The sequence below is a fragment of the Streptomyces sp. NPDC041968 genome (assembly GCF_055589025.1).
Genome location: NZ_JBVJCB010000008.1, coordinates 57761 through 168447 on the forward strand (window position 1 = coordinate 57761; position 110687 = coordinate 168447).

At 72.2% G+C, this 110687-nt stretch carries 106 protein-coding genes, 1 tRNA gene and 1 pseudogene (1 of these 108 cut by a window edge); 63 read left to right on the top strand and 45 right to left on the bottom strand.

Annotation, left to right across the window (positions count from 1 at the left end; genetic code table 11):
* Together ACZ6EG_RS20280 and ACZ6EG_RS20285 are read left to right on the top strand one after the other, a co-directional pair.
* Positions 1-241 carry the final stretch of a DNA polymerase III subunit alpha gene (locus ACZ6EG_RS20280; RefSeq protein WP_469606299.1) on the top strand. It extends 3302 nt beyond the left edge of the window, so the window shows 241 of its 3543 coding nt (coding positions 3303-3543); its start codon lies beyond the left edge, outside the window; it ends in the stop codon at positions 239-241.
* On the top strand, positions 238-1239 hold the full coding sequence (locus ACZ6EG_RS20285) for a DNA polymerase Y family protein (RefSeq protein WP_391970171.1): 1002 nt from the start codon (positions 238-240) through the stop codon (positions 1237-1239). Before ACZ6EG_RS20280 ends, ACZ6EG_RS20285 begins: the two co-directional genes overlap by 4 nt.
* Before the next feature lie 12 nt (positions 1240-1251).
* Here ACZ6EG_RS20285 and ACZ6EG_RS20290 read toward each other — a convergent pair whose 3' ends face one another.
* Positions 1252-1626 carry a cupin domain-containing protein gene (locus tag ACZ6EG_RS20290; RefSeq protein WP_391970172.1) on the bottom strand — a complete coding sequence of 125 codons (375 nt, stop codon included), beginning with the start codon at positions 1624-1626 and terminating at the stop codon, positions 1252-1254.
* A gap of 96 nt (positions 1627-1722) precedes the next feature.
* On the opposite strand from ACZ6EG_RS20290, the gene ACZ6EG_RS20295 reads away from it, so the two are divergent.
* Positions 1723-2169, top strand: a complete 447-nt coding sequence (locus tag ACZ6EG_RS20295; protein ID WP_469606304.1) for a MarR family winged helix-turn-helix transcriptional regulator — start codon at positions 1723-1725, stop codon at positions 2167-2169.
* 175 nt (positions 2170-2344) lie between these two features.
* A complete protein-coding gene (locus ACZ6EG_RS20300) occupies positions 2345-3208 on the top strand; it encodes an esterase/lipase family protein (protein WP_391970174.1) in 864 nt (287 codons plus the stop codon).
* A 78-nt stretch (positions 3209-3286) separates the two neighbouring features.
* On the opposite strand, the gene ACZ6EG_RS20305 is transcribed toward ACZ6EG_RS20300, so the two are convergent.
* Positions 3287-4351: a lytic polysaccharide monooxygenase auxiliary activity family 9 protein gene (locus ACZ6EG_RS20305; RefSeq protein WP_469606309.1), complete on the bottom strand. Its 1065-nt coding sequence runs from the start codon at positions 4349-4351 to the stop codon at positions 3287-3289.
* A gap of 177 nt (positions 4352-4528) precedes the next feature.
* Here ACZ6EG_RS20305 and ACZ6EG_RS20310 point away from each other — a divergent pair, with 177 nt between their 5' ends.
* On the top strand, positions 4529-5014 hold the full coding sequence (locus ACZ6EG_RS20310; RefSeq protein WP_391970176.1) for a GNAT family N-acetyltransferase: 486 nt from the start codon (positions 4529-4531) through the stop codon (positions 5012-5014).
* Between the two features lie 14 nt (positions 5015-5028).
* Here the strand turns inward: ACZ6EG_RS20310 and ACZ6EG_RS20315 are convergent, their stop codons facing one another.
* The 3 genes from ACZ6EG_RS20315 to ACZ6EG_RS20325 form a co-directional block, all read right to left on the bottom strand.
* Positions 5029-5163 (bottom strand): hypothetical protein, encoded by a 135-nt coding sequence (locus ACZ6EG_RS20315; protein ID WP_356606088.1) that lies wholly within the window; start codon positions 5161-5163, stop codon positions 5029-5031.
* A 138-nt stretch (positions 5164-5301) separates the two neighbouring features.
* Positions 5302-5820: a ribonuclease FAU-1 family protein gene (locus ACZ6EG_RS20320; RefSeq protein WP_391970177.1), complete on the bottom strand. Its 519-nt coding sequence runs from the start codon at positions 5818-5820 to the stop codon at positions 5302-5304.
* Positions 5801-6730: a GNAT family N-acetyltransferase gene (locus ACZ6EG_RS20325; protein WP_469606314.1), complete on the bottom strand. Its 930-nt coding sequence runs from the start codon at positions 6728-6730 to the stop codon at positions 5801-5803. The genes ACZ6EG_RS20320 and ACZ6EG_RS20325 overlap by 20 nt, the downstream gene beginning before the upstream one ends.
* Positions 6731-6801: 71 nt before the next feature.
* On the opposite strand from ACZ6EG_RS20325, the gene ACZ6EG_RS20330 reads away from it, so the two are divergent.
* Positions 6802-7170, top strand: a complete 369-nt coding sequence (locus tag ACZ6EG_RS20330) for a GntR family transcriptional regulator (protein ID WP_356606082.1) — start codon at positions 6802-6804, stop codon at positions 7168-7170.
* A 63-nt stretch (positions 7171-7233) separates the two neighbouring features.
* On the opposite strand, the gene ACZ6EG_RS20335 is transcribed toward ACZ6EG_RS20330, so the two are convergent.
* The 5 genes from ACZ6EG_RS20335 to ACZ6EG_RS20355 form a co-directional block, all read right to left on the bottom strand.
* Positions 7234-7983, bottom strand: coding sequence for a DUF72 domain-containing protein (locus ACZ6EG_RS20335; RefSeq protein WP_391970179.1), 750 nt, complete (start codon positions 7981-7983; stop codon positions 7234-7236).
* 15 nt (positions 7984-7998) lie between these two features.
* Positions 7999-9093: a DUF5925 domain-containing protein gene (locus ACZ6EG_RS20340; protein ID WP_391970180.1), complete on the bottom strand. Its 1095-nt coding sequence runs from the start codon at positions 9091-9093 to the stop codon at positions 7999-8001.
* 100 nt (positions 9094-9193) lie between these two features.
* The gene (locus ACZ6EG_RS20345; RefSeq protein WP_391970405.1) at positions 9194-9967 is read right to left on the bottom strand and encodes a polysaccharide deacetylase family protein; all 774 of its coding nucleotides are present in this window, start codon (positions 9965-9967) and stop codon (positions 9194-9196) included.
* Positions 9968-10001: 34 nt separating this feature from the next.
* Complete coding sequence (locus ACZ6EG_RS20350) at positions 10002-11003, bottom strand: glycosyltransferase family 2 protein (protein WP_391970181.1); 1002 nt, start codon at positions 11001-11003, stop codon at positions 10002-10004.
* Positions 11000-11875 carry a glycosyltransferase family 2 protein gene (locus ACZ6EG_RS20355; RefSeq protein ID WP_469606320.1) on the bottom strand — a complete coding sequence of 292 codons (876 nt, stop codon included), beginning with the start codon at positions 11873-11875 and terminating at the stop codon, positions 11000-11002. The genes ACZ6EG_RS20350 and ACZ6EG_RS20355 overlap by 4 nt, the downstream gene beginning before the upstream one ends.
* 619 nt (positions 11876-12494) lie before the next feature.
* Between ACZ6EG_RS20355 and ACZ6EG_RS20360 the strand changes: the two genes are divergently transcribed.
* The 4 genes from ACZ6EG_RS20360 (at position 12495) to ACZ6EG_RS20375 (ending at position 15228) form a co-directional block, all read left to right on the top strand.
* Positions 12495-13301 carry an SGNH/GDSL hydrolase family protein gene (locus ACZ6EG_RS20360; protein ID WP_391970183.1) on the top strand — a complete coding sequence of 269 codons (807 nt, stop codon included), beginning with the start codon at positions 12495-12497 and terminating at the stop codon, positions 13299-13301.
* 196 nt (positions 13302-13497) lie between these two features.
* On the top strand, positions 13498-14040 hold the full coding sequence (locus ACZ6EG_RS20365) for a sigma-70 family RNA polymerase sigma factor (RefSeq protein WP_391970184.1): 543 nt from the start codon (positions 13498-13500) through the stop codon (positions 14038-14040).
* A complete protein-coding gene (locus ACZ6EG_RS20370; RefSeq protein WP_469606325.1) occupies positions 14037-14843 on the top strand; it encodes an anti-sigma factor in 807 nt (268 codons plus the stop codon). The genes ACZ6EG_RS20365 and ACZ6EG_RS20370 overlap by 4 nt, the downstream gene beginning before the upstream one ends.
* Positions 14844-14958: 115 nt before the next feature.
* Positions 14959-15228 carry a hypothetical protein gene (locus ACZ6EG_RS20375; protein ID WP_053128431.1) on the top strand — a complete coding sequence of 90 codons (270 nt, stop codon included), beginning with the start codon at positions 14959-14961 and terminating at the stop codon, positions 15226-15228.
* Between the two features lie 306 nt (positions 15229-15534).
* Here ACZ6EG_RS20375 and ACZ6EG_RS20380 read toward each other — a convergent pair whose 3' ends face one another.
* Genes ACZ6EG_RS20380 through hmgA form a run of 3 tightly spaced genes read right to left on the bottom strand, consistent with a single transcriptional unit; the run spans position 15535 to position 18810 of the window.
* Positions 15535-16695 carry a type ISP restriction/modification enzyme gene (locus tag ACZ6EG_RS20380; RefSeq protein ID WP_391970186.1) on the bottom strand — a complete coding sequence of 387 codons (1161 nt, stop codon included), beginning with the start codon at positions 16693-16695 and terminating at the stop codon, positions 15535-15537.
* 22 nt (positions 16696-16717) lie between these two features.
* Positions 16718-17467, bottom strand: coding sequence for a GntR family transcriptional regulator (locus ACZ6EG_RS20385; protein WP_356606064.1), 750 nt, complete (start codon positions 17465-17467; stop codon positions 16718-16720).
* A 26-nt stretch (positions 17468-17493) separates the two neighbouring features.
* A complete protein-coding gene (gene hmgA, locus ACZ6EG_RS20390) occupies positions 17494-18810 on the bottom strand; it encodes a homogentisate 1,2-dioxygenase (protein WP_391970187.1) in 1317 nt (438 codons plus the stop codon).
* A 172-nt stretch (positions 18811-18982) separates the two neighbouring features.
* On the opposite strand from hmgA, the gene ACZ6EG_RS20395 reads away from it, so the two are divergent.
* From ACZ6EG_RS20395 to ACZ6EG_RS20430, 8 genes are all read left to right on the top strand, one after another.
* Entirely contained in the window at positions 18983-19552 is a 570-nt protein-coding gene (locus ACZ6EG_RS20395; RefSeq protein ID WP_469606331.1) for a hypothetical protein, read from the top strand.
* Between the two features lie 64 nt (positions 19553-19616).
* A complete protein-coding gene (locus ACZ6EG_RS20400; protein ID WP_469606335.1) occupies positions 19617-20234 on the top strand; it encodes a TetR/AcrR family transcriptional regulator in 618 nt (205 codons plus the stop codon).
* A gap of 100 nt (positions 20235-20334) precedes the next feature.
* On the top strand, positions 20335-22566 hold the full coding sequence (locus tag ACZ6EG_RS20405; protein ID WP_469606338.1) for a molybdopterin oxidoreductase family protein: 2232 nt from the start codon (positions 20335-20337) through the stop codon (positions 22564-22566).
* Between the two features lie 135 nt (positions 22567-22701).
* Positions 22702-24123: a CitMHS family transporter gene (locus ACZ6EG_RS20410; RefSeq protein WP_391970191.1), complete on the top strand. Its 1422-nt coding sequence runs from the start codon at positions 22702-22704 to the stop codon at positions 24121-24123.
* A 72-nt stretch (positions 24124-24195) separates the two neighbouring features.
* Positions 24196-25434: an MFS transporter gene (locus ACZ6EG_RS20415; RefSeq protein WP_391970192.1), complete on the top strand. Its 1239-nt coding sequence runs from the start codon at positions 24196-24198 to the stop codon at positions 25432-25434.
* 350 nt (positions 25435-25784) lie between these two features.
* Entirely contained in the window at positions 25785-27122 is a 1338-nt protein-coding gene (locus tag ACZ6EG_RS20420; RefSeq protein WP_391970193.1) for an ABC transporter ATP-binding protein, read from the top strand.
* A 122-nt stretch (positions 27123-27244) separates the two neighbouring features.
* Positions 27245-28633 (top strand): aldehyde dehydrogenase family protein, encoded by a 1389-nt coding sequence (locus ACZ6EG_RS20425; protein WP_469606343.1) that lies wholly within the window; start codon positions 27245-27247, stop codon positions 28631-28633.
* Between the two features lie 22 nt (positions 28634-28655).
* Positions 28656-29753: a zinc-binding dehydrogenase gene (locus ACZ6EG_RS20430; RefSeq protein WP_391970194.1), complete on the top strand. Its 1098-nt coding sequence runs from the start codon at positions 28656-28658 to the stop codon at positions 29751-29753.
* Here the strand turns inward: ACZ6EG_RS20430 and ACZ6EG_RS20435 are convergent.
* The 3 genes from ACZ6EG_RS20435 to ACZ6EG_RS20445 all read right to left on the bottom strand — a co-directional run bounded on the left by ACZ6EG_RS20435 (position 29750) and on the right by ACZ6EG_RS20445 (position 32214).
* Positions 29750-30724, bottom strand: coding sequence for a DMT family transporter (locus ACZ6EG_RS20435; protein WP_469606754.1), 975 nt, complete (start codon positions 30722-30724; stop codon positions 29750-29752). The two genes, ACZ6EG_RS20430 and ACZ6EG_RS20435, sit on opposite strands and share 4 nt — an antisense overlap.
* Before the next feature lie 87 nt (positions 30725-30811).
* The gene (locus ACZ6EG_RS20440; RefSeq protein ID WP_391970195.1) at positions 30812-31525 is read right to left on the bottom strand and encodes an ArsR/SmtB family transcription factor; all 714 of its coding nucleotides are present in this window, start codon (positions 31523-31525) and stop codon (positions 30812-30814) included.
* A gap of 47 nt (positions 31526-31572) precedes the next feature.
* The gene (locus ACZ6EG_RS20445) at positions 31573-32214 is read right to left on the bottom strand and encodes a TetR/AcrR family transcriptional regulator (RefSeq protein WP_356606042.1); all 642 of its coding nucleotides are present in this window, start codon (positions 32212-32214) and stop codon (positions 31573-31575) included.
* Positions 32215-32319: 105 nt separating this feature from the next.
* Between ACZ6EG_RS20445 and ACZ6EG_RS20450 the strand changes: the two genes are divergently transcribed.
* The 3 genes from ACZ6EG_RS20450 (at position 32320) to ACZ6EG_RS20460 (ending at position 34579) form a co-directional block, all read left to right on the top strand.
* On the top strand, positions 32320-33471 hold the full coding sequence (locus tag ACZ6EG_RS20450; protein WP_469606349.1) for an acyl-CoA dehydrogenase family protein: 1152 nt from the start codon (positions 32320-32322) through the stop codon (positions 33469-33471).
* A gap of 88 nt (positions 33472-33559) precedes the next feature.
* Positions 33560-33874, top strand: a complete 315-nt coding sequence (locus tag ACZ6EG_RS20455) for a YiaA/YiaB family inner membrane protein (RefSeq protein ID WP_053128400.1) — start codon at positions 33560-33562, stop codon at positions 33872-33874.
* A gap of 60 nt (positions 33875-33934) precedes the next feature.
* Positions 33935-34579, top strand: coding sequence for a TetR-type transcription factor C-terminal domain-containing protein (locus ACZ6EG_RS20460; protein WP_383648604.1), 645 nt, complete (start codon positions 33935-33937; stop codon positions 34577-34579).
* Here ACZ6EG_RS20460 and ACZ6EG_RS20465 read toward each other — a convergent pair.
* Entirely contained in the window at positions 34570-35031 is a 462-nt protein-coding gene (locus ACZ6EG_RS20465; RefSeq protein ID WP_383648606.1) for a MaoC family dehydratase, read from the bottom strand. The genes ACZ6EG_RS20460 and ACZ6EG_RS20465 overlap by 10 nt on opposite strands.
* 120 nt (positions 35032-35151) lie before the next feature.
* Here ACZ6EG_RS20465 and soxR point away from each other — a divergent pair, with 120 nt between their 5' ends.
* Complete coding sequence (soxR, locus tag ACZ6EG_RS20470; RefSeq protein WP_391970197.1) at positions 35152-35673, top strand: redox-sensitive transcriptional activator SoxR; 522 nt, start codon at positions 35152-35154, stop codon at positions 35671-35673.
* Positions 35674-35818: 145 nt separating this feature from the next.
* Here soxR and ACZ6EG_RS20475 read toward each other — a convergent pair whose 3' ends face one another.
* Positions 35819-36559 (bottom strand): 3-keto-5-aminohexanoate cleavage protein, encoded by a 741-nt coding sequence (locus ACZ6EG_RS20475; protein WP_469606355.1) that lies wholly within the window; start codon positions 36557-36559, stop codon positions 35819-35821.
* A 92-nt stretch (positions 36560-36651) separates the two neighbouring features.
* Positions 36652-37254 carry a hypothetical protein gene (locus ACZ6EG_RS20480; protein ID WP_391970199.1) on the bottom strand — a complete coding sequence of 201 codons (603 nt, stop codon included), beginning with the start codon at positions 37252-37254 and terminating at the stop codon, positions 36652-36654.
* A gap of 222 nt (positions 37255-37476) precedes the next feature.
* On the opposite strand from ACZ6EG_RS20480, the gene ACZ6EG_RS20485 reads away from it, so the two are divergent.
* On the top strand, positions 37477-40296 hold the full coding sequence (locus ACZ6EG_RS20485; RefSeq protein WP_469606358.1) for a penicillin acylase family protein: 2820 nt from the start codon (positions 37477-37479) through the stop codon (positions 40294-40296).
* A gap of 16 nt (positions 40297-40312) precedes the next feature.
* Here the strand turns inward: ACZ6EG_RS20485 and ACZ6EG_RS20490 are convergent, their stop codons facing one another.
* The gene (locus ACZ6EG_RS20490; protein ID WP_391970201.1) at positions 40313-41569 is read right to left on the bottom strand and encodes an exo-beta-N-acetylmuramidase NamZ family protein; all 1257 of its coding nucleotides are present in this window, start codon (positions 41567-41569) and stop codon (positions 40313-40315) included.
* Positions 41570-41741: 172 nt separating this feature from the next.
* Here ACZ6EG_RS20490 and ACZ6EG_RS20495 point away from each other — a divergent pair, with 172 nt between their 5' ends.
* The 3 genes from ACZ6EG_RS20495 to ACZ6EG_RS20505 are packed head-to-tail and all read left to right on the top strand — an operon-like array spanning position 41742 to position 44807.
* Positions 41742-42512 (top strand): SDR family oxidoreductase, encoded by a 771-nt coding sequence (locus tag ACZ6EG_RS20495; protein ID WP_391970202.1) that lies wholly within the window; start codon positions 41742-41744, stop codon positions 42510-42512.
* Positions 42509-44179, top strand: coding sequence for a class I adenylate-forming enzyme family protein (locus tag ACZ6EG_RS20500; protein WP_469606363.1), 1671 nt, complete (start codon positions 42509-42511; stop codon positions 44177-44179). Before ACZ6EG_RS20495 ends, ACZ6EG_RS20500 begins: the two co-directional genes overlap by 4 nt.
* Before the next feature lie 34 nt (positions 44180-44213).
* A complete protein-coding gene (locus ACZ6EG_RS20505; protein WP_356606020.1) occupies positions 44214-44807 on the top strand; it encodes a TetR/AcrR family transcriptional regulator in 594 nt (197 codons plus the stop codon).
* Between the two features lie 37 nt (positions 44808-44844).
* On the opposite strand, the gene ACZ6EG_RS20510 is transcribed toward ACZ6EG_RS20505, so the two are convergent.
* From ACZ6EG_RS20510 to ACZ6EG_RS20520, 3 genes are all read right to left on the bottom strand, one after another.
* Complete coding sequence (locus ACZ6EG_RS20510) at positions 44845-46059, bottom strand: acyl-CoA dehydrogenase family protein (protein WP_391970204.1); 1215 nt, start codon at positions 46057-46059, stop codon at positions 44845-44847.
* Between the two features lie 6 nt (positions 46060-46065).
* Positions 46066-47088: a phosphotransferase family protein gene (locus ACZ6EG_RS20515; protein ID WP_469606368.1), complete on the bottom strand. Its 1023-nt coding sequence runs from the start codon at positions 47086-47088 to the stop codon at positions 46066-46068.
* A gap of 175 nt (positions 47089-47263) precedes the next feature.
* The gene (locus ACZ6EG_RS20520) at positions 47264-47560 is read right to left on the bottom strand and encodes a hypothetical protein (RefSeq protein ID WP_391970206.1); all 297 of its coding nucleotides are present in this window, start codon (positions 47558-47560) and stop codon (positions 47264-47266) included.
* 73 nt (positions 47561-47633) lie between these two features.
* On the opposite strand from ACZ6EG_RS20520, the gene ACZ6EG_RS20525 reads away from it, so the two are divergent.
* The gene (locus tag ACZ6EG_RS20525) at positions 47634-48575 is read left to right on the top strand and encodes an NADP-dependent oxidoreductase (protein ID WP_391970207.1); all 942 of its coding nucleotides are present in this window, start codon (positions 47634-47636) and stop codon (positions 48573-48575) included.
* 59 nt (positions 48576-48634) lie between these two features.
* Here the strand turns inward: ACZ6EG_RS20525 and ACZ6EG_RS20530 are convergent, their stop codons facing one another.
* The 4 genes from ACZ6EG_RS20530 to ACZ6EG_RS20545 all read right to left on the bottom strand — a co-directional run bounded on the left by ACZ6EG_RS20530 (position 48635) and on the right by ACZ6EG_RS20545 (position 50921).
* Positions 48635-48955: a DUF202 domain-containing protein gene (locus tag ACZ6EG_RS20530; protein WP_391970407.1), complete on the bottom strand. Its 321-nt coding sequence runs from the start codon at positions 48953-48955 to the stop codon at positions 48635-48637.
* Positions 48952-49344, bottom strand: coding sequence for a YidH family protein (locus ACZ6EG_RS20535; protein ID WP_391970208.1), 393 nt, complete (start codon positions 49342-49344; stop codon positions 48952-48954). The genes ACZ6EG_RS20530 and ACZ6EG_RS20535 overlap by 4 nt, the downstream gene beginning before the upstream one ends.
* 147 nt (positions 49345-49491) lie before the next feature.
* Positions 49492-50001 carry an NUDIX hydrolase gene (locus ACZ6EG_RS20540; RefSeq protein WP_391970209.1) on the bottom strand — a complete coding sequence of 170 codons (510 nt, stop codon included), beginning with the start codon at positions 49999-50001 and terminating at the stop codon, positions 49492-49494.
* A 26-nt stretch (positions 50002-50027) separates the two neighbouring features.
* Positions 50028-50921 (bottom strand): DMT family transporter, encoded by an 894-nt coding sequence (locus tag ACZ6EG_RS20545; protein WP_469606374.1) that lies wholly within the window; start codon positions 50919-50921, stop codon positions 50028-50030.
* Positions 50922-51183: 262 nt separating this feature from the next.
* Here ACZ6EG_RS20545 and ACZ6EG_RS20550 point away from each other — a divergent pair, with 262 nt between their 5' ends.
* Both ACZ6EG_RS20550 and ACZ6EG_RS20555 read left to right on the top strand, forming a co-directional pair.
* Entirely contained in the window at positions 51184-52134 is a 951-nt protein-coding gene (locus ACZ6EG_RS20550; protein ID WP_391970211.1) for a hypothetical protein, read from the top strand.
* Between the two features lie 34 nt (positions 52135-52168).
* Positions 52169-53707 carry an APC family permease gene (locus tag ACZ6EG_RS20555; RefSeq protein ID WP_391970212.1) on the top strand — a complete coding sequence of 513 codons (1539 nt, stop codon included), beginning with the start codon at positions 52169-52171 and terminating at the stop codon, positions 53705-53707.
* A 100-nt stretch (positions 53708-53807) separates the two neighbouring features.
* On the opposite strand, the gene ACZ6EG_RS20560 is transcribed toward ACZ6EG_RS20555, so the two are convergent.
* Positions 53808-55205: a GntP family permease gene (locus tag ACZ6EG_RS20560; protein WP_356605998.1), complete on the bottom strand. Its 1398-nt coding sequence runs from the start codon at positions 55203-55205 to the stop codon at positions 53808-53810.
* Positions 55206-55292: 87 nt separating this feature from the next.
* Positions 55293-55820 carry a gluconokinase gene (locus ACZ6EG_RS20565; protein ID WP_391970214.1) on the bottom strand — a complete coding sequence of 176 codons (528 nt, stop codon included), beginning with the start codon at positions 55818-55820 and terminating at the stop codon, positions 55293-55295.
* Between the two features lie 137 nt (positions 55821-55957).
* On the opposite strand from ACZ6EG_RS20565, the gene ACZ6EG_RS20570 reads away from it, so the two are divergent.
* Entirely contained in the window at positions 55958-56659 is a 702-nt protein-coding gene (locus ACZ6EG_RS20570) for a FadR/GntR family transcriptional regulator (protein WP_383648634.1), read from the top strand.
* Positions 56660-56665: 6 nt separating this feature from the next.
* Here the strand turns inward: ACZ6EG_RS20570 and ACZ6EG_RS20575 are convergent, their stop codons facing one another.
* Positions 56666-57049, bottom strand: a complete 384-nt coding sequence (locus tag ACZ6EG_RS20575; RefSeq protein WP_391970215.1) for a YchJ family protein — start codon at positions 57047-57049, stop codon at positions 56666-56668.
* 61 nt (positions 57050-57110) lie between these two features.
* Positions 57111-57198: transfer RNA gene (locus tag ACZ6EG_RS20580), tRNA-Leu, on the bottom strand.
* A 173-nt stretch (positions 57199-57371) separates the two neighbouring features.
* On the opposite strand from ACZ6EG_RS20580, the gene ACZ6EG_RS20585 reads away from it, so the two are divergent.
* The 3 genes from ACZ6EG_RS20585 to ACZ6EG_RS20595 all read left to right on the top strand — a co-directional run bounded on the left by ACZ6EG_RS20585 (position 57372) and on the right by ACZ6EG_RS20595 (position 60020).
* Complete coding sequence (locus ACZ6EG_RS20585; protein ID WP_391970216.1) at positions 57372-58697, top strand: M20/M25/M40 family metallo-hydrolase; 1326 nt, start codon at positions 57372-57374, stop codon at positions 58695-58697.
* A 165-nt stretch (positions 58698-58862) separates the two neighbouring features.
* Positions 58863-59096 carry a chaplin ChpH gene (gene chpH, locus ACZ6EG_RS20590; protein ID WP_053128361.1) on the top strand — a complete coding sequence of 78 codons (234 nt, stop codon included), beginning with the start codon at positions 58863-58865 and terminating at the stop codon, positions 59094-59096.
* 168 nt (positions 59097-59264) lie between these two features.
* Positions 59265-60020: a chaplin gene (locus ACZ6EG_RS20595; RefSeq protein ID WP_469606383.1), complete on the top strand. Its 756-nt coding sequence runs from the start codon at positions 59265-59267 to the stop codon at positions 60018-60020.
* 123 nt (positions 60021-60143) lie between these two features.
* Here ACZ6EG_RS20595 and ACZ6EG_RS20600 read toward each other — a convergent pair whose 3' ends face one another.
* The gene (locus ACZ6EG_RS20600; protein ID WP_027758838.1) at positions 60144-60332 is read right to left on the bottom strand and encodes a DUF5703 family protein; all 189 of its coding nucleotides are present in this window, start codon (positions 60330-60332) and stop codon (positions 60144-60146) included.
* A 47-nt stretch (positions 60333-60379) separates the two neighbouring features.
* Between ACZ6EG_RS20600 and ACZ6EG_RS20605 the strand changes: the two genes are divergently transcribed.
* Complete coding sequence (locus ACZ6EG_RS20605; RefSeq protein ID WP_391970218.1) at positions 60380-61165, top strand: hypothetical protein; 786 nt, start codon at positions 60380-60382, stop codon at positions 61163-61165.
* A gap of 100 nt (positions 61166-61265) precedes the next feature.
* Here the strand turns inward: ACZ6EG_RS20605 and ACZ6EG_RS20610 are convergent, their stop codons facing one another.
* Positions 61266-63782, bottom strand: a complete 2517-nt coding sequence (locus ACZ6EG_RS20610) for a helix-hairpin-helix domain-containing protein (RefSeq protein ID WP_469606388.1) — start codon at positions 63780-63782, stop codon at positions 61266-61268.
* Positions 63779-64765: an aldo/keto reductase gene (locus tag ACZ6EG_RS20615; RefSeq protein ID WP_356605980.1), complete on the bottom strand. Its 987-nt coding sequence runs from the start codon at positions 64763-64765 to the stop codon at positions 63779-63781. The genes ACZ6EG_RS20610 and ACZ6EG_RS20615 overlap by 4 nt, the downstream gene beginning before the upstream one ends.
* Before the next feature lie 112 nt (positions 64766-64877).
* Here ACZ6EG_RS20615 and ACZ6EG_RS20620 point away from each other — a divergent pair, with 112 nt between their 5' ends.
* Positions 64878-65936, top strand: a complete 1059-nt coding sequence (locus tag ACZ6EG_RS20620; RefSeq protein WP_356605978.1) for an LLM class F420-dependent oxidoreductase — start codon at positions 64878-64880, stop codon at positions 65934-65936.
* A gap of 276 nt (positions 65937-66212) precedes the next feature.
* Positions 66213-67001: a ferritin-like domain-containing protein gene (locus ACZ6EG_RS20625; RefSeq protein WP_469606393.1), complete on the top strand. Its 789-nt coding sequence runs from the start codon at positions 66213-66215 to the stop codon at positions 66999-67001.
* A gap of 22 nt (positions 67002-67023) precedes the next feature.
* On the opposite strand, the gene corA is transcribed toward ACZ6EG_RS20625, so the two are convergent.
* Positions 67024-68019 carry a magnesium/cobalt transporter CorA gene (gene corA / locus ACZ6EG_RS20630; protein WP_391970221.1) on the bottom strand — a complete coding sequence of 332 codons (996 nt, stop codon included), beginning with the start codon at positions 68017-68019 and terminating at the stop codon, positions 67024-67026.
* A gap of 61 nt (positions 68020-68080) precedes the next feature.
* Between corA and ACZ6EG_RS20635 the strand changes: the two genes are divergently transcribed.
* The 4 genes from ACZ6EG_RS20635 (at position 68081) to mshC (ending at position 71572) form a co-directional block, all read left to right on the top strand.
* On the top strand, positions 68081-68767 hold the full coding sequence (locus tag ACZ6EG_RS20635; protein WP_391970222.1) for a histidine phosphatase family protein: 687 nt from the start codon (positions 68081-68083) through the stop codon (positions 68765-68767).
* 84 nt (positions 68768-68851) lie between these two features.
* Complete coding sequence (locus tag ACZ6EG_RS20640; RefSeq protein WP_053128347.1) at positions 68852-69442, top strand: DUF3090 domain-containing protein; 591 nt, start codon at positions 68852-68854, stop codon at positions 69440-69442.
* Positions 69406-70236, top strand: a complete 831-nt coding sequence (locus ACZ6EG_RS20645; protein WP_391970223.1) for an SCO1664 family protein — start codon at positions 69406-69408, stop codon at positions 70234-70236. The genes ACZ6EG_RS20640 and ACZ6EG_RS20645 overlap by 37 nt, the downstream gene beginning before the upstream one ends.
* Before the next feature lie 106 nt (positions 70237-70342).
* Positions 70343-71572: a cysteine--1-D-myo-inosityl 2-amino-2-deoxy-alpha-D-glucopyranoside ligase gene (mshC, locus tag ACZ6EG_RS20650; protein WP_391970224.1), complete on the top strand. Its 1230-nt coding sequence runs from the start codon at positions 70343-70345 to the stop codon at positions 71570-71572.
* 70 nt (positions 71573-71642) lie between these two features.
* On the opposite strand, the gene parJ is transcribed toward mshC, so the two are convergent.
* The 6 genes from parJ to ACZ6EG_RS20680 all read right to left on the bottom strand — a co-directional run bounded on the left by parJ (position 71643) and on the right by ACZ6EG_RS20680 (position 78740).
* Positions 71643-72626, bottom strand: a complete 984-nt coding sequence (gene parJ / locus ACZ6EG_RS20655; protein WP_356605965.1) for a filament polymerization regulator ParJ — start codon at positions 72624-72626, stop codon at positions 71643-71645.
* A gap of 164 nt (positions 72627-72790) precedes the next feature.
* A complete protein-coding gene (locus tag ACZ6EG_RS20660; RefSeq protein WP_469606400.1) occupies positions 72791-73462 on the bottom strand; it encodes a FadR/GntR family transcriptional regulator in 672 nt (223 codons plus the stop codon).
* Between the two features lie 123 nt (positions 73463-73585).
* Positions 73586-75202 (bottom strand): glycerol-3-phosphate dehydrogenase/oxidase, encoded by a 1617-nt coding sequence (locus ACZ6EG_RS20665; RefSeq protein WP_469606402.1) that lies wholly within the window; start codon positions 75200-75202, stop codon positions 73586-73588.
* A gap of 17 nt (positions 75203-75219) precedes the next feature.
* Positions 75220-76758, bottom strand: a complete 1539-nt coding sequence (gene glpK, locus ACZ6EG_RS20670) for a glycerol kinase GlpK (protein ID WP_391970227.1) — start codon at positions 76756-76758, stop codon at positions 75220-75222.
* Positions 76759-76842: 84 nt separating this feature from the next.
* Positions 76843-77637 (bottom strand): MIP/aquaporin family protein, encoded by a 795-nt coding sequence (locus ACZ6EG_RS20675; protein ID WP_356605957.1) that lies wholly within the window; start codon positions 77635-77637, stop codon positions 76843-76845.
* A 338-nt stretch (positions 77638-77975) separates the two neighbouring features.
* Entirely contained in the window at positions 77976-78740 is a 765-nt protein-coding gene (locus ACZ6EG_RS20680; RefSeq protein ID WP_356605955.1) for an IclR family transcriptional regulator, read from the bottom strand.
* A gap of 418 nt (positions 78741-79158) precedes the next feature.
* Here ACZ6EG_RS20680 and metH point away from each other — a divergent pair, with 418 nt between their 5' ends.
* From metH to ACZ6EG_RS20695, 3 genes are all read left to right on the top strand, one after another.
* Positions 79159-82671, top strand: coding sequence for a methionine synthase (gene metH / locus ACZ6EG_RS20685; RefSeq protein WP_391970228.1), 3513 nt, complete (start codon positions 79159-79161; stop codon positions 82669-82671).
* Positions 82672-82798: 127 nt separating this feature from the next.
* Positions 82799-83500, top strand: coding sequence for an HAD family hydrolase (locus ACZ6EG_RS20690; RefSeq protein ID WP_391970229.1), 702 nt, complete (start codon positions 82799-82801; stop codon positions 83498-83500).
* Between the two features lie 444 nt (positions 83501-83944).
* Positions 83945-85549, top strand: a complete 1605-nt coding sequence (locus tag ACZ6EG_RS20695) for an ABC transporter substrate-binding protein (RefSeq protein WP_391970230.1) — start codon at positions 83945-83947, stop codon at positions 85547-85549.
* 154 nt (positions 85550-85703) lie between these two features.
* Here the strand turns inward: ACZ6EG_RS20695 and ACZ6EG_RS20700 are convergent, their stop codons facing one another.
* Both ACZ6EG_RS20700 and ACZ6EG_RS20705 read right to left on the bottom strand, forming a co-directional pair.
* Positions 85704-86375, bottom strand: a complete 672-nt coding sequence (locus ACZ6EG_RS20700) for a response regulator (RefSeq protein WP_053128321.1) — start codon at positions 86373-86375, stop codon at positions 85704-85706.
* A 14-nt stretch (positions 86376-86389) separates the two neighbouring features.
* Entirely contained in the window at positions 86390-87373 is a 984-nt protein-coding gene (locus ACZ6EG_RS20705) for a RecB family exonuclease (RefSeq protein ID WP_391970231.1), read from the bottom strand.
* A 173-nt stretch (positions 87374-87546) separates the two neighbouring features.
* On the opposite strand from ACZ6EG_RS20705, the gene ACZ6EG_RS20710 reads away from it, so the two are divergent.
* The 3 genes from ACZ6EG_RS20710 (at position 87547) to ACZ6EG_RS20720 (ending at position 90899) form a co-directional block, all read left to right on the top strand.
* Complete coding sequence (locus ACZ6EG_RS20710) at positions 87547-89145, top strand: site-2 protease family protein (protein ID WP_469606413.1); 1599 nt, start codon at positions 87547-87549, stop codon at positions 89143-89145.
* A gap of 59 nt (positions 89146-89204) precedes the next feature.
* The gene (locus ACZ6EG_RS20715) at positions 89205-90107 is read left to right on the top strand and encodes a tRNA (adenine-N1)-methyltransferase (RefSeq protein ID WP_356605941.1); all 903 of its coding nucleotides are present in this window, start codon (positions 89205-89207) and stop codon (positions 90105-90107) included.
* 213 nt (positions 90108-90320) lie between these two features.
* The gene (locus ACZ6EG_RS20720) at positions 90321-90899 is read left to right on the top strand and encodes a hypothetical protein (protein ID WP_391970233.1); all 579 of its coding nucleotides are present in this window, start codon (positions 90321-90323) and stop codon (positions 90897-90899) included.
* Between the two features lie 74 nt (positions 90900-90973).
* Here the strand turns inward: ACZ6EG_RS20720 and ACZ6EG_RS20725 are convergent, their stop codons facing one another.
* Entirely contained in the window at positions 90974-91279 is a 306-nt protein-coding gene (locus ACZ6EG_RS20725; protein WP_356605937.1) for a ferredoxin, read from the bottom strand.
* 245 nt (positions 91280-91524) lie between these two features.
* Between ACZ6EG_RS20725 and arc the strand changes: the two genes are divergently transcribed.
* The 6 genes and pseudogenes from arc (at position 91525) to prcA (ending at position 97679) form a co-directional block, all read left to right on the top strand.
* The gene (gene arc, locus ACZ6EG_RS20730) at positions 91525-93291 is read left to right on the top strand and encodes a proteasome ATPase (protein ID WP_356605935.1); all 1767 of its coding nucleotides are present in this window, start codon (positions 91525-91527) and stop codon (positions 93289-93291) included.
* A 232-nt stretch (positions 93292-93523) separates the two neighbouring features.
* Positions 93524-95035, top strand: coding sequence for a depupylase/deamidase Dop (gene dop / locus ACZ6EG_RS20735; RefSeq protein WP_356605933.1), 1512 nt, complete (start codon positions 93524-93526; stop codon positions 95033-95035).
* 177 nt (positions 95036-95212) lie between these two features.
* On the top strand, positions 95213-95431 hold the full coding sequence (locus ACZ6EG_RS20740) for a ubiquitin-like protein Pup (protein ID WP_043374843.1): 219 nt from the start codon (positions 95213-95215) through the stop codon (positions 95429-95431).
* A gap of 39 nt (positions 95432-95470) precedes the next feature.
* Positions 95471-96057: pseudogene (locus ACZ6EG_RS20745) on the top strand (endonuclease VII domain-containing protein).
* Complete coding sequence (prcB, locus tag ACZ6EG_RS20750; protein ID WP_356605928.1) at positions 96009-96854, top strand: proteasome subunit beta; 846 nt, start codon at positions 96009-96011, stop codon at positions 96852-96854. The pseudogene ACZ6EG_RS20745 and the gene prcB overlap by 49 nt, the downstream one beginning before the upstream one ends.
* A gap of 63 nt (positions 96855-96917) precedes the next feature.
* Entirely contained in the window at positions 96918-97679 is a 762-nt protein-coding gene (gene prcA, locus ACZ6EG_RS20755; RefSeq protein ID WP_356605926.1) for a proteasome subunit alpha, read from the top strand.
* Between the two features lie 60 nt (positions 97680-97739).
* Here prcA and ACZ6EG_RS20760 read toward each other — a convergent pair whose 3' ends face one another.
* Positions 97740-98759 carry a LacI family DNA-binding transcriptional regulator gene (locus ACZ6EG_RS20760; RefSeq protein ID WP_391970234.1) on the bottom strand — a complete coding sequence of 340 codons (1020 nt, stop codon included), beginning with the start codon at positions 98757-98759 and terminating at the stop codon, positions 97740-97742.
* A 133-nt stretch (positions 98760-98892) separates the two neighbouring features.
* Between ACZ6EG_RS20760 and ACZ6EG_RS20765 the strand changes: the two genes are divergently transcribed.
* From ACZ6EG_RS20765 to ACZ6EG_RS20815, 11 genes are all read left to right on the top strand, one after another.
* Positions 98893-100152 carry an MFS transporter gene (locus ACZ6EG_RS20765; protein WP_391970235.1) on the top strand — a complete coding sequence of 420 codons (1260 nt, stop codon included), beginning with the start codon at positions 98893-98895 and terminating at the stop codon, positions 100150-100152.
* A 9-nt stretch (positions 100153-100161) separates the two neighbouring features.
* The gene (pafA, locus tag ACZ6EG_RS20770; protein ID WP_052837743.1) at positions 100162-101523 is read left to right on the top strand and encodes a Pup--protein ligase; all 1362 of its coding nucleotides are present in this window, start codon (positions 100162-100164) and stop codon (positions 101521-101523) included.
* Between the two features lie 151 nt (positions 101524-101674).
* On the top strand, positions 101675-102676 hold the full coding sequence (locus ACZ6EG_RS20775; RefSeq protein ID WP_391970236.1) for an FKBP-type peptidyl-prolyl cis-trans isomerase: 1002 nt from the start codon (positions 101675-101677) through the stop codon (positions 102674-102676).
* 60 nt (positions 102677-102736) lie between these two features.
* A complete protein-coding gene (locus tag ACZ6EG_RS20780) occupies positions 102737-103108 on the top strand; it encodes an FKBP-type peptidyl-prolyl cis-trans isomerase (protein ID WP_373906441.1) in 372 nt (123 codons plus the stop codon).
* A 137-nt stretch (positions 103109-103245) separates the two neighbouring features.
* A complete protein-coding gene (locus ACZ6EG_RS20785; RefSeq protein ID WP_356605916.1) occupies positions 103246-104223 on the top strand; it encodes a helix-turn-helix transcriptional regulator in 978 nt (325 codons plus the stop codon).
* Positions 104224-104241: 18 nt separating this feature from the next.
* Positions 104242-105288, top strand: coding sequence for a helix-turn-helix transcriptional regulator (locus tag ACZ6EG_RS20790; RefSeq protein WP_391970237.1), 1047 nt, complete (start codon positions 104242-104244; stop codon positions 105286-105288).
* Between the two features lie 56 nt (positions 105289-105344).
* Positions 105345-105578, top strand: a complete 234-nt coding sequence (locus ACZ6EG_RS20795) for a hypothetical protein (protein WP_366768256.1) — start codon at positions 105345-105347, stop codon at positions 105576-105578.
* A gap of 55 nt (positions 105579-105633) precedes the next feature.
* Positions 105634-105828 (top strand): hypothetical protein, encoded by a 195-nt coding sequence (locus ACZ6EG_RS20800; protein WP_356605911.1) that lies wholly within the window; start codon positions 105634-105636, stop codon positions 105826-105828.
* 278 nt (positions 105829-106106) lie between these two features.
* The gene (gene tatA, locus ACZ6EG_RS20805; protein WP_356605909.1) at positions 106107-106394 is read left to right on the top strand and encodes a Sec-independent protein translocase subunit TatA; all 288 of its coding nucleotides are present in this window, start codon (positions 106107-106109) and stop codon (positions 106392-106394) included.
* A gap of 47 nt (positions 106395-106441) precedes the next feature.
* Complete coding sequence (gene tatC, locus ACZ6EG_RS20810) at positions 106442-107395, top strand: twin-arginine translocase subunit TatC (protein ID WP_469606431.1); 954 nt, start codon at positions 106442-106444, stop codon at positions 107393-107395.
* Positions 107396-107486: 91 nt separating this feature from the next.
* Positions 107487-110339 carry a DEAD/DEAH box helicase gene (locus ACZ6EG_RS20815; RefSeq protein WP_079030073.1) on the top strand — a complete coding sequence of 951 codons (2853 nt, stop codon included), beginning with the start codon at positions 107487-107489 and terminating at the stop codon, positions 110337-110339.
* The last annotated feature ends 348 nt before the right edge of the window (positions 110340-110687 follow it).

Below are 110687 nucleotides of genomic sequence, written 5' to 3' on the forward strand. Positions count from 1 at the left end.
CGGAGCGGGCGGGCCCCCGGAGGGCGACCCCGGGGACGGCCCCGCGCGCCGCCGGCTCGCCGGGTCGGACGGGCTGCCCGCGCCGGCCGGGTCCGCGGCCCAGGACGCGATGGAACGGCAGCGGACCATCCGCATGCCCACGGGGTACGAGATGCACCCCTGGGCCGATCTGCGCCCCGCGGGCGAAGGGCCCGCGGTGGGAAGGAAGTTGTGGCACCAGAGTCCGGGGAGTGCGGGATGACCATTCTCTGCGTACGTTTCCAGCTGCCGCCGATGGACGAGGCGTCCCTGCCCCGCCTGCTGGGGCTGTTGGAGGAGTTCACACCGGTCGTCGAGGCGCTGCCGCCGGACGGGGCACTGGCCGATCTGCGGGGCGCCGAGCGGTACTTCGGGCGCGACGCCGTGGAACTGGCCTCGGTGATCCGCGTCCGCGCCCTCGCCCTGTACGGCGTCGACTGCGTGATCGGCGCCGGTCCGGGCCCGATGCTCGCCCGCGTGGCGCTGCGGGACGCCCGGCCGGGGCTGACCCGCGCGGTGCCCGAGGGGCGGGAGCGGGACTTCCTCGCCGGGAAGCCCGTCGCCGCGCTGCCCGGCGTCGGACCCGCGACCGCCCGCACCCTGTGCGAGTACGGCCTCGACACCCTCGGCCGGGTCGCCGCCGCGCCCCTGTCCACGCTCCAGCGGCTGGTCGGCGCGAAGACCGGCCGCGAACTGCACGAGAAGGCGAACGGCGTCGACCGCGGCCGGGTCGTCCCCAACGGGTTCTCCCTCCCCCACTCTCGGCTTCGCTCGAGCGGGGGGACCATCCTGGCCGCCGAACGCCCCTTCACCCGCGACGAACTCGACCCCGGCCGGCACCGCCGCGCCCTGCTCTCGGCCGCCGAGGAGCTGGGCTCCCGGCTGCGGGCGGTGGACAAGGTGTGCCGCACCCTCACCCTCACCGTGCGCTACGCCGACCGCTCCGCGACCGTCCGCAGCCGCACCCTGAAGGAACCGACCGCGCACTCGGCGGCCCTGACGCGGACCGCCTACGGCCTGTACGAGGCGCTCGGCCTCCAGCGCGCCCGGGTCCGCTCGGTCGCCCTGCGCGCCGAGGGCCTGGCCCCCGCTGAGCAAGCCTCCCACCAGCTCACCTTCGATCCCGTGGACGAGAAGGTCCGCCGGATCGAGGAGGTCGCGGACCGCGCGCGGGCGAAGTTCGGGCCGAGGGCGGTGATGCCGGGGTCGCTGGCGGCGTGAGGCCCCCGCGGGTCAGTTGGCCCACGGGGGAGTGAGCCGGGTGCCGTCGGCCAGCTCGGCCTCCAGGCCCACCGAGGTGGTGACCCAGGACGTCGCGGTCCGGTCGGTGGGGTTCTCGACGGCGAGGGTCGATCCCGAGTTGATGATCACCGTGTCGCCCGCGGTGACGCGCTCGGTGCGGCCGTCGAGGGTGATCAGCAGCTCGCCGGTGAGCAGGTGGAAGATCTCCTCCCGGGTGACGGTGTGCGCGGGCGCCCTCGTCCCGGCCGGGATCTCGCCCCGCCAGGCGCACAGCTCCCTGCTGCCGGAGCGAGGGGTGGCGTACGAGACGAAACGGACGCCGTGGATCTCGTGGATCACGGCCTCGGACGAGCGGACTACGGGCATGGTGGCGGACTCCTCGCACGGGATGGTCAAGCTGCTTGACTACCTCCCTATGGTCAAGCTGCTTGACCATGGCGTCAAGGGTGTTTCAATTCCCCCGTGCAGAACTCCGACGCCATGGCCCTGTCCGCCGCCCTGCTCGCCACCGCCGGCGGACTCACGCAGCGCATCCACGAGGGGGTCGTCGCCCGCGGCTTCGAGGGTCTGCGTCCCGCCCACGGCTTCGCGTTCGCCCGGCTCGCCCCGGACGGTGCCACGGTCACCGACCTCGCCGCACACCTCGGCATGACCAAGCAGGCCGCCAGTCAGCTCGTCGAGGAACTGGTCCGCAAGGGGTTCGCCGAACGCTGGCCGCACCCCGTGGACGCGCGGGCCCGGCTGATCGTGCTCACCGAGCGGGGGTGGGACTGCACGCGGGCCGCCGAGGAGGCGGCGGCCGAGGCGGTGCGCGCGTGGGCCGACGTCATCGGCGAGGGCGAGGTGCGCGCGCTGCACGGCCTGCTGGCGCGGGTCGCCCCCAACGGGCCCGTGCGGCCCGCCTGGTGACCCTATATCACCTGCGTCGCGACCGGCGCCGGTTGTCGCTGGAAGTTTTTACCGACGCGTAACTTCCCGCCCGCGCTACTCGTCCGTAACTTGATGAGTGAACCAGCATCCCGTGATCCGGATCACAGGGCGTCCTGCCGCCGCACGTCCCCTTGAGCCGCAAGGAGATCACCCGATGCTGCCCTTCAGGCGAGTGCTCAGACCCCTGGCCGCGCTGCTGCTGACCGCCGCGGCCGTCCTGGTCCCCGCCACCACCGCCCGCGCCGCCGACGCGCGGCCCGGCGCCGGCTGGAACGACTACTCCTGCCGGCCCTCCGCCGCCCACCCGCGCCCCGTCGTCCTGGTCCACGGCACCTTCGGGAACTCCGTCGACAACTGGCTGGGCCTCGCGCCCTACCTCGAGGACCGCGGCTACTGCGTCTTCTCCCTCGACTACGGCCAACTGCCCGGCGTCCCGTTCTTCCACGGCCTCGGGCCGGTCGAGAAGTCCGCGGAGCAGCTCGCCGCCTACGTCGACAAGGTGCTCGCCGCGACGGGCGCCGCCGAGACCGACATCGTCGGCCACTCCCAGGGCGGCATGATGCCCCGCTACTACCTGAAGTTCCTCGGCGGAGCCGACGAGGTGAACGCCCTGGTCGGCATCGCGCCCAGCAACCACGGCACCACCCTGTCCGGCCTCACCCGGCTGCTGCCGTACTTCCCCGGCGCCGCGGACCTGCTGAACGAGCACACGCCCGCCCTCGCCGACCAGGTCGTCGGCTCCGACGTCCTCACCAGGCTGAACGAGGGCGGCGACACCGTGCCCGGCGTCCGCTACACCGTCCTCGCCACCCGGTACGACCAGGTGGTCACCCCGTACCGCAGCCAGTTCCTGAGCGGCCCCGGGGTGCGCAACATCCTCTTGCAGGACCTGTGCCCCGTCGACCTGTCCGAGCACCTGGCGATCGGGCTCTTCGACCGCGTCGCCTTCCACGCGGTGGCGGGCGCCCTGGACCCGGCGCACGCCGAGCCCACCACCTGCGCCTCGGTCCTCGACTGACCCCGGCACCGGTACGCCGCGCGGGGCCTGTCCGGCCTGAGCCGCCCGACAGGCCCCGCGCCCCCCCCGTGTCCCGGGTCAGCGACCGTGCCGGCCGCCGGTCTGCGCGCGGCGGCGGACCGACGCGAACAGCGCCGCCGCGCCCACCGCGAGGGCGGCGGCGCCGCCGACGGCGATGTAGGGCGTGGTGCTGTCCCCGCCGGTCTCGGCGAGGTTCTCGGTGCCGGCCCCGGCGGCCTTGACCTCGTTGGGCTCACCCGCGGCCGCCTCGGGAGCCGCCTCCGGGTCGGCCGGATCGGCCGGGTCCTTCGGGTCCGTCGTCGTCTCGGCGTCCTGGTCGCCGTGGCCGTGGTGCTCGATCGTCGACTTGTCGGCCGCGGCCGCGATCTGCTCCTCGGACGGCGCGGAGGCCACGGGGGCCGGGGCGGCACCCTCCGCGGTCTCCCCGCCCGACGCCGTGTCGTCCGCCGCACCACCGCCCGCGGTGGCACCACCGTCACCGCCGAAGGAGACGTCGGAGCAGGAGTAGAACGCCTCCGGGCTGTCCGAGCGCTGCCACACCGCGTACAGCAGGTGCTTGCCGGAGCGCTCGGGAAGGGCGCCGGAGAAGGTGTAGAAACCGCCCGAGGCGACCGGGTCGGTGACCGTCGCCACCGGGGCGGACAGGTCCAGGTCACCCCAGCCCAGCGGCTGCGACGGGTCGTACCCGGGCTTGGTGATGTACACCTTGAAGGTCCCCTTGTGCGGAGCCGTCACACGGTACTTGAAGGTGTACGCACCGCTGCTCACGCCGGTGGCGGGCCAGTCGGCACGCGCCAGGTCCATGCCCTTGAAGGCCGGGTCGTTGGCGCTGCACAGCTTGCCGTCCGGAATCAGCTCCTGGTGCTTGCCGGCGGCGTTGCCGATGCGGATGCCGTTCCAGTCGTACAGCGCCTGCGTGCCGCCGGCCGCGACGGCCGCCTTGCACGCCGCGGACTGCGGGTTCTCGGGGCCCTCGGCGTGGCACTGCGAGACCCGGCTGACCGGGTCGCCCATCGAACCGTGCGCGGCCGCGGGGGCGGCGGCCAGCGTGGTCAGGGCCAGCGGGGCGACACCGGCGAGGGCGACGGCGGCGGCCCTGCGGGAGACGGACGATGCGGGCATGGGGAACTCCTCGAAACGGTCACAGGGGACGTGGACTCCGGGCCGGAACCCGTGGGGGTGATCAGCAAGCTAGCCCCGAGGAACCGCGAAATCGCCTCCTGGAGGCGGGGGACGGAGATCCTTATGGTCGCGTTAAGGGAGTGCTCAGGCTGGGCTCAGGTAGCTACCGTTCGCGGCATGACAGAAGAGCAGATCCGGCAGGCGGTCCCCGCCGACCTGCCGGCGGTGAAGGCCGTCACCGACGCCGCCTACCGCCCCTACATCGAGCGCATCGCCGTGGTCCCGCAGCCCATGGAGGCGGACCACGCGGCGGACGTGGCCGCGGGCAAGGTCTTCGTCGCGACAGCCCCGGACGAGCCTGGAGGGCGCGGGGAAGTGGTGGGCGTCGTGGTCCTGGAGGCGTGCACGGACCACCTCTTCCTCGACAGCGTCGCCGTCCACCCCGACGCACACGGCAGGGGCGTGGGACGGCGACTGCTGCGCTTCGTGGACGCACGCGCGCGAGCGCTGGGCCTGCCCGAGGTCAGGCTCTACACCAACGCCCTGATGTGGGAGAACCAGAAGATCTATCCGAAGTACGGCTACGAACTCGTGGAGCGCCGGACGGACGGGCCCTACGACCGTCTCCACTACCGCAAGCGGCTGCCCCGCCGCGTCTCATGACGTGACCGGCCCGGTCAGCTGTCCGGCCACCACGTGCGCGCGACGTCCTTGCGGACCTCCGGACGCCCCGAGGGACGCTCGTCGGCCTCCTCGCGGACACGGCGGGCATCGGACTTCTTCAGGGGCTTCTGCACGGTCAGACGGCGCATGGCTGCCTCCTTACGGATCCACCGGGTTCCGCGTTGTCACGGAGGTAGACCCTTTCCCCGAGACTTGCTCATCGATGCATTCCTGTCAGTGGCGGCTGTCACGTTCCCGTGCCACACCCGTGCCGTCGCCACCGGGAGTCACTGTGGGTGCCCGGGTGATGACACCAGGTCGGTGAACCCCTCCCCGCGGGCCAGCCGCTCCAGCTCGTCCAGGGCGGCCACGGCGGCGGCAGCGGCCTCGGGGTCCCGCTCCGCCAGACCGCTCCCGGCGAACTCGTCCTCGTCCAGCCGCCGTACGTCCCTGCCGTCCGCGGAGCGCCACAGGTCCAGGTCGAGGTCCTCCACGACCAGTTCCGCGCCGGTGAGCACGGCGGGGCGGGTGATGTCGCAGTACCAGCCCTTCAGCACGCCCGTACCGGTCCGGACCTCCTTCACGGAGTACCAGCGGTCACGCCAGTAGTACTCGGTGAAGACGTCGCCCGCCTCGAAGCGCACGAAGCCGAAGTCGCGGACGCCGGCACCGGCCCAGGGGGCGCGGACGGCGAGGCGGGTGCCGTCGTCGTGCAGCAGCCGGCTCGCGTAACGGATCTTCGTACGGCCCGCCTTGACCAGGACCACGTCCACACCGGTCGGTGCCTCAGCCGAGTTCGCGGACATAGCGCACCTCCGTTGCGCAGACCTCGTATCCGAGCCACTTGTTGATCGCCAGCATCGGGCCGTTGTCGGTGTCGTTGCCCGTGAACGCCTCCGTGTACCCGGCGGCCCGGGCCCGGCGCAGGGAGTCGGTCTTGGTGAGCTTGGCGAGGCCCCGGCCGCGGTGGGCGCGGGCCGTGCCGGTCATCGCGCTCGCGTAGCGGGTGCCGCCGTCGGTGTGGGCGACGCTGAAGGCGACGGGACGGCCGTCGGCCACCGCGACCGAGGTCAGTTCACGGTTCAGCAGCGGATGCCGCCAGGTCTCGGCGAGCCAGGCCTCGTAGTCGGTGAACTTCATGGAGACGTCGCTCGGTTCGTCCACCAGCGTCTGCGCGTCCAGCTCGAACATCGGGCGGGGGTCGTCGGCGAAGTCGGCGGCGGTGCGCAGTTCGACGCCCGCGGGCAGGGGCGGCGGGGACGGCAGGGTGCCGTCCGCCAGGCCGAGGCGGAGGAAGTGGGCGGACCGCCGCCGCTCGTAGCCGTGCCGCTGGGCGAAGACCAGGTTGGCGGGCTCGTCCAGCACCCAGGCGAACAGCTTCCGCGCGCCCTCGGCGGCGAGGTGCTCCTCGGCCGTGCGCACCAGCAGTCCGCCGGCGCCGCGCCGGACCCGGTCCGGGTGGACGTAGATGTTCAGGTACGCCTGCCCGGGCTCCGGGCTGTCGTGCACCAGCCCGATCTGGGCCGTGCCGATCACCTCCCCGTCCTCCTCCGCGACGAGGGAGCGGCTGCGGGCGTCCGGGTGGGTGTGGCGGAGGTGGTGGACGACGGCCTGTGGTGTCCACAGGAGGAAGGGCAGGGCGAGGTGGCGGACCCGGGCGAAGGCCGCGACATCGGCCGGATCGTCACCGCGCAGGTCGCGTACGAGAACGGTCATGTGAGCGCACGCTACGGCGGCCGGGTGTGCGGATGCCCCTCATTTTTCCCTGGGTGCGGGACAATCGCCGCGTGACCTTGAGGATCGACATCGACGACGGTGCCCCGCCCTACGAGCAGGTGCGCGCGCAGATCTCCGAACAGGCGCGGTCGGGGGTGCTGCCGGTCGGCTACCGGCTGCCGACCGTGCGCGGACTGGCCGAGTCCCTGGGCCTGGCGGCCAACACGGTCGCCAAGGCGTACCGGGCGCTGGAAGGGGACGGGGTGATCGAGACACGCGGGCGCAACGGCACGTTCGTCGCCGCCGCGGGCCCGGCGGCGGAACGGGAGGCGGCGTCCGCCGCGCAGGAGTACGCGTCGCGGGCGCGAAGGCTCGGGGTCACCAGGGAGGACGCCGAGGCCGCCGTGCGGGACGCGCTGCGGGCGGCCTACGGGGGCTGAGCACCGTCCGGCCAGGGCCGGCGGGGCCGCGCGCACCGGGGTGCGTCGCGCGGTTCCCCGTCCTCAGGGCGTGCGCGTGACCGTGAGTTCCGATGCCCGCGCCAGCCGGGCGAAGACCCGCGCGTCCCGCACGGCCGCCGCGTGAGGGTCGTTGTTGAAGTACGCGTACACGTCCTGGTGGGGCCAGGTGTCCTGGATGCGCCCGACCCAGGTCGCCAGGGACCGGCGACCGTAGCGCGGCCAGGCGGCGGCACGCCCCTGGTGGAAGCGGACGTAGCCCCAGTCGGTGGTGCGCCACAGCGGGGCCACCGGCCTGGCCCGGACGTCGGCCCAGCACAGCGCCGCGCCCCGCGACTCCAGGACGCCGCGCACCTCGGGCGTCCACCAGGACTCGTGCCGTGGTTCCACCGCGACCCGCGTGCCGGGCGGGAAGCACGCGAGGCAGGCGTCCAGCAGCCCCGCGTCGCCCCGCAGCGTCGGCGGCAGTTGCAGCAGGACGGGACCGAGGCGGTCACCCAGGCCGGCCGCGTGGGTCATCAGCCGGTCGACCGGTTCCGCCGGGTCCCGCAGGCGCTTGATGTGCGTGAGGTAGCGGCTCGCCTTGACCGCGACCACGAAGTCGGCCGGCACCCGCTCGCGCCACGCCTCGAACGTCTCCCGCGTCGGCAGCCGGTAGAACGCGTTGTTGATCTCGACCGTCGCGAAACCGGCCGCGTACCGCTCCAGCCACAGCCGCACGGGCAGTCCGGCCGGGTACAGGACGTCCCGCCAGTCCCGGTACTGCCAGCCCGATGTGCCGACGAACAGGGTCATACCCCCATCAAACAGCTAGAGGTAGAGTCCCGCGTCCGCACCGGTCCGCGGCTCCGGCAGCGCGGTCGGCGAGGTCCCCCGGCGCAGCGCGTACAGCTCCGCCAGTGTGGCGCCCTCGCGGCCCACGCCCTCCTCGCTGCCGAGCCAGCCCACCGCCTCCCGGCGGGTCAGCGGCCCGACCTCGATACGGGCCAGGCAGCGGCCGGGCCGGACCACGGCGGGGTGCAGACGCTCCAGGTCCTCGTTGGTCGTCACGCCGACCAGGACGTTGCGGCCCTGGCCGAGCAGCCCGTCCGTGAGGTTCAGCAGCCGGGAGAGGGCCTGGCCCGCGGTGTGCTTGGCCTCGCCGCGGATCAGCTCGTCGCAGTCCTCCAGCAGCAGCAGCCGCCAGCGCGCCTTGCCCGTCGCGTCCTCCTCGCCGATGGCGATGTCCATCAGGTAGCCGACGTCGGAGAAGAGCCGCTCCGGGTCGAGCACGCAGTCCACCTGGCACCAGTCCCGCCAGGACCGGGCCAGGGTGCGCAGCGCCGACGTCTTGCCGGTGCCCGGCGGCCCGTGCAGGAGCAGCAGCCGGCCCGCGATGTCCTCGGGGGTGGTCTTCATCAGGCCGTCCATCGCCTCCGCCACCGGGGCGGTGTAGTTGGCCCGGACCTCGTCCCAGGTGCCCGCGGAGATCTGCCGGGTGGTGCGGTGCGGGCCGCGGCGCGGGGAGACGTACCAGAAGCCCATCGTGACGTTCTCCGGCTGCGGCTCGGGTTCGTCCGCGGCGCCCTCCGTGGCATCGGCGAGCACCTTCTCGGCCAGCTCGGCGCTGGTCGCCGTCACCGTGACGTCGGCGCCCCGGCTCCAGCGCGAGATCAACAGCGTCCAGCCGTCGCCCTCGGCCAGGGTCGCGCTGCGGTCGTCGTCGCGGGCGAGCCGCAGGACGCGCGCGCCGGGCGGCAGCAGGGTCGCACCGGACCGCACCCGGTCGATGTTCGCCGCGTGGGCGAAGGGCTGCTCACCCGTGGCGAAACGGCCGAGGAACAGCGCGTCGACGACGTCGGAGGGCGAGTCGCTGTCGTCGACGTTGAGCCTGATCGGCAGGGCGTCGTGCGGGTTCACGGGCATGCCGCCATGATCCGGCACGCGGCCGCCGCGTGCACCCGCTTTCCCGGGGACACGCGGCACCCGCGGCGTGGCGCGGCGTGGCGGACCGACGGCCGGCGGTTCAGGCGCCGGCCCTCGACGACCACCCCCGCACCCGCCGTGCCCGGCGGAGCACGGCGTACCCCTTGGTGAGCGCCCGGTCCCGCGCGAAGGCGCGGGCGATCGCCCGGCCCTCGACCAGCCGGGCGAACTCGTCCGGCCCCGTGCCGCGCCGCACGGTGACCCGCCGCAGGGCGTACGGGCCCTGGGCACGGCGCGCCAGGCCGTTGCCGACGGCGAGCGCCTGCGTGTATCCCGTCTCGCGCACCGCCCGCCGCACCCGCCGGTCGGAGTACCCGTAGGGATAGGCGAAGGAGACGGGCGCAGCGCCCACCTGGTCGGCGACGATCTCCCTGCAGTGGATCAGCTCGAACCGCAGCCGCTCCTCGCCGAGTTGGTCGAGCTGCGGATGGGTGTGGCTGTGCCCGCCGATCTCCACGCCGGCGGCGGCCAGTTCCCGCACCTGGTCCCAGTCGAGCATGGTGTCCAGGGCCGCGCCGGTGTCGTACGGCCCCCGCAGCCAGCCCGTGGACACGAACAGGGTGGCCGGGAAGCCGTACTTGGCCAGGACGGGCAGGGCGTGCCGGTGGACGCCCTCGTAGCCGTCGTCGAAGGTGATGAGGACGGGCCGCCTCGGCAGCGGGCGTCCCGAGCGCCACGCGGCGGCCAGCTCCGCCGTGCCGAGGGGGGTGAGGCCCCGGTCGGCGATCGCCGCCATCTGCTCGGCGAACGCCCGCGGGGCCACCGACAGGGCGCGGGTGGCGTCGCGGGGATCGGTCGCGACCGCGTGGTACATGAGGACCGGCACGCGCGCGTCGTCCTCGTGGGCGTCAGCCACGCGCGCCCCCTTCCACCGGCGCCACGGAGAAGGCGGTCCCGCCCCGCCGCGCCCGTACCGTCCCCACCAGGTAGCCGCCCGCCGCCGTGATCACCCCGGCGACGATCGCGCCCGCCCGTCCCGCGCCGCCCGGCCGGGCCAGCACGGCGTCGCGCAGCCCGCGCGCCACCCCGGCCGGCAGCACCCGGGTGGCGTAGCGGCGTTCGGACTCCAGCCCCTTGTCCGCGCCGACGCTGCGCGCCACCAGTGCCTTGGACAGCCCCTCGGCCCAGGTGCGGGTGCGGAAGTAGCCGAAGTGCTCGCGCACCCCGGGCACCCGGTGGTGGATCACCGCGCGGTCGTCGATCAGCAGGACGGCGTCGGGACGGGCGCGGGTGAGCCGGATGCACAGCTCGGTCTCCTCGCAGCCCAGCGGCCGCTTGTCACCATCGCGCCCGATGCCGGTGGCGAAGCCGCCCGCCGCCTCGAACGCCTCGCGCCGGAAGGAGGCGTTGCCGCCCAGCACGTTGCGCACCCGGACCCGGCCGGGCGGCAGACCCCGGTACGTGCAGCCCACCACCCAGTCGAACTCCTCGGGGAACCAGACGGGCCGGCGCCCCGACGCCCAGACGGGCTCGGTGCGTCCGCCGACGGCCATCACGCGCGGGTCGGCGTACCCCTCGGTGAGGTGCCGCAGCCAGTCGCGCTCGGCCACGGCGTCGTCGTCGAGGAAGGCGATCACCTCTCCGCGGGAGGCGGCGATGCCGGTGTTGCGGCCGGCGGACAGACCGCGGGGGCCCGCGTTGGCGAGCACCCGCACCTCTCCACTCTCCTCGTACTCCCGCGACAGCCGGTCCCTCAGCGCCTCGTTGTGATCGACGACCAGCAGCGTCTCGCGGGCCGGGCGGGACTGCGCCCGCACCGAGGAGACCGCCGCGAGGATGTCCTCCCAGCGGTCCTCGGTGTAGACGCAGATCACGACGGAGATCGTGAGCGAGGCGTCGGGACCGCTCAAGACGCCTTCTTCCGGACCGCGCCGACCGGGCCGACCGCACCCACCGCACCCACCGCGCCGACCGGGCCGAGCGTCGGCGCGTGCGTACGGCTGCGCAGGGCACGCCGGTTGGAACGCTCGTCCAGGATGACTCTGAGGACGCGCAGGCCGTCCCGGACGGCGCGCAGGTTGCTGACGCCGTGGATGCGCAGGTACTCGTGGCTGGGGATCTCCTGGACCTTCAGGCCGGCCTTGACGACCCGGATGTTCATCAGGGTCTCCACCTCGAAGCCGGTGCAGTCGAGGTCGATCTTGTCCAGGCAGTGCCGCCAGAAGGCGTTGTAGCCGTAGCAGAGGTCGGTGTAGCGGGCGCCGAACTTCCGGTTGACCACCGCGCACAGGGCGCGGTTGCCGAGCTTGCGGACGAAGGTCATGTCGTCGGTGCCGCCGCCGTTGGCGAAGCGGGAGCCCTTGGCGAAGTCCGCGCCGGAGACGAGGGCGGAGACGTACGAGACGATCTCCTGGCCGTCGGCCGAGCCGTCGGCGTCGACCATCACGATGATGTCCCCGGTGCACGCCTCGAAGCCGGTGATCAGCGCGTCCCCCTTGCCCTTGCCGCGCTGCTCGACCACCTTGACGTCCGGCCACAGGTCCCGTGCGACCCGCACCGTGTCGTCGGTGGAGTTGCCGTCCACGAGGACGACCTCGTGGATCCAGTCGGGCAGTGTCTTGAAGACGTAGGGAAGGTTCTCCGCCTCGTTCATGGCGGGTATGACCACGCTCACCGGCGGTGCTATCGCCAGGTGCGAGGAGACGGGCCGGTACTTCTCGGCCGCTGACGGATCGGGTGACGGATCGTTGCCCGTCGACGCGGGCTGCAGAACTGAGCTCATGAGTCTGGTCCCTCTCGTCCGGCGGACCGCCCGCCCCAGGGGCGGTCCGGCTCTGTGTCCGGTTCGAAAGGGGGGTTCTCGCCCCACGGCACGGCGGAGTGGAACTCCGTACGTGTCGGACGAGCTGGCATGGCCTGCCGGCGCCGGAAAGAAACGGCAGCCGACCGCGCGGCACGGCCCGGTCGCCTGTGCGGCCACCGAGCACGGCACCCCCCTACCGCGCCTCCCGCCCGGTCCGCCGCGGCCTTGAGCCCTCCCCTGAGCCGCTTGCCGACGTTCCGATGCGAGAGATGTATGACGGTATTGACGATTGAAGCTGTATGGCAAGACCTGGAAGCAGGACTCACGTTTTTGTCGGTTTGCCGCCATCTGTTCTTCACAAGGGGCGATTTCGTGCGGAGTCGGTCCCCCGGACCGTTCCGCTTTGCCCCCCGAAGCCCAAGATGCCGGGCCTCAATGTGGCGCAGCTCTCAGGAGACCGTCAAGACGGCACAGGTGTTCCCGCCGGTTTTCGTCCGATTTTGAACGACCGTCAGCCATTTTTTGGCATGGACACTTCCTGTCAACACGCGTAGCTGCTACCACGGTTCATGGCAGAGACCCTGCTAAAGGAGGTTCCATGAGACGTTCCCGACTTGTCGGCTTCCTGACTTCCGTCCTCCTCGCCGCCGGCGCCGCCCTCACCGGGGCCGCGACCGCCCAGGCGGCCCAACCCGCAGTGTCCGGCGGCTATGTGGCGCTCGGCGACTCCTACTCCTCCGGCGTCGGAGCGGGCAGCTACATCGCCTCCAGCGGCGACTGCAAGCGCAGCACGAAGGCTCACCCCTACCTCTGGGCGGCCGCCAACTCACCCTCGACCTTCGACTTCACGGCCTGTTCCGGCGCCCGTACGGGTGATGTTCTCGCCGGACAACTCGGCCCGCTCAGCACCGCCACCGGCCTGGTCTCGATCAGCGTCGGCGGCAACGACGCGGGATTCGCCGACGTGATGATGACCTGCGTCCTCCAGTCCGACAGCTCCTGCCTGTCGCGGATCGCCACCGCGAAGGCGTACGTCGACTCGACGCTGCCCGGCAACCTCGACGGCGTCTACTCGGCGATCAGCGGCAGGGCCCCGAACGCCGAGGTCGTCGTCATCGGCTATCCGCGCTTCTACCAGCTCGGCGCCTCCTGCCTCGGCCTCTCCGAGACCAAGCGGAAGGCGATCAACGACGCCGCCGACCACCTCAACACCGCGATCGCCAAGCGCGCCGCCGACCACGGCTTCACCTTCGGCGACGTGCGTACGACGTTCACCGGGCACGAGATCTGCTCCGGCAGTTCCTGGCTGCACAGCGTGAACTGGCTGAACATCGGCGAGTCGTACCACCCGACCGCGGCCGGCCAGTCCGGTGGCTACCTGCCGGTCCTCAACAGCGCCGCCTGACCGGAAAAGCGGAAGCAGAAGGAGAAGAGGAGGGGAGGCCCCGCCGGTCGGGGTCTCCCCTCCTCCCGCTTCCAGGTCGAGGCCGCCGACCCGCGTTTTCCGCCCGCGCATCCGTACCTCCGCCCGAGGGCGCGCCGCCGCGCGCGCCCCGCGGTGATGTCGACGGGCCGGCGCGGCCCGCGGAGAGGGGGGACCCGTGGAGGCGGACGAGCTGCTGGTGCTCGTGGCGGACGGCGACCAGAAGGCCTTCGAGGACCTGTACGGACTGGTGTCCGGTCCGGTGTTCGGACTCGTACGGCGCGTGGTCCGCGACCCCGCCCAGTCCGAGGAGGTGGCGCAGGAGGTGCTGCTCGAACTGTGGCGGTCCGCCGCGCGGTTCGACCCGCGCCGGGGAAGTGCCCTGTCCTGGATCCTCACCGTCGCGCACCGCCGCGCCGTCGACCGGGTCCGCAGCGCCCGCGCGGCCGGCGAACGCGAACGACGCGAGGCCCGCCGCGCCCACCTTCCCGCCTTCGACCAGGTGTCCGAGGAGGTCGAGGCGGGTCTCGAACGCGAAGGGGTACGCCGCTGCCTGGACCGGCTGACCGCCCTGCAACGCCAGTCGGTCACCCTCGCCTACTACGACGGCTACACCTACCGGGAGGTGGCCGAACGCCTCTCCCTTCCCCTGGGCACCGTCAAGACACGGATGAGGGACGGCCTCACCCGCCTGCGCGACTGCCTGGGGGGCGCCGCATGAGCCCCCTCGGCCGGCTGTCGCGCCGCGGCGACCTCCACTCGTTCGCCGCCCCCTACGCCCTGGACGCCCTGGAGGGCGCCGAACGGGTCCGCTTCGAACGGCACCTGCGAGGGTGCGTCCGCTGCGCCGCCGAGGTACGGGCCCTGACCGAGGGCGCCGTCCGGCTGGCCCGGTCCACGGCCGCCCCGGCGCCGGCGGCACTGCGCGACCGCGTCCTGGCCGCCGTACGCACCACCCCGCAGGAGCCCGCGCCCGAGACCGTACCGAGAGTGCCGCCGCACGTGTGGGGCGTCCTGCCGCCGCCGGGGCGCTCCCGCGCCTCCCGGCCGCGCCACCTGCTCGTGCCGTTCGCCACGGCCACGGCGGCGGCGGCCCTCGTGGTGGCCTCGCTCTTCGCCGTACAGGCGGACCGGACACAGGGGGAGTTGGACGCCGCGGAGGACCGGGCACGTGAGATCGCCCACGTTCTCGCGGCTCCGGACGTCCGCGCGACGTCCGACACGGACGGCCGGGGCCGCACCCTCGCGGTGGTCGCCTCCGCGTCCGAGGGGCGCGCGGTCGTCACCCTGAGCGGATACGGCGAGCCGTCCGGCGACCGCGTGCACCAGCTGTGGCTCGTGCGCCCCGGCGCCGGGCCGCGCTCCCTGGGGCTCCTCGACGGCGACACGCCCCTGATCGCCTCCGGTCTGCGACCGTCCGTCACGTCACTGGCCGTGACCGTCGAACCCGGCGGCGGCTCCGACCGGCCGACGAGCAGGCCGGTTGTCCAACTCACCCTGGAATCTGTTGGATTCGGAGAGTAATCGTCAACCCCCTTACGGGGAAGGTGAATCCTGTGACCGCGATACACGCGTGCCGCACCGGGGCGATAGGGTTACCCTGCCCGGGCCGGGTGGACTCGTACGGGTGGGGAGTGACATGGAACAGATAACAGTGCGCAGCAGGGCCAGGGTCCCTGCGATCACCTGCGGGAGCAGCGCGACCAGCTCGCGTCTCGACCGCCATCTCGCGGTGCTGGGAGGGCCTGCCCTTCCGCAGCGGGAGACGGTGGAGGCGACGTCGCTGATGCGTGAGCTGACCGCGCGTGAGCCCGCGCACAAGCGCAGCAGCAGGGGCGCCAGGGTGCGCCGGGTCTCGCTGTTCGCGCCGCTGCGCCGACTGCGTCGTTCGCTGTTCGGCAGCAACTGAGGCCCGCGCTCCGGCGGCACACCGTCCCCGGCGCGGCGCCGCCGCACACGTCCGTCATCCCCACGGCACGCAGCGGCGCCCCGGTGTGTTCCCGGGCGCGGGCACGATCCCGTACGCCCCGCTCGTACGCCTGACTGACCCGTACGCCCGACTCGTACGTCCGACTCCGTCCGTCCGCCTCGCGCGCCCGATGTCGTAGGTCCGCCCGGCCCCGTGGGCCCGGCCGGTTCGTCCCGTGCCCGGGTTCGTCTCCTCGCGTCACCGTTTCCCCGCCCGGCGGTGACGCCCACCGGTCCTCCGGCCGGGCTACAGCAGTGCCAGCTGGCCCTCCGGGCCCTCTTCCCGGCCGTCCAGGACGGAAGCCGGCCGACGGGCCGCCGACGGCACCGGGAGAACGCCTGCCGCGCGCAGTTCGGCCGCCGTGATCTCCGCCGACACCGTGAGTTCCCGGCATCGCGGCCGGACCTCGGCGAGCAGCGCGAGAACCGTGATCAGCTCCAGCAGCTCGGACGTCCAGGTCTGCGGCCAGCCGGCCGGGCGGAGCGCCGCGAGCGTGCCCGGCTCGCCCTCGGCGGTGCGGGCCGCGAACCACTGCTCCAGCACCCGCACCCCGCCCGCCTCGAAGTCCCAGGCGCCGGGCGGCACGGGGGAGACCCGGCCCTCGTCCAGGTACAGGGCCTCCTCCTCCCGGTCGTAGCGCAGGGTCAGCGGGCGCGCGGGCAGCGGGGCACGGACGTACGGGCGGCGGCCGCCGGGCAGCTTGGGGCGCTCGCCGTCGCGGCGCATCAGCCACAGGACGCGCCGGCCCAGGCCGACGCCGTACTCCCACAGCGCCGGGTCCGCGGTGAGCGGGACCAGGGAGCCCTCCCGCACGGCCGCCACCGTCCAGGCCAGGACGTCCAGCGGCTCGGGGCGCCCGCCGAGCCGGGCGGCCAGGTGGTCCAGGAGGCCGGGGGCGAGGTTCGGCTCCGTGCCGCCGGGGCGGCGGAACAGCGGGCGGACCCGGGCGCCGCCGAGCAGGGGCAGCCGGGAGGTCGCCAGGAGCAGCGGAGGGCCCGTTGCCTCGGCGGTCTCCGCCACGAAGACCTGTTGCCCGTCCGCCACCCGCCACAGCTCGGGACGGGCCGCGTCGATCAGCCGGTGGTCGGGGATCAGCCACTGCTCGTCGAAGGGCGCGCGCAGCACGCGGACCGGTTCCGGGCACGGCCCGTGGGCGCGCAGCAGCTTCTCCGTGCCGCCGGACGCGCCCGGCAGCCGGCCGACCGCCGTGTGCAGCGTGCGGGACCGCGTCGGCTCCAGCAGGGCCTCGCGGTCGGGGCCCTCCGCCTTCACCAGGGCGTCCCAACGGGCCCTCAGGGATGCCGGGTCGGGAGCCGCCGGCCACCCCCGGCCGAGCCGCGGCGGTGCGACGGACCACGGCATGAGGTCCGCCAGCGGCGGAGCGTCGTCGTGCGTCACGCTGGGCATCGTACGACGGGGCCCCCGGGCCTCAGGTGGCGTCCAGGGTGACCGTGAAGGAGAAGCGGTCGCCCCGGTAGTGGATGACGGCCACGTCCAGCACCCGTCCCGCGCTGTCGTAGGTGATGCCGGTGTAGTGCAGGATCGGGCTGAGCAGCGGGACGTCGAGCAGCCGGGCGGTCTCCGGGTCCGCGAGCCGGGCCTCGACGGTGTCCGTGATCCGGCTGATGTCCACGCCCACCACGTCCCGCAGCACCTTGGTCATCGGCCAGCGGGCCAGATCGGCCGGGTCGACGCGGGCGGCGATCTCGGGGCGGACGTAGTTGCGGGCGTGGTTGGTGGGCTCGCCCGTCTTCTCCTCGCGGCGCAGCCGGTGGTACGTCGCCGTCTCGGCCAGATCCGGGAAGTGCTCGGCCAGTTCGGCCGGGACCGGGCCGGTGCCGTGGTCGAGCAGCTCGGTCCGCATGCCGGACTGCTGGGCCACGATCGCGTCCACCGAGCCCAGCAGCCGCACCGGGGCGCCCCGCCGGGCGTGCGGTTCGATGAACGTGCCGCGCCTGCGGTGCCGGGTGATCAGCCCTTCGTCCTCCAACTCCTTCAGTGCCTGCCGCATGGTCAGCACGCTCACCCCGTAGTGACCGGCCAGCTGCTCCTCGGTGGGCAGGCGCAGCGGGTCCCGCGGCGAGCGGCCGAGTATCGAGGCGCGCAGCGACTGCGACACCTGGTACCAGAGCGGCAGCTTGCGGTTCAGGACGATGGAGTCCGGGGCGAAGGAGGTCACGGGCCATCCGTACCGGTAGGCATTGCTCAGTGCAAGGGGCGGAAGTGACGCTCCATGCCCTGCCAGACGTCGTCGTAGCGCGGTTGCAGGTGCTCGGCGCGGGCCGCCTGGGGGGTGAGGGTCACCGGCCAGCGCGTCTCGAACATGAACGCCAGGCCGTCGTCGATCCGCTGCGGCTTCAGCTCGGCGGCGCTCGCCCGGTCGAAGGTCTCCCGGTCCGGCCCGTGCGCCGACATCATGTTGTGCAGCGAACCGCCGCCGGGGACGAAGCCCTCGGCCTTCGCGTCGTAGGCGCCCTCGATCAGGCCCATGTACTCGCTCATCACGTTCCGGTGGAAGTACGGCGGCCGGAAGGTGTCCTCGCCCACCAGCCAGCGCGGCGCGAAGACCACGAAGTCCACGCCGGCGAGGCCGGGGGTGTCCGACGGGGACGTGAGCACCGTGAAGATCGACGGGTCCGGGTGGTCGTACGAGATGGTGCCGATGACGTTGAAACGGCGCAGGTCGTAGACGTACGGCACATGGTTGCCGTGCCAGGCGACCACGTCGAGGGGGGAGTGGTCGTACACGGCGGTCCAGAGGTTGCCGCAGAACTTGTTGACCACCTCCGTGGGGCTCTCGTCGTCCTCGAAGGCCGCGACGGGTGCCTTGAAGTCCCGCGCGTTCGCCAGGCCGTTGGCGCCGATCGGGCCGAGGTCGGGGAGGCGGAAGGGGGCGCCGTAGTTCTCGCAGACGTACCCGCGCGCGTCCTCGTCGAGCAGCTCCACGCGAAAGCGCACCCCGCGCGGGATCAGCGCCACATGGCCGGGCTCGGCGTGCAGCAGCCCGAACTCGGTGCGCAGCAGCAGCCCGCCGCGCTCAGGGACGATCAGCAGCTCTCCGTCCGCGTCGCTAAACACGCGGTCCATGGAGGCCGTGGCGTGGTACAGGTGCACGGCCATGCCGGTGCGCTGGGTGACGTCGCCGTTGCCGCCGAGCGTCCACAGGCCCGCCAGGAAGTCCGTACCGGCCTCGGAGGCGGGGAGCGGACTCCAGCGCAGGCGGTTCGGGTCGGGCACGGCCTGGGTGAAGGGGGCCGTACGGATCGCGCCGTTGCCCGTGCGGGTGAACGCCGGGTGCGCGGCCGACGGGCGGATGCGGTACAGCCACGAACGCCGGTTGTCCGCCCTCGGTTCCGTGAACGCGGTGCCGCTCAACTGTTCCGCGTACAGCCCGAGAGGTGCTCGCTGGGGCGAGTTCCGGCCCTCGGGCAGCGCGCCCGGCACGGCCTGCGAGCTGTGCTCGTTGCCGAAGCCGGACAGGTACGCCAACCCCTCCGCGGTCTTCCGCGCGTCCCCGCTCATTGATCGCTCCCTCGCCACCCGATTCCTATGGGACACCGTAGGATTGCGGTTTCCCCCGCGCAAGAGGGCGCACGGGTTCTTCCGGACCGGTACGGGTCCCTCTTGAGGAGGATGACCGGAACCGGACCCCAGGGGGATCCGCCGGGTCGGACCCGTGTTCTAGTCTCCCGTCATGTCGTGGACGCGGGGAGTACGCACCGTGCTCGCGGTCTGTGTCCTGCTGCTGACCGGATCCGTGGGCTGCGGTTCCGGTGCCGAGGGCGAACCGGAGACCCGGGCCTCGGCCACCCCGGTGGGCAGACTGCTCGACACCACCGACGAGGAGGGCCGGCGCTACCGGGAGGTGGACGGCGCGCGGGCGCCCGAGGTCGGCATAGAGGTGCAGCCCGAGAGCGACGGCGGCTGGGACGTACGCCTGACCGTCCGCGACTTCAGGTTCTCGCCGCCCGGTACGGAGGCGAGGGCGGTGGCCGGCCGCGGTGTCGCCCACCTCTTCCTCGACGGCGACCTCGTCACCCGCCTGCGCGGCCCGGAGCACCACCTCGCCGCCCGCCTCGTCCCGCGCGGCACGCACCAGGTCACGGTCCGCCTGTACGCGGACGACGGCACCGTCTGGGCCGCCGACGGCGAGCCCGTCGAGAGCACGGCGGACATCACGGCGTCGGAGCTGGAGCCCACGGAGGCGACGGGGCCGGAGGGGATCGAGGAGCAGGGCCCGCCCGCCGGCACGATGGGCCGGTGAACGGGGGCGCCGGCCCGCACCGTACTGAAGGTCACAGTTCACCGGACCGCGGCGGAAGGGCATCATGAGACCCGTGTCCCACGCGACCTCGCTCCGCCGCGCCCCCGTCCAGCGGCGCAGCGCCGAACGGCTGACCCGGATCCTCGACGCCTGCGCCGACCTCCTCGACGAGGCCGGCTACGACGGCCTGAGCACCCGGGCCGTCGCGCTGCGCGCGGACGTCCCCATCGGCTCGGTGTACCGCTTCTTCGGCAACAAGCGGCAGATGGTCGACGCGCTCGCCCAGCGCAACCTGGAACGCTACGCGGACCGCGTCACCGAACGGCTCACCGGGACCGGCGACGGCGGCTGGCGCGGGGCACTGGACGCGGTGCTCGACGAGTACCTGGCGATGAAGCGCACCGCGCCCGGCTTCTCCCTGATCGACTTCGGCAACCAGATCCCGGTCGGCGGCCGCCACGCCGTCCCCAACCACCGGGTCGCCGACCGGCTCACCGAACTGCTCTCCGGCTACCTCGGCCGCAGCCCCGACGACGATCTGCGCCGCGTCTTCCTCGTCGCCGTGGAGACCGCCGACTCCCTGGTCCAGCTCGCCTTCCGGGTCGCGCCGGACGGGGACGAGAAGATCATCGAGGAGGCCCGGGAGCTGTTGCGGGCGTACCTGGGGCGCGTACTGGAGTGACGGCCGGTGCCGTACGGCCTCCCGCGCGGGTCTCCCCAACATGCCTACCGGTCGGTATGCTCGCCGCGAGGAAGCGCCGCTGCCGCCCCCGGGAGGACCCGTGCCCCGCACCGCCCTGCGTATCTGCCCCCTGTGCGAGGCCACCTGCGGCCTGGCCCTCACCATCGACGGCACCACGGTCACCGCCGCCCGCGGCGACCGCGACGACGTGTTCAGCCGTGGGTTCATCTGCCCCAAGGGCGCGTCCTTCGGTGCCGTCGACTCCGACCCCGACCGGCTGCGCACCCCCCTGGTGCGCAGGGGCGGCGCACTGCGCGAGGCCACCTGGGAGGAGGCGTTCGACGCGGTCGCCGCCGGGGTCCGGACCGTCGTCGAACGGCACGGTCCGCACGCCGTCGGCGTCGTCCTCGGCAACCCCAACGTGCACACCGTGGCCGGCGCCCTCTACCCGTCCGTTCTGCTCGCGGCCGTCGGCACGCGCAGCCTCTTCACCGCCTCCACGGTCGACCAGATGCCCAAGCACGTCTCCAGCGGGCTGCTCTTCGGCGACGCCAACGCCATCCCGGTGCCCGACCTGGACCGCACCGACCACCTGCTGCTGATCGGCGCCAACCCGCTGGAGTCCAACGGGAGTCTGTGCACCGCGCCCGACTTCCCCGGCCGCCTCAAGGCCCTCAGGGCCCGCGGCGGCACCCTCACCGTCATCGACCCGCGTCGCACCCGCACCGCGAAGCTCGCCGACCGGCACGTGGCGATCCGCCCCGGCACCGACGCCCTGCTGCTCGCCGCGATGGCCCACGTACTCTTCGAAGAGGACCTGGTGGAGCTGGGCGAGCAGGCCTCGCACGTCGAGGGCGTGGAGGAAGTGGCCGCGGCGGTCCGGGACTTCACGCCGGAGGCGGTCGCCGCGGCCTGTGACGTGGAGGCCGGCGTGACGCGCGCCCTCGCCCGTGAACTCGCCGCGGCCCCCACCGCCGCCGTCTACGGCCGCATCGGCAGCTGCACCGTCCCGCACGGCACCCTCGCCAGCTGGCTCGTGGACGTCCTCAACCTCCTCACCGGCAACCTCGACCGGCCCGGCGGCGCCCTCTTCCCGCAGGCGGCCACCGACCGGACGCCCCGCCCCGCCGGGCCCGGCCGGGGCTTCGCGCTCGGCCGCTGGCGCTCCCGGGTGGGCGGACACCCCGAGGCCAAGGGCGAGTTGCCGCTGTCCGTCCTCGCCGAGGAGATCGACACCGTCACCGACGAGGGCGAACCGGTCCGGGCGCTGATCACCGTCGCCGCCAACCCCGTCCTGTCGGCACCCGACGGGAACCGGCTCGACCGGGCCCTGGACTCGCTGGACTTCATGGTCAGCGTCGACCCCTACCTCAACGAGACCTCTCGCCACGCCCACGTCGTCCTGCCGCCGCCCCCGCCGGCCCAGAGCCCGCACCACGACTTCGCCCTCAACACCCTCGCCGTGCGCAACCAGGTCCGCTACACCCGCCCGGCCGTCCCGCTGGAGCCCGGCCGCATGGCCGAGACCGAGATCCTGGCCCGGCTGACCCTGGCCGCCTCCGGCCGGCACGGGACCGACCCGGCCGCCGTCGACGCCATGGTGATCGAGCAGACCCTCTCCAGGTCCGTCCGTGACCCGCACTCGCCCGTGCACGGCCGCGACCCCGTCGAACTGACCGCCCTGCTCACCGGGGAGAACGGTCCCGAACGACGGCTGGACATGATGCTGCGCCTGGGCCCCTACGGCGACGGCTTCGGCGTACGCCCGGACGGACTGTCGCTCCAGCGGCTCCTGGAGCACCCGCACGGCATCGACCTCGGACCGCTGCGCCCGCGGCTGCCGCAGCCGCTGAAGACCCGCAGCGGCAAGGTGGAGCTGCTGCCGGGGCCGATCGCCGACGACCTGCCGCGGCTGCGGCGGGCCCTGGCCGAGCGCCCCGACGGGCTCGTCCTCGTCGGCCGCCGCCACCTGCGGTCCAACAACAGCTGGATGCACAACGTCCCGGCCCTCACCGGCGGCTCCAACCGCTGCACACTGCACCTCCACCCCGACGACGCCGAACGGCTCGGCGTGCGCACCGGGGCGAGCGTGCGCGTGAAGGGCGCCGGCGGTGAGGTGACCGCTCCCGCCGAGGTCACCGACGCCGTCCGGCCGGGCGTGGTCAGCCTCCCGCACGGCTGGGGGCACGACCGGCCGGGCACCCGGCTGACCCACGCCGCCACCGACCCCGGCGTCAACGTCAACCAGCTCCTCGACGGCAGCGCGCTCGACCCGCTCTCGGGCAACGCGGTCCTCAACGGAGTGCCCGTGGAGGTCAGCCCGATCAGCTGAGCAAAGCTGTGACCTGGAGTTTTGCGCTTATTGCTCGCGTGTCAACATCTTGTTAACGCGCGTACACGGCACCTAACGTCGCTCGCACCGCCTGCCCCGGTGGGATGTTCAAGGGCGAACGTTAGGTACTCATTCATGCTGACCATCCTCGGCTTCGCCATGATCGCGACCTTCCTGGTCCTGATCATGATGAAGAAGATGTCGCCGATCGCGGCGCTCGTGCTGATCCCCGCGCTGTTCTGCGTGTTCGTCGGCAAGGGCGCCCACCTCGGGGACTACGTCATCGACGGCGTGTCCAGCCTCGCCCCCACCGCGGCGATGCTGATGTTCGCGATCGTCTACTTCGGGGTGATGATCGACGTCGGGCTCTTCGACCCGATCGTCCGGGCCATCCTGAAGTTCTGCAAGGCGGACCCGATGCGCATCGTGGTCGGCACGGCCCTGCTCGCCGCGATCGTCTCCCTGGACGGCGACGGCTCCACCACCTTCATGATCACGGTCTCGGCGATGTACCCGCTGTACAAGCGCCTGAAGATGAGCCTGGTCGTGATGACCGGTGTGGCGGCCATGGCCAACGGCGTGATGAACACGCTGCCGTGGGGCGGACCCACCGCCCGCGCCGCGACCGCGCTGAAGGTCGACGCCACCGACATCTTCGTCCCGATGATCCCGGCCCTGGCCGTCGGTCTGCTCGCCGTCGTCGTCCTCGCCTACGTGCTCGGGCTGCGCGAGCGCCGGCGGGTGGGCACGCTGACGCTGGACGAGGCGCTGGTGCGGGAGCCGGAGAGCGAGACGGTGCTGGTCGGCGCCGGGGCGGGGGCCCGTGCGGGCGCGGGTGCGGCTTCCGGTGCAGGTACGGGTGCCGGTGCGGGTGCGGAGAAGGTGTCCGCGGGGGACGGGGAGCCGGACGACGACTTCCAGGGCCTCGACCCGAACCGGGCCACCCTGCGTCCCAAGCTGTACTGGTTCAACGCGCTGCTCACGGTCGGCCTGCTCACCGCCATGATCATGGAGCTGCTGCCGATCCCGGTGCTCTTCCTGCTCGGCGCCGCGCTCGCGCTCACCGTCAACTTCCCCCACATCCCCGACCAGAAGGCCCGGATCGCGGCCCACGCCGACAACGTGCTCAACGTCTCCGGCATGGTCTTCGCCGCTGCCGTCTTCACCGGCGTCCTCACCGGCACCGGCATGGTCGACCACATGGCCAACTGGCTGGTGGACACCATCCCCGAAGGCATGGGCCCGCACATGGGCCTGGTCACCGGCCTGCTGAGCCTGCCGCTCACCTACTTCATGTCGAACGACGGCTTCTACTTCGGCGTGCTGCCGGTGCTCGCCGAGGCCGGTCAGGCGCACGGGGTGTCGACGCTGGAGATCGCCCGCGCCTCGATCGTCGGCCAGCCGCTGCACATGTCCAGCCCGCTCGTCCCGGCCGTCTACGTGCTGGTCGGCATGGCCAAGGTCGAGTTCGGCGACCACACGCGGTTCGTGGTCAAGTGGGCGGTCCTGACGAGCCTGGTCATCCTCGCGGCGGGCATTCTGTTCGGCATCATCTGATCATCGGACCGGCTTCCTCGGGCTCGACCGGGGACCGGCTCACGGACCCGGCAGTCCGGGAAGGACACGACCATGGCGCCCGGTGGGAACCGCGGCTGGCTGCTCCGCCTCGTCATCGCCTTCGGCTTCGCGCAGGGGGCGGTGTCGATGGCCCGGCCCGCCGTCTCCTACCGGGCCCTCGCGCTGGGCGCGGACGAGCGGGCGATCGGCGTCATCGCCGGTGTGTACGCGCTGTTGCCGCTGTTCGCCGCCGTCCCGCTCGGCCGCCGCACCGACCACGGCCGCTGCGCGCCGCTGCTGCCCGTCGGCGTGGTGCTCATCGCCGGCGGCTGCGCGCTGAGCGGCGTCGCGGGCTCGCTGTGGGCGATGGCCCTGTGGAGCGGCGTCATGGGCCTCGGCCACCTCTGCTTCGTCATCGGCGCCCAGTCGCTGGTCGCCCGCCAGTCCGCGCCGCACGAACAGGACCGCAACTTCGGCCACTTCACGATCGGCGCCTCGCTCGGCCAGCTGATCGGCCCGGTCGCGGCGGGCGCGCTGATCGGCGGCCACGACATGGCGGGCAGCAGCGCGCGGGCCCTGGTGGTGGCGGGCGCGGGCGCGGCGGTGGCGTTCACGTCGCTGTGGCGCATAGAGCACCCGACGGCCGCCGGCTCCCGCCCGGAGGCGGGCACGCGCGTCCCCGTGGGGAGCATCCTGCGCGCCCGGGGCGTGCCCGCGGGCATCCTGATCAGCCTGTCCGTGCTGTCCGCCACCGACATCCTGACCGCCTACCTGCCGGTGGTCGGCGAGCACCGGGGCATCTCCCCGGCCGTGATCGGCGTACTGCTCAGCCTGCGGGCGGCGGCCACGATCGCCTGCCGGCTGGTGCTGACGCCCCTGCTGCGGCTGCTCGGCCGCACCGTGCTGCTCACGGTCACCTGTCTGCTGGCCGCCCTGCTGTGCGCCGGTGTCGCGCTGCCGGTGCCGGTGTGGGGGCTCGCGCTGATGCTGGTCGCCCTGGGCTTCTGCCTCGGCGTCGGCCAGCCGCTGTCCATGACCACGGTCGTCCAGGCGGCCCCCGACGGAGCCCGCTCCACCGCCCTGGCCCTCCGGCTGACCGGCAACCGCCTCGGCCAGGTCGCCGCGCCCGCCGCGGCCGGAATGATCGCCGGTGTCGCGGGTGTGGCGGCGCCCTTCGTGATGCTCGGGGCGCTGCTGTTCCTGTCCTCGGGCATCGCCCTGCGCTCCTCCTCCGGCCCGCCCGGGAACGAGCCGCCCACCGGGGGAGCGGCGCCCCGCGACCGGCGGGCCCCGCGCCGCACGGCCCGCTGACGGCTCCGCTGCGCGTGTCCCGGGCCCCCGCTGCGGAACTGCGCCGCCGGGCCGGGGCCGGCGTTCCGGGTACGGTCCGGCGGCCGTGCCCGGGCGGTCCCGTGCGGCGCCTCCGGAGCCGCTCCACCGGCCGCCCCGGGGCCCGTATGCCCCTGTGTGAGCGGCCCGGCGGCTGAATTCGACCGTCCGCTTTCTCACCAGATGGACGCCGGCATCGAATTCGGGTCCGGTGTCTTCCCCCGCCCGCGCACATTCCGTTAACTTCCGTGACTCACACGCCCCGTACGACCCGCACGAGGGCGTCCGACCGCGGAGCACCAGCGCTCAGTGAGCCCCCGGGGGCACCTGCCATGACACGCGCCATCTCCCTGCACGACGTGAGCAAGACCTACGCGCGAGGCGTCCGCGTGGTGGACCGGCTGTCGCTGGACGTCGCGCCCGGCGAGTTCCTCGTCCTGCTCGGCCCCTCCGGCTGCGGCAAGTCCACCGTGCTGCGCATGATCGCCGGCCTGGAGGAGATCACCGACGGCGAACTGCTGCTGGACGGCGCGTACGCCAACGACCTGCTGCCGTCCGAGCGGAGCATGGCGATGGTCTTCCAGAACTTCGCCCTGTACCCCAACATGACGACCCGCGGGAACATCGGCTTCCCGCTGCGCGTCGAGGCCCCGCAGGCCGACCACGGCCCCCGCGTGGACGCCACCGCCCGCATGCTGGGCATCGAGGACCTCCTCGACCGCTTCCCCGCCCAGCTCTCCGGCGGCGAACGCCAGCGCGTCGCCATGGGCCGGGCCATCGCCCGCCACCCCACCGCCTTCCTCATGGACGAGCCGCTGTCCAACCTCGACGCCAAGCTCCGCAACCACCTGCGCGCCGAGATCACCAGGCTGACCCGAGAACTGGGCGTCACGACGATCTACGTCACCCACGACCAGTCCGAGGCCATGTCCCTCGGCGACCGCGTCGCCGTCCTGCGCGGAGGCGTCCTCCAGCAGGTGGACGCCCCGCGCGCGGTGTACGCGCTCCCGCGCAACGTCTTCGTCGCCGCCTTCATCGGCACCCCGCGCATCAATCTGCTGCGCGGCCTGGTGCGCGCCCCGCTGGACGGCGCGATGACCATCAGCCTGGGCAAGCAGTTCCTGCGCCTGCCGGAACCGCTCTCCCTGGACCACCAGCTGCTCCGTGTCCAGCAGGGCCGTGAGGTCATCGTCGGCCTGCGCTCGGAGGCGGTCCGGATCGCGCAGCCCTCCTCCGCCCGCCCCGGCGAGGTGCTGCTCACCGGCCTCGTGGAGCACGTCGAGTTCCAGGGCCACGAGGTCCTCGTGCACTTCGACACCGGCTCGCGGCCGGCCGTGGTGCCCGACCTGGAGGCGCCCCGCCCCCTCACCCGCCCGGCCCGGCGCCGTCGCCGCGACGGCACGGTCCTGCACCGGCTGAAGGAGCGGGCGGGCGCCCTGCGCGCCGGACCGGTGGTGGTCATGGACGAGCCGGAGGAGGCCGGCCCCGCGGTGGCCCCGCCCGAAGGCCGCCTGCCCGGCGACCTGATCGTCCGGACCACCCCCGACATCGACCTGCGCCACGGCATGCAGGTGCCGCTCCTCGTCGACCTGGCCCACCTGTTCGTCTTCGACCAGCACGGCGAACGGATCTGCCCCGCCCCCGCCCGGCTGCCGGACCTGGAGGAGTGAGCCCACCGGAAGCCGCCCCACCGGGAGGGTGACCCGCGCCACCATGGTGGCCGCCCCTGGTGCCGTAAAACTATCGGCGCTAGTTTGGGGCCGGACGACGAGGCCCGCCCGGAAGGAACGCGATGAAGGCACACGACGGCATGTACATCGACGGAGCCTGGCGGTCCGCCGACGGACGGGACACGATCGACGTCGTGAACCCGGCCGACGAGCAGGTGATCGGCCAGGTCCCGGCCGGCAACGCCCTGGACGTCGACACCGCCGTGCGGGCCGCCCGAGCCGCCCTGCCGGGCTGGGCCGCGACCCCGCCCGCCGAGCGGGCCGCCCGCCTGGCCGCCCTGCGGGACGTGCTGGTCGCCCGCAAGGACGAGATCGCGGAGACGGTCACCGCCGAGCTGGGCTCCCCGCTGAAGTTCTCGCAGACCGTGCACGCCGGCGCGCCGATCGCCGTCGCCGGCTCCTACGCCGAGCTGGCGGCCACGTACGCCTTCGAGGAGAAGGTCGGCAACTCCGTCGTCCACCACGAGCCGATCGGCGTGGTCGGCGCCATCACCCCCTGGAACTACCCCCTGCACCAGATCGTCGCCAAGGTCGCCCCGGCGCTCGCGGCCGGCTGCACGATCGTGCTGAAGCCCGCCGAGGACACCCCGCTCACCGCCCAGCTCTTCGCGGAGGCCGTGCACGAGGCCGGCGTGCCGGCGGGCGTCTTCAACCTGGTCACCGGCCTGGGTCCGGTCGCCGGGCAGGCCCTCGCCGAGCACCCCGGTGTCGACCTGGTCTCCTTCACCGGCTCCACGGCCGTGGGCCGGCGGATCGGCGCCCTCGCCGGCGCCGCCGTCAAGAAGGTCGCCCTCGAACTCGGCGGCAAGTCCGCCAACGTCATCCTGCCCAGCGCCGACCTCGCCAAGGCCGTGAACGTGGGCGTCGCCAACGTCATGTCCAACTCCGGCCAGACGTGCAGCGCCTGGACCCGCATGCTGGTCCACCGCGACCAGTACGACGAGGCCGTGGAGCTGGCCGCCGAGGCCGCCGCGAAGTACGGCGACCGGATCGGCCCGGTCGTCAACGCCAAGCAGCAGGAGCGGGTGCGCGGATACATCGAGAAGGGTGCCGCCGAGGGCGCCCGCGTCGTCGCGGGCGGCCCCGAAGCCCCGCGAGACAAGGGGTACTTCGTCAGCCCCACGGTCTTCGCCGACGTGACCGAGGAGATGACCGTCGCCCAGGAGGAGATCTTCGGCCCCGTCCTGACCATCCTCCGCTACGAGGACGAGGACGACGCCCTGCGGATCGCCAACGGCACGGTGTACGGCCTCGCCGGCGCCGTCTGGGCCGGGGACGAGGCCGAGGCGGTCGCCTTCGCCCGCCGCATGGACACCGGCCAGGTCGACATCAACGGCGGGCGGTTCAACCCGCTGGCCCCCTTCGGCGGCTACAAGCAGTCCGGCGTGGGCCGCGAGCTGGGCTCGCACGGCCTGGCCGAGTACCTCCAGACCAAGTCCCTCCAGTTCTAGCTCCAGGGGAGTCGTCCACGTCATGGCCGTCCGTACCGCTGTCCGTGCCGCCGTCGTACCCGCCGTAGGCTCCCCGCTGGAGGTCACCGGGATCGAGTTGCCCGCACCCGGCCCCGGCCAGGTCCACGTGCGGCTCGCCGCCGCCGGCGTCTGCCACTCCGACCTGTCCCTGTCCAACGGCACCATGCGCGTGCCGGTCCCCGCCGTCCTGGGCCACGAGGGCGCCGGCACGGTCCTCGCCGTCGGCGACGGCGTCACCCACGTCGCCCCCGGCGACGACGTCGTCCTCAACTGGGCCCCGTCCTGCGGCGCCTGCCACGCCTGCTCGCTCGGCGAGGTCTGGCTGTGCGCGAACGCCCTGGCCGGCGCGGCGAACGTGCACGCCCGCCGCGCCGACGACGGCACCGACCTCCACCCCGGGCTCAACGTCGCCGCCTTCGCCGAGGAGACGGTGGTCTCCGCGGCCTGCGTCCTGCCCGTCCCCGACGGCATCCCCCTCACCGACGCGGCCCTGCTCGGCTGCGCCGTGCTCACCGGGTACGGCGCCGTCCACCACTCGGCGAAGGTCCGGGAGGGCGAGACCGTCGCGGTGTTCGGCGTCGGGGGAGTGGGGCTCGCCGCGCTCCAGTCGGCCCGGATCGCGGGCGCCCCGAAGATCGTCGCCGTCGACGTGTCCCCGGAGAAGGAGGAGCTGGCCCGCGCCGCCGGCGCCACCGACTACCTCGTCGCCGGTGAGAACACCGCCCGCGAGATCCGTGCCCTCACCGGCAAACAGGGCGTGGACGTCGCCGTCGAGTGCGTGGGCCGGGCCGTCACCATCCGCACCGCCTGGGAATCCACCCGGCGCGGGGGCCGCACCACGGTCGTCGGCATCGGCGGCAAGGACCAGCAGGTCACCTTCAACGCCCTGGAGATCTTCCACTGGGGCCGCACCCTCACCGGCTGTGTCTACGGCAACGCCGACCCCGTCCGGGACCTCCCCGTCCTGGCCGAGCACGTCCGCGCGGGGCGGCTGGACCTCGGCGCGCTGGTGACGGAGCGGATCGCGCTGGACGGCATCCCGGCGGCCTTCGAGAACATGCTGGCGGGCAAGGGCGGACGGGCGCTGGTGGTGTTCTAGACCCGGCCCCCGTGTCCCGCGTGCGGCTCCGTGGCCCCCTCGGGCTCCGGAGCCGCCGTCCCCTTCCGGTTCCGCGACCGCGACACCGCCACGCCCGCCAGGCACAGCGCGCCACCCGCCAGGGTGAGCAGCCCCGGCACCTCGCCCAGCGCCAGCCACGACATCAGTACGACCAGGGCGGGCACGGCGTACGTGGTCGCGCCCATGCGGCCGGCCGTCGTACGGGCCAGGGCGTACGCCCACGTGGTGAACGCCAGAGCGGTCGGGAACACGCCCAGGTACACCATGTTGAGGGTCGCGGAGACGGGCGCGTCGGCCGCCTCCCGCACCAGCTGCCCCGCGAACGGCAGGCAGAGCACCGCGCCGACCAGGCAGCCGAAGGTCGTCACCTGGAGCGCGCTCGCGTGTCCCAGCGCGGGCTTCTGGGCGACGACCCCGCCCGCGTACGCCACGGCGGCCAGCAGGCACAGCACGACGCCGAACAGCGAGGAACCGCCCTCACCGGACATCGACAGGCCCACGGTCACCGCCCCGGCGAACGACACCGCCATCCCCGCGAGCAGCCGCGGCGGCAGTCCGTCCCCGAGGAACCGGGCGCCGAGCAGGGCGATGAGGATCGGCCCGACGTTCACCACCAGGGCGGCCGTACCGGCGTCCACCTGCTGCTCGCCCCAGTTCAGGACGACCATGTAGAAGCCGAACCACAGCACCCCCGATATCGCGATGCCCCGCCAGGCGGCCCGCGGCGGCAGCCCCTCCCGGCGCAGCAGGCAGATCGCGCCGAGTGCCAGGACGCCCGACAGCAGCCGGCCGAGCGCCAGCGCGCCCGGGGAGTAGACCTCACCCGCGCTGCGGATGGAGACGAAGGCGGAGGCCCACAGCACGACGGTGACGGTGGCGGCGCCGGCCGCGAGCGGCTGCGGGCGAGGGGCAGCGGCGCGCGGAGTGGTGGCGCGCGGGGTGGTGCTCATCATGCTCCCGAGGCTAGGAGGGACGGGGTTCGTCGACCGGCGGGTTCCGGACGGGGACGCGGCGGTTCGGGGACGGGGACGGTGCGCTCAGCGCAGTGCCACCGGGTCGATGCCCAGCAGCTCCGTCAGCGCCTGCTCGCCCGCCGCCGTCACCCGCACCGCGCGCTCGGAGCCGATGCGCACGCACCAGCCCGTCTCCAGGGCGTGCCGGCACAGGGCCGCGCCCGCGACGCCCGCGAGGTGGGGGCGGCGTTCGGTCCAGTCGAGGCAGCCGCGGGCCAGCGGCCTGCGCCCCGTGGGCCGCAGGGCGATCCCGGCGGTGCCGAACCAGCCCAGGCCCGCGTCCGTGAGGGCGAAGCCGGTGTCCTGGCGCAGCAGCCCGCGTCCGGTCAGCGCGTCGGTGACGGCGATCCCCAGCCGCCCGGCGAGATGGTCGTAGCAGGTGCGTCCCCGCGCCATCGCCGACCCGGCGCTCGAAGCCCGCAGGGTACGCGGTCGCCGGGCCGCGGCCTCGGGGGCGACCTGCGCGGCCAGGTCCTCCACGAGCTGGGCGGTCCGCTCGTCGGCCAGCCGCACGTACCGGTGCCGCCCCTGCCGCTCCTCGGCGAGCAGACCGCCCGCGACGAGCTTGCCCAGGTGCTCGCTGAGCGTCGACGCGGCGACGCCCGCGTGCCGGGCCAGCTCGCCGGCGGTCCACGCCCGGCCGTCGAGCAGCGCCAGCAGACAGGCGGCCCGGGTCTCGTCGGCGATCAGCCCGGCCAGCCGGGCGAGTCCGGGGGCCCCGGTTTCCCTGGTGGTCATGCGTCCCAGGATGCGTCACGCACCGTTCGGCCCCCGCCGAAGTGTGCTCACGCGTCCCCCGCGGCCTGCCGGTACTGCTGCGCCAGCCCGTCCAGCAGGGCCGCCAGCCCGGTCTCGAAGGCGCGCTCGTCGATCTTCTCCTGCTGCTCGGCCAGCAGGTGCGCCTTGCCGAGGTGCGGGTAGTCGGCGGGGTCGTACGCGCTCGCGTCGTCCGGGAAGCCCCGGGCGAAGGAGCCGAGCGCGGAACCCATGACGAAGTAGCGCATCAGCGCGCCGATGGACGTGGCCTGGGCCGGCGGCCAGCCCGCGTCGACCATCGCCCCGTAGACGGCGTCCGCGAGGCGCAGCGCGGCGGGGCGGCGGCCGGGGCCGTGGGCCAGGACCGGGACGATGTTGGGGTGGTCGCGCAGCGCCGCCCGGTAGGAGACGGCCCAGTCGTGCAGCGCGGTCCGCCACTCCCGGCCGTCCTCGAACATCGACAGGTCGACCTGCGCGCTCACCGAGTCGGCCACCGCCTCCAGGATCTCGTCCTTGGTGCGGAAGTGGTTGTAGAGCGAGGGCCCGCTGACCCCCAGCTCCGCCGCGAGCCGGCGGGTGGAGACGGCCGCGAGGCCCTCCGCGTCCACCAGCGCGCGGGCCGTCTCGACGATCCGGTCGGTGCTGAGCAGGGGCTTGCGCGGTCGGGCCATGGCGCACATAGTAGGGCTGCGGACAGAAACTAGCAGTGCTAATTTAAATGTACGGTTTTCAAGGTGTACGGCTTCCAAGACGTCTTTCCTGTGGGGTGACTCGGCATGAACCTGGAGCTCAGCGAGGAGCAGAGCGCCGTACGGCAGCTCGCGCGGGACTTCGTGGAGCGCGAGATCGCCCCGCACGTCGTCGCGTGGGACCGTGCCGAGGAGGTGGACCGGTCGATCGTGAAGAAGCTCGGCGAGGTCGGCTTCCTCGGGCTCACCGTCGACGAGGAGTACGGCGGCTCGGGCGGTGACCACCTCGCGTACTGCCTGGTCACCGAGGAGCTGGGGCGCGGTGACAGCTCGGTGCGCGGCATCGTCTCCGTCTCCCTCGGCCTGGTCGCCAAGACCGTCGCCGCGTGGGGCGACGAGGAGCAGAAGCGGCGCTGGCTGCCGGGGCTCACCTCCGGTGACTACGTCGGCTGCTTCGGGCTGACCGAGCCCGGCACGGGGTCGGACGCCGGGAACCTCTCCACCCGCGCGGTCCGCGACGGCGGCGACTACGTCATCAACGGCACCAAGATGTTCATCACCAACGGCACCTGGGCCGACGTCGTGCTGCTCTTCGCCCGCTCGACCGACGCCCCCGGCCACAAGGGCGTCTCCGCCTTCCTGGTGCCCACCGACACGCCCGGCCTCAGCCGCCGCACCGTCCACGGCAAGCTCGGGCTGCGCGGCCAGGCCACCGCCGAGCTGGTCCTGGAGGACGTGCGCGTCCCCGCCTCCGCGATGCTGGCCCCCGAGGGCAAGGGCTTCTCGGTCGCCATGTCGGCCCTCGCCAAGGGCCGGATGTCGGTGGCGGCCGGCTGTGTCGGCATCGCCCAGGCCGCGCTGGACGTCGCCGTGCGGTACGCGGGCGAGCGCGAGCAGTTCGGGAAGACCATCGCCCACCACCAGCTGGTGCAGGAGCTGATCAGCGACATCGCCCTCGACGTGGACGCGGCCCGGCTGCTGACCTGGCGGGTCGCCGACCTGATCGACCGCGGACAGCCCTTCACCGTCGAGTCCTCCAAGGCCAAGCTGTTCGCCTCGGAGGCCGCGGTCCGCGCCGCCAACAACGCCCTGCAGGTCTTCGGCGGCTACGGCTACATCGACGAGTACCCGGCCGGGAAGCTGCTGCGCGACGCCCGCGTGATGACCCTCTACGAGGGCACCAGCCAGATCCAGAAGCTGGTCATCGGACGGGCGCTGACGGGGGTGTCGGCCTTCTGAGCCCCGGGCTCCGGGCCTGCGGCCCTGAGTACCGGGACTGAGTACGCGGGCGGATGTGGCCGGGGCCGCGTCCGCCGATCCTGTTCCCATGAATGACACATCGGTCAAGCAGCAGAGCACGGCGGCCTTCTACGGTCAGGCCGTCGCGTCGTTCTCGGTCGCCATGGCCGCCACCGCCATCGGCATCTACCAGCTCGAGGCCGACCCCTGGGTGCGCGCCTTCCTCGCCATAGCCGTCCTGTACCTGGTCACCTCGGCCTTCACCCTGGCCAAGATCATCCGTGACCGCCAGGAGGTGGGGCAGATCGTGAGCCGGGTGGACCAGGCGCGGCTGGACAAGATCCTCGTCGAGCACGACCCCTTCCAGAAGCCGGGCGGCACCCCGGCACAGCAGCGCCCCTAAGCGACCGCTCAGCTTCGGCGGTATGGTGGTGCTCCTGTCACCGAGAGGGGCGAACAAGCGATGAGTACGGCGGCCGAGACGACGGGCGGCGAGACCGAGCCGTGGGAAGAGGTCACCCCGGACGCGGCCCGGCGGCTCCTGGTCGCCGCGGTGGAGGCTTTCGCGGAGCGCGGGTACCACGCGACCACGACCCGCGACATCGCCGGGCGGGCCGGCATGAGCCCGGCCGCGCTCTACATCCACTACAAGACCAAGGAGGAGCTCCTCCACCGCATCAGCCGGATCGGCCATGCCCGGGCGGTCGCCATCCTGCGCGCCGCGGCCCAGGGCGAGGGGAGCGCCGCCGAGCGGCTCGCCGACGCGGTGAGCTCCTTCGTGCGCTGGCACGCCGGACGGCGCACCACCGCGCGGGTCGTCCAGTACGAGCTGGACGCGCTCGGACCCGAGGCCCGCGACGAGATCCTCGCGCTGCGCCGGCAGTGCGACGCCGCCGTGCGCGGCATCATCGACGACGGTGTGGCGTCGGGCGAGTTCGACGTGCCGGACGTCAAGGGCACGACACTGGCCGTGCTGTCGCTCTGCATCGACGTGGCCCGCTGGTTCAACGTCAACGGGCCCCGGACGCCCGACGAGGTCGGCGCGCTCTACGCCGACCTCGTGCTGCGGATGGTGGGCGCCCGGGCGCCGGGCGCCGCTCAGACGTAGTAGCGCGAGACGGACTCGGCGACGCACACGGGCTTGTCGCCGCCCTCGCGTTCCACGGTGAAGGCGACGGTCACCTGGATCCCTCCCTTGACGTCCTCGACGCCGGTGATCGTCGCCGTGGCGCGCAGCCGCGAGCCGACCGGGACGGGGGAGGGGAAGCGCACCTTGTTCGTGCCGTAGTTGACGCCCATCGTCACGCCCTCGACCCGGATGAGCTGCGGTCCGAAGAGCGGCAGCAGCGACAGGGTGAGGTAGCCGTGCGCGATGGTGGTGCCGAACGGGCCCGCGGCGGCCTTCTCCGGGTCCACGTGGATCCACTGGTGGTCGCCGGTCGCCTCCGCGAAGAGGTCGATCCGCTTCTGGTCGACCTCCAGCCAGTCGGTGTACCCCAGTTGCTCGCCGACCGCCGCCTTCACCTCGTCGGTGGATGTGAAGATCCTGGGCTCTGCCATGTCCCGGCCTCTCTGCTCGCTCGACCTGTTCCCACGACTCTAAGCGACTGCTTAGCATGGTCGCCCGCGGAGCCCATGTCAACGGACCGGCCAGGTGGCGGGGTCGGTAGGGTTGGGGGAGTGCCCCAGATTCCCGAGAAGGTCCACGAACTCACGGTCGGCCAGCTCGCCGCGCGCAGCGGCGCCGCCGTCTCCGCCCTGCACTTCTACGAGTCCAAGGGCCTGATCAGCAGTCGCCGGACCTCGGGCAACCAGCGCCGCTTCAGCCGTGACACGTTGCGCCGGGTGGCCTTCGTGCGCGCGGCGCAGCGCGTGGGCATCCCGCTCGCCACGATCCGCGAGGCGCTCGCCGAGCTGCCCGAGGAGCGCACGCCCACCGAGGAGGACTGGGCGCGGCTCTCCGAGTCCTGGCGTTCCGAACTGGACGAGCGCATCAAGCAGCTGAACCGGCTCCGCGATCACCTCACCGACTGCATCGGCTGCGGCTGCCTGTCCCTGGAAACCTGCGTCCTGTCCAACCCCGACGACGCCTTCGGCGAACGCGGCACCGGCTCCCGCCTGTTGGTGGAGCGCCGGGACCCCGCCACCCGGGGCGGCGGTACGCGGCGCGGGGCCCGCGCGCAGGCGGAGTGCTGCGACTGAGGTGTCGGGCAGGGCCGCCGCCCGCGCCCGTACCTGACGGCGCGTCATGGGCTCGGGGAGGGGCACTCGCCCGCCTCCGGGTCCCCACGGCACGGTCGCGCGATGTGCGGTCCACCCCGGATCGCCCCCCTGCGGAGCCGGGACCTCAAGCCCGTCCGCTGCGCCGGGCCGACGCCCACTCGGCCAGCCCCGCGGTGACCAGCTCGGCGTTGGACGCGGCCCGCCGGCCGTCCGGGAGGCACAGGGTGTCCTCCAGACCGACGCGGGTCGCCAGACCGAGGCGGCCCGCCAGGCGCAGGACCGGCCAGGTGCCGGCCTCCTCGCCGTGGAGCAGGACGGGGCGTCCGCGGGCCGTGCCGAGGACGGACAGCAGCTCGCGCGCCGTCTCCCGGACGGTCGCCGGGTCGGTGTCCGTGACCTCGGCCAGTACACGCAGCACCCGCGGTGCGAGGGGCGAGCGCTGGAACAGGGCCGGACCGTCCGTGCCCGACCAGAGGCCGGCCTCCACGCCCACGCCGCGCTCGATCAGCGCCGCGGCGACCCGCTCGGCGCCGGGCTCGTGCCAGTTGACGGAGGCGTGGTCGGGCAGGACCGTCCAGCTGCGCACCCGGGCCGCGCGGACGGCCGGATCGGGTTCGGCCCAGGCGCCCGTGGTGACGCCGACCGGGACCGGTACGGGCACCCGTGCCCGTACCGCGACCAGGGTGGCCGCGAGCACCCGGGGCGACAACGAGTCCCGCCCGCACGGCGTCTTGGGGTGGACGTGGACGTCCGTGGCCCCTGCGGCGACCGCCGCGGCCACGGACTCGGCGATCGCCTCCGGGGACAGCGGCACCACCGCCCCGTCGACGCCCGTCCGGCTGCCGTTCGCGCACACCTGCACCATCTCCCCATGGTGCCCGGCGCCGCTGACGACACGCGTCGCCCGCGATCCCGTAGGGCCGTGGGGTGCGGCATCCCCTGCGCACCCCCGGTCGGCTAGGCCGACATCAGCAGCCGCCCCCGGCGTGCGTCCGCCAGCGCGTCGGAGGTGAGGACGGGCCGCGGGACGAGTATTCCGCAGTCCGTGCAGACGGGCCCGGTCGAGGGCTCGTGATCCAGGTCGTACTTCCAGACGAGGCGATCCCCGTCGCACACCGGGCACACGGACCCGGGTGCGCGCTCCAGCGCGGAGATGAGGTTCCGCAGCACCTCGGCCAGCGGTCCGTCGGGATGGACGCGGGGGTCGTCGCACCAGGCGACCCCGAATCCGCCCCAGGTCAGCCGGTGCCAGTCGTCCACGCTGCCCGGCCTGCGCAGCCCGTCGTGCTTCTCCTTCCTGCGTCGCTCGGCGAACTCGCCCTCGTAGGCCAGCCACACCGAGCGCGCCGCCTCCAGCTCCTCCAGTGCGGCCACGAGCCGCGCCGGTTCGGGAGAGCGGTCCTCGGGGCCGAACCCGGCCCGGGAGCACAGATGGTCCCAGGTCGCCCTGTGCCCGTAGGGGGCGAACCGCTCAAGACACTTGCGCAGTGAATAGCGCCGCAGCGCCAGGTCGCACCGTGGATCGCGAACCTGTCTCGCCAGACTTCGGAAACCGGCCATCGCCCTGCACCTCCGTCACACCTGCACCTGCACTTCGGTCACTTCGGCGTCGTCGTACGGACGTCGCCGAATAGACGTATCGACACGCGAATCGGCTCCATCCGATTTCCGATGCCCCTCATCAGCCGATCCACCCACTCCAAAAAGTGACGCATGTTCATCTTCCAAGTCGGCGATACCGGCGGTAACGTCCCGCCACCACCCCCGTCGGGAGGAGCTGCCATGCCACGGCGCACCCCACGCAACGCCCTCGACAGACTGAGAACTCCCCGCGGCCTCCACGGGTTCCTGAAGGGCGCCTCCGTATGCGCCCTCATCGCCGGTCTTCTGTCACCGCTTTCCCCCGCGATGGCCGCCGGAACGGACCCCGCCCCGGAAAGGACCCCGGAACCGGCGACCGCGGCAGCGGCGAACGACCACTGCGGCGGCCAGTGTTCCGACATCCTGCCGCCCGGTCAGAACGGCAACGCCACCCTCGCCCAGATCCTCCTCAACCAGGCCTTCGGCACCCAGCCGGCCCACGCCGAGGACCAGCTCGGGCCCTACGCGAACCTCGCCACCGGCTACTCCGGCCTCACCAACGACAAGATCAACACGTTCTTCAACGACGCCTCGTTCGGCGTCCCGGCCGGCCAGGTCGCCTCCACCGTCCGCCCCGCCGGACGCGGTGACGTGACCATCGTCCGCGACAAGAGGACCGGGGTGCCGCACATCACCGGCACCACCCGCTACGGCACCGAGTTCGGGGCCGGGTACGCGGCCGCGCAGGACCGGCTGTGGCTGATGGACCTCTTCCGGCACGTGGGACGCGGCCAGTTGACCCCCTTCGCCGGTGGCGCCCCCGCCAACCAGGGCCTGGAGCAGCAGTTCTGGCGCAGCGCCCCGTACACCGAGGCCGACCTCGAGGCGCAGATCCTCAGCGCCGCCGCCAAGGCCGGCGACCGCGGCGAGCTGGCCCTGGCCGACGTGGACGCCTACGTCGCCGGCATCAACGCCTACATCGACGCCTCCGACAAGGGCCGTTACTTCCCCGGCGAGTACGTCCTGACCGGCCACAAGAACGCCATCACCAACGCGGGCACCATCGAGCGCTTCAAGCGCACCGACCTGATCGCCCTGGCCTCCGTGATCGGCTCCCTCTTCGGCTCGGGCGGCGGCGGCGAGGTCAACAACGCCCTCTCCCTGCTCGCCGCCCAGGAGAAGCACGGCGTCGCCGAGGGGACGAAGGTCTGGGAGTCCTTCCGCCAGCGCAACGACCCCGAGGCGCTCCTCACCCAGCAGGACGGCAGCTTCCCGTACCTGCCCAGGCCGGACGCCCCTCAGGGCCGGGCCCTGCCCGACGCCGGCTCGGTGACCCCCGAGCCGCTCGTGCACGACCGCACGGGCAGCGCGGCCGGCCCGGACGCGGCCGGCGCCTCGGCGACGGCGGCGGACACGGCCGTCACCTCGGCCCGGCGCGGCATGTCCAACGCCCTCGTCGTCAGCGGCGAGCACACCGCTAGCGGTCACCCGGTCGCCGTCTTCGGCCCCCAGACCGGCTACTTCGCCCCCCAGCTCCTGATGCTCCAGGAGATCCAGGGCCCCGGCATCAGCGCCCGCGGCGCCTCCTTCGCCGGCCTGAGCATGTACGTGGAACTGGGGCGCGGCCAGGACTACGCGTGGAGCGCGACCACCTCCGGCCAGGACATCATCGACACCTACGCCGTCGAGCTGTGCCAGGACGACTACCACTACCTGTACCGCGGCACCTGCACGCCGATGGAGAAGATCGAGCGCAAGAACGCCTGGAAACCGACCGTCGCCGACTCCACCGCGGCCGGCTCCTACACGATGCGGGTCTGGCGCACGAAGTACGGCCCGGTCGAGTACCGCGCCACCGTCGGCGGCAAGAGGGTCGCCTACACCTCGCTGCGCTCCTCGTTCCTGCACGAGGCCGACTCGATCATCGGCTTCCAGATGCTGAACGACCCGGACTACCTGACCGGCCCCGAGCGCTTCCAGAGCGCCGTCCAGAACATCAACTACACCTTCAACTGGTTCTACGCCGACTCCGAGCGCACCGCGTACTACAACAGCGGCGACAACCCGGTCCGGGCGGACGGCGTCGACGCCGACTTCCCGGTGTGGGCGCGCCCGTCCCACGAGTGGGCGGACTGGGACCCGGCCGCCAACACCGCCCGCTACACGCCCCCGTCCGCCCACCCCCGGTCGGTCGACCAGGACTACTACGTCTCCTGGAACAACAAGCTGGCGAAGGACTACACCACCGCCCCCTGGGGCAACGGCTCCGTCCACCGCGGCGACCTCCTCGACGAGCGGGTGCGGAAGCTGGTCGCCGAGGGCGGTGTCACCCGGGCCGCGCTGGTGCGGGCGATGGCCGAGGCGGGCCTCGCCGACCTGCGGGCCGAGGCCGTCCTGCCCGACCTGCTCAAGGTGATCGACTCCGCGCCGGTGACCGACCCCGCGGCCAAGGCGGCCGTGGACGGCCTGCGGGCGTGGACCGGGGCGGGCGCCCTGCGCACGGAGACGTCGGCCGGTTCCCGAAAGTACGCCCACGCCGACGCCGTCCGCACGCTGGACGCCTGGTGGCCGCTGCTGGTGAAGGCCGCGTTCGAACCCGGCCTCGGCAGCGAGCTGTACACCGCCATCACCCGGAGCATCCCCGTGGACGAGTCCCCGTCCGCCGCCCACGGCCCGACCGGCGCGCACGCCGGCAGCGCCTTCCAGTACGGCTGGTGGAGCTATGTCGACAAGGATGTCCGGGCCGTGCTCGGCGAGCCCGTGCAGGGGCCCCTCGCGCGCGCGTACTGCGGGGGCGGCGAACTCGCCGCCTGCCGGGACACCCTGGTCGCCACGCTGAAGGAGGCGGCGGCCCGCACCGCCGCCCAGGTCTACCCCGGCGACGAGCACTGCCCGGCGGGCGACCAGTGGTGCGCCGACTCCGTGATCCACCGCACCCTGGGAGGCATCAAGCACGGCGGGATCGGCTGGCAGAACCGGCCGACCTACCAGCAGGTCGTGGAGTTCACGTCCCACCGGTGACCGGCCGGTCCCGCGGTCACCGGTAGAGGAGGTACTGGCGGCGCGTCCTTCGGAACGCCGCCAGTTCCCCCTCCCAGCCGCCCACCACCTCGTCGGTGTCCGCACCGGCGTCGATCATGGTCCGGACCTGGGTGGAGCCGGTGAGCTTGTCGATCCAGTTGTCCGGCCGCCAGGCGAAGCCGTCCCAGGTCCGCTTGGCGGTCACCAGCAGGGCGATCCCCGTGCGCACCGGGTCCAGGGCGGCCCGGTCGTGCACGTGGAGCTGCACGCCCCCGACGGTCTTCCCCTGGAACTTGGAGAAGGTGGGCGCGAAGTACGCCTCGCGGAACCGCACCCCGGGCAGCCCCACTTCGTTCGCGGCGGCGGCCCAGCTCCCGTCGATCCCCTCGGCCCCGAGCAGTTCGAAGGGGCGGGTGGTGCCGCGCCCCTCGGACAGGTTCGTGCCCTCGAACAGGCACGTCCCCGAGTACACCAGCGCGCACTCGGGCGTCGGCATGTTCGGGCTCGGCGGCACCCAGGGCAGACCGGAGGCGTCGTAGAACTCCGAGCGCCGCCAGCCCGACATGGCCACGGTCTCCAGCGGCACCGGCGAGGCGAGGAACTCGCCGTTGAACAGCCGCGCCAGTTCGGCCACCGTCATGCCGTGCGCCTGGGCGATGGGCTTGCGGCCGACGAAGGTCGCGAACTCCTCGTGCAGGACCGGCCCGAGGGCCGCCCGCCCGGTCACCGGGTTGGGCCGGTCCAGGACCACGAACCGCTTCCCCGCGAGCCGGGCCGCCTCCATGCAGTCGTAGAGCGTCCAGATGTACGTGTAGAAGCGCGCACCCGCGTCCTGGATGTCGAAGACGACGGTGTCCACGCCGGACGCGGTGAAGATGTCCGCCAGTGGCTGCCCGCTCTTCAGGTACGTGTCGTAGACCGGCAGTCCGGTCACGGGGTCGTCGTACCGGCCCTCGGAGCCGCCGGCCTGCGCGGTGCCCCGGAAACCGTGCTCGGGGCCGAAGACGGCGGTCAGGTCCACGCGGTCGTCGGCGTGCATGACGTCGACGATGTGGCGTACGTCCCGGGTGATGCCGGTCGGGTTGGTGACGACGCCGACCCGCTCCCCGTCGAGCAGGGCGTAGCCGTCGTCGGCGAGGCGCTCGAAGCCGGTACGGAGCCGGCGGCCGCCGTGCCCCCCGGGCGCCGCCTGTGCCGTGCCGGTCGCGGCGGCTCCGGTGGTGGCCGCCACCGCGGCCGTGGTGGCGAGCAGGGACCGTCTGGACAGCGTCATGCGGTGACCTCCGTGATCGCGGCGGGTGTCATGCGCACGCACGCTAACCCGCGCCGCGTGCCGTGCGGAATGGAGTAGACCGCGGTTCGCCCCTTCCGCCGCACATACCGACTGGTTAGTCTGGCGCTGCAACGGGGAGCCAGCAGTGCCCGAGCCGTGTCGAAGGAGACCGATGGTGGAAGCCGTGCAGGATGCCGGAGTCGTGGTCACCGGGGCGGGAGGCGGCATCGGTGCCGCGCTGGCCCGCCGCTTCGCGGCCGAGGGGGCCAGGGTCGTCGTCAACGACCTGGACGCCGGCCGGGCGAAGGCCGTGGCCGACGAGATCGGCGCCGTCGCCGTCCCGGGCGACGCCTCGTCGATCGTCACCGAGGCGCGCGAGGCGCTGGACGGCAGGGTCGACGTGTACTGCGCCAACGCGGGCGTCGGCTCCGGGGGCACCGAGGCGGCCGACGAGGCCGTCTGGGCGCTCGCCTGGGACGTCAACGTCATGGCGCACGTGCGGGCGGCGCACGAACTGATCCCGGACTGGCTGGAGCGCGGCAGCGGCCGTTTCGTCTCCACCGTCTCCGCCGCCGGACTGCTCACCATGATCGGTGCCGCCCCCTACAGCGTCACCAAGCACGGCGCCTACGCCTTCGCCGAGTGGCTGTCCCTGACGTACCGCCACCGCGGCGTCAAGGTCCACGCCATCTGCCCGCAGGGCGTGCGCACCGACATGCTCACCGCGAGCGGCAGCGCCGGCGACCTGGTGCTCGCCCCGACCGCCATCGAGCCCGAGGCCGTGGCGGACGCCCTCTTCCGGGGCATCGAGGAGGACCGCTTCCTGATCCTGCCGCACCCCGAGGTCGCCGAGTACTACCGGGCCCGCGCCGTCGAGCCGGACCGCTGGCTGCACGGAATGAACCGGCTCCAGCGGCAGTGGGAGGAGGCGACGGCCCGATGACCGGCTCCCGGTACGCGGCCAGGCCCTGGCTGGACCTGCTGACCGATGCCCAGAAGGCGCCGCTGAGCCCGGAGCCCTCCCTGGTGCACGCCCTGCGCCGGGCCGCGGCCGCCGCCCCCGACCGGGCCTTCCTCGCCTACTTCGACGGCCGCCTCACCTACCGCGAGGTGGACGAGCTGAGCGACTCCGTCGCCGGGCACCTCGCCGCACGCGGCCTGGAGCGCGGCGACCGGGTCGCGGTCCTGCTGCAGAACTCGCCGCACTTCGTGCTCGCGGTGCTGGGCGCCTGGAAAGCCGGCGCGGTGGTCGTGCCCGTCAACCCCATGTACAAGGCGGGGGAGGTCGGGCACGTCCTGCGGGACGGCGAGGTGGCCGCCCTGATCTGCTCCGACCGGGCCTGGGAGTCGTACCTGCGCGAGACGGCCGCCGACTCGCCGGTGCGGATCGTGCTCACCGGCTGCGAGCTGGACTTCCAGAGCCGCCGGGACGAGCGCGTCCTGACCTTCGAGCGGCTGCCGCGGGCCGCCGACGCCGACGACCTCGCGGAGGTGGCCCGCGGCGGCCACCAGGCCCCCGAGGGGCGCGACCCGCGCCCGGCCGACACCGCGCTCATCAGCTACACCTCGGGCACCAGCGGCACGCCCAAGGGCGCCACCAACACGCACCGCAACATCATGTACAACGCCGAGCGCCAGCGCACCGGGCTCGGCCTGCCCGAGGCGCCGGTCTACTTCGCGCTGGCGCCGCTGTTCCACATCACCGGCATGGTCTGCGAGTTCGGCGCCTGCCTGAACAGCGCGGGCACGCTCGTGCTGGCCTACCGGTTCGAGGCGGGCGTCGTGCTGGACGCCCTCGCGGAGCACCGGCCGCACTACACGGTCGGCCCGTCCACCGCGTTCATGGCGCTGGCCGCCCACCCGTCGGTGACCCGCGAGCACTTCGCGTCCTTCGCGAACATCTCCTCCGGCGGCGCCCCGCTGCCGCCCGCCCTGGTCGAGAAGTTCCGGGCCGGCTTCGGACCGTACATCCGCAACGGTTACGGGCTGACCGAGTGCACGGCCCCCTGCGCCTCCGTACCGCCCCACCTGGAGGCGCCCGTCGACCCGGTCTCCGGGACCCTCGCCGTCGGCGTGCCCGGCCCCGAGACCGTGGTCCGGATCGTCGACGAGGAGGGCGCCGAGGTGCCCTTCGGCGAACAGGGCGAGATCGTCGTGAGCGGCCCCCAGGTCGTCCCCGGCTACTGGCGCCGCCCCGACGCCACCGCCGAGACCTTCCCCGGCGGCGAGCTGCGCACCGGCGACATCGGCTTCATGGACGCCCAGGGGTGGCTCTACGTCGTCGACCGCAAGAAGGACATGATCAACGCCTCCGGCTTCAAGGTCTGGCCGCGCGAGGTCGAGGACGTGCTCTACACCCACCCGGCGGTACGCGAGGCCGCCGTCGTCGGCGTGCCCGACGGGTACCGCGGCGAGACCGTCAAGGCGTACATCAGCCTCCGTCCGGGTGCCGAGGCGGACCCGGAGACACTCGCCGCGTACTGCGAGGAGAAACTGGCCGCGTACAAGTACCCGCGCCAGGTGGAGATCCTGCCCGAGCTGCCGAAGACGGCGAGTGGGAAGATCCTCCGTCGGGAACTGCGTTCCCGAACGCACCAGGACGGACAGTGAACGGACACTGAAAACGGAAAGGCAGGTGACGGCAGTGCCCAGGACCACGGACGGGGACGGCACTCCGGTGCCGCAGCGGCTCCTGGCCGCCGCCACCCGGCTCTTCGCCGAGCAGGGCTACGACCGCACCTCGGTACAGGAGATCGTGGAGGCGGCCGGCGTCACCAAGGGCGCCCTGTACCACTACTTCGGCTCCAAGGACGACCTGCTGCACGAGGTCTACGCGCGCGTGCTGCGCCTCCAGCAGGAACGCCTGGACGCCTTCGCGGCCTCCGACGAGCCCGTCGAGAAGCGGGTGCGGGACGCGGCGGCCGACGTCGTCGTCACCACCATCGACAACCTCGACGACGCGTCGATCTTCTTCCGCTCCATGCACCAGCTGAGCCCGGAGAAGAACAAGCAGGTACGCGCGGAGCGCCGGCGCTACCACGAACGTTTCCGCGCGCTCATCGAGGAGGGCCAGCAGACCGGCGTCTTCACCAAGGAGGCACCGGCCTCGCTGGTGGTGGACTACCACTTCGGCTCGGTCCACCACCTGTCCACCTGGTACCGCCCCGACGGACCGCTGACCCCGCAGGAAGTGGCCGACCACCTGGCCGACCTGCTGCTGCGCGCGCTGCGCCCGTGAGGTGACGCCCCCCGGGTCCCGGGGGGCGCCGTCCCGTTCAGAGGTACTTCTTGATCTCCCGGCGGGCCAGCGAGCGCTGGTGCACCTCGTCCGGGCCGTCGGCGATCATCAGCGTCCGGGCACCGGCGTAGAGCTCGGCCAGCGGGAAGTCCTGGCTCACGCCGCCCGCGCCGTGCAGCTGGATGGCCCGGTCGATGATGTCGACCACCGCGCGCGGCGTGGCGATCTTGATGGCCTGGATCTCGGTGTGCGCGCCCCGGTTGCCGACGGTGTCCATCAACCACGCCGTCTTCAGCACGAGGAGCCGCAGCTGCTCCACGGTGACCCGCGCGTCCGCGATCCAGTTGTGCACCACGCCCTGCTGGGCCAGCGCCTTGCCGAAGGCGGTACGGTCCACCGCGCGGCGGCACATCAGCTCGATCGCGCGCTCCGCCATGCCGATCAGCCGCATGCAGTGGTGGATGCGGCCCGGGCCGAGGCGTGCCTGGGCGATGGCGAAGCCGCCGCCCTCCTCGCCGATCAGGTTCGCCACCGGCACGCGCGCGTGGTCGAAGGTCACCTCGGCGTGGCCGCCGTGGTAGTGGTCCTCGTAGCCGAAGACCTGCATGGCCCGGTCGACGGTGACGCCGGGCGTGTCGCGGGGGACCAGCACCATCGACTGCTGACGGCGGATGTCCTCGCCGCCCGGGTCGGTCTTGCCCATCACGATGAAGATCCGGCAGTCCGGGTTCATCGCCCCGGAGATGTACCACTTCTTGCCCGTGACGACGTACTCGTCGCCGTCCCGCTCGATGTGCGTGGTGATGTTCGTGGCGTCCGAGGAGGCCACGTCCGGCTCGGTCATCGCGAAGGCCGAGCGGATCTCGCCGGCGAGCAGCGGCTGGAGCCACTGCTTCTGCTGCGTCTCGTCGGCGAACTGGGCGAGCACCTCCATGTTGCCGGTGTCCGGCGCCGCGCAGTTCACCGCCGTCGGAGCCAGCTGCGGGCTGCGGCCGGTGATCTCGGCGAGCGGGGCGTACTGGAGGTTGGTGAGGCCCGCGCCGTGCTCGGCGTCGGGCAGGAAGAGGTTCCACAGGCCCTGGCGGCGGGCCTCGGCCTTGAGGTCCTCGACGACCTGTGGGGTGTCCCACGGGGAGGCGAGGCGGGCGCGCTGCTCGTGGGCGACCCGCTCGGCCGGATAGACGTACTCGTCCATGAAGGCGAGCAGCCGGGCGCGGAGTTCCTCGGTGCGTGCGTCGTACGCGAAGTCCATGACGGGTCAGCCCTTCTGAAGGGTGGTCAGGCCGTGTTCGATGAAGACGGGGACGAGGTCGCCGATGCGGTCGAAGCCGCGGCCGACCGTCTGGCCCAGCGTGTAGCGGTAGTGGATGCCCTCCAGGATCACGGCGAGCTTGAACCAGGCGAACGCCGTGTACCAGGCCACGGCGGACACGTCGCGCCCCGAGCGCGCGGCGTACCGCTCGATCAGCTCGGACGGGGCGGGGTGGCCGGGGGCCTGGGCGGTGGTGGAGACGGGGGAGTCGGGCATCCCGAGCGGCATGCTGTACATCACCAGCAGGCCGAGGTCGGTGAGCGGGTCGCCGAGGGTGGACATCTCCCAGTCGAGGACCGCCTTGATCTCGTCGTCGCCGCCGATCAGCACGTTGTCGAGGCGGTAGTCGCCGTGCACGACCGCCGGGGCCGGGGAGTCGGGCAGCTCCCGGCCGAGCGTGGCGTGCAGTTCGTCGATGCCGGCCAGGTCGCGGTTGCGGGAGGCGTCCAGCTGCTTGGACCAGCGGCGCAGCTGGCGGTCGAGGAAACCCTCGGGGCGGCCGAAGTCCGCGAGGCCCACCTCGGCGGGGTCCACCGCGTGCAGTTCGACGAGCGTGTCGACCAGGTTCAGCACGGCGGAGCGGGTGCGCTCGGGACCGAGCGGGGCGAGCTGGTCCGCGGTGCGGTACGGGGTGCCCTCGACGAACTCCATGACGTAGAAGGGAGCCCCGAGGACCTCCTCGTCCTCGCAGAGGAGGACGGTCCGCGGCACCGGCACGTCCGTCGGGTGCAGCGCGCTGATCACGCGGTGCTCGCGCTTCATGTCGTGCGCGGTGGCCAGGACGTGGCCGAGCGGGGGGCGCCGTACGACCCAGCGCGCGGTACCGTCCGAGACCGCGTAGGTGAGGTTCGACCGTCCGCCCTCGATCAGCCGGCCGGACAGCGGGCCGGTCACCAGACCGGGCCGCTCGCGGTCGAGCAGGCCGCGCAGCCGGTCGAGATCGAGTCCGGGCGGGTGGTCGGGGCTCATCATCGCTCCTACGGGCAGGCGAACAGTACCCGAGTCATGATGCCGACCAGTCGGTATGCCGTCCAGTGGGAGGACGGAACGTGATCGGTGCCACGACGGACCGGCGGCCCCCCGCGCCCTGCTCGCGGGGGACCGCCGGCCCGTGGGTGTCCGGGGGCGGCGTGGTGCCCGTCGGTCAGTGGTCGTCCCAGTGGCCCTCGTGCGCGGCGTGCCGGTGGCCGTCGTGGAGGTAGTCGACGTGGTCGCCGTGGCGCACGCGCGCGTGCCCGCAGTTCTCGTCGTGGCGGTGCTCGTGACTCCCGTGCGCGGTGTGCCCGGCGGGCTCGCACTCGTCCCAGTGGCCGCTGTGGGCGCGGTGCAGGTGCCCGTCGTGCGCGTAGTCGACGTGGTCGCCGTGCGGCACCTCGTCGTGCCCGCAGGCCGGGCCGTGGTCGTGCTCGTGGGCCGTGTGTTCCTGGTGGAGTGTGGTCATGGCGCTCACCTTAATGGTGCATATGCGGACATGTGGGTTGCGTGGTGTCCGGGTACCCCGGAGGGTCGGAGCCATGAAGGCGATCAGTTACGCACAGTACGGCGGTCCCGAGGTGCTGGAGTACGGGGAGGTCCGCGATCCGCGGGTGGGGCCCGACTCGGTGCTTGTGAAGGTGCGGGCCGCCGCCGTCAACCCCGTCGACTGGAAGTGCCGGGACGGACACCTCGACGCGGTCCTCCAGCCCGTCTTCCCGGTGGTGCCCGGGTGGGACGTCTCGGGGGTCGTGGTGCGGCCCGGGGCGGCCGTCGCGGAGTTCGCGGTCGGGGACGAGGTCATCGGCTACGTCCGCGAGGACTTCCTCTCCCGGGGGACCTTCGCCGAGTACGTCGCGGCGCCCGTACGCACCCTCGCGCGCAAGCCGCGCAACCTCACCTGGGAGGAGGCGGCGGGGCTGCCGCTGACCGGGCTGACCGCGTACCAGGTGATGAACGGGGCGCTGGGGGTCGGCCGGGGCGACACCGTACTCGTGCACGCCGCGGCGGGCGGGGTGGGCTCGATCGCCGTCCAGCTGGGACGGCATGCCGGGGCGCGGGTCATCGGTACGGCGAGCGAACGCAACCACGACTTCGTGCGGGGGCTGGGCGGGGAACCGGTCGCGTACGGGGAGGGGCTGGCGGAGCGGGTGCGGGGGCTGGCGCCCGAGGGCGTGGACGCGGTGTTCGACACGGTCGGTGGCGAGACGCTGAGGACCTCGGCCGAGCTGCTGGCGGCCGGGGGCCGCCTGGCGTCGATCGCCGACGCGGACGTCGTCGACCACGGCGGGCGGTACTGCTTCGTGCGGCCCGACGCGGAGGATCTGCTGCGGCTGACCGAGCTGGCGGAGCAGGGGGTGGTGAGCGTGCACGTGTCGGAGACCTTCCCGCTGGAGCGGGCGGCGGACGCCCACCGGCGGAACCAGGAGGGCCGGACGCGGGGGAAGATCGTGGTCACGGTGGACTGGGAGGAGCCGCGGTGACGCGGGGGTCCGGGCCGGGAGCCGAGGGACCTGAGAGCTGAGGGACCCGGGAGCCGGAGTTAGAGCTGGAGGACGAGGAAGGCGCCGCACGCCGCGAGCGCGACCGTGCACAGGGCCGCCGCCGCGGCGGACGGCGGGGTCAGCGCGCCGGGGCGGCTGGTCGCGGCGAGGGTGCGGATGCGGACGTGGGCGAGGCGCAGGAAGGCCGTCCACAGGGCGCAGCACAGGGCGGCGGCGACCACCGAGGCCGGGGTCGTGCCCCCGTGCAGGGCGGCCTTCGCGGCGAGTACGGCGACGACGGTGCCCGACAGGGTCGTGCGGCGCCAGGCGAGCCGGGTGCGTTCGGGCTGGAGGCCGGGGTCGCGGGTGCTCACGCTCAGCCTTCCCAGCCGACGAGGACCACGACGACCATGACCAGGGCGACCACGGCGACGACCAGGCTGAGCAGGGCCGGGAAGCGGGAGACCGGAAGGTCCTCGCCGCGGCGCATGGCCCGCTCGCAGCGCACCCAGTGGTTCACGGCGCGCAGCGAGCAGAGCACGCCGGCGACGAGCAGGGCGAGGGCGAGCCCCACCCGCCAGCCCCAGCGCAGGTCGGGCAGGAACTGGTCCACGGCGAAACCGCCGCCGATCAGGGCGAGGGCCGTGCGCAGCCAGGCCAGGAAGGTGCGCTCGTTGGCCAGCGAGAAGCGGTAGTCGGGGGTGCCGCCCTCCTGCCGGGCCTCCTCGGGGGCGAACCAGAGCCGGACGTTCCGCACGAATTCGATCACTTGGGGAGCCTATCCGGCGGGTGCGGGTGCGGGTGCGGGTGCGGGTGCGGGGCGGGCGTCGCCGCAGGCACCCCGCTCCACCGCCGGAGGCACCCGCACCCACGACTGGAAGGCGGGAGCCGGGGAGCGCCTGGGGAGGGCGGGGTGTCACGCCCGCCAGGCGCGCAGCCGCTCGTACGCCGCCAGACCGTCCGGCACCCACTCCCACTCCCGGAGCCGGTGCTCCACCTCCGCCTCCGTCAGGAAGTCGTGCCAGGCGACCTCCTCCGCCTGCGGGGCGACCGGCCCCTCGCAGCGCACCTCGTACACCGCCGACCACCAGCTCCGGCCGGCGCCGTCGTCGTAGAGGAACGTGAAGAGGTGCTCCGGGCGGGGCAGCGCGGTCACCCCCAGTTCCTCCTGGGCCTCCCGCAGTGCCGCCTCGTCGTAGGACTCGCCCGCGCCCACCACACCGCCCACGAACATGTCGTACAGGGACGGGAACACCAGCTTCGTCGGTGTGCGGCGGTGGACGAAGACGCGGCCCCCGGGGTCCCGGGCGTACACGAACACGCAGCGGTGGCGCAGTCCCCGCGCGTACACGTCGCCCCGCCGGGCCTGCCCGACGACCTGGTCGTTCTCGTCGACGATGTCGAGGATCTCGTCAGCAGCGCTCATGCCCTCATCCAAGCAGCGCCGCGTGGTCAGCGCCGTTGCAGGTCCCGTGCGCTCCGGCCCTCGCCCGTGCCCTGCGGCATCGCGGGGTGCAGGCCCAGCAGGACGATGCCGGTCACGGCCGCCGCGAGGCCGCCCGCCTCCCAGGCGAGGGCCCCGGTGCCGGTCCGCAGCCGGTCGCCGAGGAACCCGACCCCGCAGGCGATGCCCGCGAGCGGCTGCGCGGCCGTCAGCGCGGGCAGCGACCTGCGCAGGGGGGCGGTCTCGAAGGCGCTCTGCACCAGGACCAGACCGGTGATGCCGAGCACCACCACCGCGTACGGCTGCCAGCCGGTCAGCGTCTGGGCGAGGCCGCCCTCGGTGAAGCGCCGGCCGCTGACCCGGGTCAGCGCGTCCTGCACGCCGTAGACGAGGCCCGCCGCCAGTGCCAGCAGGGTCGGTCCCCAGCTCAGCCGGGAACGGCCGGCGCACACCGTGAGCAGCAGGGCCGCACCCAGCATCACGCCGATGAGCAGCCAGTGCCGCACCGGGTCGGTCACCGCGCCGCCGCCGCGCGGTTCGCCCGCCACGATGAACGCGGTGACCCCGCCGGCGAGCAGCGCGAGGCCGGCCCAGCCCTGGCGGCCCAGCGGCTGCCGGGTCTGGGCGCGGGAAAGGGCCAGGGCGAAGAGCAGGTTCGTCGCCAGGAGGGGCTCGACCAGGGTCAGCTCACCGCCGCCCACCGCGAGGGCTCCCAGCACCATGCCGGCCACCATCAGCCCCATGCCGGCCAGCCACCGCGGCACCCGTACGAGGTCGAGCAGGAGACGGGGCGAGAGGAAGTCGCCCAGCGGGGCGCGCTCGGCGGCGTTCTGCTGGAGGACGAAACCGAAGCCGAGGCAGCACGCGGCGCTCACGGCGAGGACCACAACCAGAACCGACACGCTGCGTACCTCGATCGTCAGTCGGGCCACCGGTGCGTAGGCCGACTCTAGTGCGGGCGCACACGGGGTGCCGGGTGGGCGCCGCATCCGAGTGGCAGGGCGGGGCGCCGGTCGACAAGTCCCGTTTTCAATAAGCGAGTTGACGCGTGTAACGGCATGTTTCCCCTTGACGTCAAGCCTTGGCTGCCGGTTTGCTGTGCGTGATCAGTTCATGGCAGACCGGCTACGACGACCTACCGCGTCGCGTGAGGAAGTTCCTGCGGTGTCCCCACCTCCGCCTCCCCTCGGCCGCGGCCGAGGGCGCGCCGCCCAGGCCTTCGACGAGGCCCTCGACGACGCCGAACTCGTCGCCGTCCGGGCCGCGCTGGCCCAGGGGCGCTGGCAGTCCGCGCGTTCCCTGCTCGTCCACACGGGCGACGACTGGGACCGCCGGGGGCACCGGGTGTCCGTCCTCGCCAAGGAGCCCTACTGCGCCGCCTGGGTCCGCGAGTGGCTGCTCGCCGAACCCGACTCGGCCGACGCCTCGGTCCTGCTCGCCTTCTCGCTGGTTTACCGCGCCCTGCGCGGCAAGGAGAAGGCGGACCGGGCACGGGAGGCGTGCCGGGAGGCGGCCGCGCTCGTCCCCGGCGACCCCACCCCGTGGCTGGGACTGCTCGTGCTGGAGCGCTCGCTGGGCGTGGACGACGATGTCGTACGCGTCTTCGAGGCGGTGCGCGGACGGTACGCCGATCACCACCACGCCCACCACCTGATGGTGGCCCGGCTCGCCGAACGCGTCGGCGAGGGTGAGGCGGACCCGCTGCACGAGGTGTACGACTTCGCGAACTGGGCCGCCGAGCAGGCCCCCGCGGACTCCCCGCTGGCCGTCCTCCCGGTCGTCGCGCACGCCGAGCGCTACCGCGTGCTGGCCGCCGCCGGCCACGGGTCCGCCCACCCGAGCGCCTCCGGCCACTGGGTCGGCCGGCGCGCCCGGCTCGTGATGAAGGCCGCCTTCGACTGGTGGCTGGAGTGGGAGCAGGACGGCCATCCCCGCCGCCTGATCGACCTCAACTTCCTCGCGCACGCCAAGTGCTGCGAGGGCCGGGGCGCCGAGGCCGCCGCCCTCTTCCACCGCATCGGCGAGCACGTCACGCCCGCCCCGTGGTCGTATCCGGACCGCGACCCCTACCCGGCCTTCCGTGCCGCCCGCGCGAGGGCACTGGGCACGGCCTGACCCCCCGACGCACACGAAAGAAGGACGTCCTGCGATGACCAGGGGCAGTTCGAGCACGAGCCGACCCGCGAGCGGTGCCGCCATCAGCACCTTCAAGGGGCAGGAGCGGGCACTGCGCGCCGACCGGCTGGGCACGGGGGGCCTGCTGCTCTCCGTCCTCGCCGCCACCGCCCCGCTGATGGTGGTCGCGGGCGTCATGCCCACCACCTTCGCGGTGATGGGCATCGTGGGGCAGCCGCTGCTCTTCGTGCTCCTGGGCGTGGTGCTGATCCTCTTCAGCGTCGGGTACGCCGAGATGAGCCGGCACGTCCACAACGCCGGGGCCTTCTACGCGTACATCTCCCGCGGACTCGGCGGCACCGCCGGGGCCGCCGCCGCGCTCGTGGCGCTGGTCGCCTACAACGCGCTCCAGGTCGGCATCTACGGCATCCTCGGCTTCGAGGTCTCCGGGCTCCTGGCCACCTACGCCGACCTGGAGGTCGCCTGGTGGGTACCGGCGCTGCTGGCCGTGCTCGCGGTCGGCGCCCTGGGCTGGCTGAAGATCGACGTCAACGCCCGGGTGCTGGGCGTGCTGCTGCTGATCGAGGTCGCGCTCGTGGTCGTGTTCGACATCGCCGCCGTCGCCGATCCGGGCGCCGAGGGGCTGTCGCTGCACGCGTTCAACCCGGACACCCTGACCGGGGCGGGTGTGGGAACCGCGCTGTGCTTCTGCATCGCCGCCTTCCTCGGCTTCGAACAGGCGCCCGTGTACGCCGAGGAGACGAGCCGGCCGCATGTGCTGGTGCCGCGTGTCATGTTCCTGGCAGTCGGTGGGGTCGCGGTGTTCTTCGCGCTCAGCAGCTGGGCCCTGACCGTCGCCACCGGTCCCGACAGGATCGTCGGAACGGCTCAGGAACAGAGCGCCGGGCTGCTCTTCTTCCTCACCGAGTCCCGGCTGGGCGGCACCTTCACGGACGTCCTGCACATCCTGTTCGTGACCGGCATGTTCGCCGCCCTGCTCAGCTTCCACAACGTCGTCGCCCGGTACGCCTTCGCCATGGGCCGGGAGGGGCTGCTGCCCGCCGCCTTCGGGCGGACCAGCGGCTCCAGCGGCGCGCCCGGCACCGGGTCGCTGCTCCAGACCGCCGTGTCCGCGGTCGTGGTCGTCGGCTTCGCCGTCGCCGACGACAAGCCGCACGGCGACCCGACCCAGCCCGTCCTGCGCCTGTTCACCTGGGGCGGCAACATCGGCGCCCTCGGCGTCATCGTGCTGATGGCCGCCGCCTCCTTCTCCGTGGTGGCCTTCTTCGTCCGCCGCGGCGCCGCCGGTGCCCAGAGGGTGCGGCTCGCCACCTCCACCGTCGCGGGCCTCGCCCTGCTGGTCATCGCCGGTTACACGGTCAGGGACTTCGACGTCCTCGTCGGCGCGGGCCCCGGTTCCGCCCTGAGCTGGATGCTGCCCGGCGTCATCGGCCTCGCGGCGCTCGCCGGCCTGGCGCAGGGCCTGGTCCTGCGGGCCCGGGTGCCCGAACGGCACGCGCGGATCGGCCAGGGCAACGAGGCGTTCCAGCTGGACAAGGCCGCCTCCTCCTGAGCCGCACCGGAGGCTCCCCGGCCTCCCGCGCACAGCGGAGCGGCCGCTCCCCGGGGATCGGGGAACGGCCGCTCTCTCCGCCGGCTTCGGGCCGGCGGCGCTAGATGATCAGGGACAACAGCAGGACCAGGGCACCGGCGACCACCGAGATGATCGTCTCCATGACGGACCAGGTCTTGATGGTCTGGCCGACGTTCAGGCCGAAGTACTCCTTCACCAGCCAGAAGCCGGCGTCGTTGACATGGCTGAAGAAGAGCGAGCCGGCGCCGATGGCCAGAACCAGCAGGGCCGCGTGCGTGGTCGACATGTCGGCCGCCAGCGGTGCGACCAGACCGGCCGCCGAGACGGTCGCCACGGTCGCCGAACCGGTCGCCAGCCGGATCGCCACCGCGATCAGCCAGGCCAGCAGCAGCGCCGGGATGGACCAGTCCTCGGAGATCTCCAGGATCATCTGGCCGACGCCGGAGTCGATCAGCGTCTGCTTGAAGCCGCCGCCCGCGCCGACGATCAGCAGGATGCCCGCGATGGGCGCGAGGCCCTTCTCGACCAGCCCCGAGAGGCGGTCCTTGCCGAACCCGGCCGGGCGCAGCAGCGTGAAGATGCCGACGATCACGGACGCGAGCAGGGCGATCAGCGGGTTGCCGATCACGTCGAAGGTGCGCTGCACCAGGTTCTCCGGGTCGTCGACGATGATGTCGACGAGCGCCTTGGCCAGCATCAGCACGACCGGCAGCAGGATGGTGGCCAGCGTGGCGCCGAAACCGGGGCGCTTCTCCAGCTCCTCCGAGGCGCGCTGCGGGATCATGCGGTCGGGAGCGGGGACGTCCACCCAGCGGGCCGCGTACTTGGAGAAGACCGGCCCGGCGATGATCACCGTCGGGATGGCGACCAGGACGCCCAGCGCGAGGGTCACGCCGAGGTTGGCGCCCAGCGCGTCGATCGCGACCAGCGGACCGGGGTGCGGCGGCACCAGACCGTGCATGACGGACAGTCCGGCCAGGGCCGGGATGCCGATGCGCATCAGCGAGTAGTTGCCGCGCTTGGCGACCATCAGCACGACCGGGATCAGCAGGACTATGCCGACCTCGAAGAAGAGCGGCAGTCCGATGACGGAGGCGATGAGGACCATCGTCCACGGCATCGAACGCGGGCTCGCCTTGGCGAGGATGGTGTCGACGATCTGGTCGGCGCCGCCCGAGTCGGCGAGCATCTTGCCGAGGATCGCGCCGAGCGCGATCAGTACGCCGACGCCCGCGACGGTGGAGCCGAGCCCGGCGGTGAAGCTGGTGATGACCTTGTCCAGCGGGGCCCCGGCGAACGCGCCGAGGGCCAGCGACCCGATGGTCAGCGACAGGAAGGCATGCAGCTTGAACTTGGTGATGAGCAGGACGATGACGGCGATGCCCAGGAGCACGGCGATGCCCAGCTGGGCGTGGCCGGCCGAGGTGATGGGCTCGACGGTGTCCGCTGCCAGCATCTCGACGCTGAGTCTGGTCACGGTGGTTTCCTTGCGGTGATGGGGGTTCGGGGGCTCCGGGGCCGGGCCCGCGGGTGGCGGCACGACCCCGCGAAGGGGGGTGGGGGGTTACTGGACCGGCTCGGGAAGGTCCGTCAGGGCGGTCGCCGCCCGTTCGGTGATCTCCTCGGGGGAGCCGGCGACGTCCACCGCGACCCCCGCCTCGTCCGGCTCCAGCGGCTGGAGCGTGGCGAACTGGGAGTCGAGCAGGGCCGTCGGCATGAAGTGCCCCTGGCGGTGCGACATCCGGTCCTCGATCAGCTCGCGGCTGCCCGTGAGGTGCACGAAGACGACCCCGGGAGCGGCGGCCCGCAGCCGGTCGCGGTACGACCGCTTCAGCGCCGAGCTGCTCACCACGCCGCCGAGTCCCGCCCGCCCGTGCGCCCAGCCGCCGATGGCGTCCAGCCAGGGCCACCGGTCCTCGTCGGTGAGCGGGGTGCCGGCCGTCATCTTGGCGATGTTGGCCGGCGGATGGAAGTCGTCGCCCTCGGCGTAGGGAACGCCGAGCCGGGCCGCGAGCAGGGGACCGATCGTGGTCTTCCCGGTGCCCGCTACGCCCATGACCACGACGACATGGGGGGTGTGCAGTGGCTGCATCGCACTCTCGCTGTCTGCTGTCTTCGTCGACACGTGATGTCGACGCAACTGAAACCCATTAGGTACGACAAATTCAAGAGCCTGTGACATATAAGTCTGACTTTTTGTTCCCGTGATCTGCCCCGTACGCTGAGTGCATGAGCACACCGGGCCGGGGGCTGCACGGCCGCGTACTGGACACCCTCGGCCCCGCGATCACAGCGGGCGAATACCCTGCGGGCAGCGTTTTGCGCACGGACGAGCTGGCCCAGCGTTTCGAGGTGTCGCGCTCGGTGATGCGCGAGGCGGTCCGCGTACTGGAGTCCATGCACCTCGTGGAGTCGCGCCGCCGCGTGGGCGTGACCGTCCTGCCCGAGTGCGAGTGGAACGTCTACGACCCGCAGGTCATCCGCTGGCGCCTGGCCGGCTCCGAGCGCCCGCGGCAGCTGCGCTCCCTCACCGTGCTGCGCTCGGCGGTCGAGCCGGTGGCGGCGGGGCTGACGGCACGCCTCGCCACGCCCGAGCAGTGCGCCGAGCTGACCGAGTGCGCGCTCGGCATGGTCGCGAACTCGAGCGGTCACCGGCTGGAGCAGTACCTCTTCCACGACGTGGCCTTCCACCGCGTCATCCTGACCGCCTCCGGCAACGAGATGTTCGCGCGTCTCGGCGGTGTCGTCGCCGAGGTCCTGGCGGGCCGCACCCACCACGACGTGATGTTCGAGGACCCCGACCCGGCCGCCGTCACCCTGCACGTCCAGGTCGCCGAGGCGGTGCGCGCCCGGGACGCGGAGCGCGCGGAGCGGCTGACCCGGGAGATCACGGTGGGGGCGCTTCAGGAGCTGGACATCCTGGCGCCCTGACGCGGACTACTCCGAAAACTCCCCGTCCACGTACACCCACGCCCCGTCGACCCGCTCGAACCGGCTGCGCTCGTGCAGCGACCCACCGCGGTAGGACGCCCGGAAGGTCACGGTCCCGGCGGAGTGGAAGGCGGACCCGTCGGTGGTGGCGAGGATCTCCAGTCCGGCCCACCGTGTACCCGGGTCGAGATCGAGCCGCTCGGGTCGCGTCCGGGGATGCCAGGTCCGCAGCAGGTAACCCGCGTCCAGCCGGACGAAGGCGCTGTAGCGCGAGCGCATCAGGGCCTCGGCGGTCGGCGCGGAGGCGGCACCCGAGTGGAAGCGGCCGCAGCACTTCTCGTACGGACCGGGCAGCCCGCACGGGCAGGAGGGGGTGGTCATGGCGGCCATTGTGCCTGGTCGGAGCGGGCTCCGGAAAAGCAGAAGACCCCTGACGAGCAGGGGTCTTCACTGGTGTCCGAGGGGGGACTTGAACCCCCACGCCCGATAAAGGGCACTAGCACCTCAAGCTAGCGCGTCTGCCATTCCGCCACCCGGACAAGGTGTCTGTCGTGCGGGGTGTTGCCCGCGGCGACGACGTAAACATTACCAGGCTTTCCGGGGTGGCCGATCACCCCCTCCTTGGGCCCGGACGGTCCGGGGAGGAGGATGAGAGGGACCCACCGGCAGGGAAACCAGCAGGGACACCAGCAGTGACAGCGGGAGGAACCACGTGAGCGACTCGGGCACGGCCAGCAGCGTCACCGGCGAGGACGAGGTCGTCGACCTCTGCCGCGAGCTGATCCGGATCGACACCAGCAACTACGGGGACCACTCGGGCCCGGGCGAGCGCAAGGCGGCCGAGTGGGTCGCCGAGAAGCTCGCCGAGGTCGGACTCGAACCGCAGATCTTCGAGTCCCACCCCGGACGCGCGTCCACGGTGGCCCGGATCGAGGGCGAGGACCCGTCCAGGCCCGCGCTGCTCATCCACGGCCACACCGACGTCGTCCCGGCCAACGCGGACGACTGGACCCACCACCCCTTCTCCGGCGAGATCGCGGACGGGTGCGTGTGGGGGCGCGGCGCGGTCGACATGAAGGACATGGACGCGATGACCCTGGCGGTCGTCCGCGACCGGCTGCGCAGCGGGCGCAGGCCGCCGCGCGACATCGTGCTGGCGTTCCTCGCGGACGAGGAGGCCGGCGGAACGTACGGCGCCCGATACCTCGTCGACCGGCACCCCGGCCTCTTCGAGGGCGTCACCGAGGCGATCAGCGAGGTGGGCGGCTTCTCCTTCACCGTGAGCGAGCAGCGCCGCCTCTACCTGATCCAGACGGCCGAGAAGGGCATGCACTGGATGAAGCTGACCGTGGCCGGCACCGCCGGGCACGGCTCGATGATCCACCGCGACAACGCCATCACCGAGCTGTCGGAGGCCGTCGCACGCCTCGGCCGCCACCAGTTCCCCGTCCGCGTCACCAAGACCACCCGGGCCTTCCTCGACGAACTGGGCGACGCGCTCGGCACCGAGCTGGACCCGGAGAACATGGAGGGAACCCTCGCCAAGCTCGGCGGTATCGCCAAGCTCATCGGCGCGACCCTGAGCAACACCGCCAACCCGACGCAGTTGGGCGCGGGTTACAAGGTCAACGTCATCCCCGGTGAGGCCACCGCGCACGTCGACGGCCGGTTCCTGCCCGGCCACGAGGAGGAGTTCCTCGCCGACCTCGACCGGATCCTCGGCCCGAAGGTGCGGCGCGAGGACGTGCACGCCGACAAGGCCGTCGAGACCACCTTCGACGGCGCGCTCGTCGACGCCATGCAGTCCGCGCTGCTCGCCGAGGACCCGGCCGCCAAGGCGATCCCGTACATGCTCTCCGGCGGCACGGACGCGAAGTCCTTCGACGACCTCGGCATCCGGGGCTTCGGCTTCGCGCCGCTGAAGCTGCCGCCGGAGCTGGACTTCGCGGGCATGTTCCACGGGGTGGACGAGCGGGTGCCGGTGGAGGGACTGCAGTTCGGGGTGCGGGTGCTCGACCGTTTCATCGACGCGTCCTGAATCGCCCGGAGAAACGCGTCTTCCGCACACGGCGCTATTCGGCCGCGCGTGCGGGAGGCGCCCGGGACGGGTGAATGCGCTCATAAGCTCGTAGCCTCATTACTCCCTCCTCGTTACAGGTGATGCGATCAGCAACCTGGATCGCTTTGCCAACTAGGAGGAACAATGTTCAAGAAGGTCGTCGCCGCCGCGGCTGCCACCGGTGGTCTGGTTCTCGCGGGCGCCGGCATGGCCGTCGCCGACTCCGGTGCCCAGGGTGCCGCTGTGCACTCGCCCGGCGTCCTCTCCGGCAACGTCGTTCAGGTGCCCGTCCACGTGCCGGTGAACGTCTGCGGCAACACGATCTCCGTGATCGGTCTGCTGAACCCCGCCTTCGGCAACGTCTGCATCAACAAGTGACGTTGTGCCTCGCCCCCTGAGGGTCTGAGTCCGTCGGCCCCGGAGCGCGCGCCACGCGCTCCGGGGCCGACGGACTGTGCGGCCTTCGAGGGCGTGGGAACGACGGCAACGTGGGAATTCTCGGCATTCCCGTATCCACGGGACCAGGGCAAGGCAGGGATTCAGGAAATGCGACAGGTCACCCGCAAGGGCCTGATGACGATGGCGGCGGCCACCGGCGTGATCGCCGCCGCGGGCGGCACCGCCCACGCGGACTCGGGCGCGCACGGAGCGAGTTCGGGGTCGCCCGGCGTACTGTCCGGCAACACGGTGCAGGCACCGGTGCACGTGCCGGTGAACGTCTGCGGCAACACGGTCGACGTCGTGGGCGTCCTCAACCCGGCGATGGGCAACTCGTGCGCCAACCAGGGCGGCGGTGCGTCCGGCGGGTACGGGGACCACGGCGGCTACGGGGACCAGGGCGGCTCGCACGGCGGCTCGCACGCGGGCGGGCACGCCACCGATTCGCCCGGCGTCGGCTCCGGGAACCACATCCAGGCGCCGGTCCACGTGCCGGTGAACGTCTGCGGCAACAGCCTCTCCGTCATCGGTGTCCTCAATCCGACCACCGGCAACGACTGCGGCAACGGGGGCTCGGGTGACCCGGGCGACCCTGGTGAGCCGGGTAACCCTGGCGATCCCGGTGACCCTGGTGATCCGGGTAACCCTGGTGACCCCGGAAACCCGGGCACCCCCGGAAACCCTGGTGACCCAGGCACCCCCGGAAACCCCGGAAACCCCGGCACTCCGCCCGGCCCGGGCCACGAGACGCCGGGTGGTTCCCCCGGCGGCAACCAGCCGGGTGCCCAGGCCGTCGCGCAGCCCCGGGGCGACGCGCGGCTCGCCGGCACGGTGCTCTACCGCAAGGCGCGCGCCTCGGCGTGACGCGGGCCGCAGGAGCGGCACGCCGAGCGGGCCCCGCACCAGCGGGGCCCGCTCCGTTTCCGTCACCGCGGAGTCCGCCACCGCGGTCCGCGCCACTCCGTCCGGTCGAGCCGGTCACCCGGCTCACCAGGTGGCGCGCACCTGGCGGATGATCCGCCGCCGCAACCGCACCCTGCGGCTGCCGTCGCGCAGCAGGCTCAGGCGGTAGAGCTCCCAGTGTCCGTACTCGGCGTGGTCCGTCAGCAGACGCGTCGTCTCCTTGCGGGAGACCCCGCGTGGCACGTACACGTCGACAAATTCGTATTCCGGCATCGCATCTATTGTGCGGGCTGGGGTCCGGTACGGATAGCGTCTGCACTATGTCTGATGCTGCGCAGCCCACCGCTGCCGAGGTACGCGCCGCCGCCGAGGCGGTCAAGACCGCGCTCGACCGCCACCTGGCCGCGGTCGAACGCCGGTCGGGGGAGGACGACCCGGCCGTCTACGACGCGTTCAACCAGCTGGCCGCGGCCGCGGAGGCGTACGACGAACTGCTCTACGACCGTTACGACGAGGTCACCCCCTTCGAGATCCCCGACGCGGAGGACTCGCTGCCCCCGTACACGGGGCCCGAGGAGCCGAACGCGGTGAGCGTCCTGATCCGCCGTGACTACGCCGTGGCCGAGCCGCAGCGGCTGATGGCCCAGGCCCGTCGGATCGAGGCGGCGGACGACGAGGGCGCGGGGGTGGCGGCCTCGGGCACGGTGCACGGGGCGCTCGGTCTGCTGTTCGGCGAGTTCGAGCCGGACGAGATCGCCTCCCGGCACAAGGAGTTCGGCCTGGAGGAGGGCGACTCCACGCTCTGGGTGACGGCCGCGGAGGAGACCCCCGACCCCGGCGAGTGGCTGGAGGCCCCGTTCGAGCAGGTCGACGCTCAGCACGTGGTCTGCCGCTTCGACGTCAGCGCGGTGTTCGACGAGGAGTTCGACGACGGCATGGACGACGGCGTCGACGAGGACGCGGACGAGGACGGCGCCGACCTGGAGGGCCTGGAGGAGGACCTCGACCTGGACGAGGACCTGGACCCCGACCTGGACGCGGACGAGGACCTGGAGCCCCTCCGGGGCCGGGACGGCGAACCCGCGCGGCTGGATTCGGACCGCTGAACGGCGCGAGCCGCGGGACGGCATGACGGCGGCGGCCGCGGGGACATCCCCGTGGCCGCCGTCGCCCACGTCAGAGCCGGCCGGGTGCCCGGCCGGACGCTCAGTCGGCCACCGGGACCTGCGGCGCGAGCAGCACCGGCAGCCGGGTCGTGCGCGGCTTCGCGGGAACCTCGGCGACGGCCCGCGGCAGCGCCTGCTCCACGCCGTGCACCACGGACAGATGACGCGCGGCCCGGCCGAACGCCGTGTACACCCAGGGACGGCTGAGAGCCTGCGCGGCGTCCCCGGGCAGTACCACGACCACCGCCGGCCACCGGCCGCCCACCGCCTGGTGAGCGGTCAGCGCCCAGCCATGGCGTACGGACTGCTCCACCCGCTCCCTCGGTACGACGACGGCCTCGTCGGCGCAGGTCAGGTGCAGTCCGTCGGCGTCCGCCCGCACCACCCGGCCCGGCAGCACACGGCCGGGCGCGGGGGAGTAGGCGACGCGGTCGCCGGAGTCGAAGCCGCCGAAGCGCCCGGGCCCCGGGTTCAGCCGCTGCTTCAGTGCCGCGTTGAGCGCCCGTGTGCCCGCCGCGCCGCCGTGGCCCGGCGTGATCACCTGGGTCTCCTCGGCGGGAACGCCGAGCGCGCGCGGCACCGAGTCGGCCACGAGCTGGACGGTGCGGTGGACGGCCTCGCCGGCGTCGCGCACCGGCACGATCACGACCTCCTTCCCGGGCGACTCCACCTGGCCCAGCTCGCCGATCCCGATGCCGGAGACCAGCTCGCCGAGCGGGCCGGGGTCCGGGCGCCGCGAGGCGACCCGGGGGCAGATCCGCGCCGCCAGCAGGTCCGCGAAGACCCGCCCGGGCCCCGCTGACCACAGCACCCCCGGGTCACCTGACAGCACCAGCCGGGCACCGTCCGGCAGCGACTCCGCCAGCAGGGCGCCCGCCTCGACGTCGAGCTGCGGCGCGTCGAGCACGACGAGCAGATCGAGGTCCAGCGCGCCGTCCGCGTCGCGTCCCGGCCCCTCCGCCCCGGTGAGCAGCCCGCTCACGGTGACGACGGCCCGCTCGGCCGCACCGGGACCGGCCGGGACGGAGCCGTCGGAGGCGGCGGGATCCGGTGCGGTGGAGGCCGGTGCGGTGGGGTCCTGGGAGGGCGGCCCGCCTGCCCGGTGGGCCGCCAGGGCGGCGAAGCGGTCTCGGCCCAGCGGCCCGTGCGCGGCGGCCCAGGCACGCAGGCCCAGGGCGTGCGCCGCGTGCAGCAGGGCGGCCGGTTCGGTCAGGGACGCCTCCCCGCCGGTGTGCAGGACCAGCCCGTGGTCCGCGACGGCTCGGATCAGCTCGGCCGCGGAACCCGGCGCGCCGGCGGCGGCCCGCTCCCAGTCGGCCGCCGAACCGTCCTGCTTCGGGGGCGAGTTGACCAGCCGGGCCAGACCGTCGGCCAGACTCTCCTCGGCGAGGGCGTAGCGCTCCAGACCGATCAGGACCCGGACCGGGTGGCCCTCACCCTCATCGGCCCCGTCCGTCCCGTCCGCCTCGTCCGTCCCCTCCGTCCCGCCCGGTGCGGGCTGGGGGTGGGTGCCGGTCTGCTCCAGGGCGTCCTGGAAGGCGAGCGCCTCACCCTCGGCCAGCGTGCTCTGCACGGCGGCGTCGGGGTCCGGCACGCCCCGCTGGGCCAGGGTCGCGGTGAGCCGCGGCAGCTCCAGGGCCGTGTGCCCGGCCAGCGCCGCCTGCTCCAGCAGCCACACGGTGACCGCACGGCCGCGCCGCTCGTCGTCCGGGCGGCACTCCGCGCCGAGCAGCGCCCGGGCGAACCCGTCGGCCTGCTCGGGCCGGACCCCGCCGACCCTCAGCAACTGCCACGGGTCCGCGCGCAGCGCCTCCTCCGCCGCCTCGCCGAGGAGCGCGGCGGTCTGCGGCGCGAGCGCCTCGGGGGCGCCGCCCTCGGTCAGGACGCGCCGGACGGCCTCGACGGCTTCCGGCGCGGGCCCCGCCGGGCCGGCGGGCTCGGCCGGCGCCGGACGCGGTCGCCGCACCGGCTCCTGGGCGGTCCGGCGCGGGGCGGGGGCGGGATCTTCGAAGACCGTGGCCGTCGGCTTCTCGCCGCTCTCCACGGCGCGCACGGCGGCCAGCAGGTCGGCCGCCGTGCCGCTGAGCTTGCCCCCGGCGGCGATCGTCCCCTGCCGTTCGGCCTTGCGCCGCTCGATCCGCTCCCGCTCCAGGCGCTGCGCGGCCAGCTCGGCCTCGGCCTCGGAGAGCCGATCCGCTACACCGGCACCGCCGGCGTCCGCCCCGTCCGGCTCCCCGGTTCCCTCGCCGCCGGGACCGTCGGCTGCCGAGGCGGTCGTCCCGGCCTCCGCCGCGCGGGCCGGATCTCCCGAGCCCTCGTCACTCGCGTCCGTCCCGGTGGCCGGGGCGGACGAACCGCCGTCACCCGCGGCCGCCGGCCCGGCGTCGTCCGCGCCCTCGCCTTCCGGCGGTCCGGCGGCCGCCTCGGCCCGGCCGTCGGCCGCCGCTGCGCCCTCGGCGGCGTCCGGCTCCGCCCCGGGCGTGGTGCCCTGGGCCCCCGGCCCGGCGTCCACGGCTTCCGCGGTGTCCTCAGAGGCGGACTCGGGCTCCGTGCTCACAGCGTGCTCCAGTCGTGATCGGGATAGCGGTGCACCGGCGCCGACACGTCGTCCAGCGCCCGGCAGATCTCGTCAGGAAGACTAAGGGTCTCCACTGACAGCGCCGCCGTGAGCTGCCGCGCGTTGCGCGCGCCGACGATCGGGGCGACCACGCCGGGCCGGTCCCGGACCCAGGCCAGTGCCACCTGGAGCGGCGTCACCGCGAGCCCGTCCGCCGCCGTCGCCACCGCGTCCACGATGTGACCGGCCGCCTCGTCGAGGTACGGCGCGACGAACGGGGCCAGGTGGTCCGAGGCGCCCCGCGAGTCCGGCGGCGTGGCGTCCTTGCGGTACTTGCCGGTGAGGACCCCGCGTCCCAGCGGAGAGGAGGGCAGCAGACCAATGCCCAGGTCCAGGGCGGCCGGCAGCACCTCGCGCTCGATGCCCCGCTGGAGCAGCGAGTACTCCATCTGCGTGCTCGCCAGCCGGTTGCGCACGCCCGGCGCCGCCAGCTGCCAGGTCGCCGCCTTGGCCAGCTGCCAGCCGCAGAAGTTCGAGACGCCCGCGTACCGGGCCCTGCCGCTGCTCACCGCCACGTCGAGGGCGTGCAGCGTCTCCTCCAGCGGGGTGTGCGGATCGAAGGCGTGCAGATGCCACACGTCGACGTGGTCCGTGCCGAGACGGGCCAGCGAGGCGTCCAGCGCCGAGAGCAGATGGGCACGCGAACCGTCGAAACGGCGGTCGGGGTCCGGCACGCTGCCCGCCTTGGTGGAGATCACCAGGTCCCGGCGCGGCACGAGGCCCTCCATCAACCGGCCGAGCAGGTACTCCGCCTCCCCGTCGCCGTACACGTCCGCCGTGTCGACGAGGGTCCCGCCCGCCTCCCAGAAGGTCTTCAAGAGGTCGGCCGCGTCATGCTCGTCGGTGTCCCGGCCCCAGGTCAGGGTGCCGAGACCGATACGGGACACGCGCAGGCCCGTGCGGCCGAGATGCCTCTGCTCCATGGACGGCGACATTACTGGCCACGGCTTGCGCTGTGGGGGCCTGTGGACAACCGAATTCCCGCGCTATGGTCGGGGCGCACACAACGTTACTGATCGGTAAGGGGAATCGGCCATGCAGCTCGGGATCAACCTCGGCTACTGGGGTGCCGGAATGGACGCGGACAACCTGGCCGTCGCCCAGGAGGCCGACCGGCTCGGCTACGCCGTCTGCTGGGCCGCCGAGGCCTACGGCTCCGACGCGGCCACCGTGCTCACCTGGGTCGCCGCCCAGACCGAGCGCATCGACGTCGGCTCGGCCATCTTCCAGATCCCGGCCCGCCAGCCCGCGATGACCGCGATGACGGCCGCCACCCTGGACTCCCTCTCCCAGGGGCGCTTCCGCCTCGGCCTCGGCGTCTCCGGCCCCCAGGTCTCCGAGGGCTGGTACGGCGTCAAGTTCGACAAGCCGCTCGCCCGCACCCGCGAGTACGTGGAGATCGTGCGCAAGGCGATGACCCGCGAGCGCCTGTCGTACGAGGGGCAGCACTGGACGCTGCCGCTGCCGGGCGGCCCCGGCAAGCCGATCAAGCTGACCGTGCACCCGCAGCGCGAGCACATCCCGCTGTACATCGCCGCCATCGGCCCGAAGAACCTGGAACAGACCGGCGAGATCGCCGACGGCGCCCTGTTGATCTTCCCGTCCGCCGATCACCTGGAGGACACCGCGATCCGGCACCTGCGCGCCGGCCGTGAGAAGGCGGGGAAGACCCTCGACGGCTTCGACGTCTGCCCGACCGTGCCGCTCGCCCTCGGCGAGGACAAGGACGTCGCCGCACTCGCCGACACCTTCCGCCCCTACACCGCGCTCTACGTCGGCGGCATGGGCAGCCGCAAGCAGAACTTCTACAACCAGCTCGCCCAGCGCATGGGCTACGAGCGGGAGGCCGCCGAGATCCAGGACAAGTACCTGGCCGGCGACAAGCAGGGAGCCGCCGCGGCCGTACCGCACGACCTGATCGACCAGACGACCCTGCTCGGCTCCGTCGACCGCATCGCGGACCGGATGAAGGCCTACGCCGCCGCCGGCGTCACCACGCTGACCCTCGCGCCCGCGGGCTTCACCCTGGACGAGCGGATCGCCTCGCTCCGCGCCGGTACGGAGGCCCTGGACCGCGCCGGGCTGGCTCAGTAGCCGTACCGCCCAGCCCCGCGATCCGGTCCACCGGAGAGGGGTCTGGGGCTTGCTGTGGAATCTGCGGCCGTGGTGGGGGCTCGGGGGTCTTCCCCGCCACGGCCGTCACGGGGATCAACGCGCCCGCGCCCGTGTGGTTACGCCTTCTCCCGTCCCCGGCCCTCCCTCGTTCGGCGCAGTTGTCCGCCGCACCTGTTGCCGCGCCCCGCCACCCGCACTTGACTCGTGCCCTGCGGAGTCCGCGGAACCGCGGCAGAGGCAGGAGAGGGGCCAACGATGCTTTCGGCCAGGAGTCTGTTCCAGGAGATCCTCGACAACGACGAGTCGTTCCGTCTCTTCTGCTCGATCGCGGCCAGCGGTGAGTCGCAGGGCGGCTGGGAGAACGCGCGCATCGCCGCGCTGGTGCCGGAGAGCGAGCGCGCCCTCGCCCCCAAGATCACCCGGCACGGCGCCGACGAGGACAAACACGGCCGGATCTTCGGCGCCCTGCTGAAGAAGCGCGGGCTGGATCCCGTCGAAGTGCCTCCCGAGACCGACTACACCATGCTCCTGGAGCGGCACGGCATCGGCCTCGCCCACGAGAAGCTCAAGGCCGACCAGCCGCTCACGGTGCGGGACATCATCACCTACCTCGCGCACAGCAGGGTCACCGAGCAGCGCGCGGCCGAGCAGATGGCGATGCTCCTCAAGTACTTCGGGGACCACCCGGAGCTGGGCCGCGCCGTCCGGATGATCTCGGCCGACGAGGACAACCACCTCGCCTACTCCCACGAGGAACTGCTGCGCTACGCGGCCGCCGGACACGGCCGGTACATCCAGCGGACGCTCCGCGAGTGCGCCCTCGCGGAGATCCGGGTCCACCGGGACGTCAGCCTCGCCGTGATGGCCCGCATGGGGCGCCTCCTCGGGTGGTCGCGCCCCCGGTCCGCGATGCTCGCGGCGGGCATCCACGCCGCGTACGCCTACGAGCGGCTGGCCGGCTGGCGCCGCATGGTGACGCTGCGCACCCCCGCTCGCCGCGACGCGCTCGGCGGGCCGGGGGCCGTGGCCCCGGAGGTGGCCTGACGGGCCGGACCCGCCCTCCGCGCTACAGCCAGCCCCGGCTCTTGAACGTCCGGTAGAGCAGCACCTCCAGGACGGCCATCACCACGATCACCGCCGGATAGCCCCACTCCCAGCGCAGCTCCGGCATGTGCTCGAAGTTCATGCCGTACACCCCCGCGACCATCGTCGGGACCGCCGCCATGGCCGCCCACGCGGAGATCTTCCGCATGTCGTCGTTCTGCCGGACGCTCGTCTGCGCCAGGTGCGCCGACAGGATGTCCGAGACCAGCCGGTCCAGACCCTCCACCGACTCGTTCACCCGCGTGAGGTGGTCGCTCACGTCCCGGAAGAACGGCCGTGCCTTCTCGTTGACGAACGGCACCCCGGCGCCGGCCGCCCCCGTCCCGGACAGCCGGGCCAGGGGCGGTGCCAGCGGACCGGTCGCCCGCCGGAACTCCAGGATCTGCCGCTTGAAGTTGTAGATCCGGGACGCGGTGTGGCGCGAGCCGCCGCCGTCCGGCGAGAAGACCTCCGCCTCCAGCTCCTCCAGGTCGTTCTGCAGCTCGACGGCCACGTCCAGGTAGTGGTCGACGGCGGCGTCCGCCACCGCGTACAGGACCGCGGTGGGGCCCTTGCCGAGCAGCTCCGGCTCCTGCTCCAGGCGCCGGCGCACGGCCTTCAGCGGGGCGCCCTCGCCGTGCCGGACGACGACCACGAAGGCGTCGCCCATGAAGAGCATGAGTTCACCGGCGGACACGGCGTCGCTCGCCGCGTCGTAGACCACCGGCTTCAGGACGGCGAAGAGCGAGTCCTCGTACACCTCCAGCTTGGGCCGCTGATGCGCCTTCAGGGCGTCCTCCACCGCCAGCGGATGCAGTCCGAACTCCTGGGTGACCAGGTCGAACTCCTCCTCCGTCGGTTCGTGCAGCCCGATCCAGACGAAGCCGCCCGCGGCGCGCGCCTCGCCGACCGCGTCGGAGAAGTCCTCGGGCCCGTCCGCGCGGTGCCCGTCCCGGTAGATGGCACAGTCGACGATCACCGAACGCATTCTCCCTTCGCCCCGGCGCCCTCGTGCCGCGCCGTACGCCTACCCTGGCCGCATGCCCACGCTGATCCTGGTTAGGCACGGACGTTCCACCGCCAACACCGAGGGGCTCCTCGCCGGCTGGACGCCCGGCGTCGCCCTCGACGAACGCGGCGCCGCACAGGCCGCCGCCCTGCCCGAGCGGCTCGCAGCCCTGCCGCTCTCCGAGATCGTCGCCAGCCCGCTCCAGCGCTGCCAGGAGACGGTCCGGCCCCTGCTCGACGCCCGGCCCGGACTGCGGGCGCACACCGACGAGCGGATCGGGGAGTGCCACTACGGCGACTGGTCCGGCCGCAAACTGGCCGAGCTGAAGGACGAGCCCCTGATGGAGGTGGTGCAGGCGCACCCGTCCGCCGCCGCGTTCCCCGGCGGCGAGTCGATGCGCGCGATGCAGACCCGCGCCGCCGAGGCGGTGCGCGAGTGGAACGCGCGCGTGGAGCGCGACCACGGTCCCGACGCCGTCTACCTCATGTGCTCCCACGGCGACATCATCAAGTCCCTCGTCGCGGAGGCACTCGGCCTGCATCTCGACCTCTTCCAGCGGATCTCCGTCGAGCCCTGCTCCGTCACCGCGATCCGCTACACCCGGCTGCGCCCGTTCCTGGTGCGCCTCGGCGACACCGGTGACCTCGCCTCCCTGGCCCCGCGGCAGGAGCCGCCGGGCGACGAGGCCACGGTCGGTGGTGGTGCGGGCGCACCGTGATCGTCGGCCGCAGTAGGGTGAGGCGATCGCAGCAGTGACCGACTCGGTCATTCCGCTTCTTACGACTTCTCATGGAGACAGGACGTGTCCCGTCAGGTGTTCCTCTACGACCAACCGGAACGTTTCGTGGCCGGCACGGTCGGGCTGCCCGGGCGCCGTACGTTCTTCCTCCAGGCCACCGCGGGCTCCCGGGTGACCAGCGTGGCCCTGGAGAAGACCCAGGTCGCCGCTCTCGCCGAGCGCATGGACGAACTCCTCGACGAGGTCGTGCGGCGCAGCGGCGGCAGCACCGCCGTCCCCGCCGTGGCGCCCACGGAACCCGCCGACACCGCCCCGCTGGACACTCCGGTGGAGGAGGAGTTCCGGGTCGGCACCATGGCGCTCGCCTGGGACGGCGAGGACCAGCGCATGATCGTCGAGGCCCAGGCCCTCGTCGAGCTGGACGCCGAGTCCGAGGAGGACCTGGCGGAGGCCGAGGAACGGCTCCTCCAGGACGAGGAGAACGGCCCGCCGATGCTCCGGGTCCGCCTCACCGGCGCGCAGGCCAGGGCCTTCGCCAAGCGCGCCCTCGACGTCGTCAACGCCGGGCGGCCGCCGTGCCCGCTGTGCAGCCTCCCGCTCGACCCGGAAGGACACGTATGTCCGCGCCAGAACGGATACCGCCGCGGAGCGTGACCACCGACGCCGCGGCCGCCGAGCTGCTCGCCCGGGGCGAGCTGACCGTGCGCGGACGCATCCGTGACGCCTCCAACGCGGCCCTGTACTGCACGGTGACGCACGAGGGGCGCGAGGCGGCCTGCATCTACAAGCCGGTGGCCGGCGAGCGGCCCCTGTGGGACTTCCCCGACGGCACCCTCGCCCAGCGCGAGGTCGCCGCCTACGAGGTCGCCGAGGCGACCGGCTGGGGCCTCGTACCGCCCACCGTGCTGCGCGAGGGGCCGTACGGTGAGGGCATGGTCCAGCTGTGGATCGAGGCCGTGCCGGAGACGGAGCTGCTCGCCCTGGTGGACGCCGAGGAGCCCGGCCCCGGCTGGAAGGCCGTCGGCCTCGCCCAGGTCGACGAGGGCCGCACCGCGCTGCTGGTGCACGCCGACGACGAACGCCTGCGCCGGCTCGCCGTCCTGGACGCCGTACTCAACAACGCCGACCGCAAGGGCGGCCACCTGCTGCCCGCGGCCGGCGAGCGGCTGTACGGCATCGACCACGGGGTCACCTTCCACGCCGAGAACAAGCTGCGCACCCTCCTGTGGGGCTGGGCGGGCGACCCGCTCACCGGGGAGGCCCTGACGGTCCTGGACGCCCTTCGCGAGGCGCTGAAGGACGGCGGCACCCTGGCCGGCCGGCTCGCCGCGCTGATCACCCCCGCCGAGCTCGACGCCACGCGCGCGCGGGTCGACGCCCTGCTGGCCTCCGGGCGGCACCCCGAGCCCAGCGGGGAGTGGCCGGCCATCCCCTGGCCGCCGGTCTAGTGCTCCCGGGGGCTGCACACCGGCGCGCGTCGCGCAAGAGCGCCTTACCGGCCGTCCGGCCCGGTCCGGTTCGTGCACGCAACATCAGTCCGGTTACGCTCATGACATGCATGCCTGGCCCGCTTCCGAGGTCCCCGCCCTGCCTGGTCAGGGCCGCGACCTGAGGATCCACGACACCGCGACCGGAGGCCTGGTCACCCTCGACCCCGGTCCCGTCGCCCGCCTCTACGTCTGCGGCATCACGCCGTACGACGCCACCCACATGGGACACGCGGCGACCTACAACGCGTTCGACCTCGTGCAGCGCGTGTGGCTCGACAACAAGCGGCAGGTTCACTACGTCCAGAACGTCACCGACGTCGACGACCCGCTCCTGGAGCGTGCCGTGCGGGACGGTGTCGACTGGACCGCCCTCGCCGAGCAGGAGACCGCCCTCTTCCGCGAGGACATGACGGCGCTGCGGATGCTGCCGCCGCGGCACTACATAGGTGCCGTCGAGGCCATACCCGGCATCGTCCCGCTCGTCGAGCGGCTGCGGGATCTCGGCGCCGCCTACGAACTCGAGGGCGACACCTACTTCTCCGTCGAGGCGGACCCGCACTTCGGCGGGGTCTCCCACCTGGACGCGGCCGCCATGCGGCTGCTCTCCGCCGAGCGGGGCGGCGACCCGGACCGGCCGGGCAAGAAGAACCCCCTCGACCCCATGCTGTGGATGGCCGCCCGCGAGGGCGAGCCCAGCTGGGACGGCGCCTCGCTCGGCCGCGGACGGCCCGGCTGGCACATCGAGTGCGTGGCCATCGCCCTCGACCACCTCGGCATGGGCTTCGACGTCCAGGGCGGCGGCTCCGACCTCGCCTTCCCGCACCACGAGATGGGCGCCTCGCACGCGCAGGCGCTCACCGGCGAGTTCCCGATGGCCAAGGCGTACGTCCACGCCGGCATGGTCGCTCTCGACGGCGAGAAGATGTCGAAGTCCAAGGGCAACCTGGTCTTCGTGTCGAAGCTGCGGCACGAGGGCGTCGACCCGGCCGCGATCCGGCTGACGCTGCTCGCCCACCACTACCGGTCGGACTGGGAGTGGACCGACCAGGTGCTGCCGGACGCCGTGGACCGCCTGGAGCGCTGGCGCGCCGCCGTCTCCCGGCCCGACGGCCCGCCCGCCGACGCCCTCGTCGAGGAGATCCGCGCGGCTCTCGCCGACGACCTGGACTCCCCGGCCGCACTGGAGGCCGTCGACCGCTGGGCCGCGCTCCAGCGGGAGAGCGGCGGCACGGACATCGGGGCACCCGGTGTCGTCTCCCGGGCCGTCGACGCGCTGCTCGGCGTCGCCCTGTAGGGCCCGCCCCGCGTGCGGCAGGGGGCGCTTCCCGCGGGAAGCGCCCCCTGCCGCACGTCTGCGCGTCGACTCAGTCCTCCGAGGACTCCTCGTCGTCGCCGCTCGTCTTCGGCGGTCTCGGCGGACGGGCCCGCCCGCTCGGGTTGTCCCGGAGGAACGGTGTCTGGGGCGTGCCGTCGCCGCCGTCCGCCGTGGCGTGGCCGCCCGGTCCGGAGCCGTCCCGGCGGCGCAGGTACCGCTCGAACTCGCGGGCGATCGCCTCACCCGACGCCTCCGGCAGCTCCGCGGTGTCCCGGGCCTCCTCCAGCGACTGGACGTACTCGGCGACCTCGCTGTCCTCGGCGGCGAGCTGGTCCACGCCCGTCTGCCAGGCACGCGCGTCCTCGGGCAGCTCGCCCAGCGGCACACGCACGCCGATCAGGTCCTCCAGCCGGTTCAGCAGGGCCAGCGTGGCCTTCGGGTTGGGCGGCTGCGACACGTAGTGCGGCACCGCCGCCCACAGGGACACGGCCGGTACGCCCGCGTGGGTGCAGGCCTCCTGGAGGATGCCGACGATGCCCGTGGGCCCTTCGTACTTGGTCTCCTCCAGGTCCATGCGCCGGGCCAGGTCGGCGTCCGACGTGGTCCCGCTGATCGGGACCGGACGCGTGTGCGGGGTGTCGCCCAGCAGGGCGCCCAGGACGACCACCAGCTCGACGCCCAGCTCATGGGCGAAGCCGAGCAGTTCGTTGCAGAACGAGCGCCAGCGCATGGACGGTTCGATCCCGCGGACCAGGACGAGGTCGCGCGGTGTGTCGCCGCCGACGCGGACCACCGAGAGCCGGGTCGTCGGCCAGGTGATCTTGCGGACGCCGTCCTCCATGAACACCGTGGGCCGGTTGACCTGGAAGTCGTAGTAGTCCTCGGCGTCCAGCGCCGCGAACACCTCGCCCTTCCACTCCCGGTCGAGATGCGCGACCGCGGTGGAGGCGGCGTCACCTGCGTCGTTCCAGCCCTCGAACGCGGCCACCATGACCGGGTCGACCAGCTCGGGAACCCCCTCGAGCTCGATCACCCAGCGCCTCCTTCCGACGTGCCCTCGCGTACCCCACAACCTTACGGCGTGCCGAGGGGCCCTCCGCAGCCCCCTTGCGCGGGGCGGTGAACGGATCACTGCCCCGTTCCCGGCGCCCGGACACCCGCCGCGCCGCCGCGCCGCCGCACCACCGGCCAGGACGGTCAGAGACTGGCGCGCAGCCACTGCTCCACGGACGCGATGTGCACCGTCGCCCACGAACGCGCCGCCTCCGCGTCCCGGTCGCGCAGCGCGGCGAGGATCGCGCGGTGCTCGTGCAGGGTGCGTCCGACCGCGTCCTCCTGGGTGAGCCCGCGCCAGACCCGCGCCCGCGTGGTGGGACCGGACAGGCCGTCGAGGAGGGAGCACAGGACCGAGTTGCCCGACGCTCCGACGATGCTCCGGTGGAACTCGAGGTCGCAGGCGACCAGTTCCTCCACCGAGGGTTCGGTGCCCAGGGCGTCCAGCCGGGCGCTGAGGGCGTCCAGTTCCCGCTCACTGATCCGGGAGGCAGCCAGCGCGGTCGCGGCCGGCTCCAGCATGCGGCGCACGGCGAGGAACTCCAGCACCGTGTCGTCGCGGTGGAAGTCGACGACGAAGCTGAGGGCCTCCAGCAGGAGTTGCGGATCCAGACTGGTGACGTAGGTGCCGTCGCCCTGGCGCACGTCCAGGATCCGGATCAGGGAGAGCGCGCGCACGGCCTCGCGCAGGGAGTTGCGGGACAGGCCGAGGTCGGCGGCGAGCTCGCTCTCCCTGGGCAGCCGGTCGCCCGGTCGCAGCGCGCCGGAGACGATCATGTCCTTGATCTTCTCGATCGCCTCGTCGGTGACCGCCACGGCCGACCTCCCTGGGTCCGGGATGCCGCTCAGACATCCGATGTCTCAGGACATTATGGCGGTCCCGGGGCCCGCCGTCCGCCGCCCACCGGCCGGGGTGGCGGTGGGCGGCGGACGCGGGTCTCACTTCCCGTCGAGCAGGTCCTGGACCTTCGCGCGGACCTCGTCCGTGGCCAGGCCGCGGATCGTCAGCGTCGTCCGGCGGCGCAGCACGTCCTCCGGGGTCTGGGCCCACTCGTTGTCGCGCGCCCAGACGACCTGTGCCCAGATCTCCGGGGCGTCCGGGTGGACGCGGGCGGCCAGCTCCGGGTTCTCGTTGGCGAGCCGGGCGATGTCGAAGGCCAGCGAGCCGTAGTGCGTGGCCAGGTGCCTGGCGGTGTCCGCCGCCATCCGCGGACCGGGCGCCGGGTTGTCCACCAGCAGCCGGTGCGCGACGGCGCGCGGGTTGGCGACGCCGGGCAGCGGCAGCTTCTTCGGCAGCGAGGAGATCGGCTCGAAGTCGTCGCCGAGGGGGTGGCCCGGCAGCGCCTCCAGCTTCTTCATGACCGTACGGCCGATGTGGCGGAAGGTGGTCCACTTGCCGCCGGCGACGGACAGCATGCCGCCGCGGCCCTCGGTGACGACCGTCTCGCGCTTCGCCTTCGCGGTGTCACCGGGACCGCCCGGCAGCACCCGCAGACCCGCGAAGGAGTACGTGATCAGGTCCCGGTCGAGCTGCTGGTCGCGGATGGAGAACGCGGCCTCGTCGAGGATCTGGGCTATGTCCTTGTCGTTGACCGAGACGTCCCCCGGGTCGCCCTCGAACTCCTCGTCGGTCGTGCCGAGCAGCAGCATGTCCTCCCAGGGGAGGGCGAAGGTGATCCGGTACTTGTCGATCGGGGTCGCCAGCGCGGCCTTCCAGGGCGCGGTGCGCTTGAGGACCAGGTGCGCGCCCTTGGACAGGCGGATGGACGGGGCCGCGTCCGGGTCCTCCATCCGGCGCAGGTGGTCGACCCAGGGGCCGGTGGCGTTGAGCACGAGGCGGGCGTTCACCCCGAACTCGTCCCCGGTCATCCGGTCCTTCAGCTCGGCACCGGTCACCCGGCCCCGGGTGAACCGCAGGCCGGTCACCTCGGCGTGGTTGAGCACCACCGCGCCGGAGTCGACCGCCGCGCGGACGGTCATCAGGGCCATGCGGGCGTCGTTCATCTGGTCGTCGCCGTACACGGCCACGGCCTTGAGGTTGTCGGTGCGCAGCTCCGGCACGTCCTGCGCGGCCTTCGCCGGGGAGAGCAGGTGGCCGACGCCGTCTCCGAAGGCGGACAGCGCCGAGTACGCGAAGACGCCGGCCCCGAGCTTCGCCGCGCCGTGCGGCCCGCCCTTGTACACGGGGAGGTAGAAGGTGAGCGGGTTCGCCAGGTGGGGGGCGACCTGGCGGGAGACCGCACGGCGCTCGAAGTGGTTCTCCGCCACCAGCTTCACCGCGCCGGTCTGCAGGTAGCGCAGTCCGCCGTGGAGCAGCTTGGAGGAGGCTGAGGAGGTGGCGCCGGCGAAGTCGCCGGCGTCGACCACGGCCACCCTGAGGCCGGACTGCGCGGCGTGCCAGGCGGTGGAGATGCCGAGGATGCCGCCGCCGATCACGAGAAGGTCGTACGACGCCTTGGAGAGCTGCTCCCGGGTCTCGGCCCGGCTCGGATTGGAGCCGGAGGCCGAGTGCGTCCCCAGGGCAGGCACGGACTGCAGGGCGGGCTGAGTGGTCATTGCGGTCTTGCTCCTAGTCAGTCTTCGTCGGCGATCCAGCCCATGGTCCGCTCGACGGCCTTGAGCCAGCTCTTGTACTCACGGTCGCGGGTCTCCGCGTCCATGCGGGGGGTCCACTCGGCGGCCCGCCGCCAGTTGGCGCGCAGGTCGTCGGTGCTGTTCCAGAAGCCGACGGCCAGGCCGGCGGCGTAGGCGGCGCCGAGGCAGGTGGTCTCGGCGACCATCGGGCGCACCACGGGGGCGTCCACGAAGTCGGCGAGGGTCTGCATCAGCAGGTTGTTGGAGGTCATGCCGCCGTCGACCTTGAGGGCGGTCAGCTCCACCCCGGAGTCCTTCGTCATGGCGTCCGCGATCTCGCGCGTCTGCCAGGCGGTGGCCTCCAGGACGGCGCGCGCGAGGTGCGCCTTCGTGACGTACCGGGTGAGGCCGGCGATCACACCGCGGGCGTCGGAGCGCCAGTACGGGGCGAACAGGCCGGAGAAGGCCGGCACGAAGTAGGCGCCGCCGTTGTCCTCGACCGTGAGGGCGAGGGTCTCGATCTCGGCGGCGGTGGAGATCAGGCCCATCTGGTCGCGCATCCACTGCACCAGCGAACCGGTGACGGCGATCGAGCCCTCCAGGGCGTAGACCGTGTCCTGGTCGCCGATCTTGTAGCCGACGGTGGTGAGCAGGCCCGAGTAGGAGTTGATGAGCTTGTCACCGGTGTTCATCACCATGAAGGTGCCGGTGCCGTACGTCGACTTGGTCTCGCCCTCGGAGAAGCAGGTCTGGCCGAACAGGGCCGCCTGCTGGTCGCCGAGCGCGGAGGCGACCGGGATGCCGCCGAGCAGCTCGCCGAGCCGGCCGCCCGTGATCTCGCCGTACACCTCGGCGGAGGAGCGGATCTCGGGGAGCATCTGCGTCGGCACGCCGATCGACTCGGCGATCTTCTCGTCCCACTGCATGGTGTGCAGGTTCATCAGCATGGTGCGCGAGGCGTTGGTGACGTCGGTGACGTGCTTGCCGCCGTTCACCCCGCCGGTCAGGTTCCAGATGACCCAGGTGTCCATGGTGCCGAAGAGCAGGTCGCCGGCGTCGGCGCGCTCGCGCAGGCCGTCCACGTTGTCGAGCAGCCAGCGGGCCTTGGGGCCGGCGAAGTAGGAGGCGAGGGGCAGGCCGGTCTCGCGGCGGAAGCGGTCCTGGCCGACATTGCGCCCGAGCTCCCGGCAGAGGGCGTCGGTGCGCGTGTCCTGCCAGACGATGGCGTTGTGGACGGGCTCGCCGGTGTTCTTGTCCCAGACCAGCGTGGTCTCGCGCTGGTTGGTGATGCCGATGGCCTTGATGTCGTCACGGGTGATGCCGGCCTTCTCGACCGCCCCGGCGACGACCTCCTGGACGTTGGTCCAGATCTCGGTGGCGTCGTGCTCGACCCAGCCGGGCTTGGGGAAGATCTGCTCGTGCTCCTTCTGGTCGACGGAGACGATGCGTCCGTCGCGGTCGAAGACGATGCAGCGCGAGGAGGTGGTGCCCTGGTCGATCGCGGCGATGAAGGGGCCTGCGGTGTGAGCGTCGGTCACTGTGTGCTCCTGGGTTCCGTGGTGTGGCGGCCGGTGCGTACGGCGCGTGTTCTGCGGCTCGATGATGGCCGAGCGGAGGTCCGCTCAGGCGAACGCGACGTTGTAGACACCTCCGGCGATCGCACCGCCGATCAGCGGGCCGACGACCGGTATCCAGGCGTAGGACCAGTCGGAGCCGCCCTTGTTCGGCAGGGGCAGCAGGGCGTGCACGATGCGCGGGCCGAGGTCGCGGACCGGGTTGATCGCGTAGCCCGTCGGGCCGCCGAGGGAGAGGCCGATCGAGACCACCACGAACGCGGTGGCCAGGGCGCCCAGGACACCGAGGCCGTTGCCCTCGTCGTTGAGGCCCTGGGTGAGGATGGCGAGCAGCAGGACGAAGGTGCCGATGATCTCGGTGGCGAGGTTCTGGACCGTGTGCCGGATCTCCGGGCCGGTGGAGAAGACGCCGAGGACGGGGCCGGCGCCCTTCTCCTGGGCCTCGACGGCCTTGGCCGTGGTGTCCTGCGCGCCCGGACCGCCGACGATCTCCCGGTCGGTGAGGTGCGCCTGGAACTGGCCGTAGTAGGCGAGCCAGACCAGGACCGCGCCGATCATGGCGCCGAGGAGCTGGCCGGCGAAGTAGGTCGGGGTGTTGCTCCAGTCACCGTCCTTGATCGCGATGCCGACGGTGACGGCCGGGTTGAGATGGGCACCGGAGAGCGGACCCGAGATGTACGCCGCCGTCATGACGGCGAAGCCCCACCCGAAGGTGATGGCGAGCCAGCCGGCGTTGCGGGCCTTGGAGGCCTTGAGCGTCACGGCGGCGCAGACACCGCCGCCGAGCAGGATGAGTATGGCGGTACCGATGGTCTCGCCGATGAAGATGTCGGAGCTGGACACCCGCGACTCCTTTGTCCTTCGTCCAGGGGAAGCCGAACCCCGGGTCCCTCCGGGTGTTCCGGCGCCCTCGGTGTGAGAGCGATGGCGGCCCTTGGCGTTGTCACACTCTAACGCGTATTGCCGGTAGGTGTTCGACAATGCCGACCGATGGACGCGAGTCTCGCTTCGCCCTCACACATGCGTCAAGAGCTCTGTAATCGAAAGCACGATCGTTATTGATCGTCGCGGGTTATCGGTCCCGGGAGCCGGGCGGACGGGGGCTGCCCCAGGGCGCGCGAAAGGACCGGGACGCCGTCCGGCGTCCCGGTCCCGATGCTCGTGTCCGCGGCCGAAAGGTCCTAGAAGCGCCCGGCGCCCAGGTCCCGCGACACCGCGCGGGCGCAGTCGCGCACCGCCGCGACCAGCTCGGGCCGCAGCTCGCCGTCCCGGCACAGCCGCTCCACGGCCCCGGTGATGCCGACCGCGCCGACCGGCATGCGCCTGCGGTCGTGGATGGGCGCGGCGATGGAGGCCACGCCCTCCCAGGTCTCCTCGACGTCGGCCGCGTAGCCGCGCGCGCGGGTGATGTCCAGGATGCTCTCGAAGGCGTCCGGTTCGCAGACGGTCCGGTCCGTGAACGCCTTGCGGTCCGCCTCCAGCGCCTCGCTGTGCGCGACCGGGTCGTACGCCGACAGCACCTTGCCCAGCGCCGTGCAGTGCAGCGGCTGCATGGCCCCGATCTCCAGGACCTGCCGGCTGTCGTCCGGCCGGAAGACGTGGTGCACGATCAGGACGCCCTGCTGGTGCAGGACGCCCAGATGGACGCTCTCGCCGCTGGAGCGCGCCAGGTCGTCCGTCCACACCAGGGCGCGCGCCCGCAGCTCGTGCACGTCGAGGTAGGTCGTGCCCAGGCGCAGCAGCTCGGCGCCGAGCTGGTAGCGCCCGGACGCGTCGTCCTGCTCCACGAAGCCCTCCTGCTGGAGGGTGCGCAGGATGCCGTGGGCGGTGCCTTTGGCCAGTCCCAGCGACGAGGCGATGTCCGACAGGCCGAGCCGCCGCTCGCCGCCCGCGAGCAGGCGCAGCATCGCGGCCGCCCGTTCGAGCGACTGGATGTTCCGTGCCATCGACGTACTGCCTCCGTCCCCTTCGACTGCCGACCTCGGCGACGCTGACGTCGTTCGGCAATGCCGAACACTACCGGTCGTTGCCGACCTCCCGCTAATGGTCGGTGGGCAACTGTTGCACTTCCGCCACGCCGCGGTGGCTCGCACCTCGCCCCGCACACCACCATCACGGCCGTCGCGGAGCCCTCGCGGAGCCGTCGCCGGGCGTGGCGGTCGGCACGGCGGGCCCGTCCCGGTGCCGGAAGCTCACTCCTTCGGCGGCGCTCCGCCCCGCCATCCGCGTCCGTGTCGTGGACGCCCTGACCGTCCGCCCCCGGTCCCGGCTACGCTGGCGGCGTGCGTTCTCCCCGGGACGTCCCCTGCGGACGGCCCCGGGCAGCGCAAAGCCGACAGCCGTCGCATCCTAGGGAGCCCCTTCATGGCCTCGTCGCCGTCCACCCCTTCCGCCGACACCCGGACCCGTGTGTCCGCCCTGCGCGAGGCGCTCGCCACCCGCGTGGTGGTCGCCGACGGCGCGATGGGCACCATGCTCCAGGCGCAGAACCCCTCGCTGGACGACTTCCAGCAGCTGGAGGGCTGCAACGAGGTCCTGAACCTGACCCGGCCCGACATCGTGCGCTCGGTGCACGAGGAGTACTTCGCGGCCGGCGTGGACTGCGTGGAGACCAACACCTTCGGCGCCAACCACTCCGCGCTCGGCGAGTACGACATCCCCGAGCGCGTCCACGAGCTGTCGGAGGCCGGCGCGCGGGTCGCCCGCGAGGTCGCCGACGAGTTCGCCGCCCGGGACGGCCGGCAGCGCTGGGTGCTCGGCTCCATGGGCCCCGGCACCAAGCTCCCCACCCTCGGCCACGCCCCGTACCGGATCCTGCGCGACGCCTACCAGCGCAACGCCGAGGGACTGGTGGCCGGCGGAGCCGACGCGCTGCTGGTGGAGACGACGCAGGACCTGCTCCAGACCAAGGCCTCCGTGCTCGGCGCCCGGCGCGCCCTGGACGCCCTCGGCCTCGACGTGCCGGTGATCGTGTCCGTGACCGTCGAGACGACCGGGACGATGCTCCTCGGCTCCGAGATCGGCGCCGCCCTGACCGCGCTGGAGCCGCTCGGCATCGACATGATCGGCCTGAACTGCGCCACCGGCCCGGCCGAGATGAGCGAGCACCTGCGCTACCTGGCCCGGCACTCCCGCATCCCGCTCTCCTGCATGCCCAACGCCGGTCTGCCCGTCCTCGGCAAGGACGGCGCCCACTACCCGCTGACCGCGCCGGAGCTGGCGGACGCCCAGGAGACCTTCGTCCGCGAGTACGGCCTCTCCCTGGTCGGCGGCTGCTGCGGCACCACCCCCGAGCACCTGCGGCAGGTCGTGGAGCGGGTCCGCGGCACCGCGCCGACCGAGCGGCACCCCCGCCCGGAGCCGGGCGCGGCCTCCCTCTACCAGTCGGTGCCCTTCCGCCAGGACACCTCCTACCTGGCGATCGGCGAGCGGACCAACGCCAACGGCTCCAAGAAGTTCCGCGAGGCCATGCTGGACGGCCGCTGGGACGACTGCGTGGAGATCGCCCGCGACCAGATCCGCGAGGGCGCGCACATGCTGGACCTGTGCGTGGACTACGTGGGCCGCGACGGCGTGGCCGACATGGAGGAGCTGGCCGGCCGGTTCGCCACCGCCTCGACGCTGCCGGTCGTGCTGGACTCCACCGAGGTCGAGGTGATCCGGGCCGGCCTGGAGAAGCTCGGCGGCCGCGCGGTGATCAACTCCGTCAACTACGAGGACGGCGCCGGCCCCGAGTCCCGCTTCGCCAAGGTCACCCAGCTGGCGCGCGAGCACGGCGCCGCGCTGATCGCGCTCACCATCGACGAGGAGGGGCAGGCCCGTACCGCCGAGAAGAAGGTCGAGATCGCCGAACGGCTGATCGAGGACCTGACCGGCAACTGGGGCATCCACGAGTCGGACATCCTCGTCGACTGTCTGACCTTCACCATCTGCACCGGCCAGGAGGAGTCCCGCAAGGACGGCATCGCCACCATCGAGGGCATCCGGGAGCTGAAGCGGCGCCACCCGGACGTGCAGACCACCCTCGGCCTGTCGAACATCTCCTTCGGCCTCAACCCGGCCGCCCGCATCCTGCTGAACTCCGTCTTCCTGGACGAGTGCGTGAAGGCCGGCCTGGACTCGGCGATCGTGCACGCCTCGAAGATCCTGCCGATCGCCCGCTTCGACGAGGAGCAGGTCACCACCGCCCTCGACCTGATCCACGACCGCCGCCGCGAGGGCTACGACCCGCTGCAGAAGCTCATGCAGCTCTTCGAGGGCGCCACCGCGAAGTCGCTGAAGGCGTCCAAGGCCGAGGAACTGGCCGCGCTCCCGCTGGAGGAGCGGCTCAAGCGGCGCATCATCGACGGCGAGAAGAACGGCCTGGAGCAGGACCTGGACGCGGCCCTCCAGGAGCGTCCGGCCCTGGACATCGTCAACGAGACCCTGCTGGACGGCATGAAGGTCGTCGGCGAGCTGTTCGGGTCGGGGCAGATGCAGCTGCCGTTCGTGCTCCAGTCCGCCGAGGTCATGAAGACCGCGGTGGCCCACCTGGAGCCGCACATGGAGAAGACCGACGACGACGGCAAGGGCACGATCGTGCTGGCCACGGTCCGCGGCGACGTGCACGACATCGGCAAGAACCTCGTCGACATCATCCTGTCGAACAACGGCTACACCGTCGTCAACCTCGGCATCAAGCAGCCGGTCTCCGCGATCCTCGAGGCGGCCGAGGAGCACCGCGCCGACGTGATCGGCATGTCCGGTCTCCTGGTCAAGTCCACGGTGATCATGAAGGAGAACCTGGAGGAGCTGAACCAGCGCAAGCTGGCCGCCGACTACCCGGTGATCCTCGGCGGCGCGGCCCTCACCCGGGCCTACGTCGAGCAGGACCTGCACGAGATCTACGACGGCGAGGTCCGCTACGCCCGCGACGCCTTCGAGGGCCTGCGGCTGATGGACGCGCTGATCGGCATCAAGCGGGGCGTGCCCGGCGCACAACTGCCCGAGCTGCGGCAGCGCCGCGTGCGGGCGGCCACCGTCGAGGTCGAGGAGCGGCCCGAGGAAGGGCACGTCCGCTCCGACGTCGCCGTCGACAACCCCGTCCCCGAGCCGCCCTTCCGGGGCACCCGCGTCGTCAAGGGCATCCAGCTCAAGGAGTACGCGTCCTGGCTCGACGAGGGCGCCCTCTTCAAGGGCCAGTGGGGCCTCAAGCAGGCCCGCACCGGCGAGGGCCCGTCGTACGAGGAACTGGTCGAGACCGAGGGCCGTCCGCGCCTGCGCGGCCTGCTGGACCGGCTCCAGACGGAGAACCTGCTGGAGGCGGCCGTGGTCTACGGCTACTTCCCCTGCGTCTCCAAGGACGACGACCTGATCGTCCTCGACGACGCGGGCAACGAGCGCACCCGCTTCACCTTCCCGCGCCAGCGGCGCGGCCGGCGGCTGTGCCTCGCGGACTTCTTCCGCCCGGAGGAGTCGGGCGAGACCGACGTCGTCGGCTTCCAGGTCGTCACCGTCGGCTCCCGGATCGGCGAGGAGACGGCCCGGATGTTCGAGGCCAACGCCTACCGCGACTACCTCGAACTGCACGGGCTGTCGGTCCAGCTCGCCGAGGCCCTCGCCGAGTACTGGCACGCGCGCGTCCGCTCCGAGCTGGGCTTCGCGGGGGAGGACCCCGCCGAGATGGAGGACATGTTCGCCCTGAAGTACCGGGGCGCCCGCTTCTCCCTCGGCTACGGCGCCTGCCCGGACCTGGAGGACCGCGCCAAGATCGCCGACCTGCTCCGGCCCGAACGGATCGGCGTCCACCTCTCCGAGGAGTTCCAGCTCCACCCCGAGCAGTCCACCGACGCCATCGTGATCCACCACCCGGAGGCCAAGTACTTCAACGCCCGCTGAGGCCTCCCGCACCGCTCCACAGGCCACACCAGGCGTTCTCGACCCGCACGACGTACACTGGTCGGTCCACCGCAGGCCGGTTCCCTACCCGGGAACCGGCCTGATCGTCCCTCAAGGAGGTACGTGGATGACCAGTACGGTCCCCGCGCTCGGAACCCGTACGGCCGAAGGCTCCGCCCTGCAGGCCGTGCTGCTCGACATGGACGGCACCCTGGTGGACACCGAGGGCTTCTGGTGGGACGTCGAGGTGGAGGTCTTCGCCTCCCTCGGCCACACCCTGGACGACTCGTGGCGCCATGTCGTCGTCGGCGGTCCCATGAGCCGCAGCGCCGGCTTCCTGATCGAGGCGACCGGGGCGGACATCACCCTCGCCGAGCTGAGCGTGCTGCTCAACGACGGCTTCGAGCAGCGCATCGCCCGCACCCTGCCGCTCATGCCGGGCGCCGCCCGCCTGCTCGCCGAACTCGCCGCGCACGAGATCCCCACGGCCCTGGTCTCCGCCTCGCACCGACGCATCATCGACCGCGTGCTGACCTCGCTCGGCCCCCAGTACTTCGCCCTCACCGTGGCCGGCGACGAGGTGCCCCGCACCAAGCCGTACCCCGACCCGTACCTGGCCGCCGCGGCCGGACTCGGGGTGGACCCGGCCCGGTGCGCCGTCGTGGAGGACACCGCGACCGGGGTCGCCGCCGCCGAGGCGGCGGGCTGCCACGTGGTGGCCGTGCCCTCGGTGGCGCCCATCACCCCGGCGGCCCGGCGCACGGTGGTCGACTCGCTGGAAGAGGTCGACCTGGCATTCCTGCGCGGCCTGATGACACGAATGCGCTAGGTGTTCACCGAGCGTGCGGCGCCGATAACGCGGTAATTCCGGGAACCGCGTGCCCACGTCAACAAGGGGACACGGACGGGGAATTGCGACCGTTCCGGATGGCTGAATTAGAGCGCTCGTCGCCCCAGGCCGAAGTGTGACGTTCGCCACCTTGCGCGGGGTCGACACGAAGGCGTAGGTGTGCTGTTTCGGGCTTGGCGAACGTTGTCGAGGCGCCCTTGTGTCCTGATTGGTGAAACCCTGCACTAATCCTTCCACTGTCGGGTTTTCGGTGTGTCCGCACCCGGTTTCGCTCCGTGATGAGGTCCCAACTCCACTGGCTGTGAGCCCTCGTGCGGCCGCGGACTAATCTCGTCGCGAGAACATCGGCCACTACCCCCGTGATCCGCCGCGACACCCCTGCATGCCGGATACACGGACCGACAGCTCTGGAGAAACTCGAGCATGAACCGCAAGACTTTGGTGCTGCCGGCCGTCGTGGGCCTGCTCGCGCCGGTGCTCGCCGCCTGCGGCGGGTCCGACGGCGGCAGCGGCGGCGGGGACGCGATCGTCGTCGGCACCACGGACCGGTTCACCGCCTCGGAGGACGCGCCCGCGCCCCTCGACCCGGCGTTCGCCTACGACGTCGGCACCTGGAACATCCTGCGTCAGACCACGCAGACCCTGATGATCCAGCCCCGCGGCGACGGTGAACCCGTGCCCGAGGCCGCCGAGAAGTGCGGTTTCACCGACACCGGCAACGAGCGCTACGCGTGCACCCTGCGCGACGGCCTGAAGTTCGCAGGCGGCGACGCCGTCACCGCGGAGGACGTCAAGTTCTCCATCGAACGCGCCCTGTCCATCAAGGCGGACAGCCAGGTGTTCGGTCTGCTCTCGACCGTCGACACCGTCGAGACGCAGGGCGACCGCGAGGTCATCTTCCACCTCAAGACCGCCGACGCCACCTTCCCGTACAAGCTGTCGACCCCGGTCGCCGGCATCGTCAACCCCGACGACTACGAGAAGGGCAAGCTGCGCGAGGGCTTCGCACTGGACGGCTCCGGCCCGTACACGATGAAGGCCGAGGTCGACGGCGACGAGATGACCAAGGCCGTGTTCACCAAGAACCCCGACTACAAGGGGAGTCTCACGGTGAACAACGACAAGGTCGAGGTCGTGTCGTTCGAGGACGCCGATGCCATGGGCAAGGCGCTCGAGCAGGGTGACATCGACGTGATGACCCGTGCGATGACGCCGGACCAGATCCAGAAGCTGTCCAACGCCACGGACTCCGACGTCGACCTGGTCGAGGTGGCCGGTCTCGAGATCCGCTACCTGGGCTTCAACACGGACGCGGCGACGGTGAAGGACAAGGCCGTCCGACAGGCGATGGCCCAGCTCATCAACCGCAGCGAACTCGTCTCCGCGGTCTACGGCTCCCAGGCCGAACCGCTGTACTCGATGGTCCCGGCCAGCATCACCGGCCACTCCAACTCGTTCTTCAACAAGTACGGCGACCCGAGTGCGAACAAGGCCAAGGGCCTGCTGGAGGACGCGGGCGTCGACACGCCCGTGAAGCTCACGATGCACTACACGACGGACCACTACGGTGCCGCCACCAAGCAGGAGTTCGAGCAGCTGCAGAAGCAGCTGAACGACAGCGGCCTCTTCGACGTCGACATCCAGGGCGCTCCCTGGGACAAGTTCCGCCCGGCGGAGCTGAAGGGCGAGTACGACGTCTTCGGCATGGGCTGGTTCCCCGACTTCCCGGACGCCGACAGCTTCATCGCCCCGTTCCTCGACAAGGACAACACCCTCAACTCGCCGTACGCGAACACGGAGATCCGCAACACCCTGATCCCCGAGTCCCGTCGTGAGGCCGACCGGCTCTCCGCCGTGGACAGCCTCAACGAGATCCAGGACATCACCGCCGACGACGTCCCGGTGATCCCGCTGTGGCAGGGCAAGCAGTACGTCGCCGCACGCGACGACATCACCGGCACGGCCTACGTCCTCAACTCCTCCTCCACGCTCCAGGTCTGGGAGCTGGGCCGGGGCGTGAGCGGCTGACGTCCCCGCCGGACACCACGACGAAGGGCGCCCTCTTCCCACGGGAGGAGGGCGCCCTTCGTGCCGGGCGGGTGCGTCGCGGGGCGAGCGCCGCGCTCGCACGGGTCGGGTCGGGTCGCGCACGGAACCGAGCCGGCGTGCGCCGACCGGCCCGCTACTGCGCGCCGGGACGGACCAGACCGCTCTCGTACGCGTACACCGCGGCCTGTACACGGTCGCGCAGGCCCAGCTTGGTCAGCACATGACCCACATGGGTCTTGACCGTGGTCTCGCTGACGAAGAGGTCGGCGGCGATCTCCGCGTTCGACAGGCCGCGGGCCACCAGCTTCAGCACCTCGACCTCACGCTCGGTGAGGGTGTGCAACGTGTTGGGCACGGGGTCGTCCCCCGAGGGCAGATGCGTGGCGTACTTGTCGAGCAGCCGCCGGGTGATGCTCGGCGCGAGCATCGCCTCGCCGTTCGCCACCACGCGGATGGCCTGCACCAGTTCGTTGGCCGGGGCGTCCTTCAGCAGGAAGCCGCTGGCACCCGCCTTCAGCGCCTCCACCACGTACTCGTCGAGGTCGAAGGTGGTCAGCACCAGCACCTTCGCCGGGCCGTCCCGCTCGGGCCCGGTGATCTGCCGGGTGGCCTCGACGCCGTCCATCCGCGGCATGCGGATGTCCATCAACACCACGTCGGGCTGGAGGGCCCGCACCTGGTCGAGTGCCTGGAGGCCGTCTCCGGCCTCGCCGACGACCGCGAGGTCCTGCTCCGCCTCCAGAATCATCCGGAAGCCCGTGCGCAGCAGCGGCTGGTCGTCGACCAGTAGGACGCGGATGGCCACGTAAGTCTCCTTCGCTAGTCCGGCCCCATTCTGCCCTGTCCGCCGTCGTCGGGGTCGGCCGCCCTCACGGGCAGCGGATAGGGCGGGGGAGTACCGCCGAACTCCGGACAGTGCGCCTGGTGGTCGCACCAGCCGCACAGCTTGGTGGGCCGCGGGCGCCAGTCGCCCGTCTCGGTCGCCAGCCGGATGGCCTCCCACAGCGCCAGCAGCTTGCGCTCGACCCGCTCCAGGTCGGCGACGACCGGATCGTAGGTGAGCACGTCACCACTGCCGAGATAGACGAGCTGAAGGCGGCGCGGGACGACCTTCTTCAGCCGCCACACCACCAGCGCGTAGAACTTCATCTGGAACAGGGCGCCTTCGGCGTACTGCGGCCGGGGCGCCTTGCCCGTCTTGTAGTCGACGATCCGCACCTCGCCGGTGGGGGCCACGTCGACCCGGTCGATGATGCCGCGCAGCCGCAGGCCCGAGTCCAGCTCGGTCTCCACGAACAGCTCCCGCTCGGCCGGCTCCAGCCGGCTCGGGTCCTCCAGGGTGAACCAGCGCTCGACGAGTCGCTCGGCCTCGGTGAGCCACTGCGCCAGCCGCTCACCCTCCGGATCGTCGGCGAACAGCTCCCCGACCTCCGGCCTGCTCTCCCGCAGACGGTCCCACTGACCCGGGACCAGGGCCTTCGCCCGCGGTGCGGTGCGCTCGGCCGCCGGGGCGTCGAAGAGCCGCTCGAGCACCGCGTGCACCAGGGTGCCCCTGGTCGCGGCCTCGCTCGGCTTCTCCGGGAGGCGGTCGATCACCCGGAACCGGTACAGCAGCGGGCACTGCATGAAGTCACCGGCGCGGGAGGGCGAGAGCGAGGAGGGCGCCATGGGCGCACGGGCGGGCGCGGCGCCGGTGACGGCCCCGTCCGCCGCCGAGTCCGCGGCCGCGGGGCCCGCAGCCGTCACCGCCGGTCGGGCGGCCCCACCGGCGTCCACCGCGACATCCTCGATGCTCGTCTCCATGCCCACAGACCTTACGGCCCGCGACTGACAGTGCCCCCTCCCGCGGCCCCGACCCGTGCGACAGAAGGGAAGCACGGGGGTGCCGGAGCGGAACGGGTCACGACGGACGCATACCATCGAGACGAGACCTCCCGTCCGGCAGGCGCGGGAGACGCTTCGAACGAGGGGACACCGTGGACGTGAGCGGCGGGAACGGGCAGCCGCGGTCCGGCAGCGACGAGCCGGCCGAGCCCGAGGCGAGCTCCACGGCCCCGGCCACCGGCTCCGCACAGCCGCAGCCCGCGGACTCCGGTCCGCCCGGGCACCGCCCCGGGGCCCGGCCGCCCCGGCCGACGGGCGAGACCCCCGACGAGCACCCCGGCCCGGCCGCCGGGGAACACGCGCCGACACCGGGTACGCCGACACCGGGCCCGGAGACGCAGAACTCGCCGGCACCGGGTCCCGGCACACCGGGTCCTCACACACCGGGCCCCGAGACGTCGTCTCCCCGCACGCCCGGCGGTGACCGCCCCGCCCATCCGCCCGTGGAGCCGGGCCACAGCCCGTACGACGCCCACCCCGACCGCCCCCGTGCCGACGCCCACACCGGGGGGACCGGACCGGGGCGGCCGCCGCAGCGGCGGCCGGAGCCCGGGGGCGGCCTGCTGATGGGCCGGCCCTTCGGCGTGCCCGTGTACGTCGCACCCAGCTGGTTCCTGGTCGCCGCCCTGATCACCTGGGTGTTCGGCGGCCAGCTCGACCGCGTGCTCCCCGAACTGGGCGCCGCCCGCTACCTGGTCTCCCTCTTCTTCGCGGTCGCCTTCTACGCGTCCGTCCTCGTCCACGAGCTGGCGCACACCATCGCCGCGCTCCGCTTCAAGCTCCCGGTCCGCCGCATCCAGCTCCAGTTCTTCGGCGGCGTCTCCGAGATCGAGAAGGAGGCCGAGACCCCCGGCCGCGAGTTCGTGCTGGCCTTCGTCGGCCCGCTGCTCTCCCTCGTCCTGGCCGGCGTCTTCTACGTCGCGATGCTCCCCGTCGAGCCCGGCACGGTCCCCGGCGTGCTGCTGGCCGGCCTGATGATCTCCAACCTCCTCGTGGCCGCGTTCAACCTGCTGCCCGGCCTCCCGCTCGACGGCGGCCGGATGCTCCGCGCCGTCGTCTGGAAGATCACCGGCAAGCCGATGAGCGGCACGGTCGCCGCGGCCTGGGTCGGCCGCGCCCTCGCCGTCGCCGTCCTGATCGGGCTGCCCCTGGTCACCAGCGCCCTCGGCTCCGGCGCCGTGGACGACGTCGGCATGGACACGGTGATGGACGCCCTGCTCGCCGCGATCCTCGCCGCGATCATCTGGACCGGCGCCGGGAACAGCCTCCGCATGGCCCGCCTGCGCGAGCACCTGCCGGAGCTGCGCGCCCGCGCCCTCACCCGGCGCGCCGTCCCCGTCCCGGCCGACACCCCGCTCTCCGAAGCCCTGCGGCGCGCCAACGCCTCGGGCGCCCGCGCCCTGGTCGTCGTGGACGCCGACGGCATTCCCGTCTCCCTGGTCCGCGAGGCCGCCATCGTCGGCGTGCCCGAGCACCGCCGCCCCTGGGTGCCGGTCAGCGGCCTCGCCCAGGACCTCACCGACGGCATGCGCGTCTCCGCCGAGCTCTCGGGCGAGGAACTCCTGGACGCGCTGCGCGCCAATCCGGCCACCGAGTACCTGGTGGTCGAGGAGACCGGCGAGATCTACGGGGTCCTGTCCGCCGCCGACGTGGAGCGCGCCTTCGTCAAGGCCATGGCCCGCCCTTCCTGACCTCCGTCCACACCTCCGCCGTGGTCGGCGGCCCCGCCGGGGACCGGTAGGCTGGTCACATGTCCGAACCGACCGGTGCCGCCCGCAGGCGCGGGCCCTTCAAGGTCGGGGACCAGGTTCAGCTGACCGACCCCAAGGGCCGCCACTACACGTTCACGCTCGAGGCCGGGAAGAACTTCCACACCCACAAGGGTTCCTTCCCCCACGACGAACTGATCGGTGCTCCCGAGGGCAGCGTTGTCCGCACCACCGGGAACGTCGCCTACCTCGCGCTGCGCCCCCTGCTCCCCGACTACGTCCTGTCCATGCCCCGCGGGGCAGCCGTCGTCTACCCGAAGGACGCGGGGCAGATCCTCGCCTTCGCCGACATCTTCCCCGGCGCGCGCGTCGTGGAGGCCGGGGTCGGCTCCGGCTCCCTGAGCAGCTTCCTGCTGCGCGCCATCGGCGACCAGGGCATGCTGCACTCCTACGAGCGCCGCGAGGACTTCGCCGACATCGCCCGGCAGAACGTGGAGCGCTACTTCGGCGGACCGCACCCCGCCTGGCAGCTCACCGTGGGCGACCTCCAGGACAACCTCTCCGACACCGACGTCGACCGCGTCATCCTGGACATGCTCGCCCCCTGGGAGTGCCTGGACGTCGTCAAGAAGGCGCTCGTGCCCGGCGGCATCCTGTGCTGCTACGTGGCGACCACCACCCAGCTCGCCCGGACCGTCGAGTCCATCCGCGAGATCGGCTGCTTCAACGAGCCGACCTCCTGGGAGACGATGATCCGCAACTGGCACGTCGAGGGCCTGGCCGTCCGCCCGGACCACCGCATGATCGGCCACACCGGCTTCCTGCTCACCGCCCGCCGCCTCGCGGACGGTGTCGAGCCGCCCATGCGCCGCCGCCGTCCCGCCAAGGGCGCGTACGGCGAGGACTACGACGGCCCCAACGCCGACGGAGGCGCCGGCCGCTGAGGCGGTCCCGTGCCGCGATCAACGTACAGGCGCCGTGGTCGAGTTCCCGGGATCTCCCGGGAACTCGACCACGGCGCCGTCGCATTGCCAGGGCAACGCGGCGCCCGACGCAACAGCACGAGCGCGTACCCACCCCACCGTTCCCCCGCACTGTGACGTGTGGCACGATGCTGGCCACACCCGCCGGTACAGCCCTCACAGGAGACACTCCTCGTGCAGCACCCCGCCGTTCCGGACCTGTCGCACACGCACACCCGCCCCATCCACTGGGTCGCCACCGCCACGGCCCTCGCCGGGGTGGTCGCCCTGTCCTCGGTCCTGCAGCCCGACGCCGCGACGGCGGCACAGACCGCCGTGCCCGAGACGAAGAACGCCCCGGCCCACATCGCGCCCCCCGACCCGGCGGCCGTCGCCTTCCCCCTGGAGTGCGGACCGGTCAAGGCGGTGGTGCAGAAGAAGGCCTCCGGCGACCTCGACGGCGACGGCCGGCCGGAGACCGTGGCCGTCGTGCACTGCGACGCGCCCATGGGCACCCCGCCCGACGGGGTGTACGTCCTTACGCCCGGCGCCGACGACGGCGCGCCCCGCGTCGTCGCCACCCTCGTGGCCCCCGGGGACCGGCGGACGGTCACCGACTTCACGGTGCGCGCCGGTGTCGTCCGCGCCACGCTCCTCGGCTACTCGTCGGCCGACGTGCCCAGTTGCTGCCCCGACGTCACGGAGGACGTGAAGTGGCAGTGGAAGAACGGCACGTTCGTCCGCGACACGCCGTCCCAGGCGCGCACCGTCTGACCGGCGGCCCCGCGACGGAGGGTGCGACCCGGCCGTCACCGGTCACGCAGCGTGCAAAATGAGTAACGGTTCGGTCACTCTGTGTCCGGGCCGTAGACCTCGACCCTGTCCGAAACGCGACGCACGTGGATGCACTCGCCCGGACACTCCTTCGCGGAGTCGACCACGTCGGTGAGAAGCGGCAACGGCACGGGCGTTGTCGCCCCCTCCGCCTGGAGGAGCTCGTCGTCCGCGCCCTTGACGTAGGCCAGACCGTCGATGTCCAGCTCGAACACCTCGGGCGCGTACTGCGCGCAGATGCCGTCGCCGGTACACAGGTCCTGGTCGATCCAGACCTCGAGCGCCTCGCCGTGGACTCCGGCCTCCTGCTGCACGCTCATCTCTCCTGCCGTTTGCTACGTCGAGCCCTTCGGGAATCCGGCCAGCTCTGACGGGTGTTGAACGCTTCGACCCTACCTCCGGCTGGGTTCCATTCACGTTCGGTGGGTATTCCCCTGGCGTGAGGGAGAGCGCAAGGGTGAAGATCGGACACACCCCGACAGTCTTTGTGATCTAGGGGTTTCAATCGACACCCACCCAGGTAGGGTCTGGAAGCGTCCAGCTCCCCTTGGAGGAGGTGAGGACCGTGGCAGCCCACGACGACGACATGAACCGCGGCATCCGCCCGGGACGCGGGTCCGAGGACCCGGCCGGGCAGGTGGCCTACCTTGAGCAGGAGATCGCCGTCCTGCGACGCAAGCTCGCCGAATCTCCGCGGCACACGAGGATCCTCGAAGAGCGGATCGTCGAACTGCAGACCAATCTGGCCGGCGTGTCCGCCCAGAACGAGCGACTCGCCGGTACGCTCCGCGAGGCCCGCGACCAGATCGTGGCCCTCAAGGAGGAGGTCGACCGGCTGGCCCAGCCACCGGCAGGCTTCGGCGTCTTCCTGCAGGCCAACGAGGACGGCACCGCCGACATCTTCACCGGCGGCCGCAAACTCCGGGTGAACGTCAGCCCGAGCGTCGAGCTCGAGGAGCTCAGGCGCGGCCAGGAAGTGATGCTCAACGAAGCTCTCAACGTGGTCGAGGCCATGGAGTACGAGAGCGTCGGTGACATCGTCACCCTCAAGGAGATCCTCGAGGACGGCGAGCGGGCCCTGGTGCTCGGTCACACCGACGAGGAGAGGGTGGTGCGGCTCGCCGAGCCGCTGCGGGGCATCACCATCCGCCCCGGCGACGCCCTCCTGCTCGAACCCCGCTCCGGCTACGTCTACGAGGTCGTGCCCAAGAGCGAGGTCGAGGAGCTCGTCCTCGAAGAGGTCCCCGACATCGGCTACGAGCAGATCGGTGGCCTCGGCGGACAGATCGAGATGATCCGCGACGCCGTCGAGCTCCCCTATCTCTACCCCGACCTGTTCAAGGAGCACGAGCTGCGTCCGCCCAAGGGTGTCCTGCTCTACGGGCCCCCCGGATGCGGCAAGACACTCATCGCCAAGGCGGTCGCCAACTCGCTGGCCAAGAAGGTCGCCGAGGTGACCGGCCAGGCCGCCGGCAAGAGCTTCTTCCTCAACATCAAGGGTCCGGAGCTTCTCAACAAGTACGTCGGTGAGACCGAGCGGCAGATCCGCCTGGTCTTCCAGCGGGCCCGTGAGAAGGCCAGCGAGGGCACCCCCGTCATCGTCTTCTTCGACGAGATGGAGTCCCTCTTCCGCACCCGCGGCTCCGGTGTCAGCTCGGACGTGGAGAACACCATCGTCCCGCAGCTGCTCGCCGAGATCGACGGCGTGGAAGGCCTGCAGAACGTGGTCGTGATCGGTGCCTCCAACCGTGAGGACATGATCGACCCCGCCATCCTGCGGCCCGGCCGGCTCGACGTGAAGATCAAGATCGAACGTCCGGACGCCGAGGCGGCCAAGGACATCTTCGGCAAGTACCTCACCGAGCGCCTCCCGCTCCACTCCGACGACCTCGCGGAGCACGAGAAGGACAAGGCGGCCACCGTCCAGAGCATGATCCAGACGGCGGTGGAACACATGTACGCCGAATCCGAGGAGAACCGCTTCCTGGAAGTCACCTACGCCAACGGCGACAAGGAAGTCCTCTACTTCAAGGACTTCAATTCCGGCGCCATGATCGAGAACATCGTGGGCCGCGCCAAGAAGATGGCGATCAAGGACTTCCTCGACAAGAACCAGAAGGGCCTCCGCGTCTCCCACCTCCTCCAGGCCTGCGTGGACGAGTTCAAGGAGAACGAGGACCTGCCCAACACCACCAACCCGGACGACTGGGCCCGGATCTCCGGAAAGAAGGGCGAGCGGATCGTGTACATCCGTACGCTCGTCACCGGAAAGCAGGGCGCGGACACCGGACGCTCCATCGACACGGTGGCGAACACCGGTCAATACCTGTAAAAGGCGGGGCGGCTGCGGGTGCCCTCGGCGGGTACCCGCAGCCGACTGTTTTCCGGAGCCCCGACTGGAGCAAGGCAATGCCGCAAATGATCTCCCCACCAGCGCAAAGGCGTTCTAGGCTCTTCCGTACCGCCGAGTCGCGCAGTGCGGGGACGGGCACCGCACACGCATCGGAGCGCCAGCGGTACGCGAGCGGCGCCCAGGACGGGCGCCGCCGGGCAAGGAGGGCCGCATGACCGTACGGCGAGTAATGGGCATCGAGACGGAGTACGGAATCTCCGTCCCCGGCCACCCGAACGCCAATGCCATGCTCACCTCGTCCCAGATCGTCAACGCCTACGCGGCGGCGATGCACCGGGCCCGCCGGGCCCGCTGGGACTTCGAGGAGGAGAACCCGCTGCGGGACGCGCGAGGCTTCGACCTCGCCCGCGAGGCCGCCGACTCCAGCCAGCTCACCGACGAGGACATCGGCCTGGCCAACGTCATCCTCACCAACGGAGCACGGCTCTACGTCGACCACGCCCACCCCGAGTACAGCGCACCGGAGGTCACCAACCCGCGCGACGCCGTGCTGTGGGACAAGGCCGGCGAGCGGATCATGGCCGAGGCCGCCGAGCGGGCCGCCCAGCTTCCCGGCGCACAGCCGATCCACCTCTACAAGAACAACACCGACAACAAGGGCGCCTCCTACGGCACGCACGAGAACTACCTGATGAAGCGGGAGACCGCCTTCTCGGACATCGTGCGCCACCTGACGCCCTTCTTCGTCTCCCGCCAGGTCTTCACCGGAGCCGGCCGCGTCGGCATCGGCCAGGACGGGCACGAACACGGCTTCCAGCTCAGTCAGCGCGCGGACTACTTCGAGGTCGAGGTGGGCCTGGAGACGACGCTGAAGCGGCCCATCATCAACACCCGCGACGAGCCGCACGCGGACGCCGAGAAGTACCGGCGCCTCCACGTGATCATCGGCGACGCGAACCTGTCGGAGATCTCCACCTATCTGAAACTGGGCACGACCGCGCTCGTGCTCTCGATGATCGAGGACGGCTTCATCGCCGTCGACCTGGCCGTCGACCAACCAGTGCGCACCCTGCACCAGGTCTCGCACGACCCGACGCTGAAGCGCCTGGTCACCCTGCGCAGCGGCCGGACACTGACCGCGGTCCAGCTCCAGATGGAGTACTACGAGCTGGCCCGCAAGTACGTCGAGGAGCGCTACGGCGCGGACGCCGACGACCAGACCAAGGACGTCCTGGGCCGCTGGGAGGACACCCTCAACCGGCTCGAGAACAACCCGATGAGCCTGGCCGGCGAACTGGACTGGGTCGCCAAGCGCGAGCTCATGGAGGGCTACCGGCGCCGCGACGACCTGGACTGGGACGCGGCCCGCCTGCACCTCGTGGACCTCCAGTACGCCGACGTACGGCCCGACAAGGGCCTGTACAACCGCCTGGTGGACCGCGGACGCATCAAGCGGCTGCTGGACGAGTCGGAGGTCGAGCGGGCCCGTACGAAGCCGCCGGAGGACACGCGCGCCTACTTCCGCGGACGCTGCCTGGAGCAGTACGCGGACGACGTCGCGGCGGCCTCCTGGGACTCGGTGATCTTCGATCTGCCGGGCCGGGACTCGCTCCAGCGGGTGCCAACCCTGGAACCGCTTCGCGGAACGCGTAATCACGTCAAGGAGCTCCTGGACCGCTGCCGGACCGCGGAAGACCTGGTCAAGGTCCTGGCCGGCCAATAGGCGCGGTGAGCGGGTACACGGAGGAGACCGCCGGGCAGGGTGGAAAGCCACCCGGTCCGGGAACCATCGAGATGGCCCCCGTTCGTTGGAGAAACGCGGGGCCGATGTCGGACCCGGCTTGTAGGGTCTGATCTTGACCGAGCAACTGTGTCGGGCGAACCGAGCGGGGTGAGGGTTATGGCGACCAAGGACACCGGCGGCGGGCAGCAGAAGGCCACGCGTTCCACCGAGGAGGTCGAGGAGCAGGCGCAGGACGCGCAGGCTTCCGAGGACCTCAAGGAGCGTCAGGAGAAGCTGAACGACGACGTGGACTCCGTCCTCGACGAGATTGACGATGTCTTGGAGGAGAACGCAGAGGACTTCGTGAGGTCGTTCGTTCAGAAGGGCGGCGAATAGCCTTCGAATCGAAGGTAGCGGGGGGGGCTTGGGTTGAAAATGGAAGGTGACGCGAAGCGCTGCGTGCGGTGCGGCGACTGCAAGCCGCGCGCAGACTTCGCTCGCAACCGGTCGAACCTGGACGGCCTGCAGCATCACTGCCGAGATTGTGCGTCGGACTACCATCGGGCGCGGCAGCAGGCCTTGGGTCGGAAGGTGCGCCCCAAGGTGGAAGTGCCTGAAGGTCACAAACTCTGCATCAAATGTGGCGAGGTCAACCCTGGAGCGAGTGGCACCGCAATGCGACCGCGTCGGATGGGCTATCCACTCGTTGCAAGGCTTGCCGGGCCGTTGAGGGACGTGCCGGACATCTCAAGCGTCATTACGGCCTCACCGAAGCCGAGCGGGACGAGATGGTGGCTTCTCAGATGGGCCTCTGCGTGATCTGTCTGAAGGCTCCGGCCGTACACGTGGATCACTGCCACAAGACGGGTAAGGTCCGTGGCGTACTGTGCTTCAACTGCAATTCGGCCATCGGCAAGTTGGGAGACGATCCCGACGCTGTTCGTCGGGCTGCCGCCTACTTGGAGGGAACTTCGTGGAAGCCAACACTCGTAGCACCGGGCGTCTACCAGCTGCCTTCCTGACGCCTGGCTCCTCCTCCTTCATGGACTTCCTGGGCGACCACCAGCCGGAGCTGCTCCCGGGCAACCGGCAGCTGCCGCCGGTGCAGGGTGTCGTCGAGGCGCCGCACGGCACGACGATCGTGGCGGTGACGTTCCCGGGTGGTGTCGTCCTGGCCGGTGACCGCCGGGCCACGATGGGCAACATGATCGCCCAGCGGGACATCGAGAAGGTCTTCCCGGCCGACGAGTACTCCGCGGTGGGTATCGCGGGTACGGCGGGTCTGGCCGTGGAGATGGTGAAGCTGTTCCAGCTGGAGCTGGAGCACTTCGAGAAGGTCGAGGGTGCGCAGCTGTCGCTGGAGGGCAAGGCGAACCGGCTGTCGACCATGATCCGGTCCAATCTCGGCATGGCGATGCAGGGGCTGGCCGTGGTGCCGTTGTTCGCCGGGTACGACGTGGACCGCGGCCGGGGGCGCATCTTCTCGTACGACGTGACGGGTGGGCGCTCCGAGGAGCAGAGCTACGCGACCACCGGGTCGGGGTCGATCTTCGCCCGGGGTGCGATGAAGAAGCTCTTCCGTGAGGACCTGACCGAGGAGCAGGCCACCACGCTCGTGGTCCAGGCGCTGTACGACGCGGCAGACGACGACTCGGCGACCGGTGGTCCCGATGTCGCCCGCCGGATCTACCCGATCATCACTGTGATCACCGAGGACGGCTTCCGCCGGCTCGGCGACGACGAGTCCGCGGAGCTGGCCCGCTCGGTGCTGGAGCGGCGGCTCGAGCAGCCCGACGGGCCGCGGGCCGCGTTGCTGTAGCGGGCGCGGTCGGTCGTGTTGTCAGGTGGTGCGGTGACTTCTTCAGAAAGGGATGGATAACCGGTGTCGACGCCGTTCTATGTCTCACCCCAGCAGGCGATGGCCGACCGGGCGGAGTACGCCCGCAAGGGCATCGCCCGTGGTCGCAGCCTGGTCGTGCTGCAGTATGCCGACGGCATCGTGTTCGTCGGCGAGAATCCGTCCCGTGCGCTGCACAAGTTCAGCGAGATCTACGACCGGATCGGCTTCGCGGCCGCCGGTAAGTACAACGAGTACGAGAACCTGCGGATCGGTGGTGTGCGCTATGCCGATCTGCGGGGTTACACGTACGACCGCGACGATGTGACGGCCCGGGGCCTGGCCAATGTGTACGCCCAGACGCTGGGCACGATCTTCTCCAGCCAGGCCGAGAAGCCGTACGAGGTGGAGCTGGTCGTCGCGGAGGTCGGTGAGAGTGCCGACGGTGACCAGATCTACCGGCTGCCGCACGACGGCTCGATCGTGGACGAGCACGGCTCGGTCGCGGTCGGCGGCAATGCCGAGCAGATCAGTGGCTACCTGGATCAGCGGCACCGCGACGACATGACCCTGGCCGAGGCGCTGAAGCTCGCGGTCCAGGCGTTGTCGCGTGACACCAACGGCAGTGAGCGGGAGATTCCGGCGGAGCGGCTGGAGGTCGCGGTGCTGGACCGTACGCGTCCGCAGAAGCGGAAGTTCAAGCGCATCGTGGGCGGTCAGCTGTCGCGGCTGCTGGATGCGGGGGCGGGCGCCGAGGACCTGTCTCTGCCGGACGAGGACGGGGACGACGGCGAGGGCGAGAAGTAGCGGACAGCCGCTGCGCGAGACCCTTCGAGCGGCGCCGGGTGCCATGGGCCCCGGTGCCGCTCAGTTCTTCTCCGGTGGCGGTGCCGTGGAGCCTCGTACCACCAGGTGCACCGGGATGTCTCCCGCCTCGGGGGTCCGGCCTTCCATCACCGCCAGGAGGGCGCGCATCCCGCGTTCGCCGAACAGCTCGGCGTCCAGGCGGACGGTGGTCAGCTCGGGGTCGATGGCGGTGGCCAGGCCCAGGTCGTCCAGACCGGTGATCGAGAGGTCGTCGGGGACGCGGAGCCCGGCGCGCCGGGCCGCCTTGTACGCGCCGACGGCCAGTTTGTCGTCGTCGCAGACGAGCGCCGTGGGCCGGGGGCCCGGCACCGCCAGGGCGGCCTCCGTGGCGGCCAGGGCGCCCTCGACGGAGATGGGGGCGTGTGCGGTGCGGAGTGCGGCGCCGGTGACGGTGGAGAGCCGTGCGGCCAGTTCCCGGGCGCGGATCTCGAAGGTCCAGGACGGTACGTCGGCCGCCAGGTGGAGGAAGCGGCGGTGCCCCAGGGACACCAGATGCTCGGTGACCTGGCGGATGCCGTCGGCGATGTCCAGGTTGACCGTCGCGGCCCCCAGGCTGCCCTCCGGGTCGCTGTCCAGCATCACCAGCGGCAGTTGGTCGCCCCGGATCGCGGTGAGCGCGTCGGCCGCCATGGAGGAGGCGATGACGCCGTCCAGGGCCGCCGGGGCGGAGGCGAAGGGGTCCCTGGCCGGGCCCACGCCCTCGGGGGAGGGGTAGAGCACCACGCCGAAACCGTGCTCGGCGGCGACCCTTGCGGCGCCCGTGTAGACCTCCGCGAAGAACTCCGTGGTCAGCGCGGGAACGACCAGGAGGACCGTGCGGGTACGGCCGAGGCGGAGGTTGCGGGCGGCGAGGTTGGGGCGGTAGCCGAGCTCGACGGCGGCCGCGCGGACGCGCTGGGCGGTGGGCTCGGACACGCGGCCGCGCCACTTGTCGCCCAGCACCAGGGAGACCGCGGCCTGGGAGACGCCCGCGGCCTGGGCGACGTCCCGGCTGGTCGGGCGGGTGCTGCCTCGTGCCACCGTGCGCCTGCGCTTTCGTGTGGACTCGTTCGTGTGGACTCGTGGACAGGCGACATGGTACGTATGGCACAGCTAGTTATACGTACAACCCGCTTGAGGCAGGGCCTCGCGGGTTCCTGGGAAGGGGGCGGCCGTGGTCGCCGGATACCTGGACATCCTCCGGGCGCGGCATGCCGTGCGGCTGCTCGTCGGCACGCTGGTGGGGCGGCTGCCCAACGCCACCGCGGCGATCGCGATCGTGCTGTTCGTGCGGGCCGAGGGCGGCTCCTACAGCCTCGCGGGAGCACTGGCCGCCGTGTACGGGGTCGCCAACGCCGTCGGCCAGCCCGTGCTGGGGCGGCTCGTGGACCTGCACGGGCAGCCGCGGGTGCAGTTGCCGGCCGCCGTGGTCTCGGGCCTCGCCATGGGGGTGTTCGCCTTCGTCGGCACCGGGACGGCCTGGCTCGCCTACGCGGCGGTCGGGGTGTCGGGGCTGTTCACACCGCCGCTGGAGGGTGGGCTGCGGGCGCTGTGGCCCAGCGTGCTCGGCAAGGAGGACCAGGTGCACACGGCGTACGCCATGGACGCCATCGCGCAGGAGGTCATGTTCACCGTCGGGCCGCTGCTCGTGACGGTGTGCGTGGCGCTCTGGTCGCCGCTGGTGGCCCTGCTCGTGCTCAACGCGGTGGGTGTGCTCGGCGCGCTGTCCGTGGTGGTCTCGCCGCCCTCGCGCGCGTGGCGGTCGGCGCCGCGCGAGGCGCACTGGCTGGGCGCGCTGCGCTCGCCCGGGCTGCTGGCGCTGCTGGGTGCCTTCCTGTTCGTCGGGATGGCGCTCGGGTCCATCACGGTCGCCTCCGTGTCCTACGCGGACACGCACGGCGGGGACGCGGTCTACGGCTGGCTGATGGCCGCCCTGGGACTCGGCGCGCTCGTGGGCGGGGCCGCGTACGGGGCCCGGCAGTGGACCGGTGACCCGGCGCGGCGACTGCGCGCGCTCGTGGCACTGCTGGCGGTGTGTTACGTGCCGCTGCTGCTGATGCCCGGCGCGGTCGCCATGGTGCTGCTCACGGTGCTCGCCGGTGTCTTCCTCGCGCCGTGCATCGCCTGCGCGTTCGTCCTGGTCGATCGGCACGCGCCGCGGGGCACGGTGACGGAGGCGTTCTCCTGGCTGGTGACGACCTTCACCGTGGGCGCGTCGGTGGGAACGGGCCTCGCGGGGCCGGTGGTCGAGCACGGCGGGGCGGTGTGGGGCTTCGCCCTGCCCGGAGCGGCCGGGGTCGTCTCCCTGCTCGTCCTGGCGTGCACCGGACGGGTCCTCGCAGTTCCCGCCCGGCCAGCGGTGGTTGCGGCTTCATCGGAAAATGATCCAAACCGTGCCGTCGAACCCCGTTTCAGTTCGGGTCATCAGGCGTAATGTTCAGTCATGGACCGCCGCATTTTCGGGCTGGAGAACGAGTACGGCGTCACGTGCACGTTCAGGGGACAGCGCCGCCTGTCGCCTGACGAGGTGGCGCGGTACCTCTTCCGCCGTGTCGTGTCATGGGGCCGCAGCAGCAATGTCTTCCTGCGCAACGGCGCCCGCCTCTATCTCGACGTGGGATCGCATCCGGAATACGCCACACCCGAATGTGACAACGTGATCGAGCTCGTCACCCACGACAAAGCGGGCGAGCGCATTCTCGAAGGACTCCTGGTGGACGCCGAACGACGCCTGCACGAGGAGGGAATCGCGGGCGACGTCTACCTCTTCAAGAACAACACCGACTCCGCGGGAAACTCCTACGGATGCCACGAGAACTACCTGGTGGCCCGGCACGGGGAGTTCTCCCGCCTCGCGGACATCCTCATTCCGTTCCTGGTGACCAGGCAGCTGCTGTGCGGGGCCGGCAAGGTGCTGCAGACGCCGCGCGGTGCGGTGTACTGCGTCAGCCAGCGGGCCGAGCACATCTGGGAGGGCGTCTCCTCCGCGACCACCCGCTCCCGTCCGATCATCAACACCCGCGACGAGCCGCACGCGGACGCCGAGCGCTACCGGCGGCTGCACGTCATCGTGGGCGACTCCAACATGTCCGAGACGACCATGCTGCTCAAGGTCGGCGCCACCGACCTGGTGCTGCGCATGATCGAGGCGGGCACGGTGATGCGCGACCTGACCCTGGAGAACCCGATCCGGGCGATCCGCGAGGTCAGCCACGACATCACCGGCCGGCGCAAGGTGCGCCTGGCCAGCGGCCGGGAGGCCTCGGCGCTGGAGGTGCAGCGGGAGTACTACGAGAAGGCCGTGGACTTCTGCGAGCGCCGCGGCATCCGCACCGGCACCGTCGAGCGGGTGCTGGAGCTGTGGGGCCGGACGCTGGACGCGATCGAGGCCGAGGACCTCGACCGCATCGGCACCGAGATCGACTGGGTCATGAAGTACAAGCTCCTGGAGCGGTACCGGGCCAAGCACAACATGACCATGTCGCACCCCCGGGTGGCCCAGATAGACCTCGCCTACCACGACATCCACCGCCGTCGTGGCCTGTACTACCTGCTCGAGAAGAAGGGCCAGGCGGCCCGGGTCGCCAACGACTTGAAGATCTTCGAGGGCAAGTCCGTCCCGCCGCAGACCACTCGGGCCCGGCTGCGCGGCGACTTCATCCGGCGGGCCCAGGAGCAGCGCCGGGACTTCACCGTCGACTGGGTACACCTCAAGCTCAACGACCAGGCGCAGCGCACCGTGTTGTGCAAGGACCCGTTCCGCTCCGTGGACGACCGGGTGGAGAAGCTGATCGCCGGGATGTGAGCCGGACGAGGACGAGGCGGGCACCCCGCACGAGCGGGCGGAACGCCACACGGGCACCGTACGTTAACCGTACGGTGCCCTTCTCGCGTCGTAGAGTTGCGCGCACCCCGTCCCGCAGGATCGACCCGACACCGATAACGAGGCCCCCACCGTGCGCCGACGCTCACTCCTCATCGCCGTCCCCGCCGGACTGGTCACACTCGCCGCGTGCGGCGACGACGACTCCGGTTCGAGCAGCACCGGCGACAGCGCCTCGCCCGAGGCCTCGGGCACGTCGGCACCACCGTCCCCGAAGATCGTCGACGGCCCGCTGCCGGCGATCACCGCGGGCACGAAGTTCGACGAGAAGCCGACCGTGGCCAAGGGCAGCGGCGACCCCTCCAAGGACCTCGCGGTGAAGACCGTCATCGCCGGAGGCGGCAAGGCGGTCGCCGAGAACGACTTCGTGATCGCCAACTACCTCGGCCAGATCTGGAGCAGCGCCAAGGTCTTCGACAACTCCTACGACCGCAAGACCCCGCTGGTCATCCAGCTCGCCCAGGGCAGCATCATCGAGGGCTGGCGGTACGCGCTCGCGGGCAGGAAGACCGGCAGCCGGGTCCAGTTCTCCGTGCCCCCCACCTGGGGCTACGGCCAGCAGGGCAACGAGGAGGCGGGCATCAAGGGCACCGACACCCTGGTGTTCGTGGTCGACGTCCAGGACACCTTCAACGCCAACAGCTCCGCCAAGGGCGAGAAGGTCCCCCAGGACGACGCGGCCCTGCCCGAGGTCGGCACCAACACCGACGGCAAGGCGCCCTCCATCGAGGTGCCCAAGGCCGACGCGCCGAAGAAGCTCGTGGCCGAGTACGTCCTGGAGGGCGACGGACCCGAGGTCGGCGCCCAGGACAGCGTGCTCGTGCAGTACAAGGGCGTGGTGTGGGACGGCGGCAAGGAGTTCGACTCCACGTACGCCAGGAAGCAGCTGACGTCGTTCTCGCTCCAGCAGGTCGTCAAGGGCTGGTCGCAGGGTCTGACCGGCAAGAAGGTCGGCAGCCGCGTCCTCATCGTCATCCCGCCCGACCTGGGCTACGGCGACAACCCGCCGCAGGGCAGCGGCATCGAGAAGGACTCCACGCTGGTCTTCTCCGTCGACATCCTGGCGAAGATGTGACCCCTCGGTGATGTAAGACTTGGCCCGTTGCCTTTCCGTACACAAGCAGGAGCTGAACACGTGAGCATCGACAAGCCCGAGGTCGACTTCCCGGGCGGCGAGCCCCCGGCGGACCTCGAGATCAAGGACATCTGGGAGGGCGACGGCCCGGTCGCGGAGGCCGGTCAGACCGTGACCGTCCACTACGTGGGCGTGGCGTTCAGCACGGGCGAGGAGTTCGACGCCAGCTGGAACCGCGGTGCGCCGTTCCGCTTCCCGCTCGGTGGCGGCCGTGTCATCGCGGGCTGGGACCAGGGCGTGCAGGGCATGAAGGTCGGCGGCCGTCGTCAGCTGACCATCCCGGCCCACCTCGCCTACGGCAACCAGAGCCCGACCCCGGCCATCAAGCCCGGCGAGACGCTGATCTTCGTGGTCGATCTGCTCGGAGTCTGATCGACGTCCGAACGGACAGTGATCAGAGCCGGTCATCCAGGGTCCATGCCTGCTCGGGCATGGGCCCTCGGCTTTTGCCGCGCCGCTCCGGGGCGGTACGGTCATCCGTCGTAAGCACCATAGGGAGAAGGGCGTCGATGGCCATTGCCAAGGCCGAGCGGCTGATGAACCTGGCGCTGTGTCTGCTCGGGACGCGGCGGCCCCTCAGCAAGCGTGAGCTGCGTGACTCCATCGAGGCTTACGTCGAGGCGTCCCGGTCGGGCCAGGGCACGGCGGGCTCCGACGACTCCTTCAACCGCATGTTCGAGCGGGACAAGGACGACCTGCGGGAGCTGGGGCTCGTCATCGAGACCGTCGAGAGCCTCGACGGCGAGGTCGGCTACCTGGCCCGCCGCGACAGCAATCGCCTGCCGCCCATCACCCTGGACGCCGAGGAGGCCGCCGCGCTCGGTCTGGCAGCCAAGGTGTGGCAGCAGGCCAGGCTGGCCGGCGCCGCGAGCGGCGCGTTGCAGAAGCTGCGCGCGGCCGGGCTGCCCGAGGACGTCGACCCGTACGAGGCGCACAGCGCGCTGGAGCCGCGCATCCCGGTGCACGAGGCCGCCTTCGAGCCGCTGATGCTGGCCTGCCGGGACCGCCGCCCGGTCGTCTTCGACTACCGCAAGGCCAACGCGGCCCAGCCCGAGGTCCGGCACGTCGAGCCCTGGGCGCTGGAGTGCTGGCGCGGCCACTGGTACCTGGCCGGGTTCGACAGCGACCGCGGCGCCGAGCGGGTCTTCCGGCTGTCCAGGATCACCGGCAAGGTCCGTTCGCGCGGCGCGCGGTTCACCGCCCCCGTGCCCGACGTCGTCACCGTCCGCGAGACGGTCGCGAGCTGGGCGGGGGAGACCGCCGACCGCTCCGCGCGGATCCGGCTGCGCACGGGCGCGGGCTACCCCCTTCGGGCGAAGGCCACGGCGGTGCGGGAACTCGGCGACGGCTGGGACGAGTTGGAGATCCCGTACGGGCACGGTCTGGACGCCTGGCTGGTGGAGTTCGGACCGGACGTGGTGGTGCTGGAGCCCGCGGAGTTGCGCGCGGACGTGGTGGACCGGCTGCGTGCCGTGGCCAAGGGCTGAGGGGGAGCGGACAACACAGTGGCAGGCAAACCGGTCAGGCCCGTGAACGCCATCGACCAGACCCGACGGATGCTGTCCCTGGTGACGTATCTGCGGGAGCGCCCCGGCGCCCGCGTCGAGGACGTCGCGCGCGCCTTCGGCATCACCGAGGACGAGCTGGTCTCCGACCTCGACGTGCTGCCCATGTGCGGCACCAGCTTCCGCGGCGGAGACCTGCTGGACATCGACACCGACGGTGAGCGCATCTGGTGGCACAACCCCGCCGCCCTCGGCGCGGACGCCGCCGAGCCGCTGCGGCTGGCCGCGGACGAGGCCACCGCGCTGCTCGTCGCGGCCCGGGCCGTGGCGACCCTGCCCGGCCTGCGCGAGAGCGACCGGCAGGCGCTGCTGCGGGCGACCGCCAAGGTGGAGACCTCGGCCGGTGAGGCCGCGGGCGCCAGCTCGCGCCTGTCCGTCACCTTCGAGTCCGAGGGCGGTGTCTTCGCCGACGTGGACCGGGCGATCTCCGAGCGCCGCCGGTTGTGGATCCGCTACTACTCACCGGCGCGCGACGAGCTGACCGAGCGCGAGATCGACCCGATCCGGCTGGTCAGCGTGGGGCACACCTACGTGGAGGCCTGGTGCCGCCGGTCCGAGGCCCGGCGCACCTTCCGGCTCGACCGGGTCGCCGAGATCCGCATCCTGGACGAGCCCTCCGCGCCGCCCGAGGTGGAGCTGCGGGACCTCTCCGAAGGCCTGGTGCAGCCCGCCGCCGAGGACCCGGAGGTCGTGGTGGAGGTCGGCCCCGGCGGGCGCTGGGTCGCCGAGTACTACCCCCACGACAGTGCGGAGGAGCTGGCCGACGGCGGACTGCGCATCACCCTGCGCACCCCCGACCCGGCGTCCCTGCGGCGGCTGGCGCTGCGGCTCGGGCGCGACGGGCGGATCGTCTCCCCGCCCGAGCTGGCCGCCAGCGCCCGGCGGGTGGCCCGCGAGGCGCTGGCGGCGTACGACGGGATCGAGGCGGCCGAGGTGCACGACGGACCGGGCGCCGGGTCCCACGACAGGCAGGAGCGAGCGCTGTGAGCGAGTCCACGCGACCGGCGGTGCCGGGCATCACGGCGGCGTCCGCGTTCGCCGGCATGAGGCGGGTGTCCCCGGTCGTGTTCAAGGCGGGCTGCCCCGACTGCCGCGGCCGCTTCGAACTCGCCGCGAGCGCCCTGCGCCTCGCCATCGGCGCCACGAGCCGCACCACCTTCTACTCGTTCACGTGCCCCGAGTGCGGCTCCGCGGTCCGCAAGCCGGCGGGGGAGCGGGTCGTGGAACTGCTCACGGGCGGCGGGGTCAGGACCCTGCGGCTGCACCCCACCGTCTAGCGGCTTTGGTACCGGCGTTTCGGGACCCGAGGCGCGACGGTCTAGGCTCGGCTCCATGTTCTGGCCGATGTTCGCGGTTGCCGTGGGTTTCCTGGGTCTCGCCGTTCTCGCGGTGCTCGCCGTGAAGGTGTTCGTGGAGGCGGAGCGCCTGGGACGGCAGGTGACCGACTCGGCCCGCCGGATCAGCCGGGCCGCCGACGACCTGGAGCGCGCGACCGAGAGTGCCGCCCGCGCCGTGGACGCGCTGTGAAGCGCTGAACGCCGGCGAGGACCCGCGGGGGTGGCCGGACGGACGCGTGCGTGTCGCGTTTCGGGGCACTTCGCCCTGTCACCTCACAGGTACCGGGGGGTACGCTGCTGGTCGCGGTCCGGAAAACGAGGCCCGGCCGCGGACGGGAGTACGCACGGGGATTGCCTCACGTTTACCCCTGAGCGTTACGATCGCTGCACAAGGCGATCGATCGGACATATGTCCGGCCGGTCGGACAGCACCCCCACCCAGCCGCCTCGGTGAGAAGGTAAAGACTTATGTTCGGAAGGCTCGGCGCCCCCGAGATCATTCTCATCCTCGTCGTCATCATCCTGCTGTTCGGCGCGAAGAAGCTTCCGGACATGGCGCGGTCGCTCGGCAAGTCGGCGCGCATCCTCAAGAGCGAGGCCAAGGCGATGAAGAGCGAGGGCAAGTCCGACGACGCCGCCCCCGCCGACCCGCCCACCCCCGAGCAGGCCGCTGCACAGCGCACCATCCAGGCCGCCCCCGGCGACGTGACCAGCTCCCGGCCGGTCACCGAGCCGACGGACACGACCAAGCGCTGACACAGGGCCGGTGACCTCCGGCCCGCCGCACGAGATGGGAACGTGGGTTGCTGAAGTCTGCCCGCACCACCAAGGAGAGGGACCCCGAGGGGCGGATGCCCCTCGCGGAGCACCTTCGTGAGCTCCGCAACCGGCTCGCGAAGGCGCTGCTGGCCATCGTCGCCGTCACCGTCGTCGCCGCCTTCTTCTACAACGACATCATCAACTTCTTCACCGACCCGGTCCTCGACTCGGTCGGCTGCACGAAGACGTTCGAAGAGCTGGCCAAGTCGTCGACCGACTCCGAGCCGTGCGCGCAGATCACCATCAACGGTCTGCTGGGCCCCTTCACGCTGGCGCTGAAGGTGTCACTGATGGCGGGTGTCGTACTGGCCTCGCCGGTCTGGCTCTACCAGCTCTGGGCGTTCGTCGCCCCGGGCCTGCACAAGAGCGAGAAGAAGTACGCCTACGCCTTCGTGGCCACGGGCGCCCCGCTCTTCCTCTTCGGCGCCTACTTCGCCTACGTGGTGCTGCCCACCACCGCGAAGGTGCTGATCGAGTTCACGCCGTTCGGTGTCGACAACCTCCTCCCGCTGGACGACCTGCTCGACCTCGTCACGCGCATGGTGGTCGTCTTCGGCCTCTCCTTCGAGCTGCCGTTGCTGCTGGTGATGCTCAACTTCACCGGCGTGCTGACCGGCAAGCGCATGGTCGGCTGGTGGCGCGGCATGATCATGGGCATCACGCTGTTCGCCGCCATCGCCACGCCCAGCACGGACCCGCTGACCATGATCGCGCTGGCCGGGCCGATCTGGGTCCTGTACTTCGTCGCGGTCGCCGTCTCGCTGCTGAACGACCGCCGCAGGGCCCGCCGTGAGGCGCTGGAGCCCGACGACGACGAGGCCTCCGAGCTGGACCTCACCCCCGAGGCGATCGGTGAGATCGAGCCCGTGACCACGACCCGCGCACTGCCCGAGCAGGCGACGAAGGACCGGGTCAACGGCTACGACGACGTGACCTGAGGCATACCGGGGCGGTGACGGCGTGCGTCGCCGCCCCACGGCACGGCCTGCGGAATCTCCCCCGGAACCCCTCACAGGACCGATCCCGATAATGATCGTCCTGTTGTCAGTGCGGCCCGGTACGCTCGAAAGCACGATGACAGAGGATCTCTCTCCGGCCGAGCGGTATGCGGCAGCCCGTCAGCGGGCCGCCGAGCAGGCCACCGCGCTCGCTGCTTTCCGCGAGATGTACGACTTCGGCCTCGACCCCTTCCAGATCGAGGCCTGCCAGGCGCTCGAGGCGGGCAAGGGCGTGCTGGTGGCCGCGCCCACCGGCTCCGGCAAGACGATCGTCGGCGAGTTCGCCGTCCACCTCGCCCTGGAGCAGGGCAAGAAGTGCTTCTACACGACACCCATCAAGGCCCTGTCGAACCAGAAGTACGCCGACCTGTGCCGCCGCTACGGCGCGGACCGCGTGGGCCTGCTCACCGGCGACAACAGCGTGAACTCCGACGCCCCGGTCGTCGTCATGACCACCGAGGTCCTGCGGAACATGCTGTACGCCGGTTCCCAGACCCTCCTCGGTCTCGGGTACGTGGTCATGGACGAGGTGCACTACCTCTCCGACCGCTTCCGCGGGGCCGTATGGGAGGAAGTGATCATCCACCTCCCCGAATCCGTGACCCTGGTGTCACTGTCGGCGACCGTGTCGAACGCGGAGGAGTTCGGCGACTGGCTCGACACCGTGCGCGGCGACACCCAGGTGATCGTCTCCGAGCACCGGCCCGTGCCGCTGTTCCAGCACGTGCTCGCCGGCCGCCGGATGTACGACCTGTTCGAGGAGGGCGAGGGCCGCAAGAGGGCCGTCAACCCCGACCTCACGCGCATGGCGCGCCTGGAGGCGAGTCGCCCGTCCTACCAGGACCGCAGGCGCGGCCGCGCCATGAAGGAGGCCGACCGGGAGCGGGAGCGCCGGCAGCGCTCCCGCATCTGGACGCCGAGCCGGCCGGAGGTCATCGAGCGGCTCGACGCCGAAGGGCTGCTGCCCGCGATCACCTTCATCTTCAGCCGCGCCGCCTGCGAGGCCGCCGTCCAGCAGTGCCTGTTCGCGGGGTTGCGGCTCAACGACGAGGACGCCCGGGAGCGGGTCCGTTCCCTCGTCGAGGAGCGCACGTCCTCCATCCCGGCCGAGGACCTGCACGTCCTGGGGTACTACGAGTGGCTGGAGGGCCTGGAGCGGGGCATCGCGGCCCACCACGCGGGCATGCTGCCGACCTTCAAGGAGGTCGTCGAGGAGCTGTTCGTCCGCGGCCTGGTGAAGGCAGTCTTCGCCACCGAGACCCTCGCCCTCGGCATCAACATGCCCGCCCGTTCGGTGGTGCTCGAGAAGCTCGTCAAGTGGAACGGCGAGCAGCACGCCGACATCACCCCCGGCGAGTACACACAGCTCACCGGCCGGGCCGGGCGGCGCGGCATCGACGTCGAGGGGCACGCCGTCGTGCTGTGGCAGCGCGGCATGAACCCCGAGCACCTCGCCGGACTGGCCGGCACCCGCACGTATCCGCTGCGCTCCAGCTTCAGGCCGTCGTACAACATGGCGGTCAACCTCGTCGAGCAGTTCGGCCGGCACCGCTCCCGGGAGCTGCTGGAGACGTCCTTCGCGCAGTTCCAGGCGGACAAGTCGGTCGTCGGCATCTCCCGGCAGGTGCAGCGCAACGAGGAGGGCCTCGACGGCTACAAGGCCTCCATGACCTGCCACCTCGGCGACTTCGAGGAGTACGCGCGGCTGCGCCGGGAGCTGAAGGACCGGGAGAACGAGCTGGCCCGGCAGGGCGCCAACGAGCGGCGCGCCGAGGCCGCCGTCGCGCTGGAGAAGCTCAAGCCCGGCGACGTCATCCACGTCCCCACGGGCAAGTACGCCGGCCTCGCCCTGGTGCTGGACCCCGGGCTGCCCGCCGGGCGGTCCAACGGCCACCGCGGCTTCGAGCACCACGACGGGCCCCGCCCGCTGGTGCTGACGGCGGAGCGCCAGGTCAAGCGGCTGGCGTCGATGGACTTCCCGGTGCCGGTCGAGGCGCTGGAGCGGATGCGCATCCCGAAGTCCTTCAACCCGCGCTCGCCGCAGTCCCGTCGCGACCTCGCCTCCGCGCTGCGCACCAAGGCCGGGCACATCCCGCCGGAGCGGGCCCGTAAGAAGCGCTCCCAAGCTGCCGACGACCGGGAGATCGCCCAGCTGCGCAAGGCGATCCGCGCCCACCCCTGCCACGGCTGCGACGACCGCGAGGACCACGCCCGCTGGGCCGAGCGCTACCACCGGCTGATGCGCGACACCTCGCAGCTGGAGCGCCGCATCGAGGGCCGGACGAACACCATCGCCCGCACCTTCGACCGGATCGTGGCGCTGCTGACGGAGATGGACTACCTGCGCGGCGACGAGGTCACCGAGCACGGCAAGCGCCTCGCCCGGCTCTACGGTGAGCTGGACCTGCTCGCGAGCGAGTGCCTGCGCGAGGGCGTCTGGGAGGGACTCTCCCCGGCCGAACTGGCCGCCTGCGTCTCCGCGCTGGTCTACGAGTCGCGGGCCGCCGACGACGCCATGGCGCCGAAGCTGCCCTCCGGCAAGGCCAAGGCCGCGCTAGGTGAGACCGTCCGCATCTGGGGCCGCCTGGACGCCCTGGAGGAGGACTTCCGGATCAGCCAGACCGAGGGCGTCGGCCAGCGCGAGCCCGACCTCGGCTTCGCCTGGGCCGCGTACATGTGGGCGTCCGGCAAGGGCCTGGACGAGGTGCTGCGCGAGGCGGAGATGCCGGCCGGTGACTTCGTGCGCTGGTGCAAGCAGGTCATCGACGTCCTCGGCCAGATCTCGGCCGCCGCGCCCCGGGAGGGCTCGACGGTGCCGAAGAACGCGCGCAAGGCGGTCGACGGACTGCTGCGCGGGGTGGTCGCCTACTCGTCCGTGGGCTGACCGAAGCGCATCCGGGGCCCGGCGGTCATCCGCCGGGCCTCTTCGCGTCCCGGGCGAGGCCCCGCGCGCCTCTTTCACTCGTCACGGTGAGTCGCCTTCGCATGCTCGGAGGGCATTACTCCATGTGTTCGAATGGTGCCGGGGCGTGCAAATGGGTCCGAGGCTACTCCAGCTCCGGTGTCCGTTTCAGGTGCTTGCTGAATATGACACGGCGATGATCCCCTCGGACTAAGCTCGCCCGCAGCGCACCGAGTTGAGGTGTATTCGCGCGCTTGTTCCCAATGTGCCGAAGGTGCCGGCACCTCCCAGAGATACCCCGCCGCAAGCTCCCCCATCCCCGCCGATTCG

Bases quoted from the DNA above. Each gene is read 5' to 3' on its own strand.
- ACZ6EG_RS20595 (WP_469606383.1), top strand. From the start codon at position 59,265: ATGCGACAGGTCACCCGCAAGGGCCTGATGACGATGGCGGCGGCCACC.
- ACZ6EG_RS20355 (WP_469606320.1), bottom strand. From the start codon at position 11,875: ATGAGCTCAGTTCTGCAGCCCGCGTCGACGGGCAACGATCCGTCACCC.
- ACZ6EG_RS20430 (WP_391970194.1), top strand. From the start codon at position 28,656: ATGGCCGTCCGTACCGCTGTCCGTGCCGCCGTCGTACCCGCCGTAGGC.
- ACZ6EG_RS20445 (WP_356606042.1), bottom strand. From the start codon at position 32,214: ATGGCCCGACCGCGCAAGCCCCTGCTCAGCACCGACCGGATCGTCGAG.
- ACZ6EG_RS20520 (WP_391970206.1), bottom strand. From the start codon at position 47,560: ATGACCACACTCCACCAGGAACACACGGCCCACGAGCACGACCACGGC.
- ACZ6EG_RS20465 (WP_383648606.1), bottom strand. From the start codon at position 35,031: ATGGCAGAGCCCAGGATCTTCACATCCACCGACGAGGTGAAGGCGGCG.
- ACZ6EG_RS20460 (WP_383648604.1), top strand. From the start codon at position 33,935: ATGAGTACGGCGGCCGAGACGACGGGCGGCGAGACCGAGCCGTGGGAA.
- ACZ6EG_RS20680 (WP_356605955.1), bottom strand. From the start codon at position 78,740: ATGGCACGGAACATCCAGTCGCTCGAACGGGCGGCCGCGATGCTGCGC.
- ACZ6EG_RS20370 (WP_469606325.1), top strand. From the start codon at position 14,037: ATGAGCCCCCTCGGCCGGCTGTCGCGCCGCGGCGACCTCCACTCGTTC.
- ACZ6EG_RS20795 (WP_366768256.1), top strand. From the start codon at position 105,345: ATGAGGCGGGTGTCCCCGGTCGTGTTCAAGGCGGGCTGCCCCGACTGC.
- ACZ6EG_RS20645 (WP_391970223.1), top strand. From the start codon at position 69,406: ATGTCCGCGCCAGAACGGATACCGCCGCGGAGCGTGACCACCGACGCC.
- ACZ6EG_RS20400 (WP_469606335.1), top strand. From the start codon at position 19,617: ATGAGACCCGTGTCCCACGCGACCTCGCTCCGCCGCGCCCCCGTCCAG.
- ACZ6EG_RS20600 (WP_027758838.1), bottom strand. From the start codon at position 60,332: ATGCCGGAATACGAATTTGTCGACGTGTACGTGCCACGCGGGGTCTCC.
- ACZ6EG_RS20665 (WP_469606402.1), bottom strand. From the start codon at position 75,202: ATGACCACTCAGCCCGCCCTGCAGTCCGTGCCTGCCCTGGGGACGCAC.
- ACZ6EG_RS20605 (WP_391970218.1), top strand. From the start codon at position 60,380: ATGTCTGATGCTGCGCAGCCCACCGCTGCCGAGGTACGCGCCGCCGCC.
- ACZ6EG_RS20490 (WP_391970201.1), bottom strand. From the start codon at position 41,569: ATGACGCTGTCCAGACGGTCCCTGCTCGCCACCACGGCCGCGGTGGCG.
- mshC (WP_391970224.1), top strand. From the start codon at position 70,343: ATGCATGCCTGGCCCGCTTCCGAGGTCCCCGCCCTGCCTGGTCAGGGC.
- ACZ6EG_RS20485 (WP_469606358.1), top strand. From the start codon at position 37,477: ATGCCACGGCGCACCCCACGCAACGCCCTCGACAGACTGAGAACTCCC.
- ACZ6EG_RS20690 (WP_391970229.1), top strand. From the start codon at position 82,799: ATGACCAGTACGGTCCCCGCGCTCGGAACCCGTACGGCCGAAGGCTCC.
- ACZ6EG_RS20475 (WP_469606355.1), bottom strand. From the start codon at position 36,559: ATGGTGCAGGTGTGCGCGAACGGCAGCCGGACGGGCGTCGACGGGGCG.
- metH (WP_391970228.1), top strand. From the start codon at position 79,159: ATGGCCTCGTCGCCGTCCACCCCTTCCGCCGACACCCGGACCCGTGTG.
- ACZ6EG_RS20540 (WP_391970209.1), bottom strand. From the start codon at position 50,001: ATGAGCGCTGCTGACGAGATCCTCGACATCGTCGACGAGAACGACCAG.
- ACZ6EG_RS20420 (WP_391970193.1), top strand. From the start codon at position 25,785: ATGACACGCGCCATCTCCCTGCACGACGTGAGCAAGACCTACGCGCGA.
- ACZ6EG_RS20815 (WP_079030073.1), top strand. From the start codon at position 107,487: ATGATCGTCCTGTTGTCAGTGCGGCCCGGTACGCTCGAAAGCACGATG.
- hmgA (WP_391970187.1), bottom strand. From the start codon at position 18,810: ATGAGCGGGGACGCGCGGAAGACCGCGGAGGGGTTGGCGTACCTGTCC.
- ACZ6EG_RS20635 (WP_391970222.1), top strand. From the start codon at position 68,081: ATGCCCACGCTGATCCTGGTTAGGCACGGACGTTCCACCGCCAACACC.
- ACZ6EG_RS20525 (WP_391970207.1), top strand. From the start codon at position 47,634: ATGAAGGCGATCAGTTACGCACAGTACGGCGGTCCCGAGGTGCTGGAG.
- ACZ6EG_RS20345 (WP_391970405.1), bottom strand. From the start codon at position 9,967: ATGTACCACGCGGTCGCGACCGATCCCCGCGACGCCACCCGCGCCCTG.
- ACZ6EG_RS20575 (WP_391970215.1), bottom strand. From the start codon at position 57,049: ATGGCCGCCATGACCACCCCCTCCTGCCCGTGCGGGCTGCCCGGTCCG.
- ACZ6EG_RS20555 (WP_391970212.1), top strand. From the start codon at position 52,169: ATGACCAGGGGCAGTTCGAGCACGAGCCGACCCGCGAGCGGTGCCGCC.
- ACZ6EG_RS20315 (WP_356606088.1), bottom strand. From the start codon at position 5,163: ATGCGCCGTCTGACCGTGCAGAAGCCCCTGAAGAAGTCCGATGCCCGC.
- ACZ6EG_RS20375 (WP_053128431.1), top strand. From the start codon at position 14,959: ATGGAACAGATAACAGTGCGCAGCAGGGCCAGGGTCCCTGCGATCACC.
- ACZ6EG_RS20435 (WP_469606754.1), bottom strand. From the start codon at position 30,724: ATGAGCACCACCCCGCGCGCCACCACTCCGCGCGCCGCTGCCCCTCGC.
- ACZ6EG_RS20620 (WP_356605978.1), top strand. From the start codon at position 64,878: ATGCAGCTCGGGATCAACCTCGGCTACTGGGGTGCCGGAATGGACGCG.
- ACZ6EG_RS20425 (WP_469606343.1), top strand. From the start codon at position 27,245: ATGAAGGCACACGACGGCATGTACATCGACGGAGCCTGGCGGTCCGCC.
- ACZ6EG_RS20495 (WP_391970202.1), top strand. From the start codon at position 41,742: ATGGTGGAAGCCGTGCAGGATGCCGGAGTCGTGGTCACCGGGGCGGGA.
- ACZ6EG_RS20450 (WP_469606349.1), top strand. From the start codon at position 32,320: ATGAACCTGGAGCTCAGCGAGGAGCAGAGCGCCGTACGGCAGCTCGCG.
- ACZ6EG_RS20715 (WP_356605941.1), top strand. From the start codon at position 89,205: ATGTCCGAACCGACCGGTGCCGCCCGCAGGCGCGGGCCCTTCAAGGTC.
- ACZ6EG_RS20285 (WP_391970171.1), top strand. From the start codon at position 238: ATGACCATTCTCTGCGTACGTTTCCAGCTGCCGCCGATGGACGAGGCG.
- ACZ6EG_RS20570 (WP_383648634.1), top strand. From the start codon at position 55,958: ATGAGCACACCGGGCCGGGGGCTGCACGGCCGCGTACTGGACACCCTC.
- ACZ6EG_RS20380 (WP_391970186.1), bottom strand. From the start codon at position 16,695: ATGCCCAGCGTGACGCACGACGACGCTCCGCCGCTGGCGGACCTCATG.
- tatA (WP_356605909.1), top strand. From the start codon at position 106,107: ATGTTCGGAAGGCTCGGCGCCCCCGAGATCATTCTCATCCTCGTCGTC.
- ACZ6EG_RS20340 (WP_391970180.1), bottom strand. From the start codon at position 9,093: ATGCCCGTGAACCCGCACGACGCCCTGCCGATCAGGCTCAACGTCGAC.
- ACZ6EG_RS20310 (WP_391970176.1), top strand. From the start codon at position 4,529: ATGACAGAAGAGCAGATCCGGCAGGCGGTCCCCGCCGACCTGCCGGCG.
- dop (WP_356605933.1), top strand. From the start codon at position 93,524: ATGACCGTACGGCGAGTAATGGGCATCGAGACGGAGTACGGAATCTCC.
- ACZ6EG_RS20395 (WP_469606331.1), top strand. From the start codon at position 18,983: ATGTCGTGGACGCGGGGAGTACGCACCGTGCTCGCGGTCTGTGTCCTG.
- ACZ6EG_RS20785 (WP_356605916.1), top strand. From the start codon at position 103,246: ATGGCCATTGCCAAGGCCGAGCGGCTGATGAACCTGGCGCTGTGTCTG.
- ACZ6EG_RS20290 (WP_391970172.1), bottom strand. From the start codon at position 1,626: ATGCCCGTAGTCCGCTCGTCCGAGGCCGTGATCCACGAGATCCACGGC.
- ACZ6EG_RS20415 (WP_391970192.1), top strand. From the start codon at position 24,196: ATGGCGCCCGGTGGGAACCGCGGCTGGCTGCTCCGCCTCGTCATCGCC.
- chpH (WP_053128361.1), top strand. From the start codon at position 58,863: ATGTTCAAGAAGGTCGTCGCCGCCGCGGCTGCCACCGGTGGTCTGGTT.
- ACZ6EG_RS20480 (WP_391970199.1), bottom strand. From the start codon at position 37,254: ATGGCCGGTTTCCGAAGTCTGGCGAGACAGGTTCGCGATCCACGGTGC.
- ACZ6EG_RS20440 (WP_391970195.1), bottom strand. From the start codon at position 31,525: ATGACCACCAGGGAAACCGGGGCCCCCGGACTCGCCCGGCTGGCCGGG.
- ACZ6EG_RS20300 (WP_391970174.1), top strand. From the start codon at position 2,345: ATGCTGCCCTTCAGGCGAGTGCTCAGACCCCTGGCCGCGCTGCTGCTG.
- ACZ6EG_RS20305 (WP_469606309.1), bottom strand. From the start codon at position 4,351: ATGCCCGCATCGTCCGTCTCCCGCAGGGCCGCCGCCGTCGCCCTCGCC.
- ACZ6EG_RS20625 (WP_469606393.1), top strand. From the start codon at position 66,213: ATGCTTTCGGCCAGGAGTCTGTTCCAGGAGATCCTCGACAACGACGAG.
- ACZ6EG_RS20705 (WP_391970231.1), bottom strand. From the start codon at position 87,373: ATGGAGACGAGCATCGAGGATGTCGCGGTGGACGCCGGTGGGGCCGCC.
- ACZ6EG_RS20410 (WP_391970191.1), top strand. From the start codon at position 22,702: ATGCTGACCATCCTCGGCTTCGCCATGATCGCGACCTTCCTGGTCCTG.
- ACZ6EG_RS20615 (WP_356605980.1), bottom strand. From the start codon at position 64,765: ATGGAGCAGAGGCATCTCGGCCGCACGGGCCTGCGCGTGTCCCGTATC.
- ACZ6EG_RS20800 (WP_356605911.1), top strand. From the start codon at position 105,634: ATGTTCTGGCCGATGTTCGCGGTTGCCGTGGGTTTCCTGGGTCTCGCC.
- ACZ6EG_RS20510 (WP_391970204.1), bottom strand. From the start codon at position 46,059: ATGGACTTCGCGTACGACGCACGCACCGAGGAACTCCGCGCCCGGCTG.
- ACZ6EG_RS20320 (WP_391970177.1), bottom strand. From the start codon at position 5,820: ATGTCCGCGAACTCGGCTGAGGCACCGACCGGTGTGGACGTGGTCCTG.
- ACZ6EG_RS20335 (WP_391970179.1), bottom strand. From the start codon at position 7,983: ATGACCCTGTTCGTCGGCACATCGGGCTGGCAGTACCGGGACTGGCGG.
- ACZ6EG_RS20455 (WP_053128400.1), top strand. From the start codon at position 33,560: ATGAATGACACATCGGTCAAGCAGCAGAGCACGGCGGCCTTCTACGGT.
- ACZ6EG_RS20500 (WP_469606363.1), top strand. From the start codon at position 42,509: ATGACCGGCTCCCGGTACGCGGCCAGGCCCTGGCTGGACCTGCTGACC.
- ACZ6EG_RS20360 (WP_391970183.1), top strand. From the start codon at position 12,495: ATGAGACGTTCCCGACTTGTCGGCTTCCTGACTTCCGTCCTCCTCGCC.
- pafA (WP_052837743.1), top strand. From the start codon at position 100,162: ATGGACCGCCGCATTTTCGGGCTGGAGAACGAGTACGGCGTCACGTGC.
- ACZ6EG_RS20740 (WP_043374843.1), top strand. From the start codon at position 95,213: ATGGCGACCAAGGACACCGGCGGCGGGCAGCAGAAGGCCACGCGTTCC.
- ACZ6EG_RS20515 (WP_469606368.1), bottom strand. From the start codon at position 47,088: ATGAGCCCCGACCACCCGCCCGGACTCGATCTCGACCGGCTGCGCGGC.
- ACZ6EG_RS20565 (WP_391970214.1), bottom strand. From the start codon at position 55,820: ATGCAGCCACTGCACACCCCCCATGTCGTCGTGGTCATGGGCGTAGCG.
- ACZ6EG_RS20725 (WP_356605937.1), bottom strand. From the start codon at position 91,279: ATGAGCGTGCAGCAGGAGGCCGGAGTCCACGGCGAGGCGCTCGAGGTC.
- ACZ6EG_RS20695 (WP_391970230.1), top strand. From the start codon at position 83,945: ATGAACCGCAAGACTTTGGTGCTGCCGGCCGTCGTGGGCCTGCTCGCG.
- ACZ6EG_RS20325 (WP_469606314.1), bottom strand. From the start codon at position 6,730: ATGACCGTTCTCGTACGCGACCTGCGCGGTGACGATCCGGCCGATGTC.